Below are 113,520 nucleotides of genomic sequence, written 5' to 3' on the forward strand. Positions count from 1 at the left end.
CCTGATCCATCAAATCAGCCGCAACTGGCTGAACGACGCGAAGCTCGACAGCAGCAGCCGCAGGCTTACCAGCCTGCTGTTCGGCCTGAATCATACGCAAAAAATCTTTGGCGGCGTGGCGACCATTAACCCGACCTTCAGCCACGGTGTGCCCTGGCTTGACGCGGAAGACGATAACGGCAAGCGCGGCGACGTGCCGAAAGCTGAATTCAAAAAATGGAGCTTCAACGGCAGCTACCAGCTGCCGGTTGCCAACAATCTGTGGTGGCTAAGCAGCGTTTACGGTCAGTGGTCTCCGGACAGATTGTACGGCAGCGAGCGTTTGACGATCGGTGGAGAAAGTTCGGTGCGCGGCTTCAAAGAACAATATCTTTCCGGCGATAACGGCGGCTACTGGCGAAACGAGCTTAACTACACGCTCTTTACCCTGCCGGTTATCGGCCAGGTGAGCGCGCTTGCCGCACTGGATGGCGGCTGGCTGCAAAAGGATAACAAAGATCCCTGGGCGTCCGGCACTCTGTGGGGCACCGCGTTTGGGCTTTCCAGCGCAAACCGCTATTACTCCAGCCAGTTCACGGTTGGCCTGCCGGTGAAATATCCGGCCTGGCTGGCACCCGACCGCTTCAGCGTCTACTACCGCATCGCGTTTGTGATTTAAGGGACTTAAAGATTATGGATAATCACCAGCAACCAATTCGTTTGCATCATCGCCTGCTTAGCTGGGCAATCAGCGCCATGCTGGCAACCCAGCCGCTGCTGCCTGCGGTGGCCGCAAGCCTGACGCCTTCAGTACCGGGAACGCAGATCGACAAGGCGGGTAACGGCGTGCCGGTGGTGAATATCGCCACGCCAAACGGGGCGGGGATTTCCCATAATCAGTTCAAAGATTATAACGTCGGCAAAGAGGGGCTTATCCTCAATAACGCCACCGGGCAGCTGAATCAGACGCAGCTGGGCGGACTTATCCAGAACAACCCTAACCTGAAAGCGGGCAAGGAAGCGCGCGGTATCATTAACGAAGTGAACGGCGGCAACCGCTCCCAGCTTCAGGGCTACACCGAAGTGGCGGGCAAAGCGGCGAACGTCATGGTCGCCAACCCGTACGGCATCACCTGCAATGGCTGCGGCTTTATTAATACGCCAAACGTCACGCTGACCACCGGCAAGCCGGTGTTTGATGCGGCAGGTAATCTGCTGGCGCTGGAGGTGAAGCAAGGCGCGATTACCGTTGAAGGGAAGGGTCTGAACGTCAGCCAGTCGGACGCGCTGTCAATCATCGCCCGCGCCACGGAAGTAAACGCGGAAATCTACGCCAAAGATTTAAATGTCATCGCTGGCGCCAACCGCGTTGGGGCAGATGGCAAAGTCACGGCGATAGCCGGAGAAGGCGCTGCGCCTGCCGTGGCGGTCGATACAGGCATGCTGGGCGGTATGTACGCCAACCGTATTCGCCTGGTTTCCAGTGAAAAAGGCGTGGGCGTTAATCTGGGTAGCCTGAATGCGCGCCAGGGCGATATCTCGCTTGATACCAGCGGAAAGCTGACGGTTAAAAATAGTCTTGCCAGCGGCAGCCTGGCGGCGAAAGGCGAGTCGGTTACGCTTACCGGGGAACATAAAGCCAGCGGGCCAATGACCGTGAACGCGCAGAGCGACGTGACGCTGAGCGGCGCTCAGCTTGCCAGCGACAAGGATATTACTCTTGGCGGCAGCGGCAAAATGCGGATTTCGGGCAGCCGTCTTACCGCCGGGAATGACATCAAACTTTCCGCACGGGATTTGGCTCAGGACGGCACCAGCATGGGCGATGCTGCGCGAGATATCCGCGTTGCGGCAACAGGATCTGCGTCCACGCAGGGCAAGCTGACCGCCGGGCGCGATCTTACGCTTAGCGGCGGCAGTCTGACCAACAGCGGGGCGCTGACCTCCGAAGGCAACATGCAGCTCCAGGGCGGCCAGATAGCCAGTAGCGGCCTGTTACAAAGCGGCGGCACCGCAACGTTAAAGAGCGTTCAAACGACGATAGGCGGGGCGGTCAGCGGTGCGAAGGGACTGAACGCACAGGCCGATACCCTGACTACCGCAGCGCAAGCCCAGCTCCAGACGGACGGAGCCATGAATCTTGCGGCGCGTCAGGCCGCGCTGAACGGTACTCAGGCTGCGAAAGGGGCGCTGACGGTAACGGCAGACAGCCTTCAGCACAGCGGCAAAAGCAGCGCGGCCACGGTTGCCCTGAACGGCAAAGCCATCGTTAACGGCGGAACGATTGTCTCCCCGGCGCTGACGATAAGCAGCGATAGCCTCACCAACAGCGGGCTGCTACAGGGCAGCCGGATGCTGAATCTCGTCACGGTTCTGCTGACTAACCAGCGCGGCGGGACAATTGCGACGGATGGCAGCCTGACGCTGGCCGTGCCGGAACTGAATAATACCGGGTTAATCACCATCGGCAACGACCTCAACCTGAGCGGCAATTCGCTGACCAACGGCGGTGAAATCAACGCTGCGAATCTGACGTCAAAGGTGGCGAATCTTTCTAACCTGCAAAATGGATTACTGCTGGCGGATGGCAGCCTGGTGCTTGCCGGGAAAAGACTGGATAACGCGGGCCAGCTGGCGGCGGATAAACAGAGCCTGAGCTTTGACAGCCTCAACAACCAGGGCGCAATTCAGGGGAACCACACGCTTTCCCTGACGGCAAAAGAAATCAGCAATAAGGGAACGCTGCTAGCTGGCGGAGACTTGACGGTTGCCGCAGATGCATTGACCAACAGCGGCACATTGCAGGGAGGCAACCTGCTGACGCTGAACGTGGCGGCTTTAAATCATCTGGACGGCGTGCTGCTCAGCGGCGGCAACCTTAACGTTCAGGCCACAAAACTGACCAGCGCCGGGTTAATGCAGGGTAAAACCCTGAACCTGGCGACGGGCGACTGGATAAACACCGGCAACGTCCTTAGCGAACAAACTGCCAGCCTGTCAGTCAGCAATCGACTGAATAACAAGGGCAAAATCCTCGGTCAGCATGACGTAAATTTAACCGCAGCCTCGCTTGATAACAGCGGCTGGCTGATTGCCAAAGTGGCGAACTTCCACGGCGATTTAGTTAATAGCGGCCTGCTTCAGGGCAGCGATAGCCTGGAGCTTAGCGGCGGCACGCTGGCAAACAGGACTGACGGGCAGCTTATCAGCGGCGGTGGGCTAAATCTGGCGCTCGTCAGCCTGGAAAACGAAGGCCTGCTTCAGGTCAACGATGCTCTTTCCCTTAGTGGGGAAACGTTCACCAATCGCGGCAGCATTTTGGCTAATACCCTTAGTGTGGACTTAAGTGGAGCGCTGGAAAACCTGGATAGCGGGCAGCTTATTACCCGTAACGATGCCAGCTTTGCTCTGGGTTCGCTGAATAATAGCGGCGTACTGGCGGCAGATGGATTAAGCCTGCGCAGCGGCAACACCAGCAACGGCGGCGTGATTCAGGGGGTAACCTCTCTTGATATTAACGGCCAGCGGCTGGATAACCAGGCCGCCGGGAAAATCCTCAGCGGCGGCTCGTTGAAGGTGAACAGCGGCACGACGTCCAATGCGGGCACCTGGCAGGGGAAAACGATCGAAGCCGATCTGGCGGCGTTGACAAACACGGGGGCGATAAATAGCCTCGACTGGTTAACCGGGCGGATCGCCGGGGATCTCAGCAATAGCGGCCAACTCTGGAGCCAGGGAGATCTTTCCCTTGATGCAACTGGCCTGAACAACAGCGGTAAAATCGTCGCTAAAAATCTGGCTTTGTCTGCTAATTCGCTGCTTAACGACGGGCTGTGGCAGGGAGCGGAGAAGCTAACTGTCATCGGCAATACGCTGATGACCGGTTCCAACAGCCGCACGCTGGCGGGCGGCCTGCTAAGCCTGAACGCCGGGCAGCTTAGCACCAGCGGCACGCTCCAGGGGCAGAACACGAAGGTAACGGCGGGAAGCTGGCGTCACGAAGGTTCGCTGTTCGGCCTGAGCGGACTAAATGCAAATGTCACCGGGACGCTAAATAACGCAGGGGAACTGCTCAGCCACGGCGATATGCAGATTAATGCCCAGGCTTTGGCCAGCAGCGGCTCCCTTCTGAGCGAAGGAGATATGCACCTTGCGGGCAGCTCGCTGGTGAATAAAGGGGCTTTGCAGGGCAAAAACCTGACGCTGAACCAGGCGAACATCAACAACAGCGGTTCGGCAATTGGCCTTGAATCCCTGACTCTGGAAGCCAGACAGGCGCTGGCGGCGAGAATGCGCATGGCCGCCCCGCTGTTGACGCTGATCAACGGCGGGCAGCTGCTGACCGATGGCACGCTGACGGTAAACGGCGGGGACATCACCAACGCCGGCTCATGGCAGGGGCAGCGGGTGCTGCTTGCCGCGCAGAGCCTGCAAAACAGCGGAGCTATTCAAAGCGCTGATGCGCTACAGATGACGCTGGCCGGGAACCTCACCTCTGCGGCTGGCAGCAAAATTACCGCCAGCGGCAATGCGGTGCTCAGCGCCCTGAGCCTGACTAACCAGGGCCAGTGGCTGGCTAAAAATCTCACCCTCAAAGGCGGCAGCCTCTCCAACGGCGGCGAGATTAGCGGCGTGAAGGATCTGGCCGTCGCGCTCAGCGGGGCATTCACCCAGCAGCAGGACAAAACTCTGCTGACCGCCGGGAAACTGGCGCTCGAAGCCGCCTCGGTAGATAACCACGGGCGTATCCAGGGGGCAGAGCTTGGCGTTAAGAGCGGCAGTTTGGTCAACAACGGTCGCTTGCAGGGCGATAATGCCCTGACGCTAAACCTGACCGGAGAGTTAAATAACGGCGCAGCGGGAAGCATCCTCAGCCAGAAAGACCTCACCGTTACCGCACCTTCGCTAATTAACTACGGCATCATTCAGGGCGGCACCGCCGCTCGCCTCAGCGGTATGAATACCGCCCGCAACGACGGGAGAGTGCTTGCAGGCGGCGAGCTAACCTTCACCAGCGGCTCTTTAATCAACAACGGCTGGCTTCAGGCTGGCCAGCTGGTGCTGAACGCCACAACGGCAATTAACAACGGAACGCTTCTCGCGGAGCAGCAGGGCACGATAGCCGGTAACAGCCTGGCGAATGTGGGCCTGGCTCAGGCTAATAACCTGACGGTGAACTATCGGCAGCTAGCCAACGGCGGCACCGTGCTGGGTAAATCAGGACTGAACGTTACGGTCGGCCAGGTAAATCATCAGGCCGCCGGGAAGCTATTCAGCGGTGGAAACCTGACGCTGACCAGCGCGGGATTAGATCAGCTGGGCCAGATCGTGGCGCTGGGCAATCTGACGCTGAAGCTGACCAATGCTTTCACCGTTAAAAACGTACTTGCCGCAGGGAACGCGCTTTCGGTCAGCAGCGACGGTGCCATCACCAATGACGCCGTGATGCAGGGCCAGGCCGTTAATCTGGCCGCAGGCGGCGAATTGACCAATAACGGCCAAATCACTACCGGCAGCGGAGCCAGCACGCTGTCGGGCAGCCAGATTGCGATGAATGCAGCAGGCACATTACAGGCGGGCGGCGACGTAGCGCTAAACAGTCGCGGCGATATAACAGTAGATGGATTCCTCGGCACGGCAGGCAGCCTGACGCTTAACGCAGCCGGGAGCCTGTTGAACACCGCGCTGCTGTACGCCGGGAATAACATGTACCTGCTGGCGAACAGTATCAAAAACCAGCGCGGCGATATTCTGGCGGGCAACAGCCTGTGGCTGCAGCGCGATATGGCGGGCAATGCCAACGCCGAAGTAGTGAATACCTCCGGCAGCATTGAGACGCAGCGCGGGGATATTACGGTTAAAACCGGGCATTTGCTTAATACAAGAGAAGGTCTGTCGGTCAAAGAAACGACTACACCGGGAATGGCTTTTCCTGGGTTAGGTGATACGACCCTGAATGTGCATTATTCACTTTTGCCAACGGGAAGTTATGGTTATTACACGACCAATCATCAAGAAGAAGCCACTCACTGTGGAGGAGCTGATGGTGGTTGTACTATCTGGGATATAACAACATATTACTACGCACCATTTGAGGAATACGCTACACAAAAATTTGCTCTAAGCCAGACCAGCGTAGAGGTTTACAGTACTGGAGGAGCGGGCCGTATAGCATCTGGCCAGCATCTGAATATTACGGCTGGCTCATTGGAAAACCAGGCCAGCAATATATTGGCTGCTAAAAATATTATGTTGCAGGGGACACAGCTGAGTAATCAAAGCTGGGAGAGCGGAACAGCAACAAATTCCCTTGTTTATCAATATGGTAATGGTTCAAATACGCAACCAGGATACGCAACTAACGTCCTCCCGGAAAATGGATTATCCAATAAGAACAATAACTACAATAAATATAAGCAACTGCTCAGCTTCTATCTGGTAGGTCGTGAAACTACCCATGAAGCTGGCGAAATCTACCGTTCCGTAATCCAGGCGGGCGGCAATGTCGTCGCTAACTTCACCAGCGATATCAGCAATACTACCACTACGGCCAACGCAGGCGGCGTCAGCAATACCATTACCGCCCCAACCCTGAATACCTTTAGCAACCAGTCTATTAGCGGTGGCGTACAGAAACAGAATCTTGCTAACGCCGATAAAGCAGCCGTTGGCTCCCCACAGTGGAACGACCAGTTGCAAAACGCGCTGCAACAAATCAACGGCGGCAGCGGCCTGGAGAGTTCTGGCGGTCATCTTGCCGGGCTGGATAACTATGCTGTGAACGGCTCGGGCAATGCCAGTCTTGGTAGCGCCGCGTCGCTGGAAAATGGAGCTTCTCAAGGCGCGAATTTGAAGGATCCTCAGCAGCATCAAAGCAGCGGCGTGGACACCAGCGCCTGGCCGTTGCCATCCGGTAATAATGGATATTTCGTTACCGCCACCGATCCTGACAGCCCCTATTTGATCACCACCAACCCTAAACTGGATGGCCTGGGTCAGCTGGATCAAAGCCTGTTCGGCGATCTGTATACGCTAATGGGCATGAAGCCCGGCAGCGCTCCGCGTGAAACCAATAGCACTTATACCGACCAGAATAAATTCCTCGGCTCGGCGTACTTCCTCGACCGTCTGAACCTGCACCCGGAATACGATTACCGCTTCCTTGGCGATGCAGCATTTGATACGCGCTACGTGAGCAATTACGTGCTTAACCAGACCGGCAGCCGCTATATCAACGGTATCGGTTCCGATCTGGACCAGATGCAGTACCTGATTGACAGCGCGGCGCAGGCCCGGAGTTCGCTCGGCCTGCAGTTTGGCGTGGCGCTCACCGCCGCGCAGATAGCTGCCCTCGACAAGAGCATTATCTGGTGGGAAGCCGCCACGGTGAACGGCCAGACGGTGATGATACCGAAAGTGTACCTGTCGCCAAAAGACGTGACGATTAACCACGGCAGCGTGATTGCGGGCAATAACGTCTCGCTCAGCGGCGGCAATATCACCAACAGCGGCAGCACCCTGACCGCAAACAACAACCTGAGCCTCAACGGCCAGAACAGCATCAGCAACCTGAACAATGGTCTGATGAACGCGGGCGGCAACCTGCAGCTGAACGCGCTGGGTGATATCAACAATATCGGCTCGACCATTGCCGGAAAAACCGTTGCGCTCGAAAGCCTGGACGGCAGCATCAGTAACATCACCCTGACGGATACATGGAGCCTCGGGGGTGGAGGCAAATACGGGAACGTCGGCATGTCCGGCACCACGCTGGGCAACACGGCATCCATCACCTCTCTCGATTCGCTGAGCCTGAGCGCGGGCCAGGATATCAATATCACCGGCGCGAACGTGGCCGCCGGAGGCAACCTGCTGATGGATGCGTGGGGCGATATCGCGGTCACGGCGAACCAGGTGACCAGCAGCTACAGCCAGTCGGGCTTCCGGGGCAAAAATGCGACGAGTAACTCCTCCACGACCAGCCAGGGTAGCACCATCACCGCAGGCGGTAGCATGGGGATGCAGGCGGGCAACGACCTGACGTTTGCAGCCAGCGCGGTGAACGCGGGCGGCAATGCGACGCTCATTGCAGGCAACGATCTGAACCTCAACGCGGCGCAGACCAGCGAAAGTGCGAGCAGGGGTAAAAGCGAATCCCACAGCACCGGCGTGGATCGCACCACCATCAGCAGCGGCGGTGACCTGACCCTTGCCGCAGGCCGGGACATCACCAGCCAGGCGGCAGGCATTGCCGCAGAAGGCGATGTGGCGATGCAGGCGGGGCGGGACGTGAATCTGAAGGCGCAGGAAACGACAGAAGGGAACAGTTACACCGCGAAGAAAAAAGTCGAAATCAACGAGTCGGTCCGCCAGCAGGGTACGGAAAACGCCAGCGGCGGTAACACCACGATTGTGGCCGGACGCGATATCAATACCGAAGCCGCACAGGTTACCGCCAGCGGCGATATCGGCTTGGGTGCAGGGCGCGATATCAATCTGGAAACAGCCACGGAGAGCGATTACCACTTTAAGGAAGAGACAAAGACTAAAAAAGGCTTCCTCAGCAAAAAGACCACTCATACCGTTGAGGAAGACAGCGCCACGCGTGAAGCGGGCACGCTGTTAAGCGGCGATAACGTCACCGTGTCGGCGGGCAACAACCTGCTGGTGAAAGGCTCTTCGGTGGTTGGCGACGGCGATGTTTCCCTGTCCGCAGGCAATAACGTGGATATCGTGGCGGCGACCAATACAGATTCCACATACCGCCTGAAGGAGACCAAAAAGAGCGGCCTGATGGGCACCGGCGGCATCGGTATCACCATCGGCAGCGCCAAATCCCGCTCCGAAATGAACGAGGACGGCACCACCCAGAGCCAGAGCGCAAGCACGGTTGGGTCAACGGGCGGCAACGTCAGCATCAGTGCGGGCGGCCAGGCGCATATCGGTGGCTCCGACCTGATTGCGGGCAAAAATATGTCGATAACCGGCGACAGCGTGGTTATCGACCCCGGCCATGACAAACGTACCCGCGACGAGTCTTTTGAGCAGAAGAATAGCGGGTTGACGCTGGCACTTTCCGGCGTGGTAGGGAGCGCAATTAACAGCGCTGTCAGCGCGGCGCAGTCAGCCAAAGATGAAAGCGATAGCCGACTGGCGGCCCTGCAGGCCACTAAGGCTGCGCTGTCCGGCGTTCAGGCTGCACAGGGGGCAGAACTGGCCCAGGCAAGCGGAGACCCGAACAATGGCATGGGCGTGAGCCTTTCCCTGACCACGCAGAAGTCCAAATCAGAGCAGCATCAGGTATCGGATACGGTCAGCGGCTCCACGCTAAATGCGGGTAACAACCTCGCTATTACCGCGACCGGAAAGGGTCAAAGTAACCACAGCGGCGATATCGCCATTGGCAGCAGTCAGCTCAAGGCGGGTGGTGACACCACGCTTGATGCAGCTAACGATATCCTTCTGCTGGGCACAGCAAATACCCAGCAAACCTCCGGCAAGAACAGCAGCAGCGGTGGCGGGGTGGGGGTCAGCATCGGCGGTGGTTCGAACGGTGCCGGCATCAGTATCTTTGCGAACGTAAATGCCGCGAAAGGAAAAGATAAGGGCAACGGTACCGCCTGGACGGAAACCACGCTGGACAGCGGCGGCACGATGACCATCAATAGTGGTCGCGACACGGTGCTGAACGGTGCGCAGGTCAGTGCCGACAAGGTTATTGCGGATGTGGGACGCGACCTGCTGATAAGCAGCCAGCAGGACAGCAACGACTATAACTCAAAGCAGACCAGCGTGGCGGCAGGCGGGAGCTTCACCTTCGGGTCGATGACCGGCTCGGGGTACATCAGCGCCAGCCAGGATAAAATGCGCAGCGAGTACGACTCTGTCGTGGAGCAGAGCGGAATTTACGCGGGTCAGGGCGGCTTTGATATTACGGTCGGAAATCACACGCAGCTTGATGGTGCGGTGATTGCGTCTACCGCCACGGCGGATAAAAACCACCTTGATACCGGTACGCTGGGCTTTACGGATATTCACAACGAAGCGGACTTTAAAACCGAACACAGCGGCGTGAGCCTGAGCGGCGGCGGGAGCTTCGGGGGCGACCAGTTTAAAGGCAACATGCCTGGCGGCGTGATTTCAATGGCCGGTAACAGCGGCCATGCGGAAGGCACCACACAGTCAGCGGTGGCAGACGGAAGCATCACCATCCGTGACAAGGAAAACCAGCAGCAGAATGTGACGAGCCTGAGTCGTGACACGGAGCATGCCAACGACAGTATCAGCCCGATATTCGACAAGGAGAAGGAGCAGAAGCGGCTGCAGACCGTGCAGGCTATCAGCGAGATTGGTGGACAGGCGGCGGATATAGCCCGGACGCAGGGCGAGATTAATGCGACAAAAACGGCAAATGAGAAGATGCAGAGCGTCACGCCGGAAGAGCGGAACGCGGCCCGTGCGCAGTGGCAGAAGGAAAACCCGGGTAAAACACCGACCGAAAAAAATATTAACGACCAGATTTATCAGGGGTACTACACCCAGGCGTTTAACGACTCCGGTTTTGGCACGGGCGGCAATGTGCAGCGCGGAATTCAGGCTGCGACGGCAGCGCTTCAGGGCCTTGCCGGTGGTAATATAGCGGGTGCGCTGGCGGGGGCATCGGCCCCGGAGCTGGCCCATCTGCTGAAAGCGACAGAGAAGGACCCGGCGGTTAATGCCATTGCCCACGCCATACTGGGTGGTGCGGTAGCTATGGTTCAGGGAAATAATGTAGCGGCAGGAGCCGCCGGGGCAGCTTCGGCAGAGCTTGCCGCCAGAGCGATTATGGCAGCCCTGTATCCGGGTAAAACGGCCGGTCATCTGACAGAAGAAGAGAAGCTGACCGTGAGCACCCTGGCCACCATCTCGGCAGGTATGGCGGGCGGGATCGCGGGAGACAGCACATCCGGCGCAGCAACAGGGGCGCTTGCCGGGAAGAATGCGGTTGAGAATAATGCGCTGGCAGTACCTGTTCCCGTCCCGCCACCGGTAGCTGGCTCTCAGGGAACGGCAGGAAGTGGTTGCTACGGTGCTTCTGTATGTATCACAACGAAACCGAACGGTAGTGTTGAGGAGACCCCACCTATCACTGATGGCCCGTCAATCGTTGAAGCACGAGATGAGGCAGCAAAAGTACGCGATCCCAATGTGGCGAAAGATCTGACGGATGCGGAGAAGGCGGAGCTGGGTGGCTCAGATTCGGGAACACCTGGCGGCTGGGAGCCGCAGGACGAAGAGAATGCGAGGAATAATGAAAGCGCTTCTCAGCAGAATAAAGTCAACTTTGATGCCGCGAAGGATCGCTACCCTAAACAGTATGAACAGTACAATAAACTACCAGATAAAAATCTGGAAAAAGCAATCTCTAAGCATGATAAGCAAATAGCAGAGCATCAGGGATACTTGAATGATCCTGTAAAACGCTTGGAACATGTACCTGATTGGGAAAATCTAAGCTCACAGCATCAAGAAAATTTACTTCATCATTGGCAACAGGATGTAAATAGGCATGAGTCATATAAAACTATTGCTGAAGGTATTTTGAAAGGTAGAAATAATGGAATTTAATGAATATGAGGCGCTGGTTGTTACTTTAGGAGAAGCTTTGAAGGAGCTTGCTGAAGAAGCAAAGACCAAGAAAATTTCAGCATTAGGGACAGATAGCGAAGACTTCCAAACAGGTTATTTATCTGCTTTTCATCGAGTCATAACCTTAATTCAGCAACAAGCTGATATATACGATGTTCCGTTAGAAAAGTTGGGCCTGGATAAGATAAAAGAAACAGACCTTATCTAGCAGAAAATCCCGCCCTTGCCCGGCGGGATCTTTTTATTATCCGTCACTCAACTGGCCGTATCACAATCTGCCCGTGCTCAACGGCTACCGTAACTGGGGTATCGGTCCCAAACCCCGCTTCGGCCAGCCAGTTCCCCTTAAGGTGAATACAGGGGCTGCGGCTGTAATACGTGGTCATGCCGGTACGGCGGTTTTCGTGACGAATGCTGGTATACCCCACCTTCATTGTGCCGTAACGCTTTGGAAATACTCACTTCTGGCTTAGTATCGTGCTCAGCCATAATCAACTCCTTGTCAGTTGGTTGTGGTCAGCGGGCTGCTGGTGTTATCCGCACCTTCAGCCCGCGTTCAAAAATCTTCTTTAGTCGTCCGTTCCGGTCTGCTGTGCCTGGGCTATCTGACTGTAAGGCGCTGTTCCTAGCGATGGACGGCGTGGCGGGCCTGACGGCGGGCGGTATTACCATGGCGGTGGTGCCGTACCTGAGAGCGGCCGGTATCGAAAAAGGGAGCTGCCACCTGTTCCGCCATGCGATGGCCACACAGATGCTGGAGAACGGGGCGGACTTACACTGGATACAGGCGATGCTGGGGCACCGGAGCGTGGAGAGCACGCAGATATACACGCAGGTGAGTATCCGGGCGTTGCAGGCGGTGCATGCGAGCACGCATCCGGCAGAGCAGCGGGAGGATGAATCTCTTAACGTGGTGGAGAAGAAGTAATGATAAGGTATATACTCTGTCAGTACTTAAGCAGACGTGAGGAAAGGATCATGCCGAAAGAAGCGGTGTTCACGATGAAGCTGGAAAACTCCCTGCGGGAAAGCTTCATCGCAGCGGCAAAAGCCAGCGACAGACCGGCCTCTCAGGTGATGCGTGAACTGATGCGGGACTATATCCAGCGTCAGAACGACAGCCGGGCCTACGATGAGTATGTGGCGCAAAAAGTCCAGAAGGGGCGGCAGTCCATCCGTTCGGGTACGGGAATGGATAATGAAGATGTTAAAAAGCTGTTCGCAGAACGTCGTGCAAAGCTGGCAGGTAAAATGTGAAAGTACGCTGGACAGATGAAGCACTCCAGGATCGTCTTGCTATCTGGGAATATCTGGCAGAAAGAAACCCGATAGCCGCTGTTGAACTGGATGAGCGGTTCGACGAGTTGGCCGAAAGACTGACAGAACATCCTCTGCTGGGTGCCATCGGACAGATAGCTGGACCCGTGAACTGGTGCCACACGAGCATTACCGGCTGGTCTACGAGCTGGACGAAGCAAGAGAAACAGTGTGGATAGTGACGTTGATCCACACCGCCCGTAGCTGGCCTCCGGTATCGGCGGACACTCCGTAAGCCGTCTGTGAGCTGAGTTGTCTGTGCACGGCAGAGCGTGCCGTCCCTGGCGCGATCTGCCTTCATCGGGTTGGGTGCCGCGCGGGGTAAATGGCCGTCCGGTGGCGGAAGCCATCTGCAATATACAAGTCCACGGTGGCCGCAGCCCGGCCATTGACCATAATGCAGGAGATTATACGCACTCTCGCGCCCACCTCAGCAGTTCACAAAAACCCTCCATGCGCTCGTATGCGTCTAATCTGCATTATGGCGAGCGCCGCCGCTTGTGGCAGTGGGTGCAGGCCGCCGTCCTTGGCCATAGCTAACGGAATGGTTAAAGACAATAAGCTGACCAAGCTAAATAATCGCGATGTGTACCGCGGGCAAGATGGAAATCTTTATGCTCTGGATACGCAACATGGGCGGTTTGAAGTTGTGACATCAAAGGGTAAACATTTAGGTGAGGTTGATTTCTCTATGCAAAAAATACCTAACAGCATTGATAAATCAGGCGGCCATGATTTGAAGGTGAAATAATGAAATTAATTGATTATAAAAATAAATCCATAAAGCGAGGCTCAGTCTTTAGATTACCGGCTGTGTGGCCTTATGAAGCATGGGTGGATTTTATGGTTATTGATTTATTTGATACTCACGGTCTGGTTGTTTCCTCAGGACATAAAGCAGGTTTAATCTTAGTATCTTTACCTACTGAGAGTGGTTCAACTGAAGGTCGGGCATTAAGTACTGAATGGGTTATCAATAACTGGGCAGAATGGATTTATCCCGAATGTGATGTTGAAAATGTTCACATTCTTGATGAATATGTAGCTACTCCCATTGAGTAAATTGATCCCGGCCCTCGGGCCGGGATTTTACTTTCAGCTGTCAGTCGCGGCCTCGCTTCAGGCAGTCATAGCGATCCCGGTTAATCACCGGAATATCCCCGGTATCAGCGCGGAAGCCGCCGGAACCGGGGCGCAGGCCGGGAAGAATGCGGTTGAGAATAATGCGCTGAGTGACATTGCGTAGGCGCAGTCTGAAGGCAAAACGCTGGAGCAGAAGGCCGGTGAGTACGTTGAGGCCGAAAACGAGCGCTATAAGAAGGCAAACTGTAGTGGCATGAGCACCGAAGCCTGCTCGGTGAAGATGTACGAAGAGCGGCGTGAAGCGTTGAAAGATACGGTGTCACTGGGCGCTGACTTCGTGCCTGTCGTGGGTGATATCAAAAGTTTTGCGGAAGCGCAGTCGGCTCTTGATTATCTGGCTGCGGCTGTCGGGCTGATACCAGGTGCAGGTGATGCGGCAGGTAAGGCCATCAAAGCAGCAGAAACGGCGCTGAAGAAAGGTGATGTGGCTGAGGCTTCACGGCTAATTAATAAGGCCAGTTCTGAAATCTCAGCAAAAACACCCACTGGTTCAAAAGGTAACCCGCTAAACGTCATTGATGGTTCAAATAAGCCAGCGATAATAAATAATCGTGATTATTCCAGCCATTCTTTGGATCGTATGCAACGTCAGGGTATTACACCAACCGCAGTAGAAAATACAATACGTCCAGAAAATGCAGTAGTAGGGAAAAGACCAGGAACAACAGCATATTACGATGTAAAAAATAATATAACTGTAATTACTGATACCAAAAGTGGAACTGTTGTTACCGTTGATTATGGGAAAATAAAGCAATGATCTTACTTTCTGATATGAAGTTAAGTGAATATGATCAACGCCAACTTGCTTTGATGGAAGAAACGTTGAGCTTATATTCATCGGATAAAATGACACTTAAAAAATTGATCGATAATCTGGAAGGCTTATTATTTTGTTTGCAATCCGTTGATATTGAATGGAAAAATGAATTCCATGAGCATTGGTTTGTTTTAGAACAAGTTTATGCGGTTGCATCATTTAGAAATGAAAGCATCGATCCTGATGATCCTGATATCCAAGAGTCTCTAAAGCAACTAAGACGCTTATTAAAAGATTAATCTTGAAATCCCAACCTCTCGCGGTTGGGATTTTACTTTATCTACCAGTCAGTCACCGTCTCATCGCTGCGGCTTGCTGATCACCTCGATCAGATCCGTCACCTGGCGCTGCTTGCGGGCTGAAAGCTTACAGACCTTCCTGAGCGTCTGCATAATCTCCGGCTCAGGCGGCGGTGGGGGTAATGGCTCTTCGGCGGTGAGCACCAGGCAGCCGGGCATCACCCGTACCTTCAGTGGCGTCCCGGTCTCAAACCCCGCATCATCCAGCCAGACGCCTTTAAGCGTGATGGAGGTGGCCCGGTTATGCGTCTTCCAGTCGCGGATATAACCCACGGTATAGCGACGGGTTTTTAGCTCCGGCGCTTCAGTTGTGACAACTTCTGGCTTAGTATCGTGCTCAGCCATAATCAACTCCTTGTCAGTTGGTTGTGGTCAGCGGGCTGCTGGTGTTATCAGCACCTTCAGCCCGCGTTCAAAAATCTTCTTCAGTCGTCCGTTCCCGCCTGCTGTGCCTGGGCTATCACCGCGTCCAGCATCTGTGAAACCAGCTTCTGCTTACTCTTTGGTAACTGACCGATCATCTGGATCTGCTGTTCCAGTCGTGAGGCCGGGCCTCGCTTGCGCGGGGCGTTCTCTGCTTCCTCACCCAGCAATCCCTCCAGCGAAACCGAAAGGAGCTTCGCCACAGCGGGAAGTATCGGGATCTGTATGCGTCTTCTGCCTGCTTTCCAGGACTGTACCGCCTGCTGGGAAACGCTAAGGGCTTCAGCCATCTGTACCTGAGTCAGCCCGGCATCCTTACGCAGGGCGCTGATGCGGTTCCCTAACTCCGTCATAAATACCTGTTCTTCACTGCTGATTGATGCGGCCATCGTCGGTTTTATCCGTGTTACCTGTGACTTGATGACCATAATCTGCCTCCTGTTTTACATCTTACTGTTGTAAATACTACCTACTGTGGTATATGCTTTTCGAGTTATTTTTACTGAAACCCTATTGACAGGTTTTTAAGGGAGCAGCGGTATGAAAGGCAGAATGACCCCGGAAGAGCTGGAAAGGCTGAAATGTGAGGTGTCGCTGGTTACGGTGGCCGGATCACAGGGCCATATACACCCAGGTCAGTATCCGGGCGTTGCAGGCGGTACACAGTTCGACGCATCCGGCGGAGCAGCGGGAGAACCCGGAGCCGGACGCCGCCCGGGAGTCGCCGGAGCGACCGTAAGCTCTCTGTAAGCCGGGTTGTTCGCTCTGCCTTCATCCGGTTGAGTGCCGCGCGGGGTAAATGGCCGCGCAGCGGCATGGACGTTGTGCAACATGTTCGTACTGTGTGGCCGCTGTTCGTCCATTAACCATAATGCAGGAGATTATACGCACTCCCGCCGTTCCCCTTCTTAATCCCCATGTACCGCGTTGTGCGGCGGTTATGCGTATAATCTGCATTATGGCGTGCGCCGCCGCGTGTTACATCGGGTGCAGGCCGCCGTCCCTGGCGGCTCCGGCCTCATCATCGTGTTCAGCAAACGGCCAGGCGTTGTCGGCCGTTGGCCTCCACTAAAAGCGTTCATGCCCGCCCGGTGTCGTCTGTCTGCGCCGGGTCGTGCCACGCGGTAAAGAAGCGTGTCACTCCCTGCCGTCTCGCCAGCTTCCACTTCCCGCCCCGGTCCGTGTGGTCATGCAAAGACAAACCCCGGTCAGGCAGGCGTGCATCAGAGCGCCGTTCCGGCACTTGCGGGCCTCGCCAGCCCGCGCCCGGCAGGCGGCTCACCGTGTCACAGACAAGCTGTGACCCGGCTCCCGCCGTGCTGAAAAGGGGTAATGACAGGTGACGTGATGTTGTTAAAATGCGGCTCAGGTTAACGCGGGAAAGCGGGATGAGGCAGATAAGGAAGGTGTTGTGCTGGCTGCTGTGCGCGGTGATGCTCGCCGGGGCGGTAGCGTGTTCAGGTGAAAAAAGCGCGTCGGGGAAAAAAGTTGCGGTCCCGGAAGTGCAGCAGGGAAAAAGGGTTGTAACCCACGAAAAGGACAGGGAAAAAGGGGTTGCAGTCGGGGAGGGCGCAACGGATAAAGTTGTTGTTGAGAATAATGCGCTGGCAGTACCTGTTCCCGTCCCGCCACCGGTAGCTGGCTCTCAGGGAACGGCAGGAAGTGGTTGCTACGGTGCTTCTGTATGTATCACAACGAAACCGAACGGTAGTGTTGAGGAGACCCCACCTATCACTGATGGCCCGTCAATCGTTGAAGCACGAGATGAGGCAGCAAAAGCACGCGATCCCAATGTGGCGAAAGATCTGACGGATGCGGAGAAGGCGGAGCTGGGTGGCTCAGGTTCGGGAACACCTGGCGGCTGGGAGCCGGGAGACGAAGAGAAAGCACGAAACAATGAAGCGCACAATGCAGCAAACGGCAAGAACCTTAATGCTGAATTAACCGGGAAGAAATTGCTAATGGTCACGCCTTTGATAAGCATGTTGTTACGCAAAATGAATTCGCTGATTTGGGTATAAAAACCAAGGAGCAGTTTGCCCGACATATAGAAAGTGTTGTTAAAAACCCTACGTCATCTAAAGAGTTAAGCGGAGGAAGATCTGCTTACTGGGATCAGTCTAGTGGGACAGTCGTGATTCGTAACCCTAAACCTGGCGACGGCGGAACAGCATTTAGACCAGTTAATGGAAGAGCATATTTTGATAATCTGAGGTAAATATGGATCTGTTGTCAGTCTCAAATGGCAAAGCTAAAATTAATATTGCTGAGAACGAACTGTTAATACTAAATTCAGCGCTTAATGAAATTTGTAATGGAATTGATATTGCTGAGTTCGAAACAAGAATCGGCTCAGAGAAAAGCGATGTTGAGGCATTACTAAGTAAGATAGGAAATATTTTAGATAAAATATCCGCTTGCTAATTGAACCAAACCCAGCCAACCGGCTGGGTTTTTACTTTATAACCAGTCAGTTACCGCATTATCTCTGCGGCTTGCTGATCACCTCAATCAACTCCGTCACCTGGCGCTGCTTGCGGGCGGAGAGCTTACAGACCTTCCTGAGCGTCTGCATAATCTCCGGCTCAGGTGGCGGGGCCGGTGGCAGTTCCTGGGCCGTCAGCACCAGACAACCCGGCATCACCCGCACCTTGAGCGGCGTCCCGGTCTCAAATCCTGCCTCATCGAGCCAGCCGCCCTTAAGCGTGATGGAGGTGGCCCGGTTATGCGTCTTCCAGTCGCGGATATAACCCACGGTATAACGACGGTTTTTTAGTTCCGCGGCTTCTGTTATAGCGGCTTCTGGCTTAGTATCGTGCGCAGCCATAATCAACTCCTTGTCAGTTGGTTGTGGTCAGCGGGCTGCTGGTGTTATCAGCACCTTCAGCCCGCGTTCAAAAATCTTCTTCAGTCGTCCGTTCCCGTCTGCTGTGCCTGGGCTATCACGGCGTCCAGCATCTGTGAAACCAGCTTCTGCTTACTCTTTGGTAACTGACCGATCATCTGGATCTGCTGTTCCAGTCGTGAGGCCGGGCCTCGCTTGCGCGGGGCGTTCTCTGCTTCCTCACCCAGCAATCCCTCCAGCGAAACCGAAAGGAGCTTCGCCACAGCAGGAAGTATCGGGATCTGTATGCGTCTTCTGCCTGCTTCCCAGGACTGTACCGCCTGCTGGGAAACGCTAAGGGCTTCAGCCATCTGTACCTGAGTCAGCCCGGCATCCTTACGCAGGGCGCTGATGCGGTTCCCTAACTCCGTCATAAATACCTGTTCTTCACTGCTGATTGATGCGGCCATCGTCGGTTTTATCCGTGTTACCTGTGACTTGATGACCATAATCTACCTTCTGTTTTACATCTTACTGTTGTAAATACTACCTACTGTGGTATATGCTTGTCGAGTTATTTTTACTGAAACCCTATTGACAGTTTTTTAAGGGAGCAGCGGTATGAAAGGCAGAATGACCCCGGAAGAGCTGGAGCGGCTGAAACGTGAGGTGTCGCTGGTTACGGTGGCCGGATCACAGGGCCATAAGCTGAAGCGCCAGGGACAGGACAGCTACGTCTGCCTGTGCCCGTTCCACCGGGAGAAAACGCCGTCCTGTGTCATTACTCCGTCAAAGAACCTGTATCACTGCTTCGGCTGTAACGCGGCCGGTTCGGTGCTGGACTGGATGCAGCGCACCGAATCCCTGACATACCCGCAGACTCTGGTCCGGCTGCGCGAACTGGCTGACTCTGCTCCTTCTTCAGCCGCCGCCGTTCCTGTGGCTCCTCCTGCGCCACCACGCCAGACGCTCACCAACCTGGACGACGACGGCCAGGCGCTGCTGCATCAGGTTGTGGGTTACTATCAGCAGAATCTGCTGAACAGCCCGGAAGCGCTGGCCTGGCTGGAAAAGCGCGGCCTGACTCATCCCGATCTTGTGAACCACTTTAAGCTGGGGTTCGCCGGGGCGCACGGCGTGGCGGGGGCGCTGCCGTCCACGGCGTCGAAAGAAGGTAAGGTGCTACGCCAGCGGTTAACGCAGTCCGGCGTGCTACGGGAAAGTACCCGTCAGGATCACTTCCGGGGCTGTCTTGTCGTGCCGGTTATCGGCCGGGCTGAGTCGGCAAACGTGGCTCATCGCGGGCGGGTGTTACAGCTCTACGGGCGCAGAACGCTGGCTGACAGCCAGATCAAAAAGGGTTCACCCAGGCACCTTTATCTGCCGTCATCGTTAACCGGGATCTGGAATGAAGAGGCGCTGAAAGCGGCTTCAGAGGTGATCCTGTGCGAGGCGCTGATCGACGCCATGACCTTCTGGTGTGCGGGTTACCGCAACGTGATCGCGGCTTACGGGGTGAACGGCTTCACCGTCGATCATCTGGCGGCGCTCTCGTATCACGGGGTGAAACGGGTGTTGATCGCCTTCGACAGGGACGAGGCCGGGGATCGGGGTGCGGAAGCGGTGGCTTCTGAGCTGGCTGCTGTGGGGATCGAGGCGTGGCGGGTGCGGTTCCCGGCCGGGCTGGATGCAAATGAATATGCGCTGAAGAGCGGCAACCCTGAATCCGCCTTCGCGCTGGCGCTGGAGCAGGCTTCCCGGATGGGCAGCGGCGTGGTTGCTTCATCAGAAACCGTGACCGCCAGCGGTGAAAACCCTTCTTCTTTAGCTGCCCGGCACCGGTTCGTCAGGCGGCTGAAGCGGTGGCCTGCGAAGTCACGCCTTCCGGTGAGTTGCTGTTACGCTCCGGGCCGCGCGCGTGGCGGGTGCGGGGCTGGCAGAAAAATACCCTGAAGGAGATGATGAAGGTCAACGTGCAGGTGCTGGATGAATCCGGCGGAGCAAATGGAAAATAATGTGACGGACATTGCCGATGAAGAATGAAGCAGTATACTAACAGTTAATAACTGATAGTAATCCGGATGGAGAAACGACCATGCCAACCAGCGTAGCACTCAGCCCTTACTTCGAAGCGTTCATCCGTGAACAGATAGAAAGCGGGCGATATAACAACACCAGTGAAGTGATCCGTGCGGGACTGAGAGCACTGGAAGAGCGGGAGCAGCAGATGAAACTGGAATCACTACAAAACGCGGTCAGCGCAGGAATAAACAGTGGCGAAAGCAAAAGCGCGGAAGAGGTGTTCGGCCGCCTGTCGCAGAAATACCGGCGTCAGGCCGAAGGCGGTAAAGCGTAATGAAGCTGGGTATCTCACCACTGGCAGAGCAGGATATGGAAGCTATCGGTGACTATATCGCGCAGGATAACCCGGTACGGGCAGTGAGCTTCACGGAAGAGCTGTACCAGCAGTGCCTGCTGATAGCGGAGTCACCGGTTATCTACCGGGAAAGACCAGAGCTGGGGCAAAGCGTCAGAAGTTGCGCTTACGGGCGTTACCTCATCGTGTTCAGGGTACTTGATACAGAAGTGCGTATAGAGCGGTTGCTGCATGGCTCAAGGGATGTCATCAGGCTGTTCAGGGAGCCGGACAGCCCGTAAGCCGTCTGTGAGCGGAGTGGTTCCGTGCGCGGCAGAGCGCGCCGTCCCTGGCGCGATCTGCCTTCATCCGGTTGAGTGCCGCGCGGGGTAAATGGCCGCGCAGCGGCATGGACGTTGTGCAACATGTTCGTACTGTGTGGCCGCCGTTCGGCCATTAACCATAATGCAGGAGATTATACACACTCTCGCGCCCACCTCAGCAGTCCACAAAAACCCTCCATGCGCTCGTATGCGTCTAATCTGCATTATGGCGAGCGCCGCCGCTTGTGGCAGTGGGTGCAGGCCGCCGTCCCTGGCGGCGTCGGCCTCAGCATCGTGTTCAGCAAACGGCCAGGCGTTGTCGGCCGCTGGCCTCCACTAAAAGCGTTCATGCCCGCCCGGTGTCGTCTGTCTGCGCCGGGTCGTGCCACGCGGTAAAGAAGCGTGTCACTCCTTGCCGTCTCGCCAGCTTCCACTTCCCGCCCCGTGTGGCCATGCAAAGACAAACCCCGGTCATACAGGCGTGCATCAGAGCACCGTCCCGTAGCTTGCGGGCCTCGCCAGCCCGCGTCCGGCAGGCGGTTCACCGGCCCACAGTGAGCTGTGAACCGGCTCCCGCCGTGAAGGAAAGCGGTAATGACAGACGGCAGGATGTTGCTCAAATGCGCGACAGGTTAGCGGTTGAAGTGAGGTGCAAACTCATTTCAACCGCGAAACATCACTCTTTCTTTCTCTGCGTCTTATCCTGTTTTTCTGTCATCCCCAGTAATTCATCAACTGAACGATTTAGTAATCGGGATAAATCGGGCAAAAATGAGGCGGAAACTTTTAGTTTTGCCCCTTCGTAATGCGCCATTGTTTGCTGCGCTATCCCAAGATGTTCAGTACGATAAAAGAAACTATTGCCATTAATGCGGCAATAGGAACCACCGTTAATACGGTATCTCAGCTTAACGGAAAAGGACCATTCAGCTATGTGGATGCAATTATGGCTGAGATAACGTCAGCCGCAACAACAGGAAAGAGTATCGGGGCATCAGCTGTAATAAATATGGGCGGTGCGGCGATTGGAAGTGGAATTAAGGGTAAAAATCCGACTAATAATGTAATAGGAGCTGTCTTCGGTAGTGTTGGTGGTAAAGTTGTTGATGTACTGTCCCCTGTGGCTAATCAATCAACGAAAGATGTTATTGATGCTGTCACAGGCTCTGCCGCTTCGGAGTTAACCGGAAATGCGGTCAAAGACAAATTGGACAAGAGGGATAAAGCATAATGAAAATATTAAGAAAGCCGATTTTGCTTGGCTTCTTTTTTGGTTTCTTATTGTTCCGTCCTGATATCTGTAGCGCTCTTTATATGTCAATTAAGCGTATCAGTAGCTTTTTATCTCAAAAATGGTAAGTTCCTTTTTTATGGGAAAATGCTCTGGATCTTGCTTTTAAAAAAGGTTGTATTACTGGCTTGATTTTAGGTCTGTGTCTCTGGTTAAAAGCCAGGTTACAAGAACAAAAAAATAGCGGTACGTCGATTAAGTAAAATATGAATCCCGACCCTTAGCGGCCGGTTTTTTTTTATCCGTCACTCAGCAGGCCGTGTCACCTGTTGCCCGTGCTCAATAGTGACGGTAACCAGCGTGTCGATTCCGAGTCTGGCCTCTACCAGCCAGTCGCGTCTTTTCTCAATGCTACTCCCCAGCTTTTTTAATTTCCCGCTAAGGGTTGTTACTATGATAATACCTGTGGGGAAAGATTCTTCCACGCGCTGAAAGTGGAATATATACACGGAGACATGGCTCATCAACTGTGAAATAATGCAAACGACGGTGTTTAATTATATCGAGTGCGATTATAATGGCTGATACCGCCGCAGTGCCTGCGACGGTATCAGTCCGGAACAATTTGAAAACCAGAGTCTCGCTTCGGGCTGTGTCCACATTACGTTATGCGGGTAGAGCTAATTGATTAAAATCCTCAAACATTAGCCGTCATTCCCGAACGGGAATGCATTTGACTTATCAGAAAATAACGCTTGCGTGCTTGCTGATAATATCATGATTAAGATGCGTTTATTATCTGACATTGACTACCATTTATATGATTTATAGTTATAAATCATTGGAGAGTGAATTTTTCCAGATGATTATATATCTTCTCGTGGTTTGGTGAGAATCGTTAGTTTTTCATGTATTAACTTGCTAATAAATAAGAAAAATAATTGAATTATTTTATGCTGATTATCGCTAGAATCTAAGGGTACAGATCCTATTTCTCACCAGGATTTGAGTAGCCATTACCATTCCTGACTGGACAGTGCGAGCAGTTCAATCGGAGCCTCACTGGCATTAATCTGTTTTTACAGAGGACAAAAAAATTTTTATTTAAAAAGGGAATTTCTTAATGTTAAAAAAAATAGTAATCGCTGGAGTTTGTGGCGTGGCGGCTCTGACAAGTGGTTGTGCGTCAGAATCATCCCGTTCTGTTGAAGTCGCGAAGGTTACCAGCGCCAGTACGCAATGGCACGGTCTCCGTACTCCGATATCCGTTGGAAAATTTGATAACCGTTCTCACTATATGAATGGTATTTTCTCAGACGATATAGATCGGCTGGGAAATCAGTCAAAAACCATTTTGATAACTCATTTGCAACAAACCGGACATTTCAACGTTCTCGATCGTGCTAATTTGGCAGAAATCAGGAATGAAGCACAAATTAATGGTAAAGGACAGCAACTGAAAGGCGCCACCTTTGTTATTACGGGCGATGTAACTGAGTTTGGTCGAAAAGAAACGGGCGATCGCCAGTTGTTTGGCATTCTTGGTCGAGGTAAAACTCAGGTGGCATATGCCAAAGTCGCATTAAACGTTGTTAATATTAAAACCTCAGAAGTAGTATTTTCGTCGCAGGGAGCAGGTGAATACGCACTATCAAATCGTGAAATCGTGGGGTTTGGTGGCACAGCAAGCTATGACTCAACACTGAACGGTAAAGTGCTGGATCTGGCAATTCGTGAAGCCGTAAATAATCTGATTGCCGGAATTGATAATGGTAGTTGGAACCCCGGAAGTAACTAATACAAGGATGACATAAGTTGAAAAATATAAATAGAATTGGTTTGTGGTTAATTGTTATTGCACTGGCAGGATGTGCAAAGCAGGAACCAAAGAAAATATACTACTGGGGTAATTATCAGGATACATTGTATAGCTTCTATACTAATGATTCGTCATCAGAAGCGCAAATTGGTGCTCTACAAGCTATTGTCGAAAAAGCAAAAGCCACAGCTAAACCGGTTCCTCCGGGATTACATGCCCAGCTAGGCATGCTTTATAGCAATACGGGTAAAATGGATCTTGCGATTGCTGAATTTAATAAAGAAAAGATGTTGTTCCCGGAATCAACTCCATACATCGATTTTCTCACCAGTAAAGACAAAGGAAGTCTGAAATGAAACCATTATTTGCATTATTAATTTTTGCATTCAGCCTCATTTTAACGGGCTGCGCAAAACCAACTCCGGTGCAGTCTAAAGATTACTCCGCATTTAAAGAAAGTAAGCCTCGCAGCATTTTAGTGTTACTACCTAAGAATCATTCAACGGATGTTGATGCAAGCCATAGTTTTCTCTCTGTAGTGACCCACCCTCTGGCTGAAGGGGGATATTACGTATTTCCGGTTGCGGTGGTAGAAGAGACCTTTAAGCAAAATGGCTTATCAAATGCTGAGGATATTAATGCTGTCAGCATCACCAGATTACATCAGATTTTTGGGGCGGATGCGGTATTGTATTTAAATGTGAAAGAGTATGGTACTTCCTACCAGCTTATAAACAGTGATACCAGAGTTTCCGCCAGCGCCAGATTAGTGGACTTACGTACAGGTAAAGAATTGTGGAAAAAATCTGCCACGGCTTCATCCAACGAAAATGACGGTAATTATAATAATGGCCTGTTGGCGATGGTTGTGAACGCCGCCATTCAACAAATAGTAAATACCGCAAGCAATAAATCATATGAAATATCAGGTATTACAAGCGCCCGCTTATTAAACGCAGGTTCGTCCGGCGGATTACTGTATGGGCCTCGTTCTCCGGAGTATGCAAAGGCAGCTATGTAACAGGTGTAATGATATTTTTAAGAGGCTGCATTAGACAATGATGTAGTCTCCCCATTGCCTTCATAGTCGATGCAGCGTCAGTAATCGGCCCGTTTCAGAACCCATCCAGCATGAAACCAATGGCCGCCTTTACTGCCGGGTGAGGAATGTCTGCGTTGCAGATTACGGCACCGAGTGCTTTCAAAGAGCATAAAATAGAAGAGCTGATAAATTTTGTGGTGCTTATCGCCTGGCATTACTCTTCTGGCAGGCCCTTTATTTTCGGGCTACCGTTAATCTCTCCGCCCCCGCTTTCCTCCCCCAAATTAAATAAGAATGAGGAGTGACGCGGCACACGGCTATGGCAAGGTGGCGGCAATTTTAAGACACGGGAAAGTTACTATGTTGAATGCCTGGCATCTTCCGGTTGCGCCATTCGTACAAACGCGTAAAGAGAAGCTGCATATCACTCTTTGGCTGGCGGGCGACGACCTGCCGGAACGCGTGGTGTTGCGCGGCGAAAAGGATAACGAAGAAACGTCGATCGCCATGACGCGGCAGAAAAACGCGCCTTATGAAGGTGTGGTTGCATGGACCGGCGCAATCGACTTGAGCAGCGGCCAGCCGCGCCGTCGGTACAGTTTTAAGCTTTTATGGCTTGATAAGCAGCGCTGGTTTACGCCGCAAGGCTTCAGCCCGATCCCTCCGGCACGCCTGGAGCAGTTTGCCTTTGATGCGCCTGATGAAGGGCCGCAGTGGGTGCAGGATCAGGTGTTTTACCAGATTTTCCCGGATCGTTTTGCTCGCTCACAGCCGCGTAAGGCTGGGCAGGATGAGATTTACTATCATCATGCTGCAAAGCGCGAAATCATTCTGCGCGACTGGGACGAACCCTTGAGTGGAGAGGCGGGCGGTTCAACGTTTTACGGCGGCGATCTGGACGGCATTAGCGAAAAGCTGCCGTATCTGAAAAAGCTCGGTATCACGGCGCTCTATCTCAACCCGGTGTTTACCGCGCCCAGCGTGCATAAATATGACACGCAAGACTATCGTCATGTAGATGTGCAGTTCGGCGGCGATCGTGCGCTGTTGAGATTGCGCAAGAACACGCAGCAGCAGGGGATGCGTCTGTTGCTTGACGGTGTATTCAACCATAGCGGCGACACGCACCCGTGGTTTGACCGTCATCAGGCTACCGAAGCCGGAGCGTGCCATAATCCTGAGTCGCCATGGCGGGATTTTTACAGCTTCTCCGAAGAGGGACGCGCGCTGGACTGGCTAGGTTATTCCAGCCTGCCAAAGCTGGATTACAGCTCTGAATCGCTGATAGAGGAAATCTATCAGGGCGAGGACAGCGTGGTGCGTCACTGGCTGCGCGAGCCGTGGGGAATGGACGGCTGGCGCCTGGACGTGGTGCATATGCTGGGCGAAGAGGGTGGAGCGAAGAATAATCTGCTACACGTCAGCGGCATCACTAAAGCGGCGAAAGAAACTAAAGCGGATGCCTACGTGCTGGGCGAGCATTTTGGCGATGCACGCCAGTGGCTACAGGCGGATGCGGAAGATGCGGCGATGAACTATCGCGGTTTTACCCTCCCGCTATGGGGCTTCCTGGCTAATACGGATATCTCCTACGATCCGCAGAATATTGATGCGCAAACCTGCATGGCGTGGATGGATGAATACCGCGCAAGCCTGTCTCATCAGCAGCAGCTGCGCATGTTTAATCAGCTCGACAGCCACGATACGGCGCGTTTTAAATCTGTTCTCGGTAAAGATACGGCTCGTCTGCCGCTGGCGGTAGTCTGGCTCTATTGCTGGCCGGGCGTGCCCTGTGTTTATTACGGGGATGAGGTGGGCGTAGATGGCGATAACGATCCCTTCTGCCGCAAGCCGTTCCCGTGGAATAAGCGCGACTGGGATCTGGATTTGCTGGCGCTGTATCAGCGTCTGGGCAAATTACGTCGCCAGAGCCGCGCGCTGCGCCAGGGTGGTTGTCATGTAGTTTATGCCGCAGGGGATGTGGTTGTCTTTGTGCGTGTTTATCAAAACGAACGCGTGCTGGTGGCTATTAACCGAGGTAATGCCACGGATATAACTCTGCCGTGGAGCCCGCTGCTCAGTGGCAAAGCGTGGACGCAGCATGAAGGCGGGGCGCAGATAGATAATCGCGAGCTGTCGCTACCGGGAGTTTCTGTCGCGGTGTGGCGCAGCCTGTAATTTTTTGCTGGATATCTGTCCTGCGATAAAGGGAATCTGTTCTTGTTTTGCTTTTTAGAAAAGCAAAAAGGCCGCTTTCGCGGCCTTTGAGACTGATGACAAACCTCATAACTTAAGAAGTTCAGAACGATGTCATCATAAAAATTAATACAAAAATCAATGCATTGATTTTCGGCAGATAACCGCAAAGAAGGAAAAACCACGCTTTTTCCTTCTTTGTCAACAAATAAAAAAGGCCGCTTTCGCGGCCTTTTCTTGATGCTTTTAGCGATTACAGCTTAGCAACGTTCTCGCTCAGGTACTTAGCAACGCCGTCCGGAGACGCGTTCATGCCTTCTTTCCCTTTTTCCCACTGAGCCGGGCACACTTCGCCGTGCTCTTCGTGGAATTGCAGCGCGTCAACCATGCGCAGCATTTCGTCAATGTTACGGCCCAGCGGCAGGTCGTTAACCACCTGGTGGCGCACGATACCGGCTTTGTCGATCAGGAAGGAGCCGCGCAGAGCAACGCCTGCCTCCGGATGTTCGATGCCGTAAGCTTTCTGAATTTCACGCTTAACGTCAGCAACCATCGCGTATTTCACTTCACCGATGCCGCCGTTCTCAACAGGGGTTTTACGCCATGCGTTGTGAACGAACTCGGAGTCAAAAGATACACCAACGACTTCTACGCCACGTTTCTGGAATTCTTCGTAACGCTTGTCGAACGCGATCAGTTCAGACGGACAGACGAAGGTGAAATCCATTGGCCAGAAGAACACGACGGTTGGTTTACCGTTGGTGTGTGCTTTGAAGTTGAAGTTTTCAACGATTTCGCCACTACCAAGTACGGCTGCGGCGGTAAAATCAGGGGCTGGACGAGTAACCAGGACCATATGTACTCCTGTTAATTTTGTTAAAGTGGGGTTTTACGCAACGGGGGGAGTATAGGGGTTGGCTTCCCGGCAACTCAAGCGTGCTGCGCCAATTAATCAGATAGGTTTTGTCTATTAAAAAAAGAATGTTTGCAAACTGACCTGCCAAAATAGCCCTTTTCTGTAAAAGGGCAAGAAGTTAATGCGCGGCCTGCGATCCTCTACAAACTTTTTTGTTCTGCCAGCGACATCATGCGTGGGTAAAACTGCCAGAACAGCTCTTCGAGCGGCTCATAATGATCCTCAAGGTCCTGCCAGGACGCTCGCAGAGCGCCGAGCTTTGGTCTACGCGAAGCCATGCCGTTGAGAACATTAGCAATAAATGCCATGTCGCTGTAGCGCTCAAGCCAGCGCTCTTCCCACAGATAATTGTTCAGATTGATAAAGCGTGGCGGCGTATCGGGCAGATGCGGTTCGATGTTTGCCCGGGCATGAGCAATAAATTCTGCCAGCCCGATTTGCGGACTGAGCGTTGACCAGTGGCGTGAGACGAAATGGTCCCACATCACGTCAAGCGTAATCGGCGAGACGCGGCGCGTTTCAGGGCGGAACCACCGTTTGGCCGTCGTCACTTCAGGAAGCCCATCGGTCAGAGCATCTACGCGGCGATGCATATAAATGCCCGCGACGATGTCGGGAGCAAAGCTGTCATCCGGGTTACCGCGGACAAAATCTGCCAGCAGGTTGCCCAGCAACGAACTCTGAGCAAGGCTTGCAAGGTGCAAGTGGGCGAGAAAATTCATAAATTACTTTATCCGTATTGAGCTTTATGGCGGCTTACTGGTTGCAGGGAAAGTCCCCCGGCACTAGACTGTACCGCCACTTTTTGAGTCTGAGTTTTTAAGCCATGCGTGTTGCCGATTTCTCCTTTGAATTACCAGAATCCCTGATTGCTCACTATCCGCAGGCGCAACGTAGCGCTTGTCGTTTGCTGTCGCTCGACGGGCCGACGGGTGATTTAACGCATGGCACTTTCACCGATCTGCTCGATAAGCTCAACCCTGGCGATCTGCTGGTCTTTAATAATACCCGCGTGATCCCGGCACGCCTGTTTGGCCGCAAAGCCAGCGGCGGCAAGATTGAAGTGCTGGTGGAGCGCATGCTGGATGATAAACGCATCCTCGCGCATATCCGCGCTTCAAAGGCGCCTAAGCCGGGCGCTGAACTCCTGCTGGGCGATGATGAAAGCGTACACGCCACGATGGTTGCGCGCCACGATGCGCTGTTCGAAGTGCAGTTTGAAGACGAGCGCAGCGTGCTGGATATTCTTAACAGCATCGGTCATATGCCATTGCCGCCGTATATTGACCGCCCGGATGAAGAAGCGGACCGCGAGCTTTACCAGACCGTTTACAGCCAGAAGCCCGGAGCCGTAGCCGCGCCAACGGCGGGCCTGCATTTTGACGAGCCGCTGCTGGAAGCATTGCGTAATAAAGGCATCGAACAGGCGTTCGTTACGCTGCACGTCGGCGCAGGGACCTTCCAGCCGGTGCGCGTGGACAGTATTGAAGAGCACATCATGCATTCTGAATACGCGGAAGTGCCGCAGGACGTGGTGGACGCCGTGCTGGCCTGTAAAGCGCGTGGGAATAAAGTTATCGCGGTTGGGACGACCTCCGTGCGTTCGCTGGAAAGCGCCGCGCAGGCAGCCAAAAATGAGCTGATTGAACCGTTCTTTGGCGACACGCAAATCTTTATCTACCCGGGCTATCAGTACAAAGTTATCGACGCGCTGGTGACTAATTTCCACCTGCCGGAATCAACGCTGATTATGCTAGTTTCCGCTTTTGCCGGTTATAAACACACCATGCGAGCCTATAAAGCTGCCGTTAATGCTGAATATCGATTTTTTAGCTACGGCGATGCGATGTACATCACGTACAATTCGCAGGCGATTAACGAGCGCCCCGGCGCTTAATCCTTTATTGCGCGCCGCCGGATAACCCGACGGCGTTTTTGTCTTAATCATCAGACTGTTTCTCTGATGCTGGAGGAAATGTGAAATTTGAATTAGATACCACCGACGGCCGCGCACGCCGTGGTCGCCTGGTGTTTGAGCGTGGTGTGGTGGAAACCCCTGCGTTTATGCCTGTTGGCACCTACGGCACCGTAAAAGGCATGACGCCGGAAGAAGTGCAGGATACCGGGGCGCAAATTATTCTCGGCAATACTTTCCACCTGTGGCTGCGTCCGGGTCAGGAAATCATGAAGCTGCATGGCGATCTGCATGACTTTATGAACTGGAAAGGCCCGATTCTGACCGACTCCGGTGGTTTCCAGGTCTTCAGCCTGGGCGATATCCGTAAGATCACCGAGGCGGGCGTACATTTCCGCAATCCAATCAACGGCGATCCGATCTTCCTCGATCCAGAAAAATCGATGGAAATTCAAAACGATCTGGGTTCTGATATCGTGATGATCTTCGACGAATGTACGCCATACCCGGCAGACTGGGATTATGCGAAACGTTCGATGGAGATGTCCCTGCGCTGGGCGAAGCGTAGCCGCGATCGCTTTGATTCTCTTGGCAATAAAAACGCGCTGTTTGGTATTATCCAGGGCAGCGTTTACGAAGATTTACGAGATATCTCGGTAAAAGGTCTGGTAGAGATAGGCTTTGATGGCTACGCTGTCGGCGGCCTGGCTGTTGGCGAACCGAAGGATGATATGCATCGTATTCTGGAGCATGTTTGTCCGCAAATCCCCGCTGACAAGCCACGTTACCTGATGGGCGTAGGTAAACCGGAAGACCTGGTTGAAGGCGTACGCCGCGGTATCGATATGTTCGACTGCGTAATGCCAACGCGTAACGCACGTAACGGTCATCTCTTTGTCACCGATGGCGTGGTGAAAATCCGCAATGCGAAGCACAAAGATGACACTTCTGCGCTCGATTCTGAGTGTGATTGCTATACGTGTCGCAATTATTCACGTGCCTACTTGCATCATCTCGACCGTTGCAACGAAATACTCGGCGCACGACTCAACACTATTCATAACCTGCGCTATTACCAGCGCTTAATGGCTGGTTTACGCAAGGCCATTGAAGAGGGTAAATTAGAGCACTTCGTGAGTGATTTTTACGAGCGCACAGGTAAACCAGTTCCACCTTTGAACGTTGATTAATTTAATAATGAGGGAATTTTAATGAGCTTTTTCATTTCTGATGCGGTAGCTGCAACAGGTGCTCCAGCGCAGGGTAGCCCGTACTCTTTGATTCTGATGCTGGTGGTCTTTGGTCTGATCTTCTATTTCATGATCCTGCGTCCGCAACAAAAACGTACTAAAGAACATAAAAAACTGATGGACTCCATCGCCAAAGGTGATGAAGTGCTGACGACCGGTGGTCTGGTGGGTCGCGTAGTGAAAGTTGCTGATACCGGCTACATCTCTATCGCGTTAAACGACACCACTGAAGTGGTCATCAAACGTGATTTCGTAGCTGCCGTTCTGCCGAAAGGCACCATGAAGGCGCTGTAATTTTCGTTTTCCCTAAGGGAACTACCGTGTTAAACCGCTATCCTTTGTGGAAGTACATCATGCTGGTCGTCGTGATTATCGTCGGCCTGCTATACGCGCTTCCCAACCTATATGGTGAGGATCCGGCAGTTCAGATCACTGGCGCGCGCGGCGTCGCCGCCAGTGAGCAAACGCTGATCCAGGTCCAGAACACCTTAAAAGAAGAAAAAATCACCGCTAAGTCTGTGGCTCTATCCGAGGGTGCGATCCTCGCACGCTTTGACACCACCGATACGCAACTGCGCGCTCGTGAAGCGTTGCTGAGCGTACTGGGCGACAAATACGTCGTTGCGCTTAACCTCGCGCCAGCAACTCCTTACTGGTTAACTAAAATTGCTGCAGAGCCGATGAAACTCGGTCTCGATCTGCGTGGCGGCGTGCACTTCCTGATGGAAGTAGACATGGATACCGCGCTGGGCAAACTGCAGGAACAAACCACAGAAGGCCTGCGTAGCGACCTGCGTGAAAAAGGCATTGCCTGGACCAACGTGCGTAAAGCCGATAACTATGGTGTCCTCGTGGCCTTTCGTGACGGCGCCGCGCGCGATGCGGCTGTTTCTTACTTAGGCCCTCGTCATCGCGAGCTGGTTATCACAAACCAGGGCAGCAATATGCTGCGTGCCGTGATGTCAGATGCACGTCTGAGCGAAGCCCGTGAATATGCGGTTCAGCAAAACATCAATATTCTGCGCAACCGTGTAAATCAGCTGGGTGTGGCAGAGCCGCTGGTTCAGCGCCAGGGTGCCGATCGCATCGTTGTCGAGCTGCCGGGTATTCAGGACACCGCCCGTGCGAAAGAGATTCTGGGTGCGACCGCAACGCTGGAGTTCCGTCTGGTTAATACCAGCGTTGACCAGTCTGCTGCCGCTTCAGGCCGCGTACCGGGTGATTCTGAAGTGAAACAAACCCGTGAAGGCCAGCCGATTGTCATGTACAAACGCGTGATCCTCACCGGCGACCACATCACCGATTCCACTTCAAGCACCGATGAGTACAACCAGCCGCAGGTTAATATTTCACTTGATAGCGCTGGCGGTAACATCATGTCTAACTTCACCAAGGACAACATCGGTAAACCGATGGCGACCCTGTTTGTGGAGTATAAGGACAGCGGTAAGAAAGATGCTACCGGTCGTGCGGTTCTGGTGAAACAGGAAGAAGTGATCAACGTGGCGAACATTCAGTCGCGTCTGGGTAACAGCTTCCGTATCACCGGTATCAACAACGCGAACGAAGCTCGCCAGCTCTCTTTGCTGCTGCGTGCTGGCGCTCTGATTGCACCTATTCAGATTGTTGAAGAACGTACCATTGGCCCGACGCTGGGTATGGAAAACATCAAGCAGGGTCTGGAAGCCTGTCTGGCAGGTCTCGCGGTTTCCATCATCTTTATGCTGTTCTTCTATAAGAAGTTTGGCCTGATTGCGACCTCTGCGCTGCTGGTTAACCTGGTGTTAATCGTCGGGATTATGTCTTTGCTGCCGGGTGCGACGCTGACCATGCCGGGTATTGCGGGGATCGTGCTAACCCTTGCGGTAGCTGTTGATGCTAACGTGCTGATCAACGAGCGTATTAAGGAAGAGCTTAGTAACGGTCGTTCGGTACAGCAGGCTATCAACGAAGGGTATCAGGGCGCATTCAGCTCCATTTTTGATGCCAACATCACGACGCTTATCAAGGTCATCATCCTGTATGCCGTCGGCACCGGGGCAATTAAAGGCTTTGCGATCACGACCGGTATTGGTGTGGCGACGTCCATGTTTACCGCTATCGTCGGTACCCGTGCCATCGTAAACCTGTTGTACGGCGGCAAACGCATCAACAAGCTGTCTATCTGAGGAGTGCGTTGTGGCACAGGAATATACTGTTGAACAATTAAACCACGGGCGTAGGGTCTATGACTTTATGCGGTGGGATTACTGGGCTTTCGGCATCTCTGGCCTGTTGCTGATCCTTTCTGTCATCGTTATCGGTGTGAAGGGTTTCAACTGGGGTCTGGACTTCACCGGCGGTACGGTTATCGAAATCTCGCTGGAAAAACCGGCCGATCTGGATCAGATGCGCGAAGCGCTGGAGAAAGCGGGCTTTGCCGAGCCGCTGGTGCAGAACTTCGGCAGCAGCCGTGACATCATGGTGCGCATGCCTCCTGCTCAGAGCGAGTCCGGTGGCCAGGTGTTAGGTAGCAAAGTTGTCAGCGTGATTAACGATGCGACCAACCAGAACGGCGCGGTAAAACGCATTGAGTTCGTCGGCCCAAGCGTGGGTGCCGATCTGGCGCAGCACGGGGCGATGGCGCTGCTGGTGGCGCTGATTTCCATTCTGGTATACGTCGGATTCCGCTTCGAATGGCGTCTGGCTGCCGGTGTGGTTATCTCGCTGGCGCACGATGTGATCATCACCATGGGCGTGCTGTCGCTGTTCCACATCGAAGTCGACTTAACTATCGTCGCCTCTTTGATGTCGGTTATCGGCTATTCGCTTAACGACAGCATCGTGGTATCCGACCGTATTCGTGAAAACTTCCGCAAAATCCGTCGCGGAACGCCTTACGAAATCTTCAACGTGTCGTTAACCCAGACGCTGCACAGGACGTTGATTACCTCCGGTACCACCTTAGTGGTGATCCTGATGCTGTATCTGTTCGGCGGCGCGATGCTTAAAGGCTTCTCGCTGACTATGCTTATCGGTGTCTCTATCGGTACAGCATCTTCTATCTACGTGGCGTCGGCGCTGGCGCTGAAGCTTGGCATGAAGCGTGAGCACATGTTGCAGCAGAAAGTAGAGAAAGAAGGCGCGGACCAGCCGTCTATTTTGCCTTAACCGCTTTGCCAGCAGATAAAACCGCAGCCGTGCTGCGGTTTTTTTTCGCCTGGCGCCTGGGACAGATGTAAAAAAGCCAGCGGCTAAGCTGGCTTGAATCAGTGAGGCCGGAGATCCTGGCGGATGGCGCGTTTGCTTATCCACCCTACAAACTTGGGTTTTGTCGGTCGGGTAAGCGTAGCGCCACCCGACAGAGCTGTTAAATCTTAGAAGCTATATCCTACAACGATGTAGCCGTCCCAGCCGGTAGAACGCACGTTGAAATCACCGTTACCGAAGTTCAGGCTGGCGTCATCGTTCCACTGACCACCGTTGTGCCAGTAACGCGCCACCAGTTCTTAATGTCAGTTCGTTATTGAGAAGGTGTTGCTTCTGACCCCAGCTCTCTTCCCGGAGGGGCGAGGGGGCCGATCGAATAGTCCTCTCTCAGAGGGACGGGGAAGCGATTGAGCAGGCCTTATTTCAGAAGTTAAGCTCGGCTCGTTTTTATCCTTCTCCCTGTGGGAGAGGAACGGGGCGAGGGGGAAACGCTTAATCCGCTACCGGCCTGAATTGCGCAAGCCACGCCTGACGTTGCTCGCGTGCCCGCTGCGCCACGCGCGCCTGCGGATCAGAGTTAAACCCGTGATATGCCCCCGGCCAGATAGCCATCTCCACGGCAACGCCCGCACGGATCAGGCGCTGCGCGTACGCCATATCCTCATCGAGAAACAGATCCAGCGTGCCAACGCCAAGCCAGGTCGGTGGTAGATGAGTCAGATCCGTTGCCCGTGCCGGAGCGGCGTAAGGGGAAATGCCCTCAGATCCCGGCTCACAGCCCAGCAACGCTTGCCAGCCGAAGCGATTATATTCCCGCGTCCAGGCGAACTCGCCGGTCACCGGATTTGGGTTTTCTTCCGTTACCGTACGGTCATCGAGCATCGGGAACATCAGGTTCTGAAAGGCCAGCGCCGGTCCTTTACGGTCGCGCGCCAGCAGGGCCAGTGACGCAGCCAGCCCGGCACCTGCGCTGTCACCCATCAGACCAATATGGTCTGGGTGGATACCGAGCGTGGCGGCGTTTTTTGTCATCCACACCAGCGCGGCATAGCAATCCTCCAGCGAGCCCGGAAACACGGTTTCCGGGGCCAGGCGGTAATCCACCGAGACAATCACGCAGTCATGGCGTAGCGCGGTAACGCCGGTCAATGAGAGCGATTGTTCCGGGCTACCAAACAGATGGCCACCGCCATGAATATGCAAAATGCCTATTCGGTTTTGCCCCGGCGTTACGGGAGCAATCACACAGACTCTGACGGCAGGATGTGCGGGCGAGGAGATAAGATGTTCTTCCACCGATAACCCGGTGTCCCGGAAAGCCTGCACATTGTCCAGGGCGGCCTGCTGGCGCTGTTGGCGAAGTGCGACGAGAGCGTCGTGTGTCAGGGTGAGGGAAAGGCTGTCAGCCAGTGCCGGGCGTAACTCAGGGTCGACCAAATTCCATGTATTCATCATGTAGCCTTGTCCGTATCGGTAAACATCACGGAGCGGGAAATCTCCCGCTCCGCCATTACCTTACAGTGATTCGCCGTTGCTGGCGATAACCTGTTTATACCAGTCAAAGCTACGTTTCTTACTGCGTTTCAGGGTGCCGTTACCGTCGTTATCCTTATCGACATAGATAAAGCCGTAGCGTTTTTTCATCTCGCCGGTCCCGGCGCTGACGATATCAATGGGCCCCCACCAGGTGTAACCCATGATGTCGCAGCCATCGGCAACGGCCTCGGCCATTTCACGGATATGCTGGCGGCCATAATCGATACGCGCCGCGTCGTCGATCACGCCATTTTCATCCGGTTCGTCCACGCCGCCGTAGCCGTTCTCGACGATAAACAGCGGCTTACGGTAGCGATCCGCCAGCTCATTACAGACGATACGGAACCCTTTGGCGTCAATTGGCCAGCCCCAGGCGGTCTTTTCCAGATACGGATTGTCCTGGCCGACGGTGCCCCCGGTATCGACGCGGAACTCACCGCCCGCCTGATGCAGCACGCTGCGATAATAGCTAAAGCCGAGGTAGTCGGACGGGTAACTGGCAATCAGTTCCAGATCGCCTTCTTCCATCGCCAGCTCAATGTTCTGTTCGCGGAACAGGCGCGGCGTCCAGGCCGGATACTGGCCGAGCATCATCACGTCGGAGTAAAACAGCGAACGGCGGCGCAACTGCATGGTCGAGAAGATATCTTCCGGATTGCAGGTAGCCGGGTAAACGGTGCTCAGCGACAGCATGCAACCTATCTTTGCGTCCGGGATAATCTCGTGGCAAAGCTTGTTGGCCAGCGCGTTGGCGACAAACTGATGATGGTTCGCCTGGTACAGCTCCTGTGGCGTGGAGTTAGGGTCCACGGCGCCGGTGGCAAACGGCATTCGGTTCATATTGTTCAGTTCATTGAAGGTCATCCAGTATTTGACCTTCTCGCGATAGCGCCTGAACACCACTTCGCAGTAGCGGGCGAAGAAATCCACCAGCTTGCGGTTCTTCCAGCCGCCATACTCCTGATACAGCGCCAGCGGCGTCTCATAGTGTGAGAGGGTGATTACCGGCTGGATGCCATGTTTGAGCAGTTCATCAAACAGGTCGTCGTAAAATTTCAGCCCGGCTTCGTTGGGCGTGGTCTCATCGCCACGCGGGAAGATGCGCGTCCAGGCGATAGAGGTGCGGAAACAGCTAAAACCCATCTCGGCAAACAGCGCCACGTCTTCTTTGTAATGGTGATAGAAATCGATCGCTTCATGGCTGGCGTAGTATTTATGCGGGTCGATAACCGCATCATGTTTGCCGGAGGCAATGCCGCCGTGTACCACGTCAGAGATGGACGGCCCTTTGCCGTCTACGTTCCATGCACCTTCCGCCTGGTTGGCGGCAATCGCGCCGCCCCATAAGAAATCTTTCGGAAAAACAGACATATTCACTCCTTAATTCGTTAAATCTTCGCCATTGGAGGCGATCGCTTTTTTGTACCAGTGGTAACTCTTTTTCAGGGAACGTTTCTGGGTGCCGTTGCCCATATCATCCTGATCGACATAGATAAACCCGTAGCGTTTGGAGATTTGCGCGGTGCCCGCGCTCACCACGTCAATCGGCCCCCACCAGGTGTAGCCAAACAGATCCACGCCGTCGGCCAGCGCTTCCTGCATCTGCTCGATGTGTAAGCGCAGGTACTCAATACGGTAATCGTCATTGATGGAGCCATCGGCATTGACGGTATCCACTGCACCAAGGCCGTTTTCGGCAATAAACAGCGGCTTCTGGTAGCGGTCATACAGCTGATTCAGCGCCAGGCGCAGCCCTTTCGGATCAATCTGCCAGCCCCATTGGCTGGTGGGCAGGTGCGGGTTGCGAATGCCGCCGGCGATCAGATTGCCCTCGGCCCCTTCCAGTTTTTCCGGATGCGCGCTGACGGTGCTGGACATGTAATAGCTGAACGACACGAAATCGACCGGGTGCTGGCGCAGGATCTCATCGTCACCGACCAGTTTTTGCAGCGTGACGCCTTTTTCTGCCAGCATGCGGCCGGTATAGGCCGGGTAGTAGCCGTGCGCTTGCACATCGCTAAAGAACAGCGACACGCGCTGCATCTCTTCGCAGGCCTGCAAATCGTCCGGGTGACAGGTATGCGGGTAGAGCATCTGGTAGCTAATCATGCAGCCCACTTTCGAGCCCGGAATGATCTCATGGCAGGCTTTAGTGGCCAGCGCGCTGGCGACGAACTGGTGGTGCGCCCCCTGATATTTATCCTGTTCGAGGTGCGGGTTATCCTCTTCAATCACCCCAACGCTGACGTACGGATGGTGCTTCACGCAGTTGATCTCGTTGAAGGTCATCCAGTACTTCACTTTTTTGCGATAGCGGGTAAAGCAGGTGGTGGCAAAGCGTACGTAAAAATCCACCACCTGACGGTTTGGCCAGCCGCCGTAATCGGTCACCAGCGCCAGCGGCATCTCGTAGTGCGACAGCGACACAATCGGCTCGATACCGTGGGCGAGCAGGGCGTCAAACACCTCATCGTAGAATTGCAGCCCGGCCTCGTTTGGCGTGGTTTCATCACCGCGCGGGAAAAGACGTGTCCAGGCAATCGACATACGGAAGCATTTAAAGCCCATCCCGGCAAACAGCGCGATATCTTCTTTGAAGTGGTGGTAGAAGTCGTTGCCTTTGCGTTTCGGGTAATACTTCGTGCTGTTCGGATCCTGCGCTTCGCGCACCTGCGCATGGGTCATTTCCAGCCATTGGTCGAGCCAGCGCTCTTTGGGGGTATTGATATCAAACGTATAGACATCAGAGACGGACAACCCTTTGCCACCGACATTCCACGCCCCTTCGAGCTGATTTGCTGCTGTTGCGCCCCCCCACAAAAAACCTTCCGGAAATGATTTAGAAAATGTCATGCGCTTACTCCTCATGCCGCTGATGCGGTCAGTGTCAGAAATTCGTCCCGGCTGGCAACATCGCCATTCGCTTTAACCGGGCTGATATCGCCGTAGCGTTCGCTGTTGGTCACCACCACAATCACGCTGGGGTCGATACCCTCTGCGTGCAGCGCGTCGAGATCAAAGGTGACCAGCAGATCGCCGACTTCAACAAACTGTCCGGCTTCGATATGGCAGGCGAAGTGCCTGCCGCCCAATTTGACGGTATCAATGCCGATATGAATCAGGATTTCCGCCCCGGTATCGCTTTGCAGCGCCAGCGCGTGGTGGGTTTCGAAGACCGACTCCACCTTGCCGTTAACCGGGGAGCGTAATTCGCCCGTGGTGGGGTAAATCGCCAGCCCTTTGCCGAAAATCTCGTCGGCGAAGACCGGGTCACTCAGGGTATTGAGGGCTTTCAATTCACCGCTGACCGGGGCAAACAGCTTCTCTTCCGACTGGGCGATGGGCATTGGGCTCACGCCTGCGATCACCGGTTGGGTAGCCTCCTCAAAGCCCAGGATCACGGTGATGATGGCGGCACCGACAAATGAGATGGCGATACTGACCAGCGCCCATAAGAAGGTGGGGCCGACCAGACCGGGAATACCCGGCAGGCCGCTTAAGGCAAAGGCGTAGGTTTTTACCCCCATTGCCATAGCGAACGCGCCGCCGCAGGCCCCGCCAATCAACGCGGCGGCAAACGGACGTTTGTAGCGAATGTTGACCCCGTACATCGCCGGTTCAGTAATCCCCATCGCGGCGCTAAAACTGGTGGTGAGCGCCAGTGATTTGAGTTTTTTGTCGCGAGCGCGCAGGAACACGCCGAAAGCGGCACCGGCCTGGCCGAGGTTGGCGATGTAAAAGAGGATCTTGATCGGGTCGTAACCTATGGTGCTGATGTTGTTGATCATGATCGGTACGATCACATAGTGCATACCGGTGATGATGATGAGCGACAGCGTGCCGCCGACCACAATCCCCGCCACGATCCCCATGTTCTCCACCAGCCAGATAATGCCGCCTGAGAGGGCGTTACCGGCAAAAATGCCCACCGGGCCGATGGCGATAAGTGTGATGGGGGTGACGATCAGCAGACACAGCAGCGGCACAAACATAGTTTTGAGCGGGCCGGGTATAATGCGGTCGACCCAGCGTTCAACGTGGCTGAGCAGCCACACCGCCAGCAGTATCGGAATTACCGTTGAGGCGTAATTAACCGTTGGTACGGGCAGGCCAATAAAGTGCACCGGCGCGCCCGCCTTAAACAGCGCCTGAATCGCCGGGTGGAAAAGCACGGCGGCGAGGGCCACGGCGACATAGGGGTTGGCGCCGAATTTTTTCGCCGCGCTAAAAGAGAGCGCCAGCGGCATAAAGTAGAAAACCCCGTCGCTGATGGCCAGCAGGATTTGGTAGGTCTGATTGGAGGTTTCTACCCATTTCATGGCGACCATCAGCGCCAGCAAACCTTTCAGAATACCGGCCCCGGCGATGGCGGGAATGACAGGAGAGAAGATGCTCGACAACCCCTCCAGTACCACCGAGACAGGGTTACGCCGTTTGGTGGGACGCGCATTGTTTTCCAGCCCGGGGAGCTGGCTGAGTAGCGCGTTGCATAAGGGGCCGACTTCATTACCGATAATCAGCTGGAACTGATCGCCGGAGATGTTGACGCCAATCACGCCGTCGAGCGCTTCAAGCTTCGCGCGGTCGGCCTTGTTGTTGTCTTTGAGTAAAAAACGCAGACGGGTAATACAGTGAAACAGCGACAGTACGTTGTCCTTTCCACCGATAAGGGCAATTATCTGCCGCGCAGTGTCCTGATAGTTCATAAAAATTCCTCCAGACTGAAGCCAAATACCGACTTCATCCACAATGACCGGCGTTAGCCGGGACCTTGTTTCCTCTGGGGTTTGCCTGATTTAACAGTAACAAGCCTGGATGGAATTGATACGCTTCATGCTTCGGGTAACGTTCTGTGCCCTGAAGTCATCTGCGTATATTCACCTACGCGCTATACCTTTTCCGCGTTTGGCGATGTGCGCTGCACAATATTCTCGATATGCACCGCGAGATAGAGCTTTTCCGAGTTGCTCATGGGGTGATGATAATTCTTGCTGACGAACTCATTCATCGCTTCGACACATTTCAGCGTGGTTTGATAACGCCGCTGGACCAGTTCGAAGAATTCCTCGTCATCATTATTTAACACCACGCCATCAATCACCCGTTGGGCGAAAAATTTTAAATGAGTAATGAACCGCTGATAATTAAGGCTGTGTTCGTCGAGCGGCAAGTTGAAAAAATACTTAACAATGTTCTGCAATTGGTAAATAAGGCGCGTGATTTGTGCGGTTTTTCCCATGGTGTCATTCAACCCGGCATTCACAATATGCAGAGCGATACTGCAGGCCTCGCTGTCGGGTAATAATGTTCCGGTGCGGGCGACAACCATGCCCAGCGCCTGACGGCCAACGCCGTACTCGCTGGTGTAAAAATGACGCACTTCCCACTCCAGAGGATTGGGCAAAATCTCATTGTTTTGTTGGCGTTGCAGCGCAAAGTGCAGGTGATCGGCGAGAGTGACATACAACCCTTCGCTGAGCTTATGGGGAAGCGTATTGCGTGCCAGCGTGACGATATCCGCGGTTAATTGCAAAATATCGACCGGCACTTCGCTGACCAAATCTTTAAACCGTGCGGAGACTTGCGAATCTTCCAGATGGAATATTTTCTCAATGGCTTGTCGGTCAACGCTGGCCCCGCTGTGGGTATTAAACCCCAGCCCACGGCCGGTTAAAATAACCTCCAGGCCATCTTCATCAACCGCGCTGACAACATTATTATTTAATATTTGTTTGACCAGCATCGCCAACTCCTGAAAACAAAATCGGGCAAAACATAAATACAGCGCTGGGCGGATTGGCCCCTCAGTCTGCATTTAGGTTTTGCCCGATTATCGGTAACAAGCGTAATGCAGTTAAAAAACTAGCACCGTGCAAAAAAATATTCAATGCAACAAAAGGGCTCAGGTAAATTCATATGCCAAATTGTGATCCGGTTTGCGAAAAGCACTTTTTCAGCTGAAACGTAGCCTGCGAAGGACAAACATTGTCACTTTTCCGTGTGCCGATGTGGATTACAGCTTACTGGCGCAAGGTTTAACGCCGCGAATCACTTCAGTGGCCGCGCATTATTAGAAAAAGGCTGCCCTGGAGCGGTAAAAAAGAAGCCGCAACGCTATTCGCCTTTTTTAAATTGACCAGATCCTCCGCCGTCGTCGTGTTTCGACGGCCACGATGCTGGCTGAGCGGCTCGAAGTTTCCGAGCGTACTATCTATCGTGATATCCGGGATCTTTCACTTTCCGGCGTGCCGGTTGAAGGAGAAGCAGGCTGCGGTTATCGGCTGCTGTCGGGCTACGACCTGTCGCCTTTAATGCTGACACCTGACGAAGTTGAAGCGCTGATTGCGCGATTCGACTGGTGAAAACCTGGAGCGGGGACTCGATGGCGTGGGCTGCGGAACGGAAGCTACTGGCGATGCTCTTATTGAGCGCCCGGATCGCTCGCTGGCGGATTTTATCCGTTTGCAGCAACAAGCTGACTACCTGTCGGAAATAAAAAAGCCGACCGGCAGTTAAGCGGTCGGCTTTCCTTTAGCATGGTGAGTTATCAGAAGTTATAACCCACAACCAGATAACCGCCCCAGCCGGTAGAACGCACGTTGAAATCACCGTTACCGAAGTTCAGGCTGGCGTCATCGTTCCACTGACCACCGTTGTGCCAGTAACGCGCCACCACGGAGTAATGCCAGTGATCGTAGTTCAGCGCCAGGATATGGCTGGAGGCGATAGAGTCGCTGGTGCGAGCATGACGACCGTTGTTGTCGTAGAAATTGTCATCGCCCAGATCTGAGCCCCAGTCAAAGTTGGTGAAACCGATGTAGCTCAGGTTACCGCCCCACAGGGTGGTGAGCGGCACAAAGTATTTCACTTTAAAGCGGTAGCCATCCCACTCGTTTTCGTTGGATGCGCCATAGTTCTGCCACTGGTATTTCGCGTACACGTTCAGAGACAGGCTCATCGGCAGGCCCGTCTCGATGTCGGTGCCCAGACCCATATACCAGGTGTTCTGCTTGCTTGCTTCGTTGCCGTGAGCGCCCATATCATAGATATAGTTGTTGGCGATGTACCATTCTTTAAACGGACCAAAGGCCAGGCTGGTGCCGGTCAGCTTATCGATAGAGAAACGCGGTTCGATCTCCATGAACATACGTGAACCGTCGTCCCAGATACCCGCGTCATTACCGTTACCCCAGCGGAAGGTTTTTGGGATATCGATATAGCCATAAAAATCGAACCAGTCTTTTTTGGCAAAGGCTTCATATTCCAGGTAAACATCATTATTAATTTGCGGCCCGAAGCGGGTGTGGTAGCTGCCCACCACGTTTACGCTCTGGTGCCACCAGTCTGAAAGATATTCGCTGCTTTTGGTCTCTTCCGCGCTTGCGGAGAAAGAGCTTGAAAGTGCCAGAACGGTGCCGGCCGCCAGAATAATTTTTTTCATATTATTTGCCACTGTTTTACATGATTCCCGTGAGGGGAGGAGGTGAGTCGCCACCTGAAGCCATTAACCATTTACCTGGTTTTTAATCGGCGCGCCTATTATAGAAATCCTTGCTCACAAAAATATGTTTCATTTCACATTATCATCATTCGCGTAATCGATTGCGTTCACGATTACACATATTAAAAACGGCGAGATTGTACCTGCCACAGAAAATTAAGCAAATGAGCGTTGGATAGTTGCAGGTAAGTGTGATGCTTATCACTATTTAGCCGTGAAACAGAGCATGGCAGCGGCCAGGGCAAACCGTAAGCGAGGATGTAAAAAATCACTTTAGCAAATGCGCTGGTTATTCCTCTCACCCTCCAGGGAGAGGGAACTGGCGAGAGTATTATTTTCGCCCTCTTCCGGAAGAGAGGGCGTTCTTTACTAAAGGCTTACTGTGCGGGTTGAATACCTGGCTGAATATCGTGAAAGCGCACAAAGCCTAACTGCTCCGGCGTAACACCTGACAGGCGTAGCGGAATGCTGACATCGCTCGGCGCAAGCACGCTTGCTGGCGCAGCAATCCGTTGCGTCTGGACATTTACCTCCTGATAACTGTCCGTCGTGCCCTGAATTTGTCCCCACGCGATTTCGGCAGTAAATGCTGGCAGCGGATCGCTCGATTCTCCTTTGATGGTAAGCGTAGCTCGCGTGCCGTTCGCTTCCGCCGCAATGTTACTGAGCGACATTTGCAGATTGCCTATCTGGCTGTTCAGGCGTGCTGGCGTGTCTGAACCAGGCAGCAGGTACACGCCGGTGGTAGATTTCGCGTTCAACGCATTCTGCTGGGTTAGCTTTACGCTCCGATCGCTGAGCTTCATCATGTCCTGATTGAGCGCTCCCACTTCCTGACGCATCTGGCGCACTTCGGTTTGCTGGGCGCAGGCGGTCAGGCTTATCAGACAGCCAGCCAGGAGAAATCTTAGGTAAGTCTTTGTCATGGCTTGTAATTCCTTATGGTTCTTTCCTTAACTAAGCGTAGCTGTTTGCCGAGGAAAAGTCATATTTCACCGATCGACAGACCGTGCCTTTGTACTCCTGCGACTTCGCGGTAAACTATTGTCTGATTGAACAATCCTTCAGGACGCGCCATGCATTGCCCATTCTGTTTCGCAGTAGACACCAAAGTGATCGACTCTCGTCTTGTTGGCGAAGGCTCTTCCGTGCGTCGCCGTCGTCAGTGCCTGGTGTGTCATGAGCGCTTTACTACCTTTGAGGTGGCTGAGCTGGTGATGCCGCGCGTGGTGAAAAGCAATGACGTACGCGAACCCTTCAACGAGGACAAGCTGCGTAGCGGTATTCTGAAAGCGCTGGAAAAGCGCCCGGTTAGCTCAGACGATGTAGAAATGGCGGTAAACCACATTAAATCCCAGCTGCGTGGAACCGGCGAGCGCGAAGTGCCGAGCAAAATGATCGGCAACCTGGTTATGGAGCAGCTTAAAAAACTCGACAAAGTAGCCTATATCCGCTTTGCCTCGGTATATCGCAGCTTCGAAGATATTCGCGAATTTGGCGAAGAGATCGCCCGCTTACAGGACTAACCCTGATGTCGCTTGACGAAAAATTCATGGCGCGCGCGCTACAACTGGCGAAGCGTGGTCGTTTTACCACCATGCCAAATCCAAACGTCGGCTGCGTGATTGCCAAAGACGGCGAGATCGTGGGCGAAGGTTTCCATTTTCGCGCGGGTGAGCCACATGCGGAAGTACACGCCTTGCGTATGGCTGGCGAGAAGGCTCGTGGCGCAACGGCCTACGTGACGCTTGAACCTTGCAGCCATCACGGCCGCACGCCGCCTTGCTGTGACGCGCTGATTGTGGCAGGCGTTACGCGCGTGGTTGCTGCAATGCAGGATCCGAATCCGCAGGTTGCCGGACGCGGACTTTATCGCCTGCAACAGGCGGGCGTCGACGTCAGCCACGGGCTGATGATGCACGAAGCGGAAGCCCTCAACCGCGGTTTTCTCAAACGCATGCGTACCGGCTTTCCTTATATACAATTAAAACTGGGCGCATCGCTGGATGGTCGCACAGCTATGGCGAACGGCGAAAGCCAGTGGATTACCTCGCCTGAATCTCGTCGCGATGTGCAGCGTCTGCGCGCGCAAAGCGCAGCTATTCTTAGCAGCAGCGCTACGGTGCTGGCAGACAATCCTTCACTGACCGTGCGCTGGAACGAGCTGAATAGCGCCGCTCAGGCTGTTTATGCCGAAGAGAATTTACGCCAGCCGACGCGCATTATTATCGACAGCCAGAATCGCGTTACGCCCCAGCATAAAATTATCACCCAGCCGGGGGAAACCTGGCTTGCACGCTGCGTGGCGGACGAACAGGCCTGGCCGGAAGGCGTTGAGCAGTTTATCGTTCCGCAGCATAACGGCCATCTCGATTTGGTGGTTATGATGATGCTGCTTGGCAAACGCCAGATAAACGCCGTGTGGGTGGAGGCGGGCGCAACGCTTGGCGGCGCGCTGCTCCAGGCGGGGCTGGTCGATGAACTGATTGTTTACGTTGCCCCTAAGCTTCTTGGCAACGATGCCCGTGGCCTGTGCAACCTGCCGGGGCTTGAAAAACTCGCCGATGCGCCTGAGTTTACGTTCAGTGAAGTTCGCCATGTTGGCCCGGATTTATGCCTGCATTTGACGCCGCGTTATTAGCGCAGTCAAAACGTAAGCAGTCGCCAAAAGATTATGATAAAATCCGCCCCCCCGCGGGGCTAAACAGAACCCGTAAAGGAAGATTATGAACATTATTGAAGCAGCCGTTGCTACTCCGGACGCCCGCGTCGCCATCACCATCGCGCGTTTTAACAACTTCATCAATGACAGCCTGCTGGACGGTGCTATCGACGCCCTGAAGCGTATCGGCCAGGTCAAAGACGAAAATATCACCGTTGTCTGGGTGCCGGGTGCTTATGAGCTGCCGCTGGCCGCAGACGCGCTGGCGAAAACCGGTCGTTACGATGCGGTGATTGCGCTGGGTACGGTTATCCGTGGCGGCACTGCGCACTTTGAATATGTTGCCGGCGGCGCCAGCAACGGTCTGGCAAGCGTTGCCCAGCAAAGCGGTATTCCAGTCGCCTTCGGCGTACTGACCACCGAAAGTATTGAACAAGCCATCGAACGCGCTGGCACAAAAGCCGGTAACAAAGGTGCAGAAGCTGCACTGACCGCGCTTGAAATGATTAATGTATTGAAAGCCATCAAGGCCTGATTTTTTGTAAGGGGAAATCTGTGAAACCTGCTGCTCGTCGCCGTGCCCGTGAGTGTGCCGTTCAGGCGCTTTACTCCTGGCAGTTATCTCGCAACGACATCGCTGATGTCGAATACCAGTTCCTGGCGGAACAGGACGTCAAGGATGTTGACGTTAACTACTTCCGCGAACTGCTGAGCGGGGTGGCTACTAACAGCGCGTATCTGGATGGGCTGATGAAGCCTTACCTGTCACGTCAGCTCGAAGAGTTGGGCCAGGTAGAAAAAGCGGTTCTGCGTATCGCACTGTTTGAACTGTCAAAACGTGATGACGTGCCTTATAAAGTGGCGATTAACGAAGCCATCGACCTGGCGAAAACCTTCGGTGCCGAAGACAGCCACAAGTTTGTCAACGGCGTGCTCGATAAAGCCGCTCCGCAAATCCGTCCCCACAGAAAATAATCTCCATCAGGCCGGTTTATCCGGCCTTCAGATTGATGGCAGACGCCAAAAAAACGTGGTTTTTTGCGTTTGAGGTAAAACAGAAGACATAATCCTTTGTTTTTATTAGTCCATAATTCAGTACTTTTAGAGCAAAGCGCTTTGTCGGCAGTCTATGGCCGGTTTAGCTGGCCTTCGTTTTTTATACATCTTTCAGAGGCATAACGCATGGCATGCGGTGAGTTTTCCCTGATTGCCCGTTATTTTGATCGCGTAAGAAGTACCCGTCGTGATGTTGAAACCGGTATTGGCGACGATTGTGCATTGCTGAGCGTAGCGGAAAAGCAGCTGCTGGCGATAAGCACCGATACGCTTGTCTCGGGTGTTCACTTCCTGCCGGATATCGATCCGCGCGATCTGGGCTACAAAGCATTGGCCGTCAACTTAAGTGATTTGGCCGCAATGGGTGCCGATCCCGCCTGGCTGACGCTGGCCATCACGCTCCCGGAAGTTGATGAACCCTGGCTTGAAGCCTTCAGCGACAGCCTGTTTGAACAGCTTGATTACTACGGTATGCAGTTGATTGGCGGCGATACCACTCGCGGCCCGCTTTCTATGACGCTCGGTATTCACGGGCTGGTACCCGCCGGGCGCGCGCTTAAGCGTAGCGGTGCCCGCGCTGGCGACTGGATTTATGTCACCGGAACGCCGGGCGACAGCGCCGCCGGTCTGGCAATCTTGCAGGATCGTCTGGATGTGGCGGATGCTCAGCAGGCGGATTATCTGCGCAAGCGCCACCTGCGTCCGAAACCGCGTGTGCTGCACGGCCAGGCCCTGCGCGATCGGGCGAGTAGCGCCATCGATCTCTCAGATGGGTTGGTTTCCGATCTCGGTCATATACTGAAAGCCAGCGATTGCGGGGCAAGAATACTGCTCGATTCGCTGCCGTATTCAGAGGCAATGCGCGATAACGTTGACGCTGAGCAGGCTCTGCGCTGGGCGCTTTCCGGCGGCGAAGATTATGAACTTTGCTTTACGGTCCCAGAGCTGAATCGCGGCGCGCTGGATGTCGCTATTGGTAATCTGGGCGTGCCGTTTACCTGCATCGGCCAGGTCGTTCCTGCTTCAGAAGGGCTTCAGTTCTTTGAAGAGGGCAGGCCTGTCACCCTGGACTTAAAAGGATACGACCACTTTGCGTCGCACTAAAGATGTGGCAAAAAGCCGCCTGAACCTGCTCAATCCGTGGCATTTGCTGGCTACCGGTTTCGGCAGCGGGTTAAGCCCGATTGTACCCGGCACCATGGGATCGCTTGCCGCGATCCCGTTCTGGTATCTGATGACCTTCCTGCCGTGGCAGCTTTATTCGCTGGTGGTGATGCTGGGGATCTGCATCGGCGTTTATCTGTGTCATCAAACGGCGCGTGATATGGGCGTTCATGACCACGGCAGCATCGTGTGGGACGAATTCATCGGCATGTGGATAACGCTGATGGCGCTGCCGATTAATGACTGGCGCTGGGTTGCCGCCGGCTTTGTGATTTTCCGCATCCTTGATATGTGGAAGCCATGGCCGATCCGCTGGTTTGACCGCAACGTGCAGGGCGGGATGGGGATCATGATCGATGATATCGTCGCAGGCGTGCTCTCGGCAGGGATAATTTATCTGCTTGGACACCAGTGGCCGATAGGGCTGATTTAAATGACAGGGCGGATAAATCTGCGTCATCCGCCCTGCAAAATCTACCCTGTTATTTAAACCCTACCACCTGGTGCCGTTGATACGGCGTTTCCAGTTCGGCAATTTCCTCCGGTTCCAGCACGAGATCCACCGCGCCTAACAAATCATCCAGTTGCTGTTCGCGTGACGTGCCAATTATCGGGGCGGCAATGCCTGGTTTACTTAGCAGCCACGCCAGCGCAACCTGAGCGCGAGAAACGCCTTTATCCGCGGCAACGTTTGCCAGACGTTCGGCAATTACCGCATCGTTTTCGGCACTCCCTTCGTACAGGGTTTTACCAAATTCATCGGAAACCGAACGCGCCGTGGTATCGCCCCACGGGCGGGTCAGCTTGCCGCGAGCCAGCGGACTCCAGGGGATCACGGCCACGCCTTCCCGGTAGCACAGCGGCAGCATATCGAGTTCTTCTTCGCGATAAATCAGGTTGTAATGATCCTGCATGGTAGCAAAGCGCGCCCAGCCGTTTTGATCCTGGAGCGCCAGCGCCCGGGCAAACTGCTCGCTGTGCATCGACGATGCGCCGATGAAACGTGCTTTGCCTGCTTTAACCACGTCGTTCAGCGCTTCAAGCGTTTCTTCAATCGGCGTGTTGTAGTCCCAGCGGTGGATTTGCAGAAGGTCAACGTAATCAGTGCCCAGGCGTCGCAGGCTGTCGTCTATTGAACGCAGGATCTGCGCCCGGGAAAGGCCTTCGGGCAGGTCGCCAACCTGATGATATACCTTGGTGGCGATAACTATATCTTCACGACGGGCGAAGTCTTTCACAGCGCGGCCGACAATCTCTTCGCTGCTGCCGTCTGAATAGCTGTTGGCGGTATCAAAGAAATTAATGCCGTTATCCAGCGCGTGTTTGATTATCAAACGGCTGCTTTCTTCGGGGAGGGTCCAGGCATGTTTTCCCCGGTCCGGCTCGCCGAAGGTCATGCAGCCGAGACAAAGGTGGGAAACCTTGAGATCGGTTTTTCCTAAGATGTTGTATTGCATGGTTCCACTCCTGCTATGTAGGGTTTCTTCTAAGCATAGCAGGCGTTTCCCCGTCATTCTTCGAGCTACAGCGGTGTTATCTGCACTCGCTCATTCCGAATCACTTACTTAAATAAGCTCAGCGGGGTGAACGAGTTTGCCGCCTGGCCGTAGCTCGAATCATTTAGGGGAAATATAAGGTTATTTAAGCCAGTCGCGAATCTTCGCTTCCATGCCTGCGGCATCAAGCCCGATGGCGGCCCGCGCTTCTTCCTGGGTGCCCTGTGGAATAAAGAAATCGGGCAGGCCCAGATTGAGCACCGGGACGACTTTACGGTGCGCCATCAGCACTTCGTTTACGCCGCTGCCCGCGCCGCCCATGACGGCGTTCTCTTCGATAGTCACCAGGGATTCGTGACTCTCAGCCAGCGCCAGAATCAATGTTTCATCCAGCGGCTTCACAAAGCGCATATCGACAAGCGTGGCGTTCAGGGATTCGGCAACTTTGGCCGCGTCCTCTAACAGGGTGCCGAAGTTAAGCAGAGCAATTTTCTCACCTTCGCGCTTCTTCACGCCTTTGCCGATAGGCAGAGACGCCAGCGGCTGGAGTTCAGCGCCGGTGCCGTTGCCGCGTGGGTAACGAACCGCGCTGGGGCCATCGTTATAGTGATAGCCGGTGTGCAGCATCTGGCGGCATTCGTTCTCGTCGCTCGGGGTCATGATGACCATATCCGGAATGCAGCGCAGGAAGGAGAGGTCGAACGCGCCCTGGTGGGTTTGTCCGTCTGCGCCAACGATGCCTGCCCGATCGATAGCGAACAGCACCGGCAACTTCTGGATAGCCACGTCATGAATGACCTGATCGTAAGCGCGCTGCAGGAACGTGGAGTAGATAGCGACAACCGGCTTATATCCGCCAATAGCAAGGCCTGCGGCGAAGGTCACCGCGTGCTGCTCGGCAATCGCCACGTCGAAATATTGCTGCGGATACTGGCGAGAAAACTCTACCATTCCAGAGCCTTCGCGCATGGCCGGCGTGACCGCCATCAGCTTGTCGTCATGAGCCGCTGTTTCGCACAGCCAGTTACCGAAGATTTTTGAATAGCTCGGCAGGCCGCCTGCGCTTTTCGGCAGAGTGCCGCTTGAAGGATCGAATTTTGGCACCGCATGGAAGCTGATTGGATCTTTTTCCGCAGGCGCGTAGCCACGACCTTTTTTAGTCATGATGTGCAAAAACTGCGGGCCGCTCAGGCTGCGCATGTTCTTCAGCGTATTCACCAGACCCATCACATCGTGGCCGTCTACCGGCCCGATGTAATTAAAACCAAGCTCTTCAAACAGCGTGCCCGGTACGACCATACCTTTGATGTGCTCTTCAGTACGCTTGAGGAGCTCTTTGATTGGCGGCACGCCGGAAAAGACTTTTTTACCGCCTTCGCGCAGGGTGGAATAAAGCTTGCCGGAAAGGATTTGCGCCAGATGGTTATTAAGCGCCCCAACGTTTTCGGAGATCGACATTTCGTTGTCGTTCAATATAACCAGCATGTCCGGACGGATATCCCCGGCGTGGTTCATTGCTTCAAACGCCATACCCGCGGTGATGGCGCCGTCGCCAATAACGCAAACCGTGCGTCTGTCTTTGGCTTCTTTGCCCGCCGCCACCGCGATGCCGATGCCCGCGCTGATTGAGGTCGACGAGTGGCCGACGCTTAACACATCGTATTCGCTTTCTGCACGCCACGGGAACGGATGCAGGCCGTCTTTCTGACGGATGGTGCCAATCTTATCGCGACGACCGGTCAGAATTTTATGCGGGTAGGCCTGATGGCCCACATCCCAAATCAGCCGATCGAAGGGGGTGTTATAGACATAGTGCAGCGCCACGGTCAGTTCTACCGTACCAAGCCCGGAGGCAAAGTGCCCGCTGGAACGACTTACGCTATCAAGCAGGTAACGACGCAGCTCATCGCACAGCTTCGGCAGGTTCTCTTTTGGCAGCAGGCGAAGCTCCTGGGTTGTGTCTACCAGCGCAAGGGTCGGGTATTTGGCAATATCAAAGCTCATCAATTAGAAACTCGTTTTTATCCGTCATCCTTCAAGTTACAGGGGGAAGTCCCTTGCCACCTGGCTGCAACTTAAATGGTGAAGGCTAAATTAATATTATTTATCACGTTGGATGATATAGCTTGCTAACGCTTCCAGCGCCGTTGTATTCAACGACTGGCTCGCAAGTCCTTCCAGCGCACGGAGAGAATCCTGATAGAGATCCCACGCTTTGGCCCTGGCGTTTTCCAGGCCAAGCAGCGCCGGGTAAGTGCTTTTACCCAGTTGTTGATCGGCGCCCTGACGCTTACCCAGCGTCGTGGTGTCGCCAATCACGTCGAGAATATCGTCCTGCACCTGGAACGCCAGGCCGATGCTTTCGGCATAACGATCCAGCAGCGGCAGCGCATTACGTCCTGCCTCACCGGCGCTTAAGGCGCCCAGGCGAACGGCGGCGCGAATCAACGCGCCGGTTTTGTGGCGATGGATCTTCTCAAGTTCTGCGAGCGCGACCTGTTTGCCTTCGGCTGCCAAATCCAGCGCCTGTCCGCCGCACATCCCGGCCACGCCGCTGGCCGTAGCTAATTCTTTTACCATCGCCAGACGGTCGGCGATTTCCACACCGGGCATCGGGGCTTCACTGAGTATAGAGAATGCCAGCGTTTGTAGGGCGTCTCCTGCCAGAATTGCGCTGGCTTCGCCAAATTTGATGTGACAGGTCGGCTGCCCGCGACGTAAATCGTCGTCATCCATCGCCGGCAGATCGTCATGAATCAAAGAGTAGGCGTGGATGCATTCTACTGCCGCAGCCGGAGCATCCAGCGCTTCATCCGCTACGCCGAACATTTCACCGGTAGCGTATACCAGGAAAGGGCGGAGGCGTTTACCTCCTAATAGTGCGCCGTAATGCATCGCCTCAACCAGCGGAGTGTTCTGAAACGGCAGCGGAGCTAAAAAGCGCAGCAGGGCGTCGTTGGCTCGCCCGGCGTGAGCCTGAAGGGATTGATCTAAATCCATTTTTACTCGGCGTCCGGCGTGAAAGTCGTAAGGGGCGCATCTTCGTTTTCGCTCAGCAGGATTTGTACACGCTGTTCTGCCTGCTGCAGTTTCACCTGACCCTGGCGGGCCAGCTGCACTCCGCGTTCAAATTCGTTTAACGCATCTTCCAGCGGCAGCTCACCGCTTTCCAGGCGAGTGACAATCTGTTCAAGCTCCACAAGCGCGGTTTCAAAGCTGACGGGGACTTCGGTTTTTTTTGGCATAGTGAATGTCTGACTCTAATAATTGTGCGACGTCGCCATGGTAGCGGACTCAATTGTGTAACGCCATGGCAAGCTGATAGTGATATACTTTCGCGCCTCGGATGCAAGGGCGCTCACGCCTTTGCAGTTCTTTAAGTCTTTCAGCCCGCATGACTCAACGCATGCCTGGCTCACCAACAAATCATGAGCGCCATGAAGTTTATCATTAAATTGTTCCCGGAAATCACCATCAAGAGTCAATCTGTGCGCATACGCTTTATTAAAATGCTCACCGGGAACATCCGTAACGTTTTAAAACACTACGATGAAGATCTGGCCGTTGTTCGCCACTGGGACAATATCGAAGTCCGCGCCAAAGACGAAAACCAGCGTGTCGCCATTCGCGAAGCCCTGACCCGCATTCCCGGCATCCATCATATTCTTGAAGTCGAAGATGTGCCGTACACCGATATGCACAATATCTTCGAACAGGCGCTGGAGCTTTATCGTGACCAGCTGGAAGGCAAAACCTTCTGTGTGCGCGTTAAACGTCGTGGTAAGCATGAGTTTAGCTCCATTGAAGTGGAACGCTATGTTGGCGGCGGTTTAAACCAGCATATCGAATCTGCGCGCGTGAAGCTGACTCACCCGGAAGTGACGGTTAATCTGGAAATAGAAAACGATCGTCTGCTGCTGGTGAAAGGGCGTTATGAAGGTATCGGCGGTTTCCCTATTGGCACGCAGGAAGATGTGCTGTCGCTGATTTCCGGCGGCTTCGACTCCGGCGTTTCCAGCTATATGCTGATGCGTCGCGGCTGCCGCGTGCATTACTGCTTCTTTAACCTGGGCGGCGCGGCACATGAAATTGGCGTGAAGCAGGTGGCCCACTATCTGTGGAACCGCTTCGGCAGCTCCCACCGCGTGCGTTTCGTGGCTATCAACTTCGAGCCGGTGGTTGGCGAAATCCTTGAGAAAGTAGAAGACGGCCAGATGGGCGTGGTGCTTAAGCGCATGTTTGTCCGCGCGGCATCAAAAGTTGCTGAGCGTTACGGCGTGCAGGCGCTGGTGACCGGTGAAGCGCTGGGCCAGGTTTCCAGCCAGACGCTGACTAACCTGCGTCTTATCGACAACGTCTCCGATACGCTGATTCTGCGCCCGCTTATTTCTCACGATAAAGAGCACATTATCGACCTGGCTCGTGAAATCGGCACCGCTGATTTTGCTCGTACCATGCCGGAATACTGCGGTGTGATCTCAAAAAGCCCAACCGTGAAGGCGGTGAAGGCGAAGATTGAGGCGGAAGAAGCCAACTTCGATTTCTCTATCCTGGATAAGGTTGTCGAAGAAGCGACGAATATCGATATCCGCGATATCGCAACCCAGAGCAAAGAAGTGGTTACCGAGGTTGAAACGGTAGGCGAGTTTGGCCCGAACGACGTGCTGCTGGATATCCGCTCTATCGATGAGCAGGACGAGAAGCCGTTTAAGCCCGCAGGCGTGAAGGTTGCCTCGCTGCCGTTCTACAAGTTAAGCACTAAGTTTGGCGATTTAGACCAGAGCAAAACCTATCTGCTGTGGTGCGAGCGTGGCGTAATGAGCCGCCTGCAGGCGCTGTATCTGCGCGAGCAGGGCTTTAACAACGTGAAGGTTTACCGCGCTTAGTCTTTAACCCTCGCCCCGGCCTTCTCCCTAACTCCCTAAAAGGAAGAGGGAGAAAACCATGGCTCGAACGGTGCCCTCGCCCCTTTGGGGTGAGGGCATTAATAATCCCGATAGCTATAAATCCCGGCGGCCATCACCAGTTGCTGCGACACCTCATGGGCTTTCTCGCGGCCTACCAGTAAATCGATAATCTTCAGACCAAAATCTATCGCTGTGCCCGGACCCTGGCTGGTCAGCAAGTTAACTCTTGGGTCCCAGACCACGCGTTTGTCCTGCCATTGCTCTTCCGGAATGGTCTCTTTCAGGCCCGGATAACCGGTCATATTGCCGATGGGGAAAATCTCATGTGGAACAAGAACGGTGCCTGCTGCGGCGCAGATGGTTGCCACAATGCGCCCGGAGAGATGAAACTGGCGCACGGTTTCTACCAGCAGCGGGCTGTCGCGGAAGCATTCCGCCCCTTTTAATCCGCCGGGTAATACGATGACGTCGAAATCTCCGTCGGCCACTTCTACCAGCGGCGCATCGGCGACCAGTTTTACGCCGCGTGAGCAGATAATGGTGAGATCGCCACTGCTTGCGACGCTTGCCGTCGTGACCTTAATGCCGCCGCGTACCAGTAAATCAATGGTGGTAACGGCCTCCATTTCCTCACTCCCAGGCGCCAGACAGACCAGAGCTCGAACGCTCATATTCATTCTCCTTACGCTTAATCAGCTCATACAGACGGCTATTGACCGGCACGGCCAGGCCATGAGCCCGCGCGCGCCGCAGTAAATAGCCGGTGATATAGTCAATTTCGGTGTGACGCTGCACGCGCACATCCTGCAACATGGACGAAATGTTCGCCGCAGTGCTGTCGATAACCTGCTCCACATAACAGAGCAGGCTCTCAGACGAGGTATGGTGACCATCGCGCTCCATCACCAGCGCTACTTCGTTGCAAATGTTCACCACCTCGCCATGATGATTTTTTAACTCGCCGTTAGGGCAGTTGTAGAGCGCGGTAAGCGGGTTGATTACGCAGTTCACCGCCAGCTTATTCCAGCTCGCCGGGATGATGTTATCGTGCCAGGCCACATCCGGAAGGGCATGATGCAGCGTGTCCGCCAGGCGGCTGAAATCGCTGCCTGCGGCATTGCCAGGGCCTATATGCGTGGTGCCGCAGGCGACGTGAATGATAACGTTGCCGTCGCGCTTTGCGGCATGCGTGGTTACGCCCAGCAAAATAGGCTGACGAAGCATCTTCATTTCTTCCAGCGTGCCCATGCCATTGTGCAGCAGCAGGATGACGCTGGCCGCCGGCAACGTCGCAGCCAGCGTTTTGACGGCCCCGGAAACCTGCCAGGCCTTAAGCGTCACCAACAGCAGATCGCTGCTGGCGAGAAAATCGGGATCGTTGGCCGTCAGCGTTTGATTAAAGATGCTGCCGTCCACCTCGACCAGATTTACGGAACAGAAAGGCTGCGGAACTCGTAGCCAGCCCTGGACCTCATGTCCTTGTTTATAAAGCGATGCCAGCCAGAGCTGGCCTAAAGCACCGCAACCCAGGACGGTGATTTTCATTTTTCCTCCCCATCCACAAACTGCGTAGATGTTTTGCGTAAACTATATTATATCGGGTTCTCTCCTGCTTTAACGGGTTGTTTTGCGCGGCCCAGCGGGTATGATGCAACGCAACAAAAAAGAGAGGGAGAAGAAAACATGCCATCTTTTGACATCGTGTCTGAAATCGATATTCAGGAAGTACGTAATGCTATTGAAAACGCGGAGCGCGAGGTCGCTACTCGTTTTGACTTCCGTAACGTGCCGGCAACCTTTGAACTGAATGAAAAAAATCAGTCCATTAAAGTTGCCAGCGAGTCCGATTTCCAGGTCAACCAGCTATTGGATATTCTTCGTGCCAAACTGCTCAAGCGGGGTATTGAAGGCGCTTCAATCGATGTGCCGGATGAATTCGCGCACAGCGGGAAGACCTGGAGCGTGGAGGCTAAGCTCAAGCAGGGCATTGAATCTGCGATTGCCAAAAAAATTGTGAAGCTGATTAAAGACAGCAAGATCAAGGTACAGGTGCAGATTCAGGGTGAAGAGCTGCGCGTAACGGGCAAATCCCGTGACGACTTACAGGGCGCAATGGCGCTGGTACATGGCGGGGATTTGGGACAGCCGTTCCAGTTCAAAAACTTCCGCGACTGATCTTCGGTGGATGGCGCTAACAAGCGCTTATCCACCCTGCGTGATGAATATAGGGTGGATAAGTGCAGCGCCACCCATCGTTATAGCGCTCCTTTCAGAACCTGCTCTACTTCAAAGCGGTTCGTCACTTTGCTGTCGATTTTCACGTAGGCGCTGCGCTCCTGCGCAATGATATTCGCTTCGCTCACGCCCGGCTGCGCCAGCAGTCTTGCCTTCAGCTCTTCGTCATTTGCCGTATTTTCCGGCAGTTCAATACGCAGGCTGGTGACATAGGGTGGTTCTTTCATCGTTGAACTCACCAGCAGCCAGAGCATTGCCAGCAGGGCGCCCGCCAGAAATACGGTTTGCGAATCAAACATTCCGTCCAGCCAGCCGCCTAATGAACCGCCAATCGCCACGCCGATAAACTGGCTGGTGGAATAAATCCCCATCGCTGTGCCTTTATAGCCTGCCGGAGATTCCTTGCTGATAAGCGAAGGCAGGATGGCCTCCATGAGATTAAAAGCGAGGAAGAAGAGTTGCACGCCAACTACCAGCTCCCAGAAGTGCGGGCCGGAGCCCCAGAGCACAATCTCCGCAATTAACAACAGCGCCACGCAGCCGATAAACACCCGTTTCATACGCCGCTTAACTTCGGCATAAATGATAAAGGGCACGACGGACGCAAAGGCGATAAGCATCGTACAGAGATAAATTTTCCAGTGCTGCGCGGCAGGGAAGCCCGCTTGTTCAAGCTGGCCGGGCAGGGCGACAAAGGTGGACATCAACATGATGTGCAGGCACATGATGCCGAAGTTTAATTTTAGCAGCTTCGGTTCAGCGAGGACCTTGCTAAAGCAGCCTTTTACCATCCCGGATTCGCGGTTCAGGACATGGTTTTCGGTATTTGGCACCACCCAAAGGGTGATTAAAATGCCGCTGGTCGCCAGAATCGCAATCATCCAGAACAGAGCGTTCAGGCCGAGAGAGTGGGTAATAATCGGGCCAAGCACCATAGCGATGGCAAAGGTAACGCCGAAGCTGACGCCGATAAACGCCATTGCTTTGGTGCGGTTTTGCTCGCGGGTGAGATCGGAAAGCAGCGCCATTACGGCGGCGGCAATGGCACCGGAACCTTGCAGCGCGCGGCCAAGGATCACGCCCCAGATGGAATCCGAAAGGGCGGCCAGCACGCTACCGAGCACAAAAATAAGTAATCCGCCAACGATCAGCGGCTTGCGGCCGATACGGTCAGACAGCAAGCCAAAGGGAATCTGAAAGATGGCCTGCGCCAGGCCATAAATACCGATTGCAAAACCAATCAGCGCTTCGCTCGCGCCCTGCAGCGCCATTCCATAAGTGGTAAGAACCGGTAGCACCATAAACATGCCGAGCATGCGTAGTGAAAACACCGTGCCTAAACCCCACGTCGCACGTAGCTCGACGGGCGTCATTTTGTAATCGTTCATTTCCACCTCAGATGAAAAACCGGACATAGTGTAGTGCGTAGGCGGGGGAGGGTAAACGATTGGTTGTTTAATAAATATTACAGGAGGGAATTATTAACGATAATAACGAAAAAAGGCGCTAATACGCCCTTAAGTTCTGGAAAAACCCGCTGAATCTTAACGTAATAATAGTGGAATCCACAGAAGAAAAGGGTCACACCTTCTGTTTCATATCAAACCGCCAAAAAACGCTTTCAGCTGTTTGACAGCAATAAAAAAGGGCGCCGAAGCGCCCTTTATGCGGTTCATAACTTACCAGACGTAAGTCAGCAGATTGTGAGAATCTGGCACCATAAAGTCGACGGACATCATCACGGAGAGAGAGGTAATGGCGACGATTGAAAAGACGAACAGTTTGCGCGCCCAGACCTTATCGTCTTCCACTTTATAACCCCGCAGCGCCATACCCAACCACCAGACGCTCACCGCCGCAGCGACCACCAGATATTTATATCCGGCATAACCGCCTAACGTGAGCATCAGCGTGGCGACAGCAAAGGCGATGATATACAGCGTGATATGGTTTTTCGCGACCGAGATCCCTTTCACCACCGGCAGTACCGGAATGTTGGCAGCCTGGTAATCTTTAAAGCGGAAGATGGCAATCGCATAGGAGTGCGGCATCTGCCACAGACTAAAGATAGCCAGCAGGATCAGGGCGCCGGTGTCGAACTCGTTCGTCACGGCACAATAGCCAATGACCGGAGGAGCCGCACCAGAAAGGCTGCCAATCAGCGTGCCGTAAACGGATTTACGCTTCATGTACAGGCTGTATACGCCGACATACACCACGAAGCCCATCACGCCAAGCCACATAGCCAGCGGATTCGCGCCAAACCACAGCAGCATGAAACCAGCAATACCCAACAAGGTGGCGTATACCAGCGAGGTTTTCGGCGAAATCAGGCCTTTAACCAGCACCCGATTCCTGGTTCTCTCCATCTTACGGTCGATATCGCGGTCGATAAAGTTGTTATAAACACAACCAGATGCCACCACCAGCGACACCCCCACGAGGGTGAAGAGAAACAGGGGATAATCAATACTGCCCTTCGAGGCCAGTAAAAATCCCCCAATGACAGAAATTAAATTACCGAAAATAATTCCTGGTTTCGTTACTTGCAGGTATTGCTTAATCATACACGTCGCTCTTAGTGAACCATCATGTTCTGGTTGAGGTTCCACATAATCCAGATCGAGCCGACCACCAGAATGGCAATAATCAGCGCCGTAAAGGCAAAGGCCACCAGGTTCCAACGCTCACTCGACGAGGTGTTCAGATGCAGGAAGCACACAAGGTGAACCAGAATCTGTACTACTGCGGTAACCAGCACCACACCGAGAATAGTGGCGTGGGATGCGGTACCTGTCATCACCATCCAGAACGGGATCGCCGTCAGGATGATAGACAGGATAAAACCTGTCATATAGGTTTTTACGCTACCGTGGTGGGCGCCGCCATGTTCAGTTGAATGACTCATTACATTGCCCCCATCAAATAAACGACTGAGAATACACAGATCCAAACCACGTCCAGGAAGTGCCAGAACAGGCTCAGGCACATCAGACGAGCACGGTTAGTGTTAGTCAGGCCGCGGCGCGCCACGTGAATCATCATGAACGCCATCCACACCAGACCAGAAGTCACGTGCAGACCGTGGGTGCCTACCAGAGCAAAGAACCCTGACAGGAAGCCGCTACGATCCGGACCGAAACCTTCGGTAATCAGGTGATGGAATTCATAGATTTCCATACCGACGAAGCCCGCACCGCACAGGCAGGTCAGCGCCAGCCAGGAGATAACCTGGCTCTTGTTGCCTTTGTTCATGGCGATGATCGCCATGCCGTAGGTGATGGAGCTGAATAACAGCAGGGCAGTTTCAACCAGCACAAACGGCAGTTCGAAAATGTCTTTCCCTGCAGGACCGCCGGCAGTGCCGTTCACCAGAACGGCATAGGTAGCAAACAAGCAACAGAACAGAATGCAGTCGCTCATCAGGTAGATCCAGAAACCAAAGACTTTATTGGTTCCCGCATCGTGATGCCCATGCTCTGCTACATGAGGAGCGTGGGCGTTAGCGTGAGTCAGAGTATCAGTTGACATTTTTCAGCCCTGCTTTGGTAATTTCATCGAAATGCTGATTTTCCAGAATTTCGACTTCCGCAACCGGAACGTAGTAATCCACATCTTCGTCGAAGCTTTTTGCAATCCAGGTGACGATCATACCGGCGAAGCCGATAATCGCCAGCCACCAGATGTGCCAGATCATCGCGAAACCAAATACTGCACTGAAGGCGGCAATGATAACGCCCGCTGCGCTGTTACGCGGCATATGAATTTCTTCATAATGAGTCGGCTGCTTGTACGCTTCGCCTTTCTCTTTCATTTCCCAGAATGCATCACGTTCGTGAACGGCCGGCAGGTGGGCAAAGTTATAGAACGGCGGTGGAGAAGAAGTAGACCACTCCAGCGTACGGCCACCCCATGGGTCACCGGTCAGGTCACGGTTCTGCTCGCGGTCGCGAATAGAAACGTAGAATTGAATCAGCTGGCTCAAAATACCGCAGGCAATCAGCGCCGCACCACCTGCTGCAATCATCAGCAGCGTATGGAACTGCGGATCGATCTGCTGGCTCAGACGACGGGTCATTCCCATGAAGCCCAGCACGTACAGCGGCATAAACGCCACGAAGAAGCCGATGATCCAGAACCAGAAGGCGCGTTTGCCCCAGGTTTCGTTCAGGGTAAAGCCAAAGGCTTTCGGCCACCAGTAGGTCAGGCCTGCGAAGCATCCGAACACCACACCGCCGATAATAACGTTATGGAAGTGGGCAATCAGGAACAGACTGTTGTGCAGTACAAAGTCAGCGCCCGGTACGGCCAGCAGAACACCGGTCATCCCACCGATAGAGAAGGTGACGATAAAGCCAATGGTCCACAGCATCGCGGAGTTAAATACGATACGGCCCTGATACATGGTGAACAGCCAGTTGAAGATCTTCACCCCTGTTGGGATGGCGATAATCATAGTGGCGATACCGAAGAAGGCGTTTACGTTCGCGCCGCTGCCCATGGTGAAGAAGTGGTGCAGCCAAACGATGAACGACAGTACGGTAATCGCGATGGTCGCCCACACCAGAGAGGTGTAACCGAACAGACGCTTTTTAGAGAATGTCGCAACAACTTCTGAGAACACACCAAATACCGGCAGCACCAGGATATACACTTCCGGGTGGCCCCATGCCCAGATGAGGTTGATATACATCATCATGTTGCCACCCATATCATTGGTAAAGAAATGGGTGCCAAGGTAGCGGTCAAGGGTTAACAGCGCGACGGTCACGGTGAAGATAGGGAACGCCGCGATAATCAGCACGTTAGTACACAGCGAAGCCCAGGTAAACACCGGCATTTTGAACATGGTCATGCCCGGAGTACGCATATTCAGGATAGTAACGAAGAAGTTAATACCCGTTAGCGTCGTCCCGATCCCGGAGAGCTGTAGACTCCAGATCCAGTAGTCGACCCCGACCCCCGGACTGTACTCAATGCCCGATAGCGGCGGATAAGCAACCCAACCGGTCTGCGCAAACTCGCCCACCCCAAGTGACAGGTTAACCAGCACCACGCCGACAACGGTGAACCAGAAGCTCAGGTTGTTCAGGAACGGGAAGGCAACGTCACGCGCACCGATCTGCAACGGCACAACGATGTTCATCAGGCCGATAACAAAAGGCATCGCCACGAAGAAGATCATAATCACGCCGTGGGCGGTGAAGACCTGGTCGTAGTGGTGCGGCGGCAGGAAGCCGGCTTCCCCTGCGGAGGCCAGCGCCTGCTGGCTACGCATCATGATGGCATCGGCGAAGCCACGCAGCAGCATGACAATAGCAACGATGACGTACATTACGCCAAGGCGTTTGTGGTCAACCGAGGTGATCCACTCTTTCCATAAATATTCCCACTTACCGAAGTAAGTGATAGCTGCAATCAGCGCCAGTCCCCCGACGATAATTGCCGCCACCGTAATCATGATAATGGGTTCATGATATGGGACTGCATCCAGTGTAAGTTTTCCGAACATTTTTATTCCTCGGCCCCTTAGTGAGAGGTTTCCGCGTGACTCATGTCCATACCTTCCATACCTTCATGAGAGGCTTGCTCACCTTCCGGTTGGGTCATGTCCATGCTCTTCCCGTGTCCCATGAATTTGTCGATAACGTCTTTAAACAAATCTGGTTTAACAGCAGAGAAGTACTCGACTTTGTTGTATTCGCTAGGTGCTGCCAGCTTCTCGTAGGTCGTCATATCGTTCATGACGTTCGGAGACTGTTTCGCTTTGGCAACCCATTGGTTGAAGGTATCCATATCTGGCGTAGCAATTGCTTTGAACTTCATGCCAGAGAACCCTCTACCGCTGTAGTTAGACGAGATACCGTCGTAGGTGCCCGCTTCGTCGGCAATCAGGTGCAGGTTGGTCTGCATACCTGCCATTGCGTAGATTTGGCTACCCAGGCGCGGAATAAAGAAGGAGTTCATCACCGAATTAGAGGTGATTTTGAATTCCACCGGAGTGTTGGCCGGGAAGGCGATTTCATTCACCGTAGCAATACCCTGCTGCGGATAGATGAAGAACCATTTCCAGTCCATGGCGATAACTTCGATGGTCACCGGCTTCGCTTCATGCACCAGCGGTTTGCCGGGCTCAAGCGCATGCGTGGTTTTCCAGGTCAGTACCGCAAGGAAAATGATGATGAGGATAGGGATAGTCCAGACAACAGCTTCAACTTTGTTCGAGTGCGACCAGTTGGGGCTGTATTTGGCATCCTTATTTGAAGCCCGGTACTTCCAGGCAAAGCCGATAGCCATCACGATAGCGGGAATAACGACGATCAACATCAGCCCGAGAGCTGTCAGTATCAAAGAACGTTGTTCCAGACCGATCTGTCCTTTGGGATCGAGAAGTGCAGAATCGCAGCCACTGAGCAACACAGTTCCTGCGAGTAATGACAACATTCCCAAACTTTTATTGTATTTCCTGAGTCTCATTTAACGACCTCAATTCCAGGGAGCTCTATTGTCGTTTAAAGTGTGCCGGCATTTTACGGGAAGGTTACATTACTGTAAACATGAATGGCGTGGTGTCAGCGGGGTGTTACCGTGTTCCGCCGTCCATGTCACACGAAATGCAACAAACTGTAAAATCGGGCAATCGCTTACGCTGCGTTGAGTTTAGAACGAATTTTCAGACTGTGGGAAATAGAAGGGGTAAATTGGTATAACCAATCAATTTAAGGAACAATTAGTTAACAAATAAACATCATTTGACGATCAATTATAACAATAAATAATTTCGCACCGGGCTGAATCGTTTAATGCCCGCTTTAAATTTATAACGCACAAATTAATTAAAAAAATCTGCCTTTACTTTTGATAAATAAATTTTTTAGCTTCCGCCCGGCAGCGGCGCTATGCCGCATAAAATAACGCACGGGGATTAATTATTTATTGCTAATCTATTGAGTTAGCAGGCTTTGTTTAAGCGTGCAATTAGCCGCCGCTGGGTTGCGGAGATATATTTCCTGGGCAGCAAGCTTTTCACGCATTATTGAGGCTGAGCCGGGTGCGGCAAACGGCGCAGCGCCAGAAAGTCCAGCAGCCCGCCAAACAGTATGCCGCCAATGGCCAGCAGCGCGCCCCACTCCAGCAGGTATAAGTCGAACGTCCAGCGGGTTAATCCCAGCGCATTAACAATGACAACCAGCAGCCATGCGCCAAGCAGTACACAGCCCATGCTCAGGATACGCAGCGCTAAACGATAAGCCGCAGCAAACTGACGGCGCGGCATGAAACTCTCGTTCTGCTGGGTGTATTCCAGCGTATTTTTGCAAACCAGCAGCAGAAGAATACCCGGCACCGCGGCGATAACCGAGAACAGATAAAATGTCGGCCAGCCGTGAGCTTCAACAAACCAACCAGCAATAGGCCCGACGTAAACACGGCCAACGGCGGATAACGCTGAAAGCAGAGCAAACTGCGTGGCGGAGAAGGATTTATTACACAGCGTCATCAGCAACGCGACAAAAGCCGCCGTCCCCATCCCGCCGCACAGATTTTCAAAAAAGACGGCGGCGGCCATGCTGAACATATGCTTATCGGTGACGGAGAGCATCCAGTAACCGGCATTGGATACCCCCTGTAAAATGCCGAAAACGAGCAGGGCGCGAAACAGGCTCAGACGCTGCATCAGCACGCCGCCGTAAAGCGCCCCGAGAATGGTTGCGAACAACCCCAGGCTTTTATTCACTACCCCGACTTCACCGGCATCAAAACCGACACCGCGAATCAGAAAAGTGGTGGTCAGGCTCATGGCGAAAGCGTCGCCAAGCTTGTACATCACAATCAGCAGCAGGATTAGCCAGGCGTTATTGCGGCCGAAAAAGTCGCGTAGCGGGGCGGCTACCGCTTGTTCAAGACTGCGAGGGACGGGAATGGCATCCGTAGGTTCCGGCGCAAGCAGGGTAGCGACGATGCAGGGCAGCAGCAGCGCGGCCATCAGCCAGTAGGTGGCCTGCCAGCCCAGGTAACGGTCAGCCAGCCAGAGCGCCAGCCCGCCGGAAACCAACATCGCCAGACGATAGCCAAGCACGCTGATTGCCGCCCCCGTGCCGCGCTCTTCGGCTGAGAGCACATCCGTTTTCCAGGCGTCGAATACGATGTCCTGCGAGGCGGAGCAAAAAGCGATAATGACCGCCAGCGCCGCCATCCAGCGAAGCTGCGTACCCGGCTCCAGAAAGCCCATGGCGGCAACAGAAATCAAAAGCAGAATTTGCGTAATCAGCAGCCAGCCACGACGGCGACCCAATAACGGCGGCGTGTACCTGTCCATCACCGGCGACCAGAGGAACTTAAAGACGTAGGCCTGGCCGACAAGCGAGAAGAAGCCGATGGTTTTCAGATCGATATTTTCGACCGTCATCCAGGCCTGCAGCGTGCCGGAAGTTAATGCGAGAGGAAGCCCTGAGGCAAAACCAAGAATCAGAAGTATGGCTGTTTTCGGCTGCTGAAAGATACGTAAATACTGATTGGGCATGCTTTGCTCTGTCTATCAGCCCGCATGACGCGGGCTGACGGAGGATAGATTAACGTGCGTTCTGCTTAATAAACTCGTGAACGCTGGTGTCCTGGGCCATTTCTGCAATGGTATCGGTCAGCACGGAGTTAACCGCGTTGGCGATATTTTTATTGGTGGCCTGGAACGCCCCTTCTACGTTGTAGCTGGAACGGTAGCTCTTCGTCATCTTATTGCCGTTCTGAGCGGTAGCGATAATCGAAATATCCGCTTTGGTGGCAATATTGTAGCGCACGTTGCCCTGGGAAACGTCCGCATACAGCTGGTTAACGACTATCTGTAAAGCAACCGGGCTGCTCGGACCAATCATGTAACCGCGAGCGGTCATCTGTTTTTCCAGCACTTCTTGCAGGAGGAAGCGCAGATCGCGGGAAGGAGTCAGCGTAACCAGCTGGTTATCGCGCGTGACTTTAGCCAGCGCCTGGTCGGTGCGTTGATCGGCGCCGTTGATGCTGACCGTCACGCCCATCAGGCTTGGATCCTGCTGTGGCAGGTTGATGGTTGGTGATACTTCAATAGTAGTCGGCGGTGTTGCACAGCTGGCCAGCATAAAAACGGCGACCAGCGGAAAGAATAATTTTTTTAACATGTTCGCTATCTCAATGTACTCAAAGGGGCAGGCAGAAAAAAACACGTCATCATAACACTGCGGTTGCCCAGTGGAAGTGCTTAACGCACGGAATTTCATCGCGTTGCGCTTTTAATGAGCGCTAATAAAGCTATCAGACCGCTTTTGTACTGAATAGTGCCTTAATAGCATTAAGCTACAGAGGGTTGGTAAAGGAAATCGGACGAAAGCTAAATAATTGTTGGAATTACGTTATTAAAACGGTTAAAAGCGGCTAAGATTTAAAGGGATGAGTGGCATCCGGGCGTAGTTGAGGAGAAAGTTCATGATGATACGCGAGCAAATAGAAACAAAACTAAGGGCAGCGTTCGAACCCGTATTCCTGGAAGTCGTGGATGAAAGCTATCGTCACAATGTCCCGGCTGGTTCTGAAAGCCACTTTAAGGTTGTGTTAGTCAGCGATCGCTTTACCGGTGAACGTTTTTTGAATCGCCATCGTCTGATCTACGGAACCTTAAGTGAAGAGCTTGCAAGTCACGTACATGCTCTGGCTTTACATACCTACACGATTAAAGAATGGGAAGGGTTGCAGGACACCATTTTCGCCTCACCGCCATGTCGCGGAGCGGGCTCCATCGCCTGAAAATAACCTTTTCGGGTTTGCAACTGAAGGAACTTTTCCTTTATGTTGCTCCCTGTTAACTGTGTTTCTCAAAACGGCCTGCGGGCCGTTTGCAATTGCTGACAAAGAAGAAACAAGCGTGATTTTTCCTTCTTTGTGATTGAATTGCCGAAAATCATGAAGTGATTTTCCTTTTGATTTTTCAGGTGACATCTTTCAGAACCTTATCAGCATGAGGTAAGTCATCAGTCAAACGGCCTGCGGGCCGTTTTGTTTTGTCTTAAATACCCAGCTTTTTTGCAGGGTTTTGACAATAAATTCCCACAAAATGTGAAAAAGGCCGCAGCGACGTTATGTCGCCGTTCTCGACTCACTCTGGTGATGCCGCTATAATGCTGCGTCTTATTTTTCGGAATGTCTTCGGGACGATTCTGACGACAGGGAATGTGATTCTGCTACAGAAGGCATCCCGGTTCTGTGAAGCAATATTCAGGGCTTCCAGAGTTGACCGAGCACTGTGATTTTTTGAGGTAACAAGATGCAAGTTTCAGTTGAAACCACTCAGGGCCTTGGCCGCCGTCTCACGATTACTATCGCTGCAGACAGCATCGAAACCGCTGTAAAAAGCGAGCTGGTCAACGTGGCAAAGAAAGTTCGTATTGACGGCTTCCGCAAGGGTAAAGTACCGATGACCGTTGTCGCTCAACGTTACGGCGCTTCTGTTCGCCAGGACGTGCTGGGCGAGCTGATGAGCCGCAACTTCATTGATGCGATCATCAAAGAAAAAATCAATCCAGCAGGCGCGCCTAATTACGTGCCGGGCGAATACAAACTGGGCGAAGACTTCACCTACTCCGTAGAGTTTGAAGTGTACCCGGAAGTTGAGCTGCAGGGTCTGGAAGCCATCGAAGTTGAAAAACCAGTTGTTGAAGTGACTGACGAAGACGTTGACACCATGTTGGACACGCTGCGTAAGCAGCAGGCAACCTGGAAAGACTCTGACGCCGCTGCAACGGCAGAAGATCGCGTCACCATTGATTTCACCGGCTCCGTAGACGGCGAAGTGTTCGAAGGCGGCAAAGCGTCTGACTTCGTACTGGCAATGGGCCAGGGTCGTATGATCCCAGGCTTTGAAGATGGCGTTGTTGGCCATAAAGCTGGCGAAGAATTCACAATCGAAGTGACCTTCCCGGAAGATTACCACGCTGAAAACCTGAAGGGTAAAGCGGCTAAGTTCGATATCGTTCTGAAGAAAGTTGAAGAGCGTGAACTGCCAGAATTTACTGAAGAATTCATCAAACGTTTCGGCGTTGAAGATGGTTCTGTAGCGGGTCTGCGTACCGAAGTGCGTAAGAACATGGATCGCGAGCTGAAAGGCGCAGTGCGTAACCGCATCAAGTCTCAGGCAATCGACGGTCTGGTTAACGCAAACAACATCGACGTGCCGGCTGCGCTTATCGACGGCGAAATCGACGTTCTGCGTCGCCAGGCTGCACAGCGTTTCGGTGGCAACGAGCAACAGGCTCTGGAGCTGCCGCGCGAGCTGTTCGAAGAGCAAGCTAAACGCCGTGTCGTTGTTGGCCTGCTGCTGGGCGAAGTCATTCGTACCCACGAGCTGAAAGCTGACGAAGCCCGCGTTAACGGTCTGATCGAAGAGATGGCTTCTGCCTACGAAGATCCGAAAGAAGTTATCGAGTTCTACAGCAAGAACAAAGAGCTGATGGACAACATGCGTAATGTTGCTCTGGAAGAACAAGCTGTTGAAGCGCTGCTGGCAAAAGCGAACGTTTCTGAAAAAGCAACCTCCTTCAGCGAGCTGATGAACCAACAGGCGTAAGCGTAATTTTTGGCATTATTGCCAAAAGATTGCTGCATCAAGCCCGTCACCCACAGTGGCGGGCTTTTTTTATCCTGCGGATGGCATCTTTGCGACGAATAATACGATCTTTCAGGGTTAGCGTATCAAGAAAAGGTTGTTATGCTTGTAACAGGGCGAAGCCATCCCCATAAAGTAGGGTATAGCTCCAAAATACGACCCTGACTGATAATCCGTCCATGACCGGCAACGGGCGCAAGGAGCATAGTCTTCTTTTCGCGTCTCAAGTAGAATCAGTACAGTAGGTTAGAAGGCTTAATTACTCCAGGAGACGGAAATGTCATACAGTGGCGAACGAGATCAATTAGCACCCCATATGGCCCTGGTGCCGATGGTTGTTGAACAGACATCGCGTGGTGAGCGTTCATACGATATTTATTCCCGTCTGCTCAAGGAACGTGTCATCTTCATGACCGGACAGGTCGAAGATCATATGGCTAACCTGATTGTAGCGCAGATGCTGTTTCTGGAAGCAGAAAACCCGGAAAAAGACATCTATCTCTACATTAACTCACCGGGTGGCGTAATTACGGCAGGTATGTCTATCTACGACACCATGCAATTTATTAAGCCGGACGTCAGCACTATCTGTATGGGACAAGCTTGCTCTATGGGCGCTTTCCTGCTGACTGCCGGGGCGAAAGGCAAGCGTTTCTGCCTGCCTAACTCGCGGGTGATGATTCACCAACCGCTGGGCGGCTATCAGGGGCAGGCGACGGATATCGAAATCCACGCCCGTGAAATCCTGAAAGTTAAAGCCCGGATGAACGAACTCATGGCGCAACACACCGGTAAATCTCTTGAAGAAATAGAAAGAGACACCGAGCGTGACCGTTTCCTCGCTGCCAGCGAAGCGGTAGAGTATGGCTTAGTTGATTCAATCCTGACTCACCGTAACTAACGCCCGAAAACAGTGGGCCATATACTATAGTAAAAGTAGTGGCCCGGCTTCACGCTTACGATTGGCTGTGCCGCAATAATGGCACCTGCGTCGTTCTGAACGGTGCAAAGAAACAGAAAAGAGGTTTTGACTTTATGACAGATAAGCGCAAAGACGGTTCAGGCAAACTTCTGTACTGCTCTTTTTGCGGCAAAAGCCAGCATGAAGTGCGCAAACTGATTGCCGGGCCGTCAGTGTATATCTGCGATGAGTGTGTCGACTTATGTAACGACATTATTCGCGAAGAGATCAAAGAAGTAGCGCCGCACCGCGAGCGTAGCGCGCTGCCGACGCCGCATGAAATTCGTCACCATCTTGATGACTACGTCATCGGTCAGGAACAGGCGAAAAAGGTCCTGGCGGTGGCGGTATATAACCACTACAAACGTCTGCGTAACGGCGACAGCACCAACGGTATCGAGCTGGGTAAAAGTAACATTCTGCTCATCGGGCCGACGGGTAGCGGGAAAACGCTGCTGGCTGAAACCCTGGCGCGTTTGCTGGATGTGCCTTTCACCATGGCCGATGCCACCACGCTTACTGAAGCGGGCTATGTGGGTGAAGATGTAGAAAACATCATCCAGAAACTGCTGCAGAAATGCGACTACGATGTGCAAAAAGCGCAGCGCGGTATCGTGTATATCGATGAGATTGACAAAATCTCCCGCAAATCTGATAACCCGTCCATCACCCGCGATGTTTCCGGTGAAGGCGTACAGCAGGCGTTGCTGAAGCTGATTGAAGGCACCGTGGCCGCGGTTCCACCGCAGGGTGGCCGTAAGCATCCGCAGCAAGAATTCCTGCAGGTTGATACCTCCAAAATTCTGTTTATCTGCGGCGGCGCGTTTGCAGGCCTCGACAAAGTGATCGCTAATCGCGTTGAAACCGGTTCAGGCATTGGCTTTGGCGCAACGGTAAAAGGCAAGTCTGAGAAAGCGAGCGAAGGCCAGCTGCTCGGCCAGGTAGAACCGGAAGATCTGATCAAATTTGGTCTGATTCCAGAATTTATCGGCCGTTTGCCGGTCGTTGCCACGCTGAGCGAGTTGAGCGAAGAAGCCCTGATCCAGATCCTGAAAGAACCGAAAAACGCGCTGACCAAGCAGTATCAGGCGTTGTTCAATCTGGAAGGCGTGGAGCTGGAGTTCCGCGACGAAGCGCTGGATGCTATCGCTAAGAAAGCGATGGCGCGTAAAACCGGCGCTCGTGGCCTACGTTCTATCGTTGAAGGCGCGCTGCTCGACACCATGTACGACCTTCCTTCCATGGAAGATGTCGAAAAAGTGGTTATCGACGAGGCGGTGATCGACGGCCAGACCAAGCCGCTATTAATTTACGGTAAGCCGGAAGCACAACAGGCATCCGGTGAATAATTCGCCAAAATAACCAGTCGGTTAGTGTGAAAAGGGGGATTTTTATCCCCCTTTTATTTTTCCTGTATTTCCGGCATTGAATGCTCGGGAAACATCCCCATATACTGACTTACTTGTTGGTGATGCCATGATACCCGTCATTCTTCAAGCTGCAGGCGCGTCGGCTATGTCCACGCGCCTGCAACTCGAATGATCTAAGGTATAAACAGAGGACATTGCCCCATCACCTGGCGGAAATTAAACTAAGAGAGAGCTCTATGAATCCTGAGCGTTCTGAACGCATTGAAATCCCCGTATTGCCATTGCGCGATGTGGTGGTTTATCCGCACATGGTTATTCCATTGTTTGTCGGGCGTGAAAAATCCATTCGCTGCCTGGAAGCAGCCATGGACCACGATAAAAAAATCATGCTGGTGGCGCAAAAAGAGGCCTCAACGGATGAGCCGGGTGTGAATGACCTGTTCTCGGTGGGCACCGTTGCCTCTATTTTGCAGATGCTGAAACTGCCAGACGGTACGGTAAAAGTGCTGGTAGAAGGTTTACAGCGTGCGCGCATTACCAGGTTGTCTGACAATGGCGAACATTTCGCAGCCCAGGCCGAATACCTCGACTCGCCGGTTATTGAAGAGCGCGAGCAGGAAGTTCTGGTCCGCACGGCCATTAATCAGTTTGAAGGCTACATCAAGCTGAACAAAAAAATCCCGCCAGAAGTGCTGACATCGCTTAACAGCATCGACGATCCTGCACGTCTGGCCGACACTATCGCCGCACATATGCCGTTGAAATTAACGGATAAACAGTCCGTGCTTGAGATGTCCGATATTAACGAACGTCTTGAATATCTGATGGCGATGATGGAATCAGAAATCGATCTGCTGCAGGTTGAAAAACGCATTCGCAACCGCGTTAAAAAGCAGATGGAAAAGAGCCAGCGCGAGTACTATCTGAATGAGCAAATGAAAGCGATTCAGAAAGAACTGGGCGAAATGGACGACGCGCCGGACGAAAACGAAGCGCTGAAACGCAAAATCGACGCGGCGAAAATGCCGAAAGAGGCGCGTGAGAAAACCGAAGCGGAACTGCAAAAACTGAAAATGATGTCGCCAATGTCTGCGGAAGCAACCGTGGTACGTGGTTATATCGACTGGATGGTGCAGGTGCCGTGGAACGCGCGCAGCAAGGTGAAAAAAGATCTGCGTCAGGCTCAGGAAGTTCTGGATACTGACCATTACGGTCTGGAACGCGTGAAAGATCGCATCCTGGAATACCTCGCAGTGCAAAGCCGCGTTAACAAGCTCAAAGGGCCAATCCTGTGCCTGGTTGGGCCTCCTGGCGTGGGTAAAACCTCTCTGGGCCAGTCCATTGCGCGAGCGACAGGACGTAAATATATCCGTATGGCGCTGGGCGGCGTGCGTGATGAAGCTGAAATTCGCGGCCACCGTCGTACCTACATTGGTTCGATGCCGGGCAAGCTGATCCAGAAAATGGCGAAAGTGGGCGTTAAAAACCCGCTGTTCCTGCTTGATGAGATCGATAAAATGTCTTCGGATATGCGTGGCGATCCGGCGTCCGCTCTGCTGGAAGTTCTTGATCCAGAACAGAACGTCGCCTTTAACGATCACTACCTTGAAGTTGACTACGATCTTAGCGACGTGATGTTTGTGGCGACATCCAACTCCATGAACATTCCGGCTCCGCTGCTGGATCGTATGGAAGTTATTCGTCTGTCCGGCTATACCGAAGACGAGAAGCTGAACATTGCGAAGCAGCACCTGCTGCCTAAGCAGATTGAACGTAACGCCCTGAAAAAAAACGAGCTGACGGTAGAAGATAGCGCCATCACCGGCATTATCCGTTACTACACTCGTGAAGCCGGCGTACGTAGCCTGGAGCGCGAAATCTCCAAACTGTGTCGCAAAGCGGTGAAGCAGCTGCTGCTGGATAAAACGCTCAAGCACATCACTATCAACGATGCCAACCTGAAGGATTTCCTCGGGGTTCAGCGCTTTGATTACGGTCGTGCGGACAGCGAAAACCGCGTAGGGCAGGTCACAGGCCTGGCGTGGACGGAAGTGGGCGGCGATCTGCTGACTATCGAAACCGCGTGCGTGCCGGGTAAAGGCAAGCTGACCTACACCGGTTCGTTAGGTGAGGTAATGCAGGAATCTATTCAGGCGGCGTTGACCGTTGTTCGCGCTCGTGCAGAAAAATTGGGTATCAACGGCGACTTCTACGAAAAACGTGATATTCACGTTCACGTGCCGGAAGGCGCAACGCCAAAAGATGGCCCAAGTGCAGGTATCGCCATGTGTACCGCGCTGGTTTCCTGTCTGACAGGTAACCCGGTACGTGCGGACGTGGCAATGACGGGTGAAATTACGCTGCGTGGCCAGGTTCTGCCGATCGGCGGTTTGAAAGAAAAACTGCTGGCAGCTCACCGGGGCGGTATTAAAACCGTGCTGATTCCGGATGAAAACAAACGCGATCTGGAAGAGATTCCGGACAACGTCATTGCCGATCTGGATATTCACCCGGTAAAACGTATCGAGGAAGTTCTGGCGCTTGCATTGCAAAATGAGCCTTACGGAATGCAGGTTGTAACCGCAAAATAGTGACCTGCCGCAAATACAGTCAATAAAATCGACGCTGGCAGGTGAATTGTCACTTGCCAGCTTTTTTTTGTATCGCTAAGTTAGACAGCGGCCAGGTAAGTTACCAATAACGAATGTTGTGTGGCTATGACAGGCCTGATATAACTGCTGCGCGGTCGTGCTTTGAAGGAAACGGGTACGATATAAATAATAACGAGAGGAAGAGAAGAGTGAATAAATCTCAACTGATAGACAAAATTGCCGCAGGTGCTGATATTTCTAAAGCCGCGGCTGGACGTGCGTTAGATGCTGTGATCGCTTCTGTTACTGAATCTCTGCAGTCCGGGGAAGACGTGGCACTGGTTGGCTTTGGTACTTTTGCTGTTAAAGAGCGTGCTGCTCGTACAGGCCGCAATCCTCAGACCGGTAAAGAAATCACTATCGCTGCAGCGAAAGTCCCAGGATTCCGTGCGGGTAAAGCGCTGAAAGACGCGGTTAACTGAGTTTTCGACCAGTTAATACCTTCTGGCCGTTGGATTTCGAATTACAGCCAAGATCTCTGTAACTTGAAGGATGGCAGCCAGAGCCGTAAAGCTTTGTCAGGGGCGCATCAACAGATGTGCCTTTTTTGTTTCTGGCGTCCTAATTTTTCGCAAGCTTGATGATTTGGGGCGGGTTTCTTGTCACAATACCCTCTTGCGCGCAGTGGCGAGTAACGAGCGTTCGCAAGGATGCCATGACGGCTGCGCAGGGTTTACCAATCACACTACAGCGGAGTGTTGTTACACCATGATGGACAATTTACGCGCGGCGGCAAACCACGTCGTGCTCAAGATCATTCTGGGTTTGATTATCGTGTCTTTCATTTTGACCGGCGTGGGTAATTACCTGATTGGCGGCAGCGCCAATTACGCTGCAAAAGTGAATGACCAGGAGATTGGTCGTGGGCAGTTCGAAAATGCGGTAGCCAGCGAACGTAATCGCCAGCAACAGCAGTTAGGTGAACAGTTCTCAGCGCTTGCTTCCAGCGAAGGCTATATGAAGCAGATGCGCCAGCAGGTGCTGTCTCGTATGATCGATGAAGCCCTGATGGACCAGTACGCTAAACACCTTGGTCTGGGCATCAGCGACGAACAGATCAAACAGGCCATTTTTAAAGAGCCGGCATTCCAGAACAACGGTAAATTCGACAATGCCCGCTATAAAGCCATCATCAGCAATATGGGCATGACGGCGGATCAGTACGCGCAGGCGCTGCGTAACCAGCTGACCACACAGCAGCTTATTAGCGCCGTTGTGGGTACAGACTTTATGCTCACTGGCGAAACCGACGAGCTGGCCGCGCTGGTGGCTCAGGAACGCCTGGTACGTGAAGCCACCATCGATGTGAATGCGCTGGCAGCGAAGCAGGACGTTTCCGAGCAGGAAATCACCAGCAGCTATGAGCAGAACAAAAACAGCTACGTAGCGCCCGAGCAGTTCAAAGTCAGCTATATCAAGCTTGACGCTGCCTCAATGCCGGAGACGGCAACGGACGCGGATATTCAGTCTTATTACGACCAGCATCAGGATGAATTCACCCAGCCACAGCGTAACCGCTACAGCGTGATTCAGACTAAAACTGAAGCGGAAGCCAAAGCTGTTCTGGAAGAGCTGAACAAAGGTGGCGACTTCGCGGCGCTGGCGAAAGAGAAGTCAGCCGACATCATTTCTGCCCGTAACGGTGGCGATATGGGCTGGCTGGAGCCGGGCACAACGCCTGATGAATTGAAAAACGCCGGTCTGAAAGAAAAAGGCCAGTTGTCTGGCGTTATCAAATCCTCCGTTGGTTTCCTTGTGGTTCGCCTTGATGATGTTCAGCCAGCGCAAACCAAACCGCTGGCTGAAGTGCACGACGCGATTGCTGCCAAAGTAAAACAGGATAAAGCCCTGGACGCTTACTATGCGCTGCAACAGAAAGTAAGCGATGCGGCAAGCAACGATAACGAATCCCTTGCGGGTGCCGAACAGGTTGCGGGCGTTAAGGCCGTTGAGACGGGCTGGTTTGGTCACGATAACCTGCCAGCAGAGCTAAACTTCAAACCTGTTTCAGACGCTATTTTCAATGGTGGTCTGGTAGGTGAAAACGGCGCGCCGGGAAGCAACTCTGACATCATCACCGTTGACGGCGACCGTGCATTTGTTCTGCGCGTGTCAGAGCACAAAGCAGAAGCCGTTAAGCCTTTGGCTGAAGTGCGCGAGCAGGTTAGCGCTCAGGTTAAACATCGCAAAGCCGAACAGCAGGCAAAACTGCAGGCGGACAAGCTCCTTACTGAACTGAAGCAGGGCAAAGGTGACGCGGCGATGCAAGCCGCAGGGTTAAGCTTTGGTGCCGCCAAAACGCTGACCCGTACGGGTCAGGATCCGGTAAGCCAGGCGGCCTTCACGCTACCATTGCCTGCTAAAGACAAGCCGGGTTACGGCGTGGCCAACGACATGCAGGGCAACGTGGTGCTGTTAGCCCTGGATGAAGTAAAAGCCGGCACCATGCCTGCGGAACAGAAAAAAGCGATGGTGCAGGGTATTACCCAGAACAACGCCCAGATCGCCTTCGAAGCGTTGATGACCAATCTGCGTAAAGAAGCGAAGATCAAAACGGGTGATATTGTCGACCAGCAGCAATAATTCTCAGCGTTTCTCGCATTCCGTTGCAACGTAGTGCAATAACCAAAGGCCGCTTTCGCGGCCTTTTCCATATTTTAACTTTGGCATTTGTTTACGTTTTCTCTCGTCGGTAAGGTGGCCTGGCTGCTAAACACACAAGGAGGAAACAGCATGAAGTCAGGAATAAAAGTTTTTTATCTTATCTTAACGCTTATCGGTGCAGGCGCCTGTTCACCGGCTTATGCGGTTCCCACAACCGCAAAAAACGTTGCCACCACGCAGACAGCCGCTACGGCTGAAAGTAACGCAGCCAAAGCGTCCACGCCCAAAACTATCGACGCGAAAACGACGGACGCCGGCGACGGTGTGGTGAGTATCAACACGGCAAGCGCCGAAGTAATAGCTCAGGTCATTAATGGGGTTGGGCTGAAAAAAGCCCAGGCTATCGTGAGCTATCGTGAAGAGTACGGGCCGTTTAAAGAACTGGATCAACTGCAGGAGGTGCCGGGGATTGGCAGCGCGCTGGTGGAACGTAACCGCGCGCGCATCAAACTTTGATGGATAGTGCGCATCGGCTCGCGTAGTCAGAAAATGTTGCTACGCTAATTGACAGGTCGTACCAGTTGGTGCGGCCTGAGTCTTATCTGCTAACTAAAATTAAAAGGTCATCGCGCTATGCAGACACAAATCAAAGTTCGTGGTTATCACATGGATGTTTACCAGCACGTGAATAATGCGCGCTATCTGGAGTTCCTTGAAGAAGCCCGCTGGGAAGGGCTGGAAAATACTACCGGCTTTCAGTGGATGACGGAACACAACATCGCTTTCATCGTCGTGAATATCAACATCAGCTACCGGCGGCCAGCGGTACTTGGCGATGTGCTGCGTATCACCAGCAAACTGCAACAGTTAAACGGCAAGAGCGGCATATTAAGCCAGGACGTTACGCTTGAGCCGGAAGGGCAGGCCGTGGCGGATGCACTGCTGACTTTTGTTTGTATAGATCTGAGGACCCAAAAAGCGGTGCCAATTGAGGGTGAGCTGCGCGAGAAGCTGGAGCAGATGATGGAGTGAAGCGCAGGGCGTGGCTCCTGCCACGCCCTGAGTCTGACTTATTTAAGGCCAGTTTTCTGCTTCATTGCGGCCATCACCGCAGCTTTGTCGGTCAGATAGCGGTTGAGACCGTTGGCGCGCAGGTTGCAGGCGGCGCACTTTCCGCAGCCGTCGCCCTGAATGCCGTTGTAGCAGGTGAGGGTCTGGCTGCGCACCAGATCAAGCTGCTGCCAGTAGTCCGCCAGCGCCCAGGTTTCTGCTTTATCAAGCCACATCAGCGGCGTTTCAAACCGGATGTCACGCGCCATGCCCAGGCTTACCGCGTGATTTAGCGCTTTTACGAATTCGTCCCGGCAGTCCGGGTAGCCTGAGAAGTCAGTTTCGCAAACGCCGGTAATAACGGCTTCGGCTTCAACCTGCCAGGCATAAATAGCCGTGAAGGTCAGAAACAGGATGTTACGGCCTGGAACGAAAGTGTCTGGAATGCCGTTTTCTGCTGGATCGTAATCCGGCACCGGGATGCTATCGCGAGTCAGGCTGCTGACGGCCAGTTCATTCAGCACCGTAACATCCAGCACTTTATGGGCGCGGGCACCCAGCTTCAGCGCGAGTTCACGCGCAACGTCGATCTCAGCACGATGGCGCTGGCCATAATCAAACGTCACACAGTGTACTTCATCATACTGGTGTAAAGCCTGAATCAGGCAGGTGGTGGAATCTTGCCCACCGCTGAAGACGACGACCGCACGTTTCATGAGTAATCCTGTAATCCAAAAGTAATTTTACGGACGATATGGTAACGCTCCCGCGTGCGGCTGCCCAGCTTCTTCATGCCATCGACGGCGGCGGCAGCCAGGCCTGAGTAAAATCGAACCAGCCCCAGGCGTTAAGTTCGATGCCGTTAACCCCCGGCGGGGCGCTGACCTGGTAGCGATAGTTAAACAATGGCGTGACGATGGCATCGTGCATCAGCGAGCTGAACACAGCCTGTAAACCAGCATAGCGTTCGGTGTCATCGGGATGAGCCTGCACCGTATCAAGCGTGGCCTGCAAATGCGCATACTGGCTAGCGGTTAATACATGCGACCAGAGAATGTCGCTGCGCAGCCACTGCTCGAGCGTATACTCCGGCGCTTCGCCAATCAGCCTGTCGCCCATAACGATATCTGCCTCGGCAAGCGCCTCGCAGTCAGCCCAGGTTTTTGCGTCATGGAATATCAGCCTCAGTTCGCAGCCGAGCGTGGCGAGATATCGCTTTAGCTGCTGAGCCATCGCATGGAGTTCCATCGGCAGATGATAAATTAGCGTCAACCGGCGGGGCAGTTTCACCGCCGCCCGATCCTCCCATTGCGGCATCGTCCAGCCGGGGATCATCTCTGTGCTTGGCGTGATTAACGACTCTTCTACCGGTAACGTGCCGACAACTTCATGGCGTCGCACGATCTGCATCAACGTACGGGCCTGATCGGACGACAGGGTTCTATTTTGCCTGATAGCCAGATAGCAAAAACCCAGGCTAATACTGTTTTTCACCGGCCGTAGATGAACAAGTTCATCCTGCTGCCCGATGGCGATTTGCACCGGGTGGCGGCAACTGGTGCCAAGCGCCGCGTCAAAAAGTTGGGGGGTTATCCAGTATTCGACGGCTTTCAGTAAAGGGTGGTTCAGGTGATAGCTTTCGTGGCTTTCAATACGCACCAGGTTTGCTTTATAGCTGGCGATACGGAATGCTCCGCAGCCAAGCTGTGTATCTTCAGGGTGGGCAAGACGGCTGCAATAGCTCGCCAGCCGCCAGGGTAGCCAGTAATCGGGGCGATGCAATACAAAGCGCAGGCACCGGGCATGCGGTTGTTCGATAGTTTTTACGCTCACAAACAGGCGGCACATCGCGGGGAGCGCTAACAGCATCAGCAGACGCTGCTGTAACTGCGCGGTTTCCACCGCTTCGCCATTATGCCAGTGCAGGGTTGAGCGGATAAAGAAGTGCCAGCTCAGGCCATCGTCAGAAACCTGCCAGTGGTGAGCGAGATCGGGCTGGGGCAGCGCGCTGTTTGCCACAAAGCGCGTCAAGCCGGAAAAAATATGCCCGGCAAGATGTTGTTCAGCCCGTCCCGGCAGGAAGCCCGGTTGTAATGGCTCAAGTGGGCGATAGTAGGGGATGCGCAGGGTTGGCGTATCGTTTTGCCATTGCCCGCCGAGAAAAGGTTGCAGCAGGTAACGAAGCTGTTCGGGGGCAATTTGCGCGAGCTCCAGCGCGTTTTGATGCTGCCCTTTGTGCAATACCTCTTCCATCATTCCTGAGCGCACGCTGTCCGGCGTCACTAAAAAAGTCAGCTCGCCACGCTTGCCTCGTCCCGACCGCGCGCGCCATGTTAACCAGCCTGCCTCTTCCAGCTGATTCAGCAGGGTGCGAACGTGGCGCTCGCTGCAAAAGCAGCGGGCAGCAAGTTCAGCCACGGTTGCCTGAACGGGTTCGCCCGCTGAAGGTTGCCACAATCTCTGGTACTGATTAAGCCGATTCAACAAACGCATCATTAAACCCGGAACAATTTTTTCGAAGTATTCACTATTAGTTCCGTATATGCCAGGCAATACTGCAGGACATGTTCGAGAGGTCACAACCGGGAGTATTCATGGCACGTCTGGCTGCATTTGATATGGATGGCACGCTGCTGTTGCCTGACCATTGTCTTGGTGATGAAACGCTGCGTACGCTTAAGCGCCTGCGTGAAGAGCGTCAAATCACGCTCGCTTTTGCCACTGGCCGCCACGTGCTCGAAATGCGCCATGTTTTAGGAATGCTCGATCTGGACGCTTTCCTTATTACCGGCAACGGAACACGCATTCACAGTATGGAAGGAGATCTGCTGCATCGGCAGGATCTCACCCCGGCGGCGGCAGAAGTCGTTATTCAGGACCACTGGGACACGCAGGCCAGCATGCACGTTTTCAACGACGCGGGCTGGATGACGCAATACGAAATCCCGGAGCTGCTTCACGCTCACGTCTACAGCGGCTTCAAATATCGTCTGACAGATCTGAAGAGCCTGCCCAAAGACGAAGTGACTAAGATCTGTTTCTGCGGCGATCACGACGATCTCAGCCGGCTTAAAATTCAGCTTAGCGAAGCCCTGGGCGATAGCGCATTTCTCTGTTTCTCGGCGGTAGATTGCCTGGAAGTATTGCCGGTGGGATGCAACAAAGGCTCGGCGCTGGGCATTCTGAGCCAGCACCTTGGCCTGACGATGAAGGATTGCATGGCGTTTGGCGATGCGATGAACGACCGGGAAATGCTCTCGTCCGTCGGTCACGGTTTGATTATGGGCAACGCGATGGCCCAGTTAAAAGCGGATTTACCTCACCTGCCGGTTATTGGTCACTGCAGTAAACAGGCGGTTTCACATTATTTAACTCATTGGCTGGATACACCAAACCTTACTTATTCCCCCGAATAACAAGGCATTTTCAGCAGGCCGGGCTTGATACCCGGCCTCTTTTTTATTTCAGTAAGTCCTGAATTTTCGCGCGCCACGGCTGCAAATCACCGATATTCGCCTTCACCCACTCCGCGTTGTAGTAGGTTTCCAGATAGCGCTCGCCGCTGTCGCAAAGCAGCGTCACAATCGACCCCTTACGGCCTTCGGTACGCATACGAACCGCCATCTGTAGCGCGCCCCACATATTTGTCCCGGTTGATGCGCCCACTTTGCGGCCCAGCATCGATTCCAGCCACTGCATGGCGGCGACGCTTGCCGCGTCCGGTACACGCATCATTTCATCGATAACGTCCGGGATAAACGAAGGTTCGCAGCGCGGACGGCCAATGCCTTCGATTTTACTGCCTGCTTTGCTGCTCAGGCCGCAATCACGCTGATGCCAGTAGTCGAGAAAAACAGAATTCTGCGGATCGACCACCAGAAGCCGGGTCGGATGCCCCTGATAGCGTAGGTAGCGGCCAATCGTTGCTGAAGTGCCGCCCGTACCGGCGCTCGCCACGATATAGTCCGGCACCGGATGCGGCTCATGTTCCATCTGACGGAAGATGCTGTCGGCAATATTGTTATTACCGCGCCAGTCGGTAGCGCGTTCGGCGTAGGTGAACTGGTCCATATAGTGGCCGTTCAGCTCGCGCGCCAGCATCTCGGAGGCGGCGTAGATTTCGCAGGCGCTGTCTACAAAATGGCAGCGGCCGCCATAAAACTCGATCTGCTCGACTTTACGTTTCGCAGTACGGCCAGGCATGACGGCAATAAAAGGTAAACCCAGCAGGCGGGCAAAGTAGGCCTCAGAGACGGCAGTTGAACCAGACGAGGCCTCGATAATCGTGGTGCCTTCTTTAATCCAGCCATTGCACAGACCGTAGAGAAACAGCGACCGTGCCAGACGGTGCTTCAGGCTGCCCGTTGGGTGGGTGCTTTCATCTTTCAGATACAGTTGAATACCGGGAAAACCAGGCAAGGCGAGGCGGATAAGATGCGTGTCTGCCGAACGTTGGTAATCGGCGTTAATTTCGCTAATGGCGCGGTTTACCCAGCTGCTGGTCATGATCGGGATCCGTTTGTCTATTTGTGCTTAGCGTAAAGCAAAAGAAGGATAAAAAAGTTGCCATTTTCCCTTCGTAACGCTTTCCTTAGAGAAAACTTTTCTCCAGGAAGGCGTTATGTTAGATAAAATTGACCGTAAGCTACTATCTTTGCTGCAGGAAGACTGTACCCTCTCTTTGCAGGTGCTGGCGGATGCCGTTAACCTGACCACCACGCCCTGCTGGAAGCGCCTGAAAAAACTCGAAGATGACGGTGTTGTACGCGCGAAAGTCGCCTTGCTGGACCCTGAAAAACTTGGCCTAGGCCTCACGGCTTTTGTGTTGATAAAAACCCAGCAGCACAGCAGCGAGTGGTACTGCAAATTTGTGAGCGTAGTGGAAGAGATGCCCGAAGTGCTTGGCTTCTGGCGAATGGCTGGGGAATATGATTACCTGATGCGTGTGCAGGTGGCGGATATGAAGCGTTACGACGATTTTTATAAACGCCTGGTCAACGGTATCCCAGGCCTGGCCGATGTGACTTCGAGTTTTGCCATGGAACAGATAAAATACACGACAGCCTTGCCGATAAGCGTTTAACAACGCTGCGTTTTAACGCTTACCGGCACGACTTTAAAGCCCGCTTCGACAGACTGCAAACCAGGAATAAAACCGCGTGCGATTATTTGCTCAATTAAGCTGGTACTTCACCCGAGAATGGCGCCGCTATCTCGGGGCGGTGGCCTTGCTTATCATCATCGCTATTCTGCAACTCGTGCCGCCAAAACTGGTGGGCGTCATTGTGGACGGCGTCACTGAACATCGCCTGTCAGGACAGCAGGTGCTGATGTGGCTTGGCGTGATGATTGTAATTGCCGTCGTGGTTTATGCGCTGCGCTACGTGTGGCGCGTGTTGCTGTTTGGCGCGTCTTACCAGCTTGCGGTCGAATTGCGCGAAGACTACTACCGTCAGCTCAGCCGCCAGCATCCCGAATTTTACCTGCGTCATCGTACCGGCGACTTAATGGCGCGAGCCACGAATGACGTAGACCGCGTAGTATTTGCAGCAGGCGAAGGCGTGCTGACGCTGGTGGACTCGCTGGTAATGGGCTGCGCGGTATTGATTGTCATGTCGACTCAGATTAGCTGGGAATTAACGCTGCTGGCGCTGCTTCCTATGCCGGTGATGGCGTTGGTTATCAAACGTTATGGCGACCAGCTGCACCAGCGTTTTAAGCTCGCGCAGGCCGCGTTCTCAACGCTTAACGATCGTACTCAGGAAAGCTTAACCAGCATCCGTATGATCAAAGCTTTTGGCCTGGAGGATCGTCAGTCGGCGTTGTTTGCCTCCGAAGCGCAGGATGCCGGAGCGAAGAATATGCGCGTGGCGCGCGTTGACGCCCGTTTCGACCCAACCATTTATATTGCCATCGGCACGGCGAACTTGCTGGCGGTAGGCGGCGGGAGCTGGATGGTGATGCAGGGCACGTTAACGCTCGGGCAGCTCACAAGCTTCGTCATGTATCTGGGGCTGATGATTTGGCCGATGCTGGCGCTGGCATGGATGTTCAATATCGTCGAGCGCGGCAGCGCCGCCTACAGCCGTATTCGCAGCATGCTGGAAGAAGCTCCCTCGGTAACCGATGGCGAGAAAGAAGCGCCGAACGGGCGCGGTATCGTGCAGGCAAATATTCGCGCTTTTTACTATCCGCAAACCGCGCAGCCAACGCTTGAGAACGTGACGTTTACGCTTAGGCCCGGCGGCATGCTTGGGCTATGCGGTCCTACCGGCGCGGGGAAAAGCACCATTTTATCCCTTCTCCAGCGCCATTTTGATATCGACCAGGGCGATATCCGCTTCCACGATATCCCGCTGGTGCAAATGCAGCTGGATACCTGGCGCAGCCGCCTGGCGGTAGTGAACCAGACGCCGTTCTTATTCTCCGACACCGTGGCGAGCAACATCGCGCTGGGTAAACCGGACGCCACGCAGCAGGAAATTGAACATGTCGCGCGTCTTGCAAGCGTCCATGAAGATATTTTGCGTCTGCCGCAGGGTTACGAAACCGAGGTGGGCGAACGCGGCGTGATGCTGTCCGGCGGGCAGAAACAGCGTATTTCCATCGCCCGCGCGCTTTTGCTGGATGCGGAAATCCTAATTCTCGACGATGCGCTTTCGGCGGTGGACGGGCGTACCGAACATCAAATCCTCCACAACCTGCGTCAGTGGGGAGAGAACCGCACGGTGATTATCAGCGCGCACCGCCTGTCGGCCCTGACCGAAGCGAGCGAGATTCTGGTCATGCAGCATGGGCACGTGGCCCAGCGGGGTAACCACGAGGTGCTGGTTTCACAGCCCGGATGGTATCGCGACATGTACCGCTACCAGCAACTGGAAGCTGCGCTGGACGATGCACCGGAAGCGGTCGATACGGAGGACGCCAATGCGTAAGTTACACAAGCAGTGGCCGACGATAAAACGCCTGCTGGCCTACGGTTCGCCGTGGCGCAAACCGCTGGCGGGCGCCGTGGTGATGCTGTGGATTGCGGCGGCAGCGGAGGTCACCGGCCCGGTTCTGGTGAGCTATTTCATCGATAACATGGTGTCGCAAAATCGCTTGCCGGTTGCGCTGGTGGCCGGTCTTGCCACGGCTTACCTGTTGCTTTCCATTATGGCTGCGGGGTTGCATTACTGGCAGGCATTGCTGTTCAACCAGGCAGCCGTAGGCGTGGTGCAAAAGCTTCGTACCGACGTGATGGATGCGGCGCTTCGTCAGCCGTTGAGCGCGTTTGATACGCAGCCCGTGGGGCAGTTGATTTCCCGCGTTACCAACGATACGGAAGTGATTCGCGATCTCTATGTCACCGTCGTCGCTACCGTATTGCGCAGTGCGGCGTTAATTGGCGCGATGCTGGTGGCGATGTTCAGTCTCGACTGGCGTATGGCGCTGGTCGCCGTCACTATCTTCCCGGCCGTCCTGATTGTGATGGTGATTTATCAGCGCTACAGCACGCCGATTGTGCGCCGGGTGCGCAGCTATCTGGCGGATATCAACGATGGCTTCAATGAAGTCATCAACGGCATGGGCGTTATCCAGCAGTTCCGCCAGCAGGCGCGATTTGGCGAACGTATGGGGGCGGCGAGCCGTTCGCACTATCTGGCGCGTATGCAAACCCTGCGGCTGGACGGTTTTCTGCTGCGGCCGTTGCTCAGCCTGTTCTCTGCGCTGGTGCTTTGCGGATTACTGATGCTGTTCGGTTTCACCTCGGTAGGCACGATTGAAGTGGGCGTGCTGTACGCCTTCATCAACTATCTTGGCCGCCTTAACGAACCGCTTATCGAACTGACCACGCAGCAGTCGATGCTGCAACAGGCGGTAGTGGCCGGGGAGCGTGTCTTCGAGCTGATGGATGGCAAACGCCAGGATTACGGCAGCGATACCCGCCCGCTGGAAAGCGGCAATATCACCGTGGACAACGTTTCTTTTGCCTACCGTGGCGACCGTCTGGTGCTGCAGGACATTGATCTGGATGTACCCTCGCGCAGCTTTGTGGCGTTGGTGGGGCATACGGGCAGCGGCAAAAGCACGCTGGCTGGCCTGCTGATGGGCTATTACCCGCTTACCAGCGGTGAAATTCGACTTGATGGCCGCCCGTTAAATACGCTCAGCCACGATACCCTGCGCCGGGGCGTTGCCATGGTGCAACAGGACCCGGTGGTGCTGGCGGACTCGTTCTTTGCCAACGTAACTCTGGGGCGCGATATCAGCGAGGCGGCCGTCTGGCAGGCGCTGGAAACGGTGCAGCTGGCGGATCTCGCTCGTGCCATGGCTGAGGGCATTCACACCCGCCTGGGCGAGCAGGGCAACAATTTGTCCGTCGGGCAAAAACAGCTCCTGGCGCTGGCGCGTGTGCTGGTTGATGCGCCGCAAATCCTCATTCTGGATGAGGCGACCGCGAATATCGACTCCGGCACCGAGCAGGCTATTCAGCAGGCGCTGGCAGCCATTCGCGAACGTACAACGCTTGTAGTAATTGCCCACCGTTTATCGACCATCACCGACGCGGACACCATTCTGGTGCTGCATCGCGGTCAGGCGGTTGAGCGGGGTACGCACAGCGAACTGCTGGCCTCAGAAGGGCGCTACTGGCAGATGTATCAGTTGCAACTGGCTGGCGAAGAGCTGGCGGCCGCCACGCGCGAGGAATCATTAATCGCCTGATGCACCAGTATCAGGCAGTAAATTTGCACAGCGCCAATGTAAATCTTCGTTGGTGCAATATTGAAACGCACCGTGCACCAGCATAGTGCGTTTTTCCTTTCCAGGAACAATCTGTATTTCCGTCACCCTTTTCCCTGCTGAAAAATCTCCCGACAACGCTGATTAAAACGCTGTAAAAAGCATAGTTTTCATTTCTGGCACGGGGCTTGCTTTATCTCCATCGTGAAGCTGTGCAATTACCCATTGTCTTACCGGAGGGGAAGCTATGAAGCTGGTTACCGTGGTAATCAAACCGTTCAAACTCGAAGACGTTCGCGAAGCGTTGTCTTCTATCGGCATTCAGGGATTGACCGTAACCGAAGTTAAAGGCTTTGGTCGTCAGAAAGGTCATGCAGAGTTGTATCGCGGGGCGGAATACAGCGTCAATTTCCTGCCCAAAGTGAAAATTGACGTCGCCATTGCCGATGACCAGCTTGATGAAGTGATTGATGTCATTAGCAAAGCGGCCTACACCGGCAAAATTGGTGACGGCAAAATTTTTGTTGCCGAACTGCAACGTGTCATTCGTATTCGTACCGGCGAAGCCGACGAAGCTGCGCTGTAAGCCTCCCCAATCGTGAAAGGGACAAAAAAATGAAGAGATTAGCCTCCGTATCAGGCGTTGTCGCCCTGGCACTTGCGCCGTCGCTGGCCCTGGCCGCGCCGGCCGTTGCCGATAAAGCAGATAACGCCTTTATGATGATTTGCACCGCGTTGGTGCTGTTTATGACAATCCCTGGGCTTGCGCTGTTCTACGGCGGGCTGATTCGCTCCAAAAACGTGCTGTCGATGCTAACGCAGGTTTCGGTGACCTTTGCGCTAGTTTGTGTGCTGTGGGTGGTTTACGGCTATACGCTGGCTTTTGGTACGGGCGGCAACTTCTTTGGCAACTTCGACTGGGTGATGCTCAGGAATATTCAGTTAACCGCGCTGATGGGTTCTTTCTATCAGTATATTCACGTCGCGTTCCAGGGGTCGTTTGCCTGTATCACCGTAGGGCTGATTGTGGGGGCGCTGGCCGAACGTATTAAATTCTCCGCCGTGCTGATCTTCGTGCTGGTCTGGCTGACGCTTTCCTACGTGCCGATTGCGCACATGGTCTGGGGCGGCGGTCTGCTGGGGACACACGGTGCGATGGACTTCGCAGGCGGCACGGTTGTGCATATTAACGCCGCTGTAGCAGGCCTGGTGGGCGCTTATCTGGTCGGCAAACGCGTAGGCTACGGCAAAGAAGCGTTCAAACCGCATAACCTGCCAATGGTCTTTATGGGCACGGCAATCCTCTATTTTGGCTGGTTCGGCTTCAACGCCGGCTCTGCAAGCTCCGCTAACGAAATCGCCGCGCTGGCCTTCGTGAATACGGTTGTCGCAACGGCGGCTGCGGTACTGGGTTGGATCTTTGGCGAGTGGACGCTGCGGGGTAAACCTTCGCTGCTGGGCGCCTGTTCCGGGGCAATTGCAGGTCTGGTAGGGATCACCCCGGCTTGTGGTTATGTTGGTGTCGGCGGCGCGCTGATTATCGGTATCGCTGCGGGCCTGGCTGGTTTGTGGGGCGTGACATTGCTGAAGAAATGGCTGCGTGTTGATGACCCTTGTGATGTATTCGGCGTGCATGGCGTTTGCGGCATCGTTGGCTGCATTATGACGGGCATCTTTGCTGCGGCTTCACTGGGTGGCGTTGGCTATGCAGAAGGCGTGACCATGGGCCATCAGCTTCTGGTCCAGCTGGAAAGCATTGGCGTGACCATCGTATGGTCCGGCGTAGTGGCCTTTATCGGCTTTAAAATCGCTGACCTGACAGTTGGGCTGCGTGTACCAGAAGAGCAGGAACGCGAAGGGCTGGATGTGAATAGCCATGGCGAGAACGCTTACAACGCTTAACGATTTCTCCCCTCGCCCTGACCCTCTCCCCAAAGGGGCGAGGGAATAAATTGTGGTCTCTTGTCCTTCTGCCCAAAGAGGGAAGGGCACGGAACAGATTGTGTTCTTTTCCGCCCTCTCCCGTTCAGGGAGAGGTCCGGGGTGAGGGTCAATACTATCCCCGCTGACGCATTACCCCTTCCTGCACCGTCGAAGCAACCAGCAAGCCATCCTGGTTATAAAACTCACCGCGCACAAAACCACGCGCGCTTGATGCTGACGTGCTTTCCACGCTGTAAAGCAGCCATTCGTTCATGTCAAACGGACGGTGGAACCACATAGAATGGTCGATTGTCGCAACCTGCATGCCCGGCTCCAGGAAGCCGATACCGTGCGGCTGGAGGGCGGTTGGCAGGAAGTTAAAATCTGAAGCGTAGCCCAGCAGATATTGATGCACCCGCAGGTCGTCCGGCATTTTGCCATTGGCTCGCAGCCACGTCTGGCGGGCTGGCTCTGCCTGATGCCCTTTGAGCGGGTTGTGAAACTCAACCGGACGAATCTCCAGCGGCTTTTCGCACAGGAATTTTTCTTTTACCTGCGGCGGGAGGAATTTTTCGAAAGAACGCGCAATATCCGTTTCTGACATCAGCCCATCAGGCGAAGGGGCCTGCGGCATGGTTTTTTGATGCTCAAAGCCCGATTCTGGCGCCTGGAAAGAGGCGGTCATGTAGAAAATAGGTTTGCCGTTCTGTACGGCGGCGACGCGGCGAGCGCTAAAACTTTTGCCGTCGCGCAGCGTTTCAACGTCGTAAACGATAGGTTTCAGGCTATCGCCGGGACGCAGGAAATAGCTGTGGAAGGAGTGCACCAGGCGTTCTGCCGGGACGGTTTCTTTGGCGGCATATAGCGCCTGCCCCACCACCTGCCCTCCGAATACCTGGCGTAAACCTAAGTCCTCGCTCTGGCCCCGAAACAAACCTTCTTCAATCTTTTCCAGATTGAGTAAAGCCAATAAATTGCTGAGCGCCTGACTCATAGAACATCCTCGATAAAGCGGTAATCCGCGCGTTAGTCGCCTGATTATAACATGTTATCAACATCAATCGAGCACTGGCCCGACCTGATAGCAAAGGCCGCTCCAGGCAAAATTCAGTGACATGTGCCACACTTAGCGTGATAAACGTGTTTTAACCACACATTACTTGTGGGACACAGCGCCCACCGGTGCATTGATAATAAGGAGAACAAATCAATGAAACTTGTGCATATGTTAAGTGGTTTAGCCGTCGCGGTAACGCTTGCGGGATGCGCGCAGAAATCTGCAGACATTCCAACGCCAGCGCCAGCCGCGTCTACGTCGGGGGCTACGGCTCAACCGGCAATTGCACAGCCATCTGTAACCGGTACGGCCTGGATTCGCCAGCGTATTGCGCTACCGCCGGACGCGGTGTTGACCGTAACCTTGTCTGATGCTTCGCTTGCTGATGCCCCGTCCAGAGTTCTGGCGCAGAAGGTGGCCCGCACCGAAGGTAAGCAGTCACCGTTCAGCTTTGTACTGCCGTTCAACCCGGCAGATATCCAGCCTAACGCACGCATTATTCTGAGTGCTGCGATCACGGTAAATGATAAATTGATGTTTATTACCGATACGGTGAAACCGGTAATCAATCAGGGTGGCACAAAAGCGGATCTGACACTGGTTCCGGTTCAACAAACTGCGGTACCGGTACAGCCGGGCGGTGGAGCGGTAACCACCGTGCCGTCGACGTCGCCGACGCAGGTGAACCCTTCATCTGCGATTCCCGCACCGACCACGTTCTGATATGAAGCGCCTCACAGGAGGCGCTAAATATTCTTAATAAGCTGTCGTTTTAAAGACGTTAATGCGGACGGATAAAAACAAAGGATGTCGTCTTCTGGTTTATCCCAAACGCCCGAAAACCGCGTTTTTCGGCGTTTGCCATTAATATGAAGCGCCTCACAGGAGGCGCTTTTTAGTAGTGCCAGCGGTAGCGCTGCATATCAATATGCCCATCCCCGGAAACCATAATCCCCTCGGACAACAGCGCTTCACGTTGACGTTGTAAATCAGGCCCTTTAAGAGAAATGACCCCGTGACGATTAACCACGCGATGCCAGGGTAGCTTGCTGCCTTCCGGCAAGCGCTTAAGCACGCCGCCAACCTGACGCGCCGCACGCGGCGAGCCCGCAAGCAAAGCAATATCCCCATAGGTCGTGACATGGCCTTGCGGGATAGCGGCAATAATCTGGTAAACCCGTTGTGGGAAAGAATCGTGATTATCCATAGTTTGACCCTCAAAACGGCATTGCTAAGCATAAGGGGTCGCTGTACCCGGAGCCAGGAAAAACTCCGGCTGCGCAAGAAACCAACACCTGACCGCCAGCGGCTTGCAATTGCCCGGAGCAACATGGATAATGCGCCAGCGCGTCAGGTAACTGGCGCTCTCAATGGGGGCTCTGTTGGTTCTCCCGCAACACTAACTTGTGAACTCGGTCAGATCCGGAAGGAAGCAGCCGCAGCAGGTGACGTGTGTGCCGGGATGTAGCTGGCAGGGCCCCCACCCAATTCTGGCTTGCCATCTCATATCCCAAACTGCCTGCTGACTAAAAACAGCCTTAGCGCGTTTTATTTTCCGAACCCCACGCTGAACCTTGCACGCCCTGCATTACCGGTACAGGGAGAGAGGCACGCTAGCCGGGCTGATTACCCTTGCCACGGCTGTTTTCCTGCTATCTGGCAGCCAGGGCGTTTCCTGGCTCACGCTGGGAATGGGCTTTCATATAGAATGAGCTGGCGGCTGAGCGCCTTCACGCTGGCCTTCATTCCCACTCTGCTGCTGCCGTATATTGCTATAAGTCTGGCCGCGCAGCGGGTCTCGCCAGGAAAAAGCGTTTTTCAGGCGGCCCGCCATTAATACAATGTTATTGCACAGCGCTGGTTAGCTCTGGCTTGAGCTCCGGTTGCTTATCACGCTTCATAAACTCCAGGGTGACAAGGAATAATCCGACCATAAACGGGCTTTCATACAGCTCTTCCATTAAGTCTCTATACCGCGGATCATGCACGAATAAAGAAGCGAGCAGGCGATGATGCTCAACCGTATCAGAAATCAAAAAAGTACAGGTAGTAACGGCCATTAACCATAACGGAACGGGCTCTTCGCGTAACCGGCGATAAATCTCTTTACGTAACGGTTTGGACAGAAGGGATAAAACTAAACAGCCTATCAATAATACGGAAATGACCTTAAATAAAACATGGGGATATTCAGGGAAGTAAACTCGTCCCCAATTGGTACTCCTGCCCAGTAACACCAGCCACCACAATACTGCCCATAACCAAAACTGCTTTTCTCCCTCAGGCCGTGATAACGGCTTGATATACCACGCGGTAAACAACGCAACAAACAGCAGCCATAATGCCTGTCCATTTTCAATATACGTAACAACAACCCCATTAAGCAGAGGAAAATGCCAGTTGGCAGCAAAGGGAAAAATAATGGAAATAATGCAGAGTAAAACGGTAGAACGGGTTAAGCCTGTATCAAATTTCATACAATAATAGCCGGGTTAACGATCGGCATTCGATCATAAATGTAAAATCGGATGGGATCTGGTTGAAATTGAAGGGAAAAAGTACGCCAGGAAGTTAAAGATTAAGATAAAAAATCATTGCACTAAGCGCGAGCTAAGAACCTCCGGCTGCTATACATTCAGGATAAAGCTATCCGTCCTGTAGGTACCTGAAGAGAAAGCGCCCTATTTCATAAGTAGTAAAACCTGTATCAAGCTCGCTTTCAGGCATACCTATAGCGTTGCCAGCCTCGATGAGTATCTTCTTCATATTGCTGGCTTTAATCCCGTCTCTGGTGACCAGGATCTTCCCCTTGGGCAGCTTATGGATCACATAATCTTTGAAGCGATGCGAATCATTACCGTCTGACAATACAAGATCTTGTCCGAGTAACAATTTAAGCGACTTATTTTCATCGATCAGATTTAGAACCACATCATCAACCGTCATCCCAAAGTCATTAACGCACAGCTTCAGGCTTTCAATAGTTGATTTTTTTAATGTAATCTCGCAAAACTCGCTCAAACAATCTCCCTCGCCCTGTTGGAAATGAGAGGCATAATACAAAAAAATAAAAATAATACAATTTTTTAAGTATTGAACAATGTGTTTATGTATTAGTTGGCAGGGTAAAGGCTTTCTCATTAGCGTGCGTGGGGCAGCCTTATAAATAGTGCGTCCCGGCTGCTTATATTGCTTTGAAAAATAAAGGTTATCAGTGACGCCAGGCCTTCACCCAATTCCGGCTGGCCGCAAGCCTGTCTTCTGCATCTTTCGGAACATCTCGTTACACTCTCCGCTGCCCTGGCTATACCGGCACAGCCGACAGGCAAGAAACGGACCTGTGAGGTTAGTTCAATACGCTGATTCTATTCTTAGCAAGGGAGCGGTGGTGAGATAAATTGGTAACGTTTCCTGATGTTGTTAAAGCCCGCATGAAAAATGTAATTACTTGAGGAAGTGAGAAGATAATAAGCGAGCGGGTTTATTGCGAATCCTCGCTGCTGAAGGTTTTTATGCTGGGATATCAGCGCTTCATTGATACGCGCGGTGGGCCTGACGTAATACATTTACCGCGCTGCCGCTAAACCGTTAGCCCGCGTTCGACATACCCCCGGTTTTGCGTCACCTGTTGCCAGACAGGCTGGAGACGTTCGAGCGCGATGCGCATTTGCGTGGGCTCCAGAGTAAAAGGTAAGCGCAGGTAACGCTCGAACGCGCCTTCTGTGCCAAAGCGCGGGCCTGCGCCGATGCGAATGCCGATGGATTCGGCGCTGGCGGCGAAGAGGGTTGCCAGCGGTTTTGGTAATTCAATCCACAAGGATAAACCGCCCTCCGGCACGGTGGTGATTTGCCAGTCGGGGAATAATTCTCTTAGGGTTGCGGAGCAGGCATCCCTTTGTTCCCGCAGCATTTTCCTGCGCTGCGGCAGGAAATTATCGGCCGTGTTGAACAGGCTAATCGTCGCCAGTTGCTCAAGAAGAGGGGAGCCTAAATCAAGCGAATTTCGCACCTGAATCAGTGAGGCGATGGTGCGCGAAGAAGCCCGAATCCACCCCAGGCGCAAACCGCCCCAGAAGCTTTTTCCGGCCGAGCCAAGCGTGATTACGTTATCCGCCTTATCAAAAGCGGCGAGCGGTGGCGGGGGAGGCGCGTCAAACCATAAATCCGCCATGGTTTCATCCACTACGATTGCCGTGCGGTTCCGGGCGGCTATTTCCGCCACGATTGCACGGGTAGCGGCATCCATGCAGCGCCCGGTGGGGTTATGAAAGTCCGGAAGCAGGTAAGCCAGACGAGGTGAGGTCTGGGCGATGGTTGCAGCCAGGCCATCCGTATCCCAGCCCTGTTCCGGCAGACTGACCGAAACCGGACGGCAGGAGGCGCCTTTAATCGCGGCTAACGCCATCGGATAGGTTGGATGGTCGATGACCACTCTGTCACCGGGGCCGGTCAGCAGCCGCAGAACCAGACTAAACCCGCTTACCGCGCCGTTCACCACCATGATCTGCTCCGCCGTGGTCGGTAAGCCACGGGCTGCATAACGCCGGGCGATCGCTTCGCGAAGCTCCGGTATTCCTCGCTGATCGTAACCCGTGGAACTGAGATGCTCGGGTAACGCCATTAACGCGCTGGTATAAGCCTGATGGATCTCCGGGCCTGCGGATAGCGCAGCAGTTGACAGATCCAGTACCGGGGCAACACCGGGCACTGGCGAAGTGGAGAAGCCGCCTTCCGGGAGGATAGTCGTAGAGCCTGAGCCGTGGCGGCTGAGTAAATAGCCCTCTTCCCGCAGTTGCCCCAGCGCCGCGGCAACGGTCGTTCTGCTTACGCCAAGCGCGGCCGCCAGCTCGCGTTCGCCGGGCAGGCGGCTTTCCAGCGGCAACCTGCCATCAAGGATCAACAAACGTAACCCATCCGCAAGCTGACGATAAACCGGCGTGCGGGAAAGCGTCTGCTGCCAGTGTCCCAAAAGTTTGATAAGTGAGGAGGCCCCCGTTCTGCGCCTTGTCATAACAGTCCACTTTGTGATAACTGGACCTTAATAATCAGTCCATTTTGTCGGAAAGTATAGTCACAACGAACGGGTGAGGTGGAAAATGATGACGCGTCGATTAATACAGCTATACATCGGGCTGGTGCTGTACGGGGTATCGACGGCGATGTTTGTTCGCGCCGATCTGGGAGCGGATCCGTGGAACGTTTTTCATCTCGGCGTGGCAAAAATCTTTTCTCTTAATATCGGCATGGTGATAATTCTGGTTGGCGCGCTGGTGCTGCTGCTGTGGATCCCTCTGCGGCAGCGTCCGGGCCTCGGCACTGTCAGCAATGTTATCGTGATTGGGCTGGCGGCAGATGTGGCGCTGGCGCTGATGCCGCCGCTGGAATCGCTGATTGCGCGCAGCATCCTGCTTGTTTCTGCCGTAGTGGTGAATGCCGTAGCCACGGGCATGTACATTGGGGCAGGCTTTGGCGCTGGCCCGCGAGACGGCTTAATGACCGGCATCAACGCCCGCACCGGCTGGTCAGTACGCAGCGTGCGTACCGCAATCGAACTGACGGTACTGTTTGCAGGCTGGATGATGGGCGGCACGCTGGGCGTGGGAACGGTACTTTATGCACTCGCCATTGGCCCGCTGATCCAGCTATGCCTGCCGTGGTTTCGTGTAACCGTTCGCCGCGAAAAGCCGCAGACCGGGACAACGGTAGAGCCATAGATGTGAAGCCGTGTTAAATCTGAACCACAGCCCGCTAAGGAGACACCGTGGTCCGTTACCCGATAAAACAATAATTCTGGCGTGATGCCGCGCTGCCGTGGCTTGAGGTCAGAAACGTGCTGGACGGGCGCGGCGTTTGCTATGCGCCGCATACTCACGAAACCTTTTCTATTGGCGCGGTAGTGGCGGGCGCCAGCACGTATCTTAACGAGAAAACGCCGCTTGCATGCCGCCCGTGAACGCCTCAAACGAGGCGATGCGTTGCCCGCTGGTTTCGCCGATCGGGCGCATTTCCAGCGCGCCTTTAAGCAGTACCCTTATTTATCGGGCAGCCAGCGTGCCACGCCGGGCCAGATATGGTATTGAACAAAATAATTATGGCGCGCTTTTGCCGCGCTACCCTTTTCTTTCTGAAAGAAAAAATCCCGTCGATGAGGTTAAAATGCATACCCCGGTTATCAGTCATGCGGCATCAAACTGGAACAGCCACCAGTTAGCGCACATTCTTACCCACTGTTTTGAAGGATATCTGGTGCCGTTTAACATTGACGGCGATACCTTCGCGACCCGCTTCAGCGCTGAGGACATCAGTCTCAATGACAGCAAGGTCTGGTTGCAGGATGGAGAACCGAAAGCGCTGGCGGCGATCGTTCGTCGCGGGCAGACCAGCCGTCTTGCGGCATTTGCGATTCGCCCGGAGCTGCGCGGGCAGGGATATGGCAAACGGTTTATTCAGCAATTAATTGACGAGGCGCAGGCGCGCGGCGATCGGCAAATGTGGCTGGAAGTAATAGTCGGCAACGACAGCGCCCTGGCGCTTTATAAACGCATGGGTTTTGTCTGCCAGCAAACGCTGGTCGGTTTTCACGCCACGGGTTCAACGCTGTTTCGTCCGACCGGTGAGCTGCTGGAGATCGACCCGCTGCTGATGGCGAAAAAGATGATGACCGACAGCCGTCTGAGATTACCCTGGTTAAGCGCGCCCGAAACGCTCTATAAATTGCCCGGCAAGGCTTATGTGCTTGACGACGTTGCGTATGCAATGGTGGTGCCGAACGCTCAACAACCCAAGCTGCGTATGCTTTATGTCGATACGGCAACGCGTGGAAAAGGGTACGCGAAAAAGCTGCTGACGCTGCTGCATGAACGTTTCCCGGGGCTTTCTACCGCAGGTTCTATCCCGGAGCAAGTCGCGCCGCTGTACCTGAGCTGTGGCTATCGCCAGGATCCCGTTACGCAATATGAAATGCTGCTCAAATTCTGACCGGGCAACATCCATTCTTCATCACTACACTTATCTGGCGTAATCATCACGAGTAGAACCTACCCGCCCGTTATCCTCACCCTGTGGAGGCAACAATGCACTATGTCGATGGTTTTGTGGTAGCGGTGCCCGCCGCTAATAAGGAGGCGTACAAAGAGTTGGCTGCCAAAACGACGCCGCTATTCAAGGAGTTTGGCGCCCTGCGCATTGTAGAATGCTGGGCTGAAGACGTGCCCGAGGGCAAGCTCACCGATTTCCGTATGGCCGTTAAAGCCGAAGAGGACGAAGAGGTTGTCTTTAGCTGGATTGAATACGCTTCTAAAGAAGCACGCGACGAAGCCAACAGGAAGATGATGTCCGACCCACGGATGAAGGAGTTTGGCGACGCTATGCCCTTTGATGGCAAGCGGATGATCTATGGCGGATTTGTGCCGATACTGGATGAGTAGAGCCCGCGATTTTTCCCTCATCCTGACCTTCTCCCCTAAGGGGCGGGGGAAAACAGTCCGAGCCGTCTTTCACCCTCGCCCTTTCAGGGAGAGGGTGAAAATGCCGGTTTATAGCTGCAACTCCCGCAGCAGCCCAAACGCCAGTTTCATATGCGCTTCGCTGACGATAAACGCTTTAAGCTGCTGCGCGTCATCGTAGCCTTTTGCAATCAATCCCTGCGGCTCGGCGGTAATTTGCCAGTGCAAATCGGCCCGCTGGGTTTCGCCTGCCAGGTGCAGCGGCAGCTCCGGCGTTTTCACCTTCACCAGCATCGCAGGCAGCGTCAGGCCGTCGGTAGCGCCCAGCAGATTTTTAGCGAGCGTCATGGCGCTGAACTGAATCGGTTGTAAGAATGGCAGTACTTTACCCTCGATTTCCGCGCAGTCTCCCAGGGCGTAAATATTCGCATCGGAAGTTTGTAACTGGCGATTAACCACAATGCCATGGTTCACCACAAGCCCCGCCCGTTTCGCCAGCTCAACGTTTGGACGCAGCCCGATAGCGGCAACGACGGCATCAACAGCAACGATACGATCGTTGCTCAGCGCGGCATTAATCCCCTGCGGGGTTTTGGTCAGTGACGCCAGACGCTGATTGAACAGCAGCTCGACGCCCATCTGATTCAGACGATGTTGCAGGCGACTGCTCACTTCCGCAGGCATCAGCGAAGCAAGCAGGCTGGCTGAGTTATCCACTACGATGACCCGTTTACCGGCGCGACAAAAATCCATCGCCAGTTCGCTGCCAATCAGCCCGCCGCCTAAAATCATTACCCGATGCGCATCGTGCAGCGCCGTTTCGCAGGCGAGGTATTCCTGCTGGCTGTTGAGCGTCAGCATCAGTTCATGGCCGGGAATAGGCGGAAGCACCGCGCTTGAGCCAGTTGCCAGCACCAGTTTGTCATAGGGCCATTGCTGGTCGCCGCATTGCACAACACGCTTGCCGGGATCGATATCCGTCACTCTGGTATTGGCGTGCAGCGTCAAATTATACTGCTCGGCGAACTCCCCGGCGCGCTGCCGGGTCATGTCATCTGCACGCTGATCCAGGCTAATAACGTGGCTGAGATCGGGCTTGTTATATTCATCCATACTGTCTGCGGCAATCAGGCGAACAGGTACTTCACCGTCATGCTTGCGGATATTTTTTACCAGCTGGCGGGCGGCAAAGCCCGAGCCGATAATTACGATGCCTGCGTTCATACTGCCTCCGTAGCCAGCACGTCAAACACGTCTTTACCCAGTGAACATTCAGGACACAGGAAGGTGTCAGGTACGTCGCTCCAGGCTGTACCCGGCGCTACATCCTGCATCGGTTCGCCGGTTTCCGGATCGTAGATCCACTGGCAGACGCTGCACTGCATGCGTGGGCCAAGGTCGGCACAGGTTTTGGCTTCAACAGCGGCGGTTTCCTGCTGCGGCGCGGCGGCACGGGTGGCCGCTGGCAGCGGCGTTAACGCCCACTGGCGGGCAATTTCGCGGCCGTGTTGACGGCAGATTTCCAGCGCATCAACGTCCGGACGCCATTTCGCTTTCAGGCTCAGGGACATTTCCAGACCTGCATCCTGTAGGCGGGTTGAGAGACGGTCTACCGCGCCGCCGCTCCAGCCGTGGGAGCCAAAGGCGCTGGCGCGTTTATTGCGGAAACGCAGGCCGGTTATCTCTTCCACCAGGCCGGCAATTTTCGGCATCATGACGTTGTTCATGGTAGAGGTGCCCACCAGCACGCCTTTGGAACGGAAGACGTTGGTCAGAATTTCGTTTTTATCGCTGCGCGCTACGTTAAAGATTTTCACCGCCACGCGGGGATCGGTTTCGGTAATGCCCTGGGCGATGGCGTCGGCCATCATACGGGTGTTATTGGACATGGTGTCGTAGAAAATAGTGATGCGATCTTCCTGATAATCCGCTGCCCATTTCAGGTACATTTCGACAATCTGCGTCGGATTATCGCGCCATACCACGCCGTGAGAGGTCGCAATCATATCCACCGGCAGGTTGAAGCCGAGGATCTCGGTAATTTTTGGCGTCACCAGGCGGCTGAACGGCGTCAGGATGTTGGCGTAGTAGCGCTGGCACTGCTCGAACAGCTCGGTCTGATCCACTTCATCGTTGAACAGGTGTTCGTCGCAGTAGTGCTGGCCGAAGGCGTCGTTGCTAAACAGCACCGCGTCGCCGGTCATATAGGTCATCATGCTGTCCGGCCAGTGCAGCATTGGGGTTTCAACGAAGATAAGCTGTTTGCCGTTGCCGATATCCAGCGTGTCGCCGGTTTTCACCACGTTAAAATTCCATTCCGGATGATGATGGTGACCGGTAATAGAGTCAATGGCGTTCGCGGTGCAGTAGATAGGCGTGTCCGGGATCTGCATCATTAGTTCGGTCAGCGCGCCCGCGTGGTCCTCTTCCGCATGGTTAATGATGATGTAATCGATATCGGCCAGGTCGATTTCGCCGCGCAGGTTTTGCACGAACTCGCGGCTGAATTTATGATCGACGGTATCGATAAGAACGTTTTTCTCTTCACAAATGAGGTAGCTGTTATAGCTGCTGCCACGCAGCGTTTTGTATTCGGTCCCATGAAAATCGCGGACTTCCCAGTCACGTTGTCCGACCCATTTAATGTTGTTTTTAACCAGAATAGCCATTTGTAGAACCTCAATAAGCAATTAAATAAATGATGTATGTACCACTCCTATTACAAAGGCCGTGCCAATTTTTTATATCATTGAATTTATTTCTATTTTGTGGTTTTGTTTTCTGCGGTTATGTCAAAATGACATTGCCCGGTAATGTTAAAATGACAGTTTGGTTGTCATTTTGACTATCATCGGGTAGGCTTATTGCATCTTCCAGGGAGCCGCTTATGAGCCTGTCCATCACCTCGCTTGCCAACATCGCCATCGATCTGCAAAACGGCATTACCCATCAGGACCGCTTTGCCCGCTTAATCCGCACGCTGCGCCAGCTTTTAGGCAGCGACGCCACGGCTTTGCTGCGCTATGAGGCGCGTCAGTTCCGCCCGTTGGCGATTGACGGGCTGGCAGAAGATGTCCTCGGAAGACGGTTTGCGCTGGACGCACATCCGCGCCTGGAGGCTATTGCGCGCGCGGGTGACGTGGTGCGTTTTCCAGCCGAAAGCGAGCTTCCCGATCCCTACGACGGGCTGATCCCTCATCACAGTGACTTAAAGGTGCATGCCTGCCTTGGTTTACCGCTGTTCGCCGACCAGAACCTGATTGGCGCCCTGACCGTAGACGGCATGGATCCCGCACAATTTGACCATTTCAGCGATGAAGAGCTGCGGCTTATCAGCGTACTGGCGGCCGGGGCGCTGAATAACGCCCTGCTGATGGAACAGCTTGAAAACCAGACGCCTGCGGCGAACGCGGCACCCGCCACGGGGAAAACCGGCGGTACGGAAATGGTGGGACTTTCTGCGGGTATTGAGCAGCTAAAAAAAGAGATCGAGATTGTCGCAGGATCGGATCTGAACGTGTTGATCACCGGCGAAACGGGCGTGGGTAAAGAGCTAGTGGCGCGGGCTATCCATAGCGGATCGGCGCGAGCGGCTAATCCACTTGTTTATCTCAACTGTGCGGCCCTGCCGGAAAGCGTGGCGGAAAGCGAATTATTTGGTCACGTTAAGGGCGCGTTTACCGGAGCGATACACCATCGAATCGGGAAATTTGAGATGGCGGATAACGGCACGCTGTTTCTCGATGAAATCGGCGAGCTGCCGCTGACGCTGCAGGCCAAGCTGCTGCGCGTTTTGCAGTACGGCGATATTCAGCGAGTGGGAGATGACAACAGCCAGCGCGTCAACGTGCGGGTGCTGGCGGCGACTAACCGGGATCTGAAGCAGCAGGTGCTGGCAGGACAATTTCGCTCCGACCTGTTTCACCGTTTAAGCGTCTTCCCGGTACACGTACCTCCTCTGCGCGAGCGTGGCGATGACATCACGCTTTTAGCCGGTTTTTTCTGCGAGCAAAGCCGCGTAAAAATGGGCCTGAAACAGGTGGTGCTCAGCGACGGCGCACGCGATTTACTCCGCCGTTACGACTGGCCGGGTAACATCCGCGAGCTGGAGCACGCCATTTACCGCGCGATTGTTCTGGCGCGAGCCGGGCATCCGGAAGGAGAGCTACTGCTCCAGCCGCAGCATTTTCAGCTGGCGGATGCAGAGCTAAAGAGCCTGCCCACGGCGGCAAAAACGCATCCGCTCGTGGATAATTTACGTACGGCAACGGATGATTTTCAGCGTCAGATTATCATTCAGGCGCTTGATGCTAACGGCGGAAACTGGGCGGCGACCGCGCGCCAGCTACAGCTTGATGTTGCAAACCTGCACCGGCTGGCTAAACGACTGGGCGTAAAGTAATTACCTAAGACACTTTCGTGAAAAGCTTGTGGCGATCGATAACTACACCGTCGGTGCGAAACAGCCCGGCCCCGCTATAGTGCAGCGTTTCAGGCCATTGCGGTTCGCGTTGCACGCGGGCATGCACCACTTCAAAAATGAAAAAATTATATTTTTCTATCAGCACGTCATCATATAAACGGCATTCAAAGTGCGCGTAACACTCATCAATTGCGGGCGCGTCCACCTTTTGCGACGCAGCCTCTGTCAGCGAAAAATCCGCAAATTTATCCCTTTCTTTTCCTGAACAGTTGCCGATCTTTGCTACCCGATCCGCCAGTTCGACCGTCGGCAGATTAATCACGCATTCTCCGCTCTCACGAATCATACTGAAGCTGTGATTGCCCGCTGAAATCATGCAGCCCACAAGCGAGGGCGAGAATTCCATAATGGTATGCCAGCCAAGCGTCATGATATTGCGTTTTCCGCGATGGAGAGCGGAAAGCAAAACAACCGGCCCCGGCTCCAGGTAGCGACGAATTTGCTCAACGGGGAAAGCGTATTTTTGGCTCATGGTTTGCTCCTGCTTATGGCCGGGATTATTTTGAGCGTAGATGAAAAATCGAATTCGCACAGCCTGACAGGCGCTGTCATAAAGCTGTCGGGTCGGTGTCGTGGTGCTGTCGTGGTGCTGTCGTGGCGCGGTAGCTGCGGCTGGTGCACAGTGAAGGCTGGTTTACAAACGTGGAGAAAACCCGCTATGAAACACTCAACTATTAAAGCGCTGCGTTTATCAAGAGCCTGGTCCCAGGAGCAACTGGCAGCGCTTTCCTCTTTAAGCGTGCGCACCATACAGCGAATTGAAAACGGCGGGCAGGCGAGCCTTGAAACCCTGAGCGCCATAGCTGCGGCATTCGATTTAAACGTCGCCGATTTGAATGTGGAGATGACTGTACAGCCCACTCAGGATGAGGCGTTAAACCAGAAAATTGAACAGGCGAAAAAGCGTCTGAACAGGGAGTATGGTTTTTATCGCGCCCTGTTAACCTGGGCTGTGATCTGCGCCGGGCTGGCGGCGATAAACCTGTTTACCTCGCCCGGCAAATTTTGGTTTATCTGGCCGACGGCGATCTGGGGCGCGTTGCTGGCGGTACGTGGCGTGAAGCTGTTCGTTTTGCACGGCTGGCTGGAACGTCGACAGCAGCAGCGGCTCCAGCAATTATTGCGTAAGTAGTTAATTTTTCGCATTGTTACGGGCAAAATTTCACCCGCTATCGTTCTGTTTCGGGTGAATAAAGCGTTCACCGCCGTGAAAAAACCGGCGAGAAGGCTCCGCAAGCAGTATGAAGAAAAAAGAATTTGTCACGCAGGACTTGCTACGGATAAAAACCAAGTAAATTAAAATAATTTATTGGTTTTACTATGTTTTTTCGGTTGATTGTGATGCGGATAAATTTTTATTGGTTTGTTTTGTCGCCAGCCTTTCTCTACGCTTTCTGGCCATGCTGCACATAACGATAAACACGCAATCCGGAGTCGCTAATGGGGCGGTTGAGGACATCAATAATATTATTCGTCTGGTCGGCGGGGCCGGGAATATCGGGGGTGCAGGTTCGAAGCGATCGTTTTCAAATTATTATCGGCCCGCAGGTAAACAGCTGCTACGAACAATTGTCTTCCGCGCCGGGCTCACCTTCCGCGCAGAACACCGCGGGCGAGCAGAAAAAAGAGCGTAAGAGCCTGTCTGAACAAACGCAGCACTTTGAGCGCGTTGACGCCAGTTTTAAACTCTAATCCCCCGGTTTGCTAACGTTCCGACGGGAGCATTTCGATGCGCTCACTTTTCTTCCCCAAAACCTGCTTGCGTTTTTGACGCTCATCTTTTACCTTATTGTTATGTTATAACATACAAAGAGAAGGCGATGAAACGCGATATCCATCCTTACTACCGCACCGTGGTTTTCCACGACACCAGTGCCAATGAATATTTTAAAGTAGGTTCTACCATTAAGACCGACCGTGAAATTGAACTCGACGGCCAGACTTATCCGTATATCACCATTGAAGTCTCCTCCGCTTCCCATCCGCATTACACCGGTAAGCAAAGAACCTTCGAGAAAGAGGGCAGCCCGGCGCGCTTCCAGCAGCGCTTTGGGCGCTTTTTTGGCAAGGAGGCATAGGAGATGAAAGTACTGAGTTCACTACGCAGCGCGAAGCAGCGTCATCCGGACTGTCAGATAGTGAAGCGCAAGGGAAGGGTCTATGTGATTTGCAAAAGCAACCCGCGTTTTAAAGCGGTGCAGGGCAGGAAGAAAAAACGTTAAGCCGCAGGGCGGATAAATGAAGCGCCATCCGCCCGTTTTAACGCCGGATGGCATCTGCGTTTATCGGCCCTACGATTTTGCAGCCTGGCCAGACAGGGTAAAAACGTCATAAAACGACAGTTCCCCTTTGCGGGCTATCATCTTATGCAGCAGTGATTTTTGTTCGTCATCCACCCGCGGGGATTGCAGGATATCGTCGATAAGCTTTGGCGGCACGTGGCGCGTGTTGTACCACTCGCCGTTATAGCAAACCCGTAAATCCAGCACGTCAATATCGCTGTAGCGGTAGCGCGGGTTAATGTCAAAAAAGAAGAAGCCGTTAAGCAGGACGAAAAGCACAACCAGCAGCCATACCGAGCCCGCCAGCGTGTCAGACTGCAACATCACGATGAGCGTGGCAAGCCAGCCTACCCACATACCAATAAATAGCCCCGGATGTTTACGAATAAAGCTGATACTAAACCGTGGACGATTATCACGCTTCTCGTTAATGTTCAGTTGTTCAATCGTATCGTTAAGCAGGCGCTGGATCTCGGTCATGGAAAGCCTTCTGGGTTCTGGTCGGTCACGGATGCCACAAAAATGACGACGCTATTTTAAGAAGCCGGTAGCTGGCAAAAAAGTAACAGATTAAGCAAAATTAACCATAACAGTTAATCGCCTGCATCCACTAAAAGCGTTTTGATGATTCGCGCTGGATTTCCGACGACTACGCAGTTGGCGGGAATATTTTTAGTGACGACGGAACCCGATCCTATCACAACGTTGTCACCAATGGTGACGCCCGGATTAATTACCGCCCGCCCGCCTATCCAGACATTATGACCGATGGTCACCGGCTTGCCGAATTCGACGCCGCTGTTGCGCGTGCGGGCATCCAGCGGATGGGTTGCTGTGTAGATATGCACGCCCGGCGCGAGCATGCAGTTGTCGCCGATGTTTACCGGGCAGACATCCAGGATCACGCAATCAAAATTTGCGTAAAAATTTTGCCCAAGGAAAATGTTGTAACCATAATCGCAGCGGAAAGAAGGTTCAATCCAGGCATCATTGCTGTCGCCGAGCAGCTGGGCCAGTAACTCTTTACGCACGGCCTTTTCGTCCGGTCCGGTATGGTTATAGCGATGAATCAGATGACGAGCTTTTACGCGATCGGCATGCAGTTGTTCATCAGCAGGGCGATAGAGTTCGCCCGCAATCATTTTACGTTTTTCTTCACTCTGATTGTCGTTCATAGTTATGACACCCTTTTTTATTTAGTCTGGAAGCCTTAACCGTAAACGAAAAATCATCATGATGATTGGGAACGGTCCCGCTTTGTGTGTACGATCGCGTTTTAGGTTATCAGAAACAGACCGGTAAATGGGGCGCTCAGATGGCAGTCACGGAATAAACGTTGGCCATGTCGATGGCATATGAAACAGCCAGCGATGTGGGGCGTTTCGCCTGAACATGGCAATCAGAGGGATCCGGGACGGCGTATTAAAAATAAGCAATAAAGTTTTGGGTTATTAACGAATAAATTTCCATACAGAGGGAGGAATCTTATCGTAAAGTTTATTCATGGTAAGCTCTGCAAGGCGGTGATCGGCTGCTGAATAAAATACCGCCAGTTCATTGTCAGATAATTCATATTTATTTTTTTCAATTACGCGCTCTAACGTATCAATTGTTTGGCAACGTCGTAGTCGCATCAAATAATCGGTCTTGGTTAAGGGCTTAGTTGTCATAAATTCACCTTAAGTGTTTGTAATTTTTTTTAAAAAGAGAGACTGACCGGGTTCGCCCGGCTCTCGCTGACAAAACACCGGAACAATCGGTTTCCCACCTTGCGCCATTTTTGCAAATCCTGCGCATTGATGCCGTAGTTGCTAAAAAGCATGAAGGTGATGTCCAGGTATTCGTCTATTTGCTCAATCAATTTGCTTTCGTCGTCGTACTTTATCTTGTAATTAAGCGCAAAAGCAGCAATGTGCTCAATCAGATCGTTTAGCTGTAAGTTAATGGCTGACGTAGGATCGTTGACCCACCCATGGTTACTCTCTTCCAGGTTGGTCAGGCAATCATGATACAGGTTTTCGCACAAGAATTTAAGCTGCGCTATATCATGCCGTTTTGGTGAGTATTCGTCCATAATGCAACCCCTTTTAGCGAAGAAAATTTGATAAAACGTAATGCGCTGGGGTGGACACACCTGGAAGAGGTGGGAATCGTTACAGTGATTGCTACGTATGCTTTCACTATAAATCAATCTGATTAAGATTTCCTCGCGCTATTACTAAAAATTACAATTTCGCCGTATTTTCCGGGCTTAGCCTGCGGTCTGTTAATACTTTCGTATGAAATTAGATTTCCCGGACGGGGAGAGCCTTTATCTAAGCGGCCTATAGAATTAATAGCATAAGTTTATCGCTACGTAGAGTATCACATGTTAAATCAGGAAATATCATAACTTAAGAATAGTCCTAATTAATAAGGAGGTAGGTTAATTTTATGCTGTGTAAAAGAAAATTTAAGCTCAAGCCTGCTTAATATTTTGCTGGCAGGAATAATCTATTCCAACGTTTTGAAAACGATTGTAAGAACATGCCCTGACAATGCTTTTATATCAGCTTATGAATGCTGGGGTTATTAAGCATTAAAAAAGGCCGCTTGCGCGGCCTTTTAATAACATATTTAGCAGGTTAGTGGCGGTGCTCAACCTGGTGCTGATGTTCGATGTCCTCAGCCTTACGGCTGAAGCGGCGGCGTACCACCACAAAGAACACCGGCACAAAGAAGATAGCCAGAACGGTTGCGGTAACCATCCCGCCCATTACCCCTGTACCTACGGCGTTTTGCGCGCCGCTGCCCGCACCGGAACTGATAACCAACGGCATAACCCCAAGGATAAATGCCAGGGACGTCATCAGAATCGGACGCAGACGCATGCGTACAGCTTCAAGAGTAGCTTCAATCAGGCCTTTTCCTTCTTTCTCCATCAGATCTTTGGCGAATTCAACGATAAGTATCGCGTTCTTCGCCGACAGCCCGATGGTTGTCAGCAGGCCCACCTGGAAGTACACGTCGTTGGTCATTCCACGGAAGGTCGCAGCCAGAAGCGCACCGAACACCCCGAGTGGAACAACCAGCATGACGGAGAACGGGATCGACCAGCTCTCATACAAGGCAGCCAGACACAGGAACACCACGATTAACGAGATGGCATACAGAGCAGGAGCCTGGTTACCGGAAAGGCGTTCCTGATAGGACATACCCGTCCAGTCATAGCCGATCCCGGTAGGCAGTTTGCCAGCCAGCTCTTCCATCATGGCCATTGCTTCACCGGTACTCTTACCAGGCGCTGCCTGTCCGAGAATTTCCATCGAAGGAAGGCCGTTATAACGTTCCAGACGTGGAGAACCATATTCCCAGTGCGCGGTAGAGAAGGACGAGAACGGCACCATCTGACCACCTGAACCACGGACATACCAGCCGTTGATATCCTGAGGAAGCATACGGAACGGCGCATCGGCCATCACGTAGACCTTTTTCACGCGTCCACGGTCGATGAAGTCGTTAACGTAGCTGCCGCCCCAGGCGGCGCCCAGCGTGGTGTTGATATCCGAGATGGATATTCCCAGCGCCTGCGCTTTTTCCTGGTCGATATCAACTTTAAACTGCGGCGTATCTTCCATGCCGTTCGGACGCACGCCAACTAAAAGGTCGGGGTGCTTCGCGATTTCACCAAATAGCTGGTTACGCGCCTGGGTCAGCTTTTCATGACCGAGGTTTGCCTGATCGATCAGCTGGAAGTCAAAGCCGGTTGCGGTACCCAGTTCAACAATCGCTGGCAGGTTAAAGGCGAACACCATCGCATCTTTAATCTGTGCGAAGTGGGCGCTCGCACGACCGGCAATGGCAGGGACTTTATTCTCTTCCCCTGGACGATCGTCCCAGTCTTTCAGCGACACGAACGCCAGACCGGAGTTCTGTCCGCGGCCTGAGAAACCGAAGCCGTTAACGGTAAATACGGAGTTTACGTTCGCTTTTTCGTTTTCCAGGTAGTACTTGCTGACTTCATCAAGCACCTTCTGCGTACGCTCCTGCGTCGCACCCGCCGGCAGCTGCGCCATGGTCAGGAATACCCCCTGGTCTTCATCCGGCAGGAACGAACCTGGCAGACGGACGAACAGGAAGGCCATGCCGACAACAATCAGCAGATAGAGCAGCAGATAACGACCGGTGCTGCGCAGAATATTGCCTACGCTGTCGGTGTAGTGGTGCGTGCTCTTGTCGAACATGCCGTTAAACCAGCCGAAGAAGCCTTTCTTCTCGCCGTGGTCACCTTTGGCAATCGGTTTAAGCATGGTAGCGCACAGCGCTGGCGTCAGAATCATGGCGACCAGCACGGACAGCACCATTGCCGATACGATGGTAATGGAGAACTGACGATAAATCGCACCGGTTGAGCCGCCGAAAAAGGCCATCGGGATAAATACCGCGGACAGCACCATCGCAATACCGACCAGCGCACCCTGAATCTGCCCCATCGATTTGCGCGTGGCTTCTTTTGGCGGCAACCCTTCCTCCGCCATCACGCGCTCGACGTTTTCCACCACCACGATGGCGTCATCCACCAACAGGCCTATCGCCAGCACCATCCCGAACATCGTCAGGGTGTTTATCGAGTAGCCAAAGGCGGCAAGAATGGCGAAGGTGCCCAACAAGACCACCGGCACCGCAATCGTTGGGATTAGCGTTGCACGGAAGTTTTGCAGGAACAGGTACATAACCAGGAACACCAGCACGATTGCTTCTACAAGCGTTTTCACCACTTCGTTAATAGAAATTTTAACGAACGGCGTGGTGTCGTACGGGTAAACCGCTTTCAGCCCGGCCGGGAAGTACGGCTGGAGCTTCTCGACCGTAGCGCGAACTGCCGCAGCGGTATCGAGGGCGTTAGCGCCGGTAGCCAGCTTAATACCTAACCCAGACGCAGGCTGGCCGTTAAAGCGGGCGATGACGTCGTAGTTTTCGCCGCCCAGCTCAACTTTCGCCACGTCTTTGAGCAGAACGCGTGAGCCATCCTGATTCACCTTCAGCAGAATTTTGCTGAACTCATCGGCGGATTTTAATCGGGTCTGCGCAATGATAGAGGCGTTAAGCTGCTGGCCTTTAACCGGCGGCGTACCGCCTAGCTGACCGGCCGCAACCTGGGCGTTCTGCGCTTTAATGGCGGCGATAACATCTACCGGCGTTAGCTGGAAGTTGTTAAGTTTGTTTGGATCCATCCAGATACGCATTGCGTACTGCGCGCCGAATAGCTGAACGTCGCCTACGCCGGTGGTACGGCTGACAGGATCTTTAATGGTTGCGCCAACGTAGTCCGCAATATCTTCCTGCGTCATGGAACCGTCGGTATTGATCATACCGAGCACCATCAGGAAGCTGCTTGAGGATTTTTCAACGCTTACGCCTTGCTGCTGTACTTCCTGCGGCAGAAGCGGCATGGCAAGCTGCAGTTTATTCTGCACCTGAACCTGCGCAATGTCCGCGTCGGTACCTGAGTCAAAGGTAATGGTTATCTGAACGGTGCCGGAGGAATCACTGGTCGAGGACATATACAACAGGCCATCGATACCGTTCATGTTCTGTTCGATAACCTGTGTCACGGTATCCTGTACCGTTTTCGCATCCGCACCCGGATAGGTTGCTGAGATCGTGATTGCCGGAGGCGCAATAGTTGGATATTGCGCGATGGGCAATTTCATGATCGCAAGCCCGCCCGCCAACATAATAATGATGGCGATAACCCAGGCAAAAATCGGGCGATCGATAAAAAACTTAGCCATGTCTTAACGGCTCCTGTTTAAGTTAAGGCTTCGTTTGTTCGGACTGTGCGCCTGCGGCCTGCTGCTGTTGACCCTTGTTGTCTGCCGCAATTTCCTGCGCTTTCACCTGAACACCGGGTTTTACTTTCTGTAAACCGGTTACGATAACGCGATCGCCAGCCTGCAACCCGTCGGTTACCAGCCATTTATCACCGATCGCCTGGGACGTTTTCAACTGACGTACTTCAACCTTGTCGTCTTTACCCACAACCATTGCAGAAGCATCGCCACGTGGCGTACGGGTAACGCCTTGCTGAGGAACCAGAAGCGCATCTGGATTCACGCCTTCTTCCAGTTTCGCCCGCACGAACATGCCAGGCAGCAGGGTTTTATCCGGGTTAGGGAAGATGGCTCGCAGGGTGATAGACCCGGTGGTCTGATCGACGGTTACATCGGAGAACTCCAGGGAACCTTCCTGTGAATAGGTGATATCGTCGTTGGTGACTAGCTGAACTTTGGCTTTACCGTCTTCCTGTTTCAGCTTGCCCTGGGCCAGTTCTTGCTTGAGGCGCAGGAAATCATTGCTGGACTGGGTGACATCAACATAGATAGGGTCAAGTTGCTGAACGGTGGACAGTGCGTTAGTTTGCCCGCTGGTAACCAGCGCCCCTTCAGTGACGGAAGATTTGCCAATGCGTCCGCTGATAGGAGAGGTGACTTTAGTGTAGGCCAGATTAATACGAGCCGTTTCAACGGCGGCCTTCGCCGCTACAACGGCAGCATTTGCCTGCTGTGAATCGGCAAGCGCAGTATCGTAATCCTGCTGACTGATGTATTTGGTGCCCAACAGTTTCTGATAACGTTTCAGGGTAACCTGAGCGATGCTGGCGCTGGCCTGCGCTTTGGCAAGATCGCCTTTCGCGCTGTCGTAAGCTGCCTGGTAAGTTGCAGGATCGATTTGGTAAAGCGAGACACCCGCCTTGATTTCACTTCCTTCTTCAAAGTTACGCTTCAGGATAATACCGCTTACCTGCGGGCGAACTTCTGCAATACGATAAGCACTAGTACGGCCAGGAAGTTCTGTTGTGATCTGTAAAGGCGCGCTTTTCAGTGTCACCACGCCCACTTCAGGGGCTTGCGGCGCACTCTGTTGGGCCTCTTTATCGTTACATCCTGTAAGCGCTAAGCTGCCTGAAAGCATCAGAACGGCCGCCAGAGGCGTAAACCCTCTGTTTTTGTTCATATGTAAACCTCGAGTGTCCGATTTCAAAGTTGTTCAATGGATCAAATGTCCACAAACCCATTGCTGCGTTTATATTATCGTCGTGCTATGGTACATACATTCATAAATGTATGTAAATCTGACTCCAGTAAATTCACCGACATATGGCACGAAAAACCAAACAACAAGCCCTCGAAACCCGGCAGCACATACTTGATGTGGCCATTCGCTTGTTTTCACAGCAGGGCGTTTCCGCAACAACTTTGGCAGATATCGCCAGAGCGGCCGGGGTCACCCGTGGTGCAATATATTGGCACTTTAAAAATAAGTCGGATTTGTTTAATGAAATCTGGGAGCTAACTGAATCCAGTATTGGCGATTTAGAGATTGAGTATCAGGCAAAATTTCCTGACGATCCACTCTCCGTTGTCAGAGAGTTGCTTATTTACATACTGCAGGCAACCGTCACCGAAGAAAGGCGTCGATTAATGACGGAGATCATTTTTCACAAATGTGAATTTGTTGGTGAAATGGCTGTTTTACAACAGGCCAGACGCACTCTTTATATAGAAGGCAATGAACGCATTGAACTGAGCCTCCAGCGCTGTATTGACGCCGGTTCCCTGCCCGGTAATTTACGCCTCTCCCACGCGGTTATTGCGCTACGCAGCTACGTTACCGGCCTGATTGAAAACTGGCTCGTCGCGCCAGAGAGCTTTGATTTATACGCGCAGGCGAAAGACCATGTCGCGATATTATTAGAGATGTTCCAGTTCTGTCCGACTCTGCGCAGCCCGGACGGCGTTTCCATATAAATAAGCCGCAATGCGCTAGCGGGAAGAAGGAGCTTCCTGCTGCTTACGCAGAAAATCCTGGCGGACAATTTCCAGCGCGCTTAGCACCGTTGACGGTGGGATCTCGTGCTGTTCAAGCAGCATAATTAAATCGACGGCCAGTTTGACCTCGTCCGGGGCGTTATCCAGCGACATTTAAGATATCCGTAGTTTGCAAAACACAAAAAGAAACAGCAGTGAACCGGCCAGCGCAGCTAACAAGGCTTTGGGTTCAAGCGTCGTTAACGTACCTATATTCAATACCGCACAGGCATAGCCGCCAATTAACGCGCCCGTTACGGCTAAGACCAACGCAACGGCGAAGCCCCCACCGGCAGCAGGACGCAGAAGGTTCATCGCGATCCCTGCGAGTATGCCAATAATCACCCAGGTCAGTAACCCCATCGTTTCCCCTGCATGGTAAGTGATAATGTCAGTATAGCTAACCCAGCCCACGCTCCCTGCGTTCGATGGCTCGTTCTATGCGAGCGATAGCCTGGCGGCAGCGTTGCAGGCGGCCTTCCTGGGCGGCGATTTCTCGCTGGAGCTGCTGTTGGGCGCTCAGCGTCGTTTGGATGCCCAGCTTGCTTTCACGATCGCTTATCATCGACAGCAGACGGCGCTCGTAGCCCTGATGGGTAGAGAGTTTTTGATAAAGATTTTCCGGCGCTGGTTGTTGTGGTTCGCTGGCGCGCATTTTCCAGGTAGCCAGCTCGCGCGTGAGCGCGGCAATTTGCGCGACTAATTTTTCGGCTACAAAGGCAACCTGCTCCGTTTTGCCGGTTTTCACGCTAAGCTCAAGCTGAGCGAGATTAGCCTGGGCCTCGGCGAGATAATCTTTTAGCTGGGTACTGTGCGTCGTAAAAAGCTTTTTATCGAAGCGAGCCTGCGACGCACGCTGTAAAGATAACGGCTCAATCGCTGCTGCCAGTTCCGCGACGCGTGCAGCAAGAGCTTGTAAGAGCGAAGCGGTTTTCACAAAATGACTCTCCAGTAGCAGCGCGGTCCTCGCGCCAGTTTATTCCGGGAATGGGTATGCAACGGACTATTTTAATCATCATCGGCTGGCTGGCGGTAGCCCTTGCGACGTTCGGCGTCGTGCTTCCGCTGCTTCCTACCACGCCGTTCCTGCTGCTCGCCGCCTGGTGTTTTGCGCGTTCCAGCCCCCGCTTCCATCACTGGCTGCTTTATCGCTCCTGGTTCGGCGGCTATTTGCGTCACTGGCAAAAGCATCGCGCGCTGCCGCCGGGAACCAAGCCGAAGGCCTTAATTTTTATCGTGATAACTTTTGCCGTGTCGCTTTATCTGGTTAACGTTTTATGGGTGCGGCTATTCTTGTTGGTGATGATGTGCGCATTGCTTATCTTTATGTGGCGCATGCCGGTTGTTGACGAAAAGCAACAAAAACCCTGAACGGCGCTGGTGATGGTTGCAAATGTCGGCGTCAGCCAGTAAATTCGACCGTTTTCGAGCACGGGTGCGGCTGGTTAATTGATAAACAGCGGTTCAACATGAACCTGCAACGCGCTCTGTGAGTATCATGTTTTTAGCAGGCAGAACCCCATGACCGCGACTGCGCAGCAGCTTGAGTACCTGAAAAATAGCATCAAAAGCATCCCTGATTATCCAAAACCTGGGATCCTGTTTCGTGACGTTACCAGCTTGCTGGAAGATCCGAAAGCTTATGCGACCAGCATCGAATTACTGGTAGCGCGCTTTAAAGACGCCGGCATCACCAAAGTGGTGGGTACCGAAGCACGTGGTTTCCTGTTTGGCGCGCCTGTTGCCCTGGCGCTGGGCGTAGGCTTCGTGCCGGTTCGTAAACCGCGCAAACTGCCACGCGAAACCATCGCCGAAAGCTATGAGCTGGAATACGGCACCGATCGGCTGGAGATCCACGTTGATGCGATCCAGGCGGGTGATAAAGTGCTGGTAGTAGACGATCTGCTGGCGACTGGCGGCACCATTGAAGCCACCGTTAAGCTCATCCGCCGTCTGGGCGGGGAAGTGACCGACGCTGCATTTATCATCAACCTGTTTGATATCGGGGGCGAACAGCGCCTTGAGAAAATGGGCGTGAAAAGCTACTGCCTGGTGCCGTTCCCGGGCCACTAAGCACCAGCCGTCTTCCATGAGAAGCCTCGCCCATCGGGTGAGGCTCCAGACTGACGACAACCCCATGGCTTGCGAAGCCCTGAAATAGGCCGCCTAAAAATTAACAGGTAAATCAACTCGTTGATTTTCGGCTGATTACCACAAGAAAGAAAAAACCACGCTTTTTCCTTTCTTGTCAGCAATCGCAAGCCTCG

At 53.6% G+C, this 113,520-nt stretch carries 111 protein-coding genes, 1 other RNA gene and 7 pseudogenes (1 of these 119 cut by a window edge); 68 read left to right on the forward strand and 51 right to left on the reverse strand.

What is annotated here, in order from left to right:
- The 3 genes in view from E2L00_RS12555 to E2L00_RS12565 are tightly spaced (at most 14 nt apart) and all read left to right on the forward strand, a layout consistent with a single transcriptional unit that may run on beyond the window.
- Positions 1-658: the final stretch of a ShlB/FhaC/HecB family hemolysin secretion/activation protein gene (locus E2L00_RS12555; protein ID WP_167611984.1), read on the forward strand. The gene continues 1,025 nt to the left of window position 1, outside the view; the window shows 658 of its 1,683 coding nt (coding positions 1,026-1,683); its start codon lies beyond the left edge, outside the window; the stop codon is at positions 656-658.
- 14 nt (positions 659-672) lie between these two features.
- A complete protein-coding gene (locus E2L00_RS12560; RefSeq protein ID WP_236127733.1) occupies positions 673-11,586 on the forward strand; it encodes a hemagglutinin repeat-containing protein in 10,914 nt (3,637 codons plus the stop codon).
- Positions 11,576-11,815 (forward strand): hypothetical protein, encoded by a 240-nt coding sequence (locus E2L00_RS12565; RefSeq protein ID WP_167611987.1) that lies wholly within the window; start codon positions 11,576-11,578, stop codon positions 11,813-11,815. The genes E2L00_RS12560 and E2L00_RS12565 overlap by 11 nt, the downstream gene beginning before the upstream one ends.
- A gap of 43 nt (positions 11,816-11,858) precedes the next feature.
- Here the strand turns inward: E2L00_RS12565 and E2L00_RS21620 are convergent, their stop codons facing one another.
- On the reverse strand, positions 11,859-12,035 hold the full coding sequence (locus E2L00_RS21620) for a SymE family type I addiction module toxin (protein ID WP_338031925.1): 177 nt from the start codon (positions 12,033-12,035) through the stop codon (positions 11,859-11,861).
- A 179-nt stretch (positions 12,036-12,214) separates the two neighbouring features.
- Between E2L00_RS21620 and E2L00_RS12575 the strand changes: the two are divergent.
- The 9 genes and pseudogenes from E2L00_RS12575 to E2L00_RS12610 form a co-directional block, all read left to right on the forward strand.
- A pseudogene (locus tag E2L00_RS12575) lies at positions 12,215-12,535 on the forward strand (tyrosine-type recombinase/integrase); the annotation flags it as partial.
- Positions 12,536-12,585: 50 nt separating this feature from the next.
- Positions 12,586-12,864, forward strand: coding sequence for a CopG family ribbon-helix-helix protein (locus E2L00_RS12580; protein WP_167611990.1), 279 nt, complete (start codon positions 12,586-12,588; stop codon positions 12,862-12,864).
- On the forward strand, positions 12,861-13,103 hold the full coding sequence (locus E2L00_RS12585) for a type II toxin-antitoxin system RelE/ParE family toxin (RefSeq protein WP_420808850.1): 243 nt from the start codon (positions 12,861-12,863) through the stop codon (positions 13,101-13,103). Before E2L00_RS12580 ends, E2L00_RS12585 begins: the two co-directional genes overlap by 4 nt.
- Before the next feature lie 79 nt (positions 13,104-13,182).
- On the forward strand, positions 13,183-13,464 hold the full coding sequence (locus E2L00_RS12590) for a hypothetical protein (protein WP_167611993.1): 282 nt from the start codon (positions 13,183-13,185) through the stop codon (positions 13,462-13,464).
- Complete coding sequence (locus tag E2L00_RS12595; protein WP_236127734.1) at positions 13,451-13,675, forward strand: colicin E3/pyocin S6 family cytotoxin; 225 nt, start codon at positions 13,451-13,453, stop codon at positions 13,673-13,675. The genes E2L00_RS12590 and E2L00_RS12595 overlap by 14 nt, the downstream gene beginning before the upstream one ends.
- Positions 13,675-13,986: an Imm45 family immunity protein gene (imm45, locus tag E2L00_RS12600; protein WP_167611996.1), complete on the forward strand. Its 312-nt coding sequence runs from the start codon at positions 13,675-13,677 to the stop codon at positions 13,984-13,986. The genes E2L00_RS12595 and imm45 overlap by 1 nt, the downstream gene beginning before the upstream one ends.
- 1 nt (position 13,987) lies before the next feature.
- Positions 13,988-14,170, forward strand: a complete 183-nt coding sequence (locus E2L00_RS21800; RefSeq protein WP_268903907.1) for a VENN motif pre-toxin domain-containing protein — start codon at positions 13,988-13,990, stop codon at positions 14,168-14,170.
- A 90-nt stretch (positions 14,171-14,260) separates the two neighbouring features.
- Positions 14,261-14,827 carry a hypothetical protein gene (locus E2L00_RS12605; protein WP_236127735.1) on the forward strand — a complete coding sequence of 189 codons (567 nt, stop codon included), beginning with the start codon at positions 14,261-14,263 and terminating at the stop codon, positions 14,825-14,827.
- The gene (locus tag E2L00_RS12610) at positions 14,824-15,126 is read left to right on the forward strand and encodes a hypothetical protein (protein ID WP_167611999.1); all 303 of its coding nucleotides are present in this window, start codon (positions 14,824-14,826) and stop codon (positions 15,124-15,126) included. The genes E2L00_RS12605 and E2L00_RS12610 overlap by 4 nt, the downstream gene beginning before the upstream one ends.
- Before the next feature lie 60 nt (positions 15,127-15,186).
- On the opposite strand, the gene E2L00_RS12615 is transcribed toward E2L00_RS12610, so the two are convergent.
- Together E2L00_RS12615 and E2L00_RS12620 are read right to left on the reverse strand one after the other, a co-directional pair.
- Positions 15,187-15,531, reverse strand: coding sequence for a SymE family type I addiction module toxin (locus tag E2L00_RS12615; RefSeq protein ID WP_167612003.1), 345 nt, complete (start codon positions 15,529-15,531; stop codon positions 15,187-15,189).
- A gap of 80 nt (positions 15,532-15,611) precedes the next feature.
- Positions 15,612-16,037 (reverse strand): helix-turn-helix domain-containing protein, encoded by a 426-nt coding sequence (locus E2L00_RS12620; protein WP_236127736.1) that lies wholly within the window; start codon positions 16,035-16,037, stop codon positions 15,612-15,614.
- 194 nt (positions 16,038-16,231) lie between these two features.
- On the opposite strand from E2L00_RS12620, the pseudogene E2L00_RS21625 reads away from it, so the two are divergent.
- From E2L00_RS21625 to E2L00_RS12635, 3 genes and pseudogenes are all read left to right on the forward strand, one after another.
- Positions 16,232-16,348 (forward strand): annotated as a pseudogene (locus E2L00_RS21625) (site-specific tyrosine recombinase XerC); the annotation flags it as partial.
- A 649-nt stretch (positions 16,349-16,997) separates the two neighbouring features.
- On the forward strand, positions 16,998-17,630 hold the full coding sequence (locus E2L00_RS21630) for a hypothetical protein (RefSeq protein WP_236127737.1): 633 nt from the start codon (positions 16,998-17,000) through the stop codon (positions 17,628-17,630).
- 199 nt (positions 17,631-17,829) lie between these two features.
- Positions 17,830-18,033: a hypothetical protein gene (locus tag E2L00_RS12635; RefSeq protein WP_167612009.1), complete on the forward strand. Its 204-nt coding sequence runs from the start codon at positions 17,830-17,832 to the stop codon at positions 18,031-18,033.
- A gap of 58 nt (positions 18,034-18,091) precedes the next feature.
- On the opposite strand, the gene symE is transcribed toward E2L00_RS12635, so the two are convergent.
- Both symE and E2L00_RS12645 read right to left on the reverse strand, forming a co-directional pair.
- Complete coding sequence (symE, locus tag E2L00_RS12640) at positions 18,092-18,436, reverse strand: endoribonuclease SymE (RefSeq protein ID WP_167612012.1); 345 nt, start codon at positions 18,434-18,436, stop codon at positions 18,092-18,094.
- Positions 18,437-18,516: 80 nt separating this feature from the next.
- Positions 18,517-18,942, reverse strand: a complete 426-nt coding sequence (locus E2L00_RS12645; protein WP_236127738.1) for a helix-turn-helix domain-containing protein — start codon at positions 18,940-18,942, stop codon at positions 18,517-18,519.
- Positions 18,943-19,054: 112 nt separating this feature from the next.
- On the opposite strand from E2L00_RS12645, the pseudogene E2L00_RS12650 reads away from it, so the two are divergent.
- From E2L00_RS12650 to E2L00_RS12665, 4 genes and pseudogenes are all read left to right on the forward strand, one after another.
- Positions 19,055-20,436 (forward strand): annotated as a pseudogene (locus E2L00_RS12650) (CHC2 zinc finger domain-containing protein); the annotation flags it as partial.
- Positions 20,437-20,528: 92 nt separating this feature from the next.
- Entirely contained in the window at positions 20,529-20,789 is a 261-nt protein-coding gene (locus tag E2L00_RS12655) for a type II toxin-antitoxin system ParD family antitoxin (protein ID WP_167612014.1), read from the forward strand.
- Positions 20,789-21,091, forward strand: coding sequence for a type II toxin-antitoxin system RelE/ParE family toxin (locus E2L00_RS12660; protein WP_167612017.1), 303 nt, complete (start codon positions 20,789-20,791; stop codon positions 21,089-21,091). The genes E2L00_RS12655 and E2L00_RS12660 overlap by 1 nt, the downstream gene beginning before the upstream one ends.
- 219 nt (positions 21,092-21,310) lie before the next feature.
- Positions 21,311-21,508 (forward strand): hypothetical protein, encoded by a 198-nt coding sequence (locus E2L00_RS12665; protein WP_167612020.1) that lies wholly within the window; start codon positions 21,311-21,313, stop codon positions 21,506-21,508.
- Positions 21,509-21,788: 280 nt separating this feature from the next.
- Here E2L00_RS12665 and E2L00_RS21635 read toward each other — a convergent pair.
- A pseudogene (locus E2L00_RS21635) lies at positions 21,789-21,953 on the reverse strand (helix-turn-helix domain-containing protein); the annotation flags it as partial.
- On the opposite strand from E2L00_RS21635, the gene E2L00_RS12670 reads away from it, so the two are divergent.
- From E2L00_RS12670 to malZ, 6 genes and pseudogenes are all read left to right on the forward strand, one after another.
- Positions 21,948-22,343, forward strand: coding sequence for an adhesin (locus E2L00_RS12670; RefSeq protein WP_201279415.1), 396 nt, complete (start codon positions 21,948-21,950; stop codon positions 22,341-22,343). The pseudogene E2L00_RS21635 and the gene E2L00_RS12670 overlap by 6 nt on opposite strands.
- A gap of 437 nt (positions 22,344-22,780) precedes the next feature.
- A pseudogene (locus E2L00_RS21640) lies at positions 22,781-23,021 on the forward strand (IS3 family transposase); the annotation flags it as partial.
- A 445-nt stretch (positions 23,022-23,466) separates the two neighbouring features.
- Positions 23,467-24,141 (forward strand): CsgG/HfaB family protein, encoded by a 675-nt coding sequence (locus E2L00_RS12675; protein ID WP_167612022.1) that lies wholly within the window; start codon positions 23,467-23,469, stop codon positions 24,139-24,141.
- A gap of 17 nt (positions 24,142-24,158) precedes the next feature.
- Complete coding sequence (locus E2L00_RS12680) at positions 24,159-24,518, forward strand: DUF4810 domain-containing protein (protein ID WP_167612025.1); 360 nt, start codon at positions 24,159-24,161, stop codon at positions 24,516-24,518.
- Positions 24,515-25,183 (forward strand): DUF799 domain-containing protein, encoded by a 669-nt coding sequence (locus E2L00_RS12685; RefSeq protein WP_167612029.1) that lies wholly within the window; start codon positions 24,515-24,517, stop codon positions 25,181-25,183. The genes E2L00_RS12680 and E2L00_RS12685 overlap by 4 nt, the downstream gene beginning before the upstream one ends.
- Before the next feature lie 381 nt (positions 25,184-25,564).
- Positions 25,565-27,382 (forward strand): maltodextrin glucosidase, encoded by a 1,818-nt coding sequence (gene malZ, locus E2L00_RS12690; protein WP_167612032.1) that lies wholly within the window; start codon positions 25,565-25,567, stop codon positions 27,380-27,382.
- Between the two features lie 271 nt (positions 27,383-27,653).
- Here the strand turns inward: malZ and E2L00_RS12695 are convergent, their stop codons facing one another.
- Together E2L00_RS12695 and acpH are read right to left on the reverse strand one after the other, a co-directional pair.
- Positions 27,654-28,256, reverse strand: coding sequence for a peroxiredoxin C (locus E2L00_RS12695; RefSeq protein ID WP_167612035.1), 603 nt, complete (start codon positions 28,254-28,256; stop codon positions 27,654-27,656).
- A 200-nt stretch (positions 28,257-28,456) separates the two neighbouring features.
- The gene (acpH, locus tag E2L00_RS12700; protein WP_167612038.1) at positions 28,457-29,038 is read right to left on the reverse strand and encodes an ACP phosphodiesterase; all 582 of its coding nucleotides are present in this window, start codon (positions 29,036-29,038) and stop codon (positions 28,457-28,459) included.
- Positions 29,039-29,142: 104 nt separating this feature from the next.
- Here acpH and queA point away from each other — a divergent pair, with 104 nt between their 5' ends.
- From queA to secF, 5 genes are all read left to right on the forward strand, one after another.
- Positions 29,143-30,213 carry a tRNA preQ1(34) S-adenosylmethionine ribosyltransferase-isomerase QueA gene (gene queA / locus E2L00_RS12705; protein WP_167612041.1) on the forward strand — a complete coding sequence of 357 codons (1,071 nt, stop codon included), beginning with the start codon at positions 29,143-29,145 and terminating at the stop codon, positions 30,211-30,213.
- 80 nt (positions 30,214-30,293) lie between these two features.
- A complete protein-coding gene (gene tgt / locus E2L00_RS12710; RefSeq protein WP_167612044.1) occupies positions 30,294-31,421 on the forward strand; it encodes a tRNA guanosine(34) transglycosylase Tgt in 1,128 nt (375 codons plus the stop codon).
- A gap of 21 nt (positions 31,422-31,442) precedes the next feature.
- A complete protein-coding gene (gene yajC, locus E2L00_RS12715) occupies positions 31,443-31,775 on the forward strand; it encodes a preprotein translocase subunit YajC (RefSeq protein WP_167612047.1) in 333 nt (110 codons plus the stop codon).
- 26 nt (positions 31,776-31,801) lie between these two features.
- Complete coding sequence (secD, locus tag E2L00_RS12720) at positions 31,802-33,649, forward strand: protein translocase subunit SecD (protein ID WP_167612050.1); 1,848 nt, start codon at positions 31,802-31,804, stop codon at positions 33,647-33,649.
- A gap of 10 nt (positions 33,650-33,659) precedes the next feature.
- Positions 33,660-34,631 carry a protein translocase subunit SecF gene (secF, locus tag E2L00_RS12725; protein WP_167612053.1) on the forward strand — a complete coding sequence of 324 codons (972 nt, stop codon included), beginning with the start codon at positions 33,660-33,662 and terminating at the stop codon, positions 34,629-34,631.
- 206 nt (positions 34,632-34,837) lie between these two features.
- Here secF and E2L00_RS12730 read toward each other — a convergent pair.
- The 6 genes and pseudogenes from E2L00_RS12730 to licT form a co-directional block, all read right to left on the reverse strand.
- A pseudogene (locus tag E2L00_RS12730) lies at positions 34,838-34,966 on the reverse strand (outer membrane protein OmpK); the annotation flags it as partial.
- 196 nt (positions 34,967-35,162) lie between these two features.
- On the reverse strand, positions 35,163-36,122 hold the full coding sequence (locus E2L00_RS12735) for an alpha/beta hydrolase (RefSeq protein WP_167612378.1): 960 nt from the start codon (positions 36,120-36,122) through the stop codon (positions 35,163-35,165).
- Between the two features lie 63 nt (positions 36,123-36,185).
- Complete coding sequence (locus tag E2L00_RS12740) at positions 36,186-37,577, reverse strand: glycoside hydrolase family 1 protein (protein ID WP_167612056.1); 1,392 nt, start codon at positions 37,575-37,577, stop codon at positions 36,186-36,188.
- A gap of 9 nt (positions 37,578-37,586) precedes the next feature.
- Complete coding sequence (locus E2L00_RS12745; protein WP_167612059.1) at positions 37,587-39,059, reverse strand: glycoside hydrolase family 1 protein; 1,473 nt, start codon at positions 39,057-39,059, stop codon at positions 37,587-37,589.
- 11 nt (positions 39,060-39,070) lie between these two features.
- Positions 39,071-40,912, reverse strand: coding sequence for a beta-glucoside-specific PTS transporter subunit IIABC (locus E2L00_RS12750; RefSeq protein WP_167612061.1), 1,842 nt, complete (start codon positions 40,910-40,912; stop codon positions 39,071-39,073).
- A 182-nt stretch (positions 40,913-41,094) separates the two neighbouring features.
- On the reverse strand, positions 41,095-41,949 hold the full coding sequence (gene licT / locus E2L00_RS12755; RefSeq protein ID WP_167612064.1) for a BglG family transcription antiterminator LicT: 855 nt from the start codon (positions 41,947-41,949) through the stop codon (positions 41,095-41,097).
- 388 nt (positions 41,950-42,337) lie between these two features.
- Between licT and E2L00_RS12760 the strand changes: the two are divergent.
- Positions 42,338-42,627: pseudogene (locus E2L00_RS12760) on the forward strand (helix-turn-helix transcriptional regulator); the annotation flags it as partial.
- Positions 42,628-42,753: 126 nt separating this feature from the next.
- Here the strand turns inward: E2L00_RS12760 and E2L00_RS12765 are convergent.
- The gene (locus tag E2L00_RS12765) at positions 42,754-43,647 is read right to left on the reverse strand and encodes a nucleoside-specific channel-forming protein Tsx (RefSeq protein ID WP_167612067.1); all 894 of its coding nucleotides are present in this window, start codon (positions 43,645-43,647) and stop codon (positions 42,754-42,756) included.
- A gap of 437 nt (positions 43,648-44,084) precedes the next feature.
- Complete coding sequence (locus E2L00_RS12770) at positions 44,085-44,633, reverse strand: SadB/YajI family lipoprotein (RefSeq protein ID WP_167612075.1); 549 nt, start codon at positions 44,631-44,633, stop codon at positions 44,085-44,087.
- Between the two features lie 150 nt (positions 44,634-44,783).
- Between E2L00_RS12770 and nrdR the strand changes: the two genes are divergently transcribed.
- From nrdR to pgpA, 6 genes are all read left to right on the forward strand, one after another.
- Positions 44,784-45,233: a transcriptional regulator NrdR gene (gene nrdR / locus E2L00_RS12775; protein ID WP_064516598.1), complete on the forward strand. Its 450-nt coding sequence runs from the start codon at positions 44,784-44,786 to the stop codon at positions 45,231-45,233.
- 5 nt (positions 45,234-45,238) lie between these two features.
- Positions 45,239-46,348, forward strand: coding sequence for a bifunctional diaminohydroxyphosphoribosylaminopyrimidine deaminase/5-amino-6-(5-phosphoribosylamino)uracil reductase RibD (gene ribD, locus E2L00_RS12780; protein WP_167612078.1), 1,110 nt, complete (start codon positions 45,239-45,241; stop codon positions 46,346-46,348).
- A gap of 85 nt (positions 46,349-46,433) precedes the next feature.
- Positions 46,434-46,904: a 6,7-dimethyl-8-ribityllumazine synthase gene (gene ribH, locus E2L00_RS12785; protein ID WP_167612081.1), complete on the forward strand. Its 471-nt coding sequence runs from the start codon at positions 46,434-46,436 to the stop codon at positions 46,902-46,904.
- A 20-nt stretch (positions 46,905-46,924) separates the two neighbouring features.
- Positions 46,925-47,344: a transcription antitermination factor NusB gene (gene nusB, locus E2L00_RS12790; protein ID WP_167612083.1), complete on the forward strand. Its 420-nt coding sequence runs from the start codon at positions 46,925-46,927 to the stop codon at positions 47,342-47,344.
- 207 nt (positions 47,345-47,551) lie between these two features.
- Entirely contained in the window at positions 47,552-48,529 is a 978-nt protein-coding gene (thiL, locus tag E2L00_RS12795) for a thiamine-phosphate kinase (RefSeq protein ID WP_167612086.1), read from the forward strand.
- Entirely contained in the window at positions 48,516-49,022 is a 507-nt protein-coding gene (gene pgpA, locus E2L00_RS12800) for a phosphatidylglycerophosphatase A (RefSeq protein WP_167612089.1), read from the forward strand. The genes thiL and pgpA overlap by 14 nt, the downstream gene beginning before the upstream one ends.
- Before the next feature lie 49 nt (positions 49,023-49,071).
- Here the strand turns inward: pgpA and E2L00_RS12805 are convergent, their stop codons facing one another.
- The 4 genes from E2L00_RS12805 to xseB all read right to left on the reverse strand — a co-directional run bounded on the left by E2L00_RS12805 (position 49,072) and on the right by xseB (position 53,330).
- Positions 49,072-50,046 carry an aldo/keto reductase gene (locus tag E2L00_RS12805; RefSeq protein ID WP_167612093.1) on the reverse strand — a complete coding sequence of 325 codons (975 nt, stop codon included), beginning with the start codon at positions 50,044-50,046 and terminating at the stop codon, positions 49,072-49,074.
- Positions 50,047-50,226: 180 nt separating this feature from the next.
- On the reverse strand, positions 50,227-52,089 hold the full coding sequence (gene dxs, locus E2L00_RS12810) for a 1-deoxy-D-xylulose-5-phosphate synthase (RefSeq protein ID WP_167612096.1): 1,863 nt from the start codon (positions 52,087-52,089) through the stop codon (positions 50,227-50,229).
- A 96-nt stretch (positions 52,090-52,185) separates the two neighbouring features.
- Positions 52,186-53,085: a (2E,6E)-farnesyl diphosphate synthase gene (ispA, locus tag E2L00_RS12815; RefSeq protein WP_167612099.1), complete on the reverse strand. Its 900-nt coding sequence runs from the start codon at positions 53,083-53,085 to the stop codon at positions 52,186-52,188.
- A gap of 2 nt (positions 53,086-53,087) precedes the next feature.
- Positions 53,088-53,330: an exodeoxyribonuclease VII small subunit gene (gene xseB / locus E2L00_RS12820; protein WP_167612102.1), complete on the reverse strand. Its 243-nt coding sequence runs from the start codon at positions 53,328-53,330 to the stop codon at positions 53,088-53,090.
- 192 nt (positions 53,331-53,522) lie between these two features.
- Here xseB and thiI point away from each other — a divergent pair, with 192 nt between their 5' ends.
- Positions 53,523-54,971, forward strand: a complete 1,449-nt coding sequence (gene thiI, locus E2L00_RS12825) for a tRNA uracil 4-sulfurtransferase ThiI (RefSeq protein WP_167612105.1) — start codon at positions 53,523-53,525, stop codon at positions 54,969-54,971.
- Between the two features lie 98 nt (positions 54,972-55,069).
- Here the strand turns inward: thiI and yajL are convergent, their stop codons facing one another.
- Positions 55,070-55,663, reverse strand: coding sequence for a protein deglycase YajL (yajL, locus tag E2L00_RS12830; RefSeq protein ID WP_167612108.1), 594 nt, complete (start codon positions 55,661-55,663; stop codon positions 55,070-55,072).
- Positions 55,623-56,537, reverse strand: a complete 915-nt coding sequence (panE, locus tag E2L00_RS12835; RefSeq protein ID WP_167612111.1) for a 2-dehydropantoate 2-reductase — start codon at positions 56,535-56,537, stop codon at positions 55,623-55,625. The genes yajL and panE overlap by 41 nt, the downstream gene beginning before the upstream one ends.
- Positions 56,538-56,675: 138 nt before the next feature.
- Here panE and E2L00_RS12840 point away from each other — a divergent pair, with 138 nt between their 5' ends.
- Positions 56,676-57,167 carry a YajQ family cyclic di-GMP-binding protein gene (locus tag E2L00_RS12840; RefSeq protein ID WP_167612114.1) on the forward strand — a complete coding sequence of 164 codons (492 nt, stop codon included), beginning with the start codon at positions 56,676-56,678 and terminating at the stop codon, positions 57,165-57,167.
- Positions 57,168-57,247: 80 nt separating this feature from the next.
- On the opposite strand, the gene E2L00_RS12845 is transcribed toward E2L00_RS12840, so the two are convergent.
- The 8 genes from E2L00_RS12845 to E2L00_RS12880 form a co-directional block, all read right to left on the reverse strand.
- On the reverse strand, positions 57,248-58,615 hold the full coding sequence (locus E2L00_RS12845) for an MFS transporter (RefSeq protein ID WP_167612117.1): 1,368 nt from the start codon (positions 58,613-58,615) through the stop codon (positions 57,248-57,250).
- 291 nt (positions 58,616-58,906) lie between these two features.
- Entirely contained in the window at positions 58,907-59,794 is an 888-nt protein-coding gene (gene cyoE / locus E2L00_RS12850; RefSeq protein ID WP_167612120.1) for a heme o synthase, read from the reverse strand.
- 11 nt (positions 59,795-59,805) lie between these two features.
- A complete protein-coding gene (locus E2L00_RS12855) occupies positions 59,806-60,135 on the reverse strand; it encodes a cytochrome o ubiquinol oxidase subunit IV (RefSeq protein ID WP_167612123.1) in 330 nt (109 codons plus the stop codon).
- Positions 60,135-60,758 (reverse strand): cytochrome o ubiquinol oxidase subunit III, encoded by a 624-nt coding sequence (locus E2L00_RS12860; protein ID WP_167612126.1) that lies wholly within the window; start codon positions 60,756-60,758, stop codon positions 60,135-60,137. The genes E2L00_RS12855 and E2L00_RS12860 overlap by 1 nt, the downstream gene beginning before the upstream one ends.
- Entirely contained in the window at positions 60,748-62,739 is a 1,992-nt protein-coding gene (cyoB, locus tag E2L00_RS12865) for a cytochrome o ubiquinol oxidase subunit I (RefSeq protein WP_167612129.1), read from the reverse strand. Before cyoB ends, E2L00_RS12860 begins: the two co-directional genes overlap by 11 nt.
- Before the next feature lie 17 nt (positions 62,740-62,756).
- The gene (gene cyoA, locus E2L00_RS12870) at positions 62,757-63,704 is read right to left on the reverse strand and encodes a cytochrome o ubiquinol oxidase subunit II (RefSeq protein ID WP_167612132.1); all 948 of its coding nucleotides are present in this window, start codon (positions 63,702-63,704) and stop codon (positions 62,757-62,759) included.
- 556 nt (positions 63,705-64,260) lie between these two features.
- Positions 64,261-65,748: a muropeptide MFS transporter AmpG gene (gene ampG / locus E2L00_RS12875; protein ID WP_167612135.1), complete on the reverse strand. Its 1,488-nt coding sequence runs from the start codon at positions 65,746-65,748 to the stop codon at positions 64,261-64,263.
- Positions 65,749-65,797: 49 nt separating this feature from the next.
- Positions 65,798-66,376, reverse strand: a complete 579-nt coding sequence (locus E2L00_RS12880) for a lipoprotein (RefSeq protein WP_167612138.1) — start codon at positions 66,374-66,376, stop codon at positions 65,798-65,800.
- Between the two features lie 304 nt (positions 66,377-66,680).
- Between E2L00_RS12880 and bolA the strand changes: the two genes are divergently transcribed.
- The gene (gene bolA / locus E2L00_RS12885; protein WP_167612140.1) at positions 66,681-66,998 is read left to right on the forward strand and encodes a transcriptional regulator BolA; all 318 of its coding nucleotides are present in this window, start codon (positions 66,681-66,683) and stop codon (positions 66,996-66,998) included.
- On the opposite strand, the gene E2L00_RS12890 is transcribed toward bolA, so the two are convergent.
- On the reverse strand, positions 66,963-67,190 hold the full coding sequence (locus E2L00_RS12890; RefSeq protein WP_167612143.1) for a hypothetical protein: 228 nt from the start codon (positions 67,188-67,190) through the stop codon (positions 66,963-66,965). The genes bolA and E2L00_RS12890 overlap by 36 nt on opposite strands.
- Before the next feature lie 325 nt (positions 67,191-67,515).
- Here E2L00_RS12890 and tig point away from each other — a divergent pair, with 325 nt between their 5' ends.
- The 8 genes from tig to E2L00_RS12930 all read left to right on the forward strand — a co-directional run bounded on the left by tig (position 67,516) and on the right by E2L00_RS12930 (position 77,471).
- A complete protein-coding gene (gene tig / locus E2L00_RS12895; RefSeq protein ID WP_167612145.1) occupies positions 67,516-68,814 on the forward strand; it encodes a trigger factor in 1,299 nt (432 codons plus the stop codon).
- A gap of 316 nt (positions 68,815-69,130) precedes the next feature.
- Positions 69,131-69,754, forward strand: coding sequence for an ATP-dependent Clp endopeptidase proteolytic subunit ClpP (gene clpP, locus E2L00_RS12900; protein WP_167612148.1), 624 nt, complete (start codon positions 69,131-69,133; stop codon positions 69,752-69,754).
- A gap of 134 nt (positions 69,755-69,888) precedes the next feature.
- On the forward strand, positions 69,889-71,163 hold the full coding sequence (clpX, locus tag E2L00_RS12905; RefSeq protein WP_167612151.1) for an ATP-dependent protease ATP-binding subunit ClpX: 1,275 nt from the start codon (positions 69,889-69,891) through the stop codon (positions 71,161-71,163).
- A 257-nt stretch (positions 71,164-71,420) separates the two neighbouring features.
- On the forward strand, positions 71,421-73,775 hold the full coding sequence (lon, locus tag E2L00_RS12910) for an endopeptidase La (protein ID WP_167612154.1): 2,355 nt from the start codon (positions 71,421-71,423) through the stop codon (positions 73,773-73,775).
- A 209-nt stretch (positions 73,776-73,984) separates the two neighbouring features.
- Positions 73,985-74,257, forward strand: a complete 273-nt coding sequence (hupB, locus tag E2L00_RS12915; protein WP_008454620.1) for a nucleoid-associated protein HU-beta — start codon at positions 73,985-73,987, stop codon at positions 74,255-74,257.
- A gap of 286 nt (positions 74,258-74,543) precedes the next feature.
- Positions 74,544-76,418 carry a peptidylprolyl isomerase gene (ppiD, locus tag E2L00_RS12920; RefSeq protein ID WP_167612157.1) on the forward strand — a complete coding sequence of 625 codons (1,875 nt, stop codon included), beginning with the start codon at positions 74,544-74,546 and terminating at the stop codon, positions 76,416-76,418.
- Between the two features lie 150 nt (positions 76,419-76,568).
- Positions 76,569-76,955: a ComEA family DNA-binding protein gene (locus E2L00_RS12925; RefSeq protein ID WP_167612160.1), complete on the forward strand. Its 387-nt coding sequence runs from the start codon at positions 76,569-76,571 to the stop codon at positions 76,953-76,955.
- Between the two features lie 117 nt (positions 76,956-77,072).
- Entirely contained in the window at positions 77,073-77,471 is a 399-nt protein-coding gene (locus tag E2L00_RS12930) for a YbgC/FadM family acyl-CoA thioesterase (protein ID WP_167612163.1), read from the forward strand.
- Positions 77,472-77,509: 38 nt separating this feature from the next.
- Here E2L00_RS12930 and queC read toward each other — a convergent pair whose 3' ends face one another.
- Positions 77,510-78,205, reverse strand: a complete 696-nt coding sequence (gene queC, locus E2L00_RS12935) for a 7-cyano-7-deazaguanine synthase QueC (protein ID WP_167612166.1) — start codon at positions 78,203-78,205, stop codon at positions 77,510-77,512.
- 73 nt (positions 78,206-78,278) lie between these two features.
- On the reverse strand, positions 78,279-79,982 hold the full coding sequence (locus E2L00_RS12940; RefSeq protein ID WP_167612380.1) for an SgrR family transcriptional regulator: 1,704 nt from the start codon (positions 79,980-79,982) through the stop codon (positions 78,279-78,281).
- Between the two features lie 101 nt (positions 79,983-80,083).
- Here E2L00_RS12940 and cof point away from each other — a divergent pair, with 101 nt between their 5' ends.
- Positions 80,084-80,905, forward strand: a complete 822-nt coding sequence (gene cof / locus E2L00_RS12945) for an HMP-PP phosphatase (protein ID WP_167612169.1) — start codon at positions 80,084-80,086, stop codon at positions 80,903-80,905.
- Between the two features lie 43 nt (positions 80,906-80,948).
- Here cof and E2L00_RS12950 read toward each other — a convergent pair whose 3' ends face one another.
- Positions 80,949-81,995 (reverse strand): PLP-dependent cysteine synthase family protein, encoded by a 1,047-nt coding sequence (locus E2L00_RS12950; protein ID WP_167612172.1) that lies wholly within the window; start codon positions 81,993-81,995, stop codon positions 80,949-80,951.
- A 115-nt stretch (positions 81,996-82,110) separates the two neighbouring features.
- Between E2L00_RS12950 and E2L00_RS12955 the strand changes: the two genes are divergently transcribed.
- From E2L00_RS12955 to amtB, 5 genes are all read left to right on the forward strand, one after another.
- Complete coding sequence (locus tag E2L00_RS12955; RefSeq protein ID WP_167612175.1) at positions 82,111-82,572, forward strand: Lrp/AsnC family transcriptional regulator; 462 nt, start codon at positions 82,111-82,113, stop codon at positions 82,570-82,572.
- A 76-nt stretch (positions 82,573-82,648) separates the two neighbouring features.
- The gene (locus E2L00_RS12960; RefSeq protein WP_167612178.1) at positions 82,649-84,424 is read left to right on the forward strand and encodes a SmdA family multidrug ABC transporter permease/ATP-binding protein; all 1,776 of its coding nucleotides are present in this window, start codon (positions 82,649-82,651) and stop codon (positions 84,422-84,424) included.
- Positions 84,417-86,195: a SmdB family multidrug efflux ABC transporter permease/ATP-binding protein gene (locus tag E2L00_RS12965; protein WP_167612181.1), complete on the forward strand. Its 1,779-nt coding sequence runs from the start codon at positions 84,417-84,419 to the stop codon at positions 86,193-86,195. Before E2L00_RS12960 ends, E2L00_RS12965 begins: the two co-directional genes overlap by 8 nt.
- 265 nt (positions 86,196-86,460) lie before the next feature.
- A complete protein-coding gene (gene glnK, locus E2L00_RS12970; protein WP_002891893.1) occupies positions 86,461-86,799 on the forward strand; it encodes a P-II family nitrogen regulator in 339 nt (112 codons plus the stop codon).
- Between the two features lie 29 nt (positions 86,800-86,828).
- Positions 86,829-88,115: an ammonium transporter AmtB gene (gene amtB / locus E2L00_RS12975; RefSeq protein ID WP_167612184.1), complete on the forward strand. Its 1,287-nt coding sequence runs from the start codon at positions 86,829-86,831 to the stop codon at positions 88,113-88,115.
- Positions 88,116-88,269: 154 nt separating this feature from the next.
- Here amtB and tesB read toward each other — a convergent pair whose 3' ends face one another.
- Positions 88,270-89,130, reverse strand: coding sequence for an acyl-CoA thioesterase II (gene tesB, locus E2L00_RS12980; protein ID WP_167612187.1), 861 nt, complete (start codon positions 89,128-89,130; stop codon positions 88,270-88,272).
- 216 nt (positions 89,131-89,346) lie between these two features.
- On the opposite strand from tesB, the gene E2L00_RS12985 reads away from it, so the two are divergent.
- Positions 89,347-89,916 (forward strand): YbaY family lipoprotein, encoded by a 570-nt coding sequence (locus E2L00_RS12985; protein ID WP_167612190.1) that lies wholly within the window; start codon positions 89,347-89,349, stop codon positions 89,914-89,916.
- 172 nt (positions 89,917-90,088) lie between these two features.
- Here the strand turns inward: E2L00_RS12985 and E2L00_RS12990 are convergent, their stop codons facing one another.
- Positions 90,089-90,400: an MGMT family protein gene (locus E2L00_RS12990; protein WP_167612193.1), complete on the reverse strand. Its 312-nt coding sequence runs from the start codon at positions 90,398-90,400 to the stop codon at positions 90,089-90,091.
- 173 nt (positions 90,401-90,573) lie between these two features.
- Between E2L00_RS12990 and ffs the strand changes: the two genes are divergently transcribed.
- Positions 90,574-90,670: signal recognition particle sRNA small type (gene ffs / locus E2L00_RS12995), an RNA gene on the forward strand.
- 367 nt (positions 90,671-91,037) lie between these two features.
- On the opposite strand, the gene E2L00_RS13000 is transcribed toward ffs, so the two are convergent.
- The 3 genes from E2L00_RS13000 to yczR form a co-directional block, all read right to left on the reverse strand.
- A complete protein-coding gene (locus E2L00_RS13000; protein ID WP_167612194.1) occupies positions 91,038-91,670 on the reverse strand; it encodes a hypothetical protein in 633 nt (210 codons plus the stop codon).
- Positions 91,671-91,839: 169 nt separating this feature from the next.
- Positions 91,840-92,214: a hypothetical protein gene (locus E2L00_RS13005; protein WP_167612197.1), complete on the reverse strand. Its 375-nt coding sequence runs from the start codon at positions 92,212-92,214 to the stop codon at positions 91,840-91,842.
- 559 nt (positions 92,215-92,773) lie between these two features.
- A complete protein-coding gene (yczR, locus tag E2L00_RS13010) occupies positions 92,774-94,204 on the reverse strand; it encodes a MocR-like transcription factor YczR (protein ID WP_167612200.1) in 1,431 nt (476 codons plus the stop codon).
- 88 nt (positions 94,205-94,292) lie between these two features.
- Here yczR and yczE point away from each other — a divergent pair, with 88 nt between their 5' ends.
- From yczE to E2L00_RS13030, 4 genes are all read left to right on the forward strand, one after another.
- Positions 94,293-94,907, forward strand: coding sequence for a membrane protein YczE (gene yczE / locus E2L00_RS13015; RefSeq protein WP_167612383.1), 615 nt, complete (start codon positions 94,293-94,295; stop codon positions 94,905-94,907).
- Between the two features lie 116 nt (positions 94,908-95,023).
- Positions 95,024-95,146, forward strand: a complete 123-nt coding sequence (locus tag E2L00_RS21805) for a hypothetical protein (protein ID WP_268903906.1) — start codon at positions 95,024-95,026, stop codon at positions 95,144-95,146.
- On the forward strand, positions 95,134-96,171 hold the full coding sequence (locus E2L00_RS13025; RefSeq protein ID WP_236127739.1) for a GNAT family N-acetyltransferase: 1,038 nt from the start codon (positions 95,134-95,136) through the stop codon (positions 96,169-96,171). Before E2L00_RS21805 ends, E2L00_RS13025 begins: the two co-directional genes overlap by 13 nt.
- Positions 96,172-96,266: 95 nt before the next feature.
- Positions 96,267-96,620 (forward strand): DUF1428 domain-containing protein, encoded by a 354-nt coding sequence (locus E2L00_RS13030; RefSeq protein ID WP_167612203.1) that lies wholly within the window; start codon positions 96,267-96,269, stop codon positions 96,618-96,620.
- A gap of 108 nt (positions 96,621-96,728) precedes the next feature.
- Here E2L00_RS13030 and norW read toward each other — a convergent pair whose 3' ends face one another.
- On the reverse strand, positions 96,729-97,862 hold the full coding sequence (gene norW, locus E2L00_RS13035) for an NADH:flavorubredoxin reductase NorW (RefSeq protein WP_167612206.1): 1,134 nt from the start codon (positions 97,860-97,862) through the stop codon (positions 96,729-96,731).
- Positions 97,859-99,307 (reverse strand): anaerobic nitric oxide reductase flavorubredoxin, encoded by a 1,449-nt coding sequence (gene norV / locus E2L00_RS13040; RefSeq protein WP_167612208.1) that lies wholly within the window; start codon positions 99,305-99,307, stop codon positions 97,859-97,861. Before norV ends, norW begins: the two co-directional genes overlap by 4 nt.
- Positions 99,308-99,525: 218 nt before the next feature.
- On the opposite strand from norV, the gene norR reads away from it, so the two are divergent.
- Positions 99,526-101,040, forward strand: coding sequence for a nitric oxide reductase transcriptional regulator NorR (norR, locus tag E2L00_RS13045; protein ID WP_167612211.1), 1,515 nt, complete (start codon positions 99,526-99,528; stop codon positions 101,038-101,040).
- 4 nt (positions 101,041-101,044) lie between these two features.
- On the opposite strand, the gene E2L00_RS13050 is transcribed toward norR, so the two are convergent.
- Positions 101,045-101,593 (reverse strand): flavin reductase family protein, encoded by a 549-nt coding sequence (locus E2L00_RS13050; RefSeq protein WP_167612214.1) that lies wholly within the window; start codon positions 101,591-101,593, stop codon positions 101,045-101,047.
- Positions 101,594-101,779: 186 nt separating this feature from the next.
- Here E2L00_RS13050 and E2L00_RS13055 point away from each other — a divergent pair, with 186 nt between their 5' ends.
- The 4 genes from E2L00_RS13055 to ykgO all read left to right on the forward strand — a co-directional run bounded on the left by E2L00_RS13055 (position 101,780) and on the right by ykgO (position 103,343).
- Positions 101,780-102,253 (forward strand): 2TM domain-containing protein, encoded by a 474-nt coding sequence (locus E2L00_RS13055; protein ID WP_167612217.1) that lies wholly within the window; start codon positions 101,780-101,782, stop codon positions 102,251-102,253.
- A 371-nt stretch (positions 102,254-102,624) separates the two neighbouring features.
- Positions 102,625-102,813, forward strand: a complete 189-nt coding sequence (locus E2L00_RS13060) for a hypothetical protein (RefSeq protein ID WP_167611695.1) — start codon at positions 102,625-102,627, stop codon at positions 102,811-102,813.
- Between the two features lie 128 nt (positions 102,814-102,941).
- Positions 102,942-103,199 carry a type B 50S ribosomal protein L31 gene (locus E2L00_RS13065; protein ID WP_167612220.1) on the forward strand — a complete coding sequence of 86 codons (258 nt, stop codon included), beginning with the start codon at positions 102,942-102,944 and terminating at the stop codon, positions 103,197-103,199.
- Positions 103,200-103,202: 3 nt separating this feature from the next.
- A complete protein-coding gene (gene ykgO, locus E2L00_RS13070; protein WP_121265414.1) occupies positions 103,203-103,343 on the forward strand; it encodes a type B 50S ribosomal protein L36 in 141 nt (46 codons plus the stop codon).
- Positions 103,344-103,412: 69 nt separating this feature from the next.
- On the opposite strand, the gene E2L00_RS13075 is transcribed toward ykgO, so the two are convergent.
- The 6 genes from E2L00_RS13075 to acrA all read right to left on the reverse strand — a co-directional run bounded on the left by E2L00_RS13075 (position 103,413) and on the right by acrA (position 110,399).
- Positions 103,413-103,883, reverse strand: a complete 471-nt coding sequence (locus E2L00_RS13075) for a YlaC family protein (protein ID WP_167612223.1) — start codon at positions 103,881-103,883, stop codon at positions 103,413-103,415.
- Between the two features lie 113 nt (positions 103,884-103,996).
- Complete coding sequence (gene maa / locus E2L00_RS13080) at positions 103,997-104,578, reverse strand: maltose O-acetyltransferase (protein ID WP_167612226.1); 582 nt, start codon at positions 104,576-104,578, stop codon at positions 103,997-103,999.
- 276 nt (positions 104,579-104,854) lie between these two features.
- Entirely contained in the window at positions 104,855-105,073 is a 219-nt protein-coding gene (locus E2L00_RS13085; protein ID WP_121265420.1) for an HHA domain-containing protein, read from the reverse strand.
- Between the two features lie 29 nt (positions 105,074-105,102).
- Positions 105,103-105,477 carry an Hha toxicity modulator TomB gene (gene tomB, locus E2L00_RS13090; RefSeq protein WP_167612229.1) on the reverse strand — a complete coding sequence of 125 codons (375 nt, stop codon included), beginning with the start codon at positions 105,475-105,477 and terminating at the stop codon, positions 105,103-105,105.
- 550 nt (positions 105,478-106,027) lie between these two features.
- Complete coding sequence (acrB, locus tag E2L00_RS13095) at positions 106,028-109,177, reverse strand: multidrug efflux RND transporter permease subunit AcrB (protein WP_167612232.1); 3,150 nt, start codon at positions 109,175-109,177, stop codon at positions 106,028-106,030.
- A 22-nt stretch (positions 109,178-109,199) separates the two neighbouring features.
- Entirely contained in the window at positions 109,200-110,399 is a 1,200-nt protein-coding gene (gene acrA / locus E2L00_RS13100; RefSeq protein ID WP_167612235.1) for a multidrug efflux RND transporter periplasmic adaptor subunit AcrA, read from the reverse strand.
- Positions 110,400-110,542: 143 nt separating this feature from the next.
- On the opposite strand from acrA, the gene acrR reads away from it, so the two are divergent.
- Entirely contained in the window at positions 110,543-111,193 is a 651-nt protein-coding gene (acrR, locus tag E2L00_RS13105) for a multidrug efflux transporter transcriptional repressor AcrR (RefSeq protein WP_167612238.1), read from the forward strand.
- 15 nt (positions 111,194-111,208) lie between these two features.
- Here the strand turns inward: acrR and rsmS are convergent, their stop codons facing one another.
- From rsmS to priC, 3 genes are read right to left on the reverse strand one after another with little or no spacing between them, the layout of a single operon-like run.
- Positions 111,209-111,367: a pleiotropic regulatory protein RsmS gene (gene rsmS / locus E2L00_RS13110; RefSeq protein ID WP_167612241.1), complete on the reverse strand. Its 159-nt coding sequence runs from the start codon at positions 111,365-111,367 to the stop codon at positions 111,209-111,211.
- Positions 111,368-111,616 (reverse strand): GlsB/YeaQ/YmgE family stress response membrane protein, encoded by a 249-nt coding sequence (locus tag E2L00_RS13115; RefSeq protein ID WP_167612244.1) that lies wholly within the window; start codon positions 111,614-111,616, stop codon positions 111,368-111,370.
- 37 nt (positions 111,617-111,653) lie between these two features.
- Complete coding sequence (priC, locus tag E2L00_RS13120) at positions 111,654-112,190, reverse strand: primosomal replication protein PriC (protein WP_167612247.1); 537 nt, start codon at positions 112,188-112,190, stop codon at positions 111,654-111,656.
- A 56-nt stretch (positions 112,191-112,246) separates the two neighbouring features.
- On the opposite strand from priC, the gene E2L00_RS13125 reads away from it, so the two are divergent.
- Positions 112,247-112,624 carry a DUF454 family protein gene (locus tag E2L00_RS13125; RefSeq protein ID WP_167612250.1) on the forward strand — a complete coding sequence of 126 codons (378 nt, stop codon included), beginning with the start codon at positions 112,247-112,249 and terminating at the stop codon, positions 112,622-112,624.
- A gap of 150 nt (positions 112,625-112,774) precedes the next feature.
- Positions 112,775-113,326: an adenine phosphoribosyltransferase gene (apt, locus tag E2L00_RS13130; RefSeq protein ID WP_167612253.1), complete on the forward strand. Its 552-nt coding sequence runs from the start codon at positions 112,775-112,777 to the stop codon at positions 113,324-113,326.
- The last annotated feature ends 194 nt before the right edge of the window (positions 113,327-113,520 follow it).

It is taken from the genome of Cedecea colo, assembly GCF_011808225.1.
GTDB classification, from domain to species: Bacteria; Pseudomonadota; Gammaproteobacteria; order Enterobacterales; family Enterobacteriaceae; genus Dryocola; species Dryocola colo.

What these genes read in the sequence shown, in the direction of transcription:
- ribH (WP_167612081.1), top strand. Translation starts at nt 46,434, where the DNA reads ATGAACATTATTGAAGCAGCCGTTGCTACTCCGGACGCCCGCGTCGCC.
- E2L00_RS12685 (WP_167612029.1), top strand. Translation starts at nt 24,515, where the DNA reads ATGAAACCATTATTTGCATTATTAATTTTTGCATTCAGCCTCATTTTA.
- E2L00_RS12610 (WP_167611999.1), top strand. Translation starts at nt 14,824, where the DNA reads ATGATCTTACTTTCTGATATGAAGTTAAGTGAATATGATCAACGCCAA.
- E2L00_RS12645 (WP_236127738.1), bottom strand. Translation starts at nt 18,942, where the DNA reads ATGGTCATCAAGTCACAGGTAACACGGATAAAACCGACGATGGCCGCA.
- E2L00_RS12855 (WP_167612123.1), bottom strand. Translation starts at nt 60,135, where the DNA reads ATGAGTCATTCAACTGAACATGGCGGCGCCCACCACGGTAGCGTAAAA.
- clpP (WP_167612148.1), top strand. Translation starts at nt 69,131, where the DNA reads ATGTCATACAGTGGCGAACGAGATCAATTAGCACCCCATATGGCCCTG.
- yajC (WP_167612047.1), top strand. Translation starts at nt 31,443, where the DNA reads ATGAGCTTTTTCATTTCTGATGCGGTAGCTGCAACAGGTGCTCCAGCG.
- acpH (WP_167612038.1), bottom strand. Translation starts at nt 29,038, where the DNA reads ATGAATTTTCTCGCCCACTTGCACCTTGCAAGCCTTGCTCAGAGTTCG.
- bolA (WP_167612140.1), top strand. Translation starts at nt 66,681, where the DNA reads ATGATGATACGCGAGCAAATAGAAACAAAACTAAGGGCAGCGTTCGAA.
- tig (WP_167612145.1), top strand. Translation starts at nt 67,516, where the DNA reads ATGCAAGTTTCAGTTGAAACCACTCAGGGCCTTGGCCGCCGTCTCACG.
- rsmS (WP_167612241.1), bottom strand. Translation starts at nt 111,367, where the DNA reads ATGTCGCTGGATAACGCCCCGGACGAGGTCAAACTGGCCGTCGATTTA.
- panE (WP_167612111.1), bottom strand. Translation starts at nt 56,537, where the DNA reads ATGAAAATCACCGTCCTGGGTTGCGGTGCTTTAGGCCAGCTCTGGCTG.
- E2L00_RS12665 (WP_167612020.1), top strand. Translation starts at nt 21,311, where the DNA reads ATGCGCTCGTATGCGTCTAATCTGCATTATGGCGAGCGCCGCCGCTTG.
- tomB (WP_167612229.1), bottom strand. Translation starts at nt 105,477, where the DNA reads ATGGACGAATACTCACCAAAACGGCATGATATAGCGCAGCTTAAATTC.
- E2L00_RS13085 (WP_121265420.1), bottom strand. Translation starts at nt 105,073, where the DNA reads ATGACAACTAAGCCCTTAACCAAGACCGATTATTTGATGCGACTACGA.
- E2L00_RS12925 (WP_167612160.1), top strand. Translation starts at nt 76,569, where the DNA reads ATGAAGTCAGGAATAAAAGTTTTTTATCTTATCTTAACGCTTATCGGT.
- E2L00_RS12930 (WP_167612163.1), top strand. Translation starts at nt 77,073, where the DNA reads ATGCAGACACAAATCAAAGTTCGTGGTTATCACATGGATGTTTACCAG.
- E2L00_RS12955 (WP_167612175.1), top strand. Translation starts at nt 82,111, where the DNA reads ATGTTAGATAAAATTGACCGTAAGCTACTATCTTTGCTGCAGGAAGAC.
- thiI (WP_167612105.1), top strand. Translation starts at nt 53,523, where the DNA reads ATGAAGTTTATCATTAAATTGTTCCCGGAAATCACCATCAAGAGTCAA.
- norV (WP_167612208.1), bottom strand. Translation starts at nt 99,307, where the DNA reads ATGGCTATTCTGGTTAAAAACAACATTAAATGGGTCGGACAACGTGAC.
- E2L00_RS13000 (WP_167612194.1), bottom strand. Translation starts at nt 91,670, where the DNA reads ATGAAATTTGATACAGGCTTAACCCGTTCTACCGTTTTACTCTGCATT.
- E2L00_RS12965 (WP_167612181.1), top strand. Translation starts at nt 84,417, where the DNA reads ATGCGTAAGTTACACAAGCAGTGGCCGACGATAAAACGCCTGCTGGCC.
- nrdR (WP_064516598.1), top strand. Translation starts at nt 44,784, where the DNA reads ATGCATTGCCCATTCTGTTTCGCAGTAGACACCAAAGTGATCGACTCT.
- cyoB (WP_167612129.1), bottom strand. Translation starts at nt 62,739, where the DNA reads ATGTTCGGAAAACTTACACTGGATGCAGTCCCATATCATGAACCCATT.
- E2L00_RS12660 (WP_167612017.1), top strand. Translation starts at nt 20,789, where the DNA reads ATGAAGCTGGGTATCTCACCACTGGCAGAGCAGGATATGGAAGCTATC.
- E2L00_RS12675 (WP_167612022.1), top strand. Translation starts at nt 23,467, where the DNA reads ATGTTAAAAAAAATAGTAATCGCTGGAGTTTGTGGCGTGGCGGCTCTG.
- yajL (WP_167612108.1), bottom strand. Translation starts at nt 55,663, where the DNA reads ATGAGCGTTCGAGCTCTGGTCTGTCTGGCGCCTGGGAGTGAGGAAATG.
- E2L00_RS12990 (WP_167612193.1), bottom strand. Translation starts at nt 90,400, where the DNA reads ATGGATAATCACGATTCTTTCCCACAACGGGTTTACCAGATTATTGCC.
- E2L00_RS13025 (WP_236127739.1), top strand. Translation starts at nt 95,134, where the DNA reads ATGCCGCCCGTGAACGCCTCAAACGAGGCGATGCGTTGCCCGCTGGTT.
- cof (WP_167612169.1), top strand. Translation starts at nt 80,084, where the DNA reads ATGGCACGTCTGGCTGCATTTGATATGGATGGCACGCTGCTGTTGCCT.
- E2L00_RS13030 (WP_167612203.1), top strand. Translation starts at nt 96,267, where the DNA reads ATGCACTATGTCGATGGTTTTGTGGTAGCGGTGCCCGCCGCTAATAAG.
- dxs (WP_167612096.1), bottom strand. Translation starts at nt 52,089, where the DNA reads ATGAGCTTTGATATTGCCAAATACCCGACCCTTGCGCTGGTAGACACA.
- tesB (WP_167612187.1), bottom strand. Translation starts at nt 89,130, where the DNA reads ATGAGTCAGGCGCTCAGCAATTTATTGGCTTTACTCAATCTGGAAAAG.
- E2L00_RS12750 (WP_167612061.1), bottom strand. Translation starts at nt 40,912, where the DNA reads ATGAACTATCAGGACACTGCGCGGCAGATAATTGCCCTTATCGGTGGA.
- E2L00_RS13050 (WP_167612214.1), bottom strand. Translation starts at nt 101,593, where the DNA reads ATGAGCCAAAAATACGCTTTCCCCGTTGAGCAAATTCGTCGCTACCTG.
- E2L00_RS12605 (WP_236127735.1), top strand. Translation starts at nt 14,261, where the DNA reads ATGAGCACCGAAGCCTGCTCGGTGAAGATGTACGAAGAGCGGCGTGAA.
- imm45 (WP_167611996.1), top strand. Translation starts at nt 13,675, where the DNA reads ATGAAATTAATTGATTATAAAAATAAATCCATAAAGCGAGGCTCAGTC.
- E2L00_RS12565 (WP_167611987.1), top strand. Translation starts at nt 11,576, where the DNA reads ATGGAATTTAATGAATATGAGGCGCTGGTTGTTACTTTAGGAGAAGCT.
- norR (WP_167612211.1), top strand. Translation starts at nt 99,526, where the DNA reads ATGAGCCTGTCCATCACCTCGCTTGCCAACATCGCCATCGATCTGCAA.
- ykgO (WP_121265414.1), top strand. Translation starts at nt 103,203, where the DNA reads ATGAAAGTACTGAGTTCACTACGCAGCGCGAAGCAGCGTCATCCGGAC.
- ispA (WP_167612099.1), bottom strand. Translation starts at nt 53,085, where the DNA reads ATGGATTTAGATCAATCCCTTCAGGCTCACGCCGGGCGAGCCAACGAC.
- ribD (WP_167612078.1), top strand. Translation starts at nt 45,239, where the DNA reads ATGTCGCTTGACGAAAAATTCATGGCGCGCGCGCTACAACTGGCGAAG.
- E2L00_RS12880 (WP_167612138.1), bottom strand. Translation starts at nt 66,376, where the DNA reads ATGTTAAAAAAATTATTCTTTCCGCTGGTCGCCGTTTTTATGCTGGCC.
- E2L00_RS21630 (WP_236127737.1), top strand. Translation starts at nt 16,998, where the DNA reads ATGAGGCAGATAAGGAAGGTGTTGTGCTGGCTGCTGTGCGCGGTGATG.
- E2L00_RS12860 (WP_167612126.1), bottom strand. Translation starts at nt 60,758, where the DNA reads ATGTCAACTGATACTCTGACTCACGCTAACGCCCACGCTCCTCATGTA.
- E2L00_RS12940 (WP_167612380.1), bottom strand. Translation starts at nt 79,982, where the DNA reads ATGCGTTTGTTGAATCGGCTTAATCAGTACCAGAGATTGTGGCAACCT.
- licT (WP_167612064.1), bottom strand. Translation starts at nt 41,949, where the DNA reads ATGCTGGTCAAACAAATATTAAATAATAATGTTGTCAGCGCGGTTGAT.
- acrR (WP_167612238.1), top strand. Translation starts at nt 110,543, where the DNA reads ATGGCACGAAAAACCAAACAACAAGCCCTCGAAACCCGGCAGCACATA.
- norW (WP_167612206.1), bottom strand. Translation starts at nt 97,862, where the DNA reads ATGAACGCAGGCATCGTAATTATCGGCTCGGGCTTTGCCGCCCGCCAG.
- ppiD (WP_167612157.1), top strand. Translation starts at nt 74,544, where the DNA reads ATGATGGACAATTTACGCGCGGCGGCAAACCACGTCGTGCTCAAGATC.
- clpX (WP_167612151.1), top strand. Translation starts at nt 69,889, where the DNA reads ATGACAGATAAGCGCAAAGACGGTTCAGGCAAACTTCTGTACTGCTCT.
- symE (WP_167612012.1), bottom strand. Translation starts at nt 18,436, where the DNA reads ATGGCTGCGCACGATACTAAGCCAGAAGCCGCTATAACAGAAGCCGCG.
- E2L00_RS12695 (WP_167612035.1), bottom strand. Translation starts at nt 28,256, where the DNA reads ATGGTCCTGGTTACTCGTCCAGCCCCTGATTTTACCGCCGCAGCCGTA.
- glnK (WP_002891893.1), top strand. Translation starts at nt 86,461, where the DNA reads ATGAAGCTGGTTACCGTGGTAATCAAACCGTTCAAACTCGAAGACGTT.
- E2L00_RS12580 (WP_167611990.1), top strand. Translation starts at nt 12,586, where the DNA reads ATGCCGAAAGAAGCGGTGTTCACGATGAAGCTGGAAAACTCCCTGCGG.
- cyoA (WP_167612132.1), bottom strand. Translation starts at nt 63,704, where the DNA reads ATGAGACTCAGGAAATACAATAAAAGTTTGGGAATGTTGTCATTACTC.
- E2L00_RS12655 (WP_167612014.1), top strand. Translation starts at nt 20,529, where the DNA reads ATGCCAACCAGCGTAGCACTCAGCCCTTACTTCGAAGCGTTCATCCGT.
- E2L00_RS12560 (WP_236127733.1), top strand. Translation starts at nt 673, where the DNA reads ATGGATAATCACCAGCAACCAATTCGTTTGCATCATCGCCTGCTTAGC.
- thiL (WP_167612086.1), top strand. Translation starts at nt 47,552, where the DNA reads ATGGCATGCGGTGAGTTTTCCCTGATTGCCCGTTATTTTGATCGCGTA.
- E2L00_RS12770 (WP_167612075.1), bottom strand. Translation starts at nt 44,633, where the DNA reads ATGACAAAGACTTACCTAAGATTTCTCCTGGCTGGCTGTCTGATAAGC.
- E2L00_RS12615 (WP_167612003.1), bottom strand. Translation starts at nt 15,531, where the DNA reads ATGGCTGAGCACGATACTAAGCCAGAAGTTGTCACAACTGAAGCGCCG.
- yczE (WP_167612383.1), top strand. Translation starts at nt 94,293, where the DNA reads ATGACGCGTCGATTAATACAGCTATACATCGGGCTGGTGCTGTACGGG.
- queA (WP_167612041.1), top strand. Translation starts at nt 29,143, where the DNA reads ATGCGTGTTGCCGATTTCTCCTTTGAATTACCAGAATCCCTGATTGCT.
- E2L00_RS13125 (WP_167612250.1), top strand. Translation starts at nt 112,247, where the DNA reads ATGCAACGGACTATTTTAATCATCATCGGCTGGCTGGCGGTAGCCCTT.
- E2L00_RS12635 (WP_167612009.1), top strand. Translation starts at nt 17,830, where the DNA reads ATGGATCTGTTGTCAGTCTCAAATGGCAAAGCTAAAATTAATATTGCT.
- queC (WP_167612166.1), bottom strand. Translation starts at nt 78,205, where the DNA reads ATGAAACGTGCGGTCGTCGTCTTCAGCGGTGGGCAAGATTCCACCACC.
- E2L00_RS13115 (WP_167612244.1), bottom strand. Translation starts at nt 111,616, where the DNA reads ATGGGGTTACTGACCTGGGTGATTATTGGCATACTCGCAGGGATCGCG.
- E2L00_RS13065 (WP_167612220.1), top strand. Translation starts at nt 102,942, where the DNA reads ATGAAACGCGATATCCATCCTTACTACCGCACCGTGGTTTTCCACGAC.
- E2L00_RS13075 (WP_167612223.1), bottom strand. Translation starts at nt 103,883, where the DNA reads ATGACCGAGATCCAGCGCCTGCTTAACGATACGATTGAACAACTGAAC.
- E2L00_RS12950 (WP_167612172.1), bottom strand. Translation starts at nt 81,995, where the DNA reads ATGACCAGCAGCTGGGTAAACCGCGCCATTAGCGAAATTAACGCCGAT.
- amtB (WP_167612184.1), top strand. Translation starts at nt 86,829, where the DNA reads ATGAAGAGATTAGCCTCCGTATCAGGCGTTGTCGCCCTGGCACTTGCG.
- E2L00_RS12735 (WP_167612378.1), bottom strand. Translation starts at nt 36,122, where the DNA reads ATGAATACATGGAATTTGGTCGACCCTGAGTTACGCCCGGCACTGGCT.
- ampG (WP_167612135.1), bottom strand. Translation starts at nt 65,748, where the DNA reads ATGCCCAATCAGTATTTACGTATCTTTCAGCAGCCGAAAACAGCCATA.
- acrB (WP_167612232.1), bottom strand. Translation starts at nt 109,177, where the DNA reads ATGGCTAAGTTTTTTATCGATCGCCCGATTTTTGCCTGGGTTATCGCC.
- E2L00_RS12670 (WP_201279415.1), top strand. Translation starts at nt 21,948, where the DNA reads ATGTTCAGTACGATAAAAGAAACTATTGCCATTAATGCGGCAATAGGA.
- malZ (WP_167612032.1), top strand. Translation starts at nt 25,565, where the DNA reads ATGTTGAATGCCTGGCATCTTCCGGTTGCGCCATTCGTACAAACGCGT.
- E2L00_RS12890 (WP_167612143.1), bottom strand. Translation starts at nt 67,190, where the DNA reads ATGTCACCTGAAAAATCAAAAGGAAAATCACTTCATGATTTTCGGCAA.
- E2L00_RS13055 (WP_167612217.1), top strand. Translation starts at nt 101,780, where the DNA reads ATGAAACACTCAACTATTAAAGCGCTGCGTTTATCAAGAGCCTGGTCC.
- E2L00_RS12620 (WP_236127736.1), bottom strand. Translation starts at nt 16,037, where the DNA reads ATGGTCATCAAGTCACAGGTAACACGGATAAAACCGACGATGGCCGCA.
- lon (WP_167612154.1), top strand. Translation starts at nt 71,421, where the DNA reads ATGAATCCTGAGCGTTCTGAACGCATTGAAATCCCCGTATTGCCATTG.
- cyoE (WP_167612120.1), bottom strand. Translation starts at nt 59,794, where the DNA reads ATGATTAAGCAATACCTGCAAGTAACGAAACCAGGAATTATTTTCGGT.
- E2L00_RS12740 (WP_167612056.1), bottom strand. Translation starts at nt 37,577, where the DNA reads ATGTCTGTTTTTCCGAAAGATTTCTTATGGGGCGGCGCGATTGCCGCC.
- E2L00_RS12805 (WP_167612093.1), bottom strand. Translation starts at nt 50,046, where the DNA reads ATGCAATACAACATCTTAGGAAAAACCGATCTCAAGGTTTCCCACCTT.
- apt (WP_167612253.1), top strand. Translation starts at nt 112,775, where the DNA reads ATGACCGCGACTGCGCAGCAGCTTGAGTACCTGAAAAATAGCATCAAA.
- yczR (WP_167612200.1), bottom strand. Translation starts at nt 94,204, where the DNA reads ATGACAAGGCGCAGAACGGGGGCCTCCTCACTTATCAAACTTTTGGGA.
- E2L00_RS12745 (WP_167612059.1), bottom strand. Translation starts at nt 39,059, where the DNA reads ATGACATTTTCTAAATCATTTCCGGAAGGTTTTTTGTGGGGGGGCGCA.
- maa (WP_167612226.1), bottom strand. Translation starts at nt 104,578, where the DNA reads ATGAACGACAATCAGAGTGAAGAAAAACGTAAAATGATTGCGGGCGAA.
- E2L00_RS12840 (WP_167612114.1), top strand. Translation starts at nt 56,676, where the DNA reads ATGCCATCTTTTGACATCGTGTCTGAAATCGATATTCAGGAAGTACGT.
- E2L00_RS12985 (WP_167612190.1), top strand. Translation starts at nt 89,347, where the DNA reads ATGAAACTTGTGCATATGTTAAGTGGTTTAGCCGTCGCGGTAACGCTT.
- E2L00_RS12765 (WP_167612067.1), bottom strand. Translation starts at nt 43,647, where the DNA reads ATGAAAAAAATTATTCTGGCGGCCGGCACCGTTCTGGCACTTTCAAGC.
- E2L00_RS12845 (WP_167612117.1), bottom strand. Translation starts at nt 58,615, where the DNA reads ATGAACGATTACAAAATGACGCCCGTCGAGCTACGTGCGACGTGGGGT.
- xseB (WP_167612102.1), bottom strand. Translation starts at nt 53,330, where the DNA reads ATGCCAAAAAAAACCGAAGTCCCCGTCAGCTTTGAAACCGCGCTTGTG.
- acrA (WP_167612235.1), bottom strand. Translation starts at nt 110,399, where the DNA reads ATGAACAAAAACAGAGGGTTTACGCCTCTGGCGGCCGTTCTGATGCTT.